The following is a 90,563-nucleotide window of genomic DNA, read 5'->3' as shown; positions in this document are numbered from 1 at the left end:
CCGGGGGGGGGGGGGGGGGGGGGGGTTTAGGGGGGGGGTGAGGGTTAGGCGGGTGGGGGAGGTCGAGGTGGTGAGGTAGAGGCGGAAGGTCAGGAGGGAGAGGGCGGCCTGGAGGAAGACCGTGGACCAGAGGAGGGGGGAGGGGAAGGAGAGGACGACCAGGGTGGGGAGGGCCAGCAGGAGGAGGTCGGGGCCGGCTAGGGAATTGACGAGGGGGCCGGTGGAGACGGTGCCCATGGGGGTGTCGAGGGGAAGGAGGTCGTTGCGGACGAAGCCGACTCGGGCGCGGCGGATGGCGGCGGTGGCGGCGAGGGGGCCGAGGGTGAGGCCGAGGAGGGGCCAGGGGCCGGCGGGGAGGTTGCCGGTGGCCTGGAGGAGGGTCAGGGCGGTTACCGACCAGGCGGTGGCTGTGGCGGTGGGGATCCACAGGCGCTGGGCCAGGACCTGGCGGGAGGTGAGGCCCAGTAGGCGGAGCATGAACGGGTTGCCGGCGTCGGTTTTGACGGTGGCGGTGGTGGTTCCGCCGGCGATCATCGCGCCGAGGAGGATGGCTAGGCCGAGGAGCCAGCGGGGGCCGGAGGTCAGGAGCAGCGGCAGGGTGGTGGAGGCGGCGAGCCAGAGCAGGTGGGGGAGCCGGCGGGTGGCGAGCTGGTAGTCCTGGCCGACGAGGACGGGCAGGCGGGCCGGTGGGCGGGCGGATCGGAGCCGGCGGTGGGACCAGTAACGGCGTTCGATCATGTCGGTGATCCAGGAGGGTTCCATGCCGAACGCCGCGTCGAACAGGGTGCCGGCGGTCTTGGCGGATTCCAGGATGCGGTCGTTGGGGGTGTGCGCGAGTCCCCGTACCGTCAGAAGGAAAGCGGCGGTGACGATCACCGCTAGGGCACCTGTCAGCGGAATCACCCACCCCGCGGTGGGCCGGCCGGTGAGGGTGGGTGGCGTCCATCCGGCTGATTCGATGACCAGCTCGGCCAGTGCGACGGTGAGTGCCACGGCGGCGAGCCGGTCGATCAGCGTGGCCCGGAGGGTGTTGTTCTGCGCGCGAGCGGCGAGGACGAAGAGCGCGACGCCGATCACGGCGGCTGCGGTGGTCAGGGCGGGCACCGGCGTGGCGTCGCGGAACGCGGTGTGGCCGATGACGGCGAAACCGGCTGCCGCGCCGGCCAGGGCGGCGGCGATCGCGGCGAGGCGTACCGAGGGCAGGAGGAGGCGGCGGCGGCTCACCGGGGCGGTGAGCAGGAAGTACGCCGCGGGCCGGCTGAGCGAGACCGGGCCGATGCGACGCAGGGCCATCAGCAGCAAAGATCCGCACAGTACGCCCAATGCGCTCGCGGACAGCCCGGACAGTTGCGGATCCACCGGCCAGAAGATCGCCTCGAGTTGCCGGTGCAGGATCGCTCCGGCGACGGCGAGGAAGAGCAGCGCGAAGTAGATGCTGCCCAGGGTCTCCCCGCGGTCACGATGGGCGGACTGGGTGCGATGGATCCAGCGGCGGACCGGGCGCAGCGGGACGGCGGCGGTCATGGCGGATCCGTGACGGCCGGTCCCGGGAAGCCGTGATCCGGAGGGACGCCGTGATCCGAAGGGAAGCCGTGATCCGGAGGGAAGCCGTGATCCGGAGGTTTGCCGAGGGACTCCATCGTGGTGATCCCGGCGCCGGAGGCGGCGGCGAACTTGTCGTCGTGGCTGGCCATCAGCAGGGATCCGCCGGTGCCGACGTACTCGGCGAGCATCTCGGCGACGGCGGCACGCCCGTCCGGGTCGAGACGCTGTTCCGGCTCGTCGAGGATGAGCAGGGAGCTGGGTCGCACCAGGGCGAGCACCAGCGTGAGGCGCTGCTTCTGGCCGGACGACATCGACGGCGGAATGGCGTCGGCGTGGGCGCTGAGGCCGAACCGGTCCATGGCCTCGTCGATCCCGGCGCCGGCCGGGTCCTGGCCGTGCGCCCGGCAGACCAGTTCGGCGTGCTCGCGGGCGGTGAGGCCGGGGTACCAGGTGGGCGGCTCCACGGTGGTCACCACGGCACGCCAGAACTCGGGGGTGTCGCCGGGCTCGCCGCCGAAGACCCGGATCGTGCCGGCGTCCGCCTGCTGCAGGCTGCTGACACAGCGCAGCAGGGTGGACTTGCCGATCCCGTTCTCCCCGGTCACGCAGACACCGGTGCCGGCCGGGACGACCAGGTTGACGTCCACCAGCACCGGCATCGAGCCGTAGCTGACCGATAGACCGCTGACCTCGACCGCCGGGTGATCCACCCGATCAGACTAGGGCCTTCGGCGTGGGTCCCGGGGGGCGAGCGCTCCTCAGGGCTTGCGGCCGTAGAGCAGGCGCAGGGCCCTGACGATCTGGTTGACCTGTGCCGGAGTGCGCTCGAAGGTCATCGCCGGGAGCAGGGACTTCGCCCGCCGTACGGTGATCGCCTTGGACCGGGCGAACTCGCGCAGGCCGTCCTCGCCGTGGATGCGGCCGAAGCCGGACTCGCCGACCCCGCCGAACGGCAGGTTGCCCATGCCGACGAAGGTGAGTGTCCCGTTCACCGCGACCATGCCGGACCGCAGGCGGCGGGCGATCCGGATGGCGTTCTTCTTGCCGAAGACGGCGCCGCCCAGCCCGTACGGCGTGTCGTTGGCCTTCCGCACGGCCTCGTCCGCGTCACGCACCTTGGTGATCGTCAGGGTCGGGCCGAACGTCTCTTCGCGGATCTCCGAGGAGGTCTCCGGCACGTCGACGAGGACCGTGGGCGACACGTACGGCGCCTGCACCGCCTCGGCGCCGCCCAGCACCGCCCTGCCGCCCTTGGCCAGCGCGTCCTCGATGTGGTCGCGGATGATGTCGAGCTGCTTCGGCATGGTGATCGGCCCGATCTCCTCGCCGGTACGCAGCTTCCCCGCCTTCTCCACCACCGCTTCGACGAACCGGTCGTAGACGGGGGCGACCGCGTACACCCGCTCGATGCCGATGCAGGTCTGACCGGCATTGGTCATCGCACCCCAGACCGCTGCCTCGGCGGCCGCCGTGACGTCGGCGTCCTCGTCGACGATCAGCGCGTCCTTGCCGCCCGCCTCGATCACCACCGGGACCAGGTTCTCCGCGCAGGCGGCCATCACCTTCTTGCCGGTGGCGGTGGAGCCGGTGAACGCGATCTTGCCGACGCCGGAGCGGCAGAGCGCGGCGCCCACGTCGCCGAGACCGTGCACGGCCTGCAGCACCGGCTGCTCGGGCACGACCTCGGCGAACGAGTCGACGAGCCACTGGCCGACGACGGGCGTGTACTCGCTGGGCTTGAGCACCACGGCGTTGCCGGCGGCCAGCGCGCCGCTGATCGGGCCGACCGGTGTGACGATGGGGTAGTTCCACGGGCCGATCACGCCGACCACGCCGAACGGCTGGTACTCCAGGTGGCCGGAGTGCTCGGCGACGAGCAGGCGGGTGCGCACGCGCCGGGGGCCGAGCACCCGCTTGGCGTTGCGGGCCGCCCAGTCCAGGTGCTCCACCGCGGCCGTGACCTCGAGGATCCCGTCGGTGATCGGCTTGCCGGACTCGAGGTGGGTCAGCTGAGCCAGTTCCTCGATCCGCTGGACCAGCAGGGTGCGCCAGCGCAGCAGCCGGAGTTTGCGGCCCTCGTACCCGAGGCTCTGCCACCAGATGGCGGCCTCGTGCGCGCGCTCGACAGCGGCGGCGACGGTCTTCTCGTCGGCGGCCGGAACACGCCCGGCCACCTCGCCGGTTGCCGGATTCGTGGAGATCAGCTGGCCGTCTTCGATCACGGGCAGGCCGGGAACGTGAGTCGCCGTCATGTACGCGAGTCTAGGTCCAAAGTTACTGATCAGTCACTACGTACTCTTGAGTGGTGAGCCCCCGCCGCAACCACCCCCGCCGCCGTGACGCCGACGAGCCCCGCCCGGAGCGGCCCGGCCTCACCGAGGATCGCGTCCAGCAGTGGCAGGACGGCGAGTGGATGGTGCGCAACATCTTCGGGGGTGCGGCGACCAAGACGTACAAATGCCCCGGTTGTATGCAGGAGATCAGGCCGGGTGTGGCGCACGTGGTGGCCTGGCCGGCGGACGGCTTCGGCGACGAGAGCGACCGGCGGCACTGGCACACCGGATGCTGGCGGGCCAGAGACCGGCGCGCTCCAGGTGTGGAGCGCTCACGCAACGCCCCCCGTTATGGTTAAGGATCAAGCTTATGAACAACCAGATCCGTGCGAACTCGATCCTGCCCGCCAGCCGTGAAGAGATCGAGCTGCACACAGCGGACGGCATCACCCTCGTCGGTGAGCTGGCCCGGCCGCAGGACCGCGAACCGGTGGCCACCATCGTCTGCCTGCACCCGCTCCCCACCCACGGCGGGATGATGGACAGCCACGTCTACCGCAAGGCCGCCTGGCGGCTGCCGGCCCTGGCGGGTGTCGCGGTGCTGCGGTTCAACACCAGAGGAACGAGCAGCGTACGGGGGACGAGCGGCGGCGAGTTCTCGGCTGCCGTCGACGAGAAGTTCGACGTGGCCGCCGCCATCGAGTACGCGGAGTTCGCCGACCTGCCGAACATCTGGCTCGTCGGCTGGTCGTTCGGCACCGACCTGACCCTGATGTACGGGCTCGACCCGGCCGTCACGGGCGCGATTCTGCTCTCCCCGCCGCTGCGCTTCTCCCGCCCCGAGCACCTGGACGCCTGGGCCACCGGCGGCAAACCGGTCACCGCGCTGATCCCCGAGTTCGACGACTACCTGCGCCCGGCCGAGGCGAAGGAGCGGTTCGCCGCCATCCCGCACGCCGAGGTGGTGCCGGTGGCCGGTGGCAAGCACCTCTGGGTGGGTGACGCCGAGACCGTGCTGGACGAGATCGTCCGCCGAGTCGCGCCGGAGGTGCCGGTTCCGCTGCCGCGAACCTGGGACGGTCCGATGGAGACCGGCGATGCGGGCGCCTACGCCGACCGTACAGTCGCCGCCTTTTCCGACGTTGAAGTTCCGCGCCCGAAAGACTGAACCTAGCGCTGCGCCTGAGCCGGCTGCAGCACCTCTCGCATGATCAGCTGGATGGCGGCCACCATCGGGATCGCGACGAGCGCGCCCACCACGCCGAAGAGACCGACGCCGACCAGGGCCGCCACCAGCGCCGCCACATCGCTCACCTTGACCGATCGGCGCATCACGTTCGGATAGATCAGGTAGTTCTCCACCTGCTGATACACGACGAAGAACACGATGCACACGATCCCGTCGGTGACCGAGGACGCCAGCCCCACCAGGCTGACGATCACCGCACCCAGGGTGGCACCGATCTGCGGGATCAGATCGAAGACCGCAACCACAACGGCAAGGGCGAAGGGGTACGCCAGACCGAGCGCGAGCGCCAGCGCGAAGGTACTGAGCCCGGCCAGTATCGCGATCGCCAGCGCACCCACCATGTAGGCGCCCACCTTGGTGAGGATCTCATCGGTCAGCAGCCGCACCCGGTCGCGCCGCGACGACGGCACCAGCGAGTAACCGGCTTCCTTGATCCGCTCGAAGGCGGCCATGAAGTAGATCGTCAGGACCAGCACGGTCAGGACGTTGAAGATCGTGCCGAACAGCAGCTTCGCACCACCGACGACACCGCCCACCGCGTTGCCGACCGTGCCCGCGTTGATCGCGCTCTGCACCTTGTTCACGATGTCGTAGCGCTGGACCAGCTCGTTCACGGTCTCGCTGCGCCGCAGGCTGTCGATAGTGTCCGGCGCGTTGTTGATCAGCTCGGTGGTCTGGGTGATCAGCGGCGGGATCAGCGCGACCAGACCGCCGGCGAGCAGCCCCACCACGCTGAGCGCGACGATCGCCACGGCGGCGCCGCGGGGCAGGCCCCACTTGCGCAGCCGGCGCACCGCCGGGTTCAGACCGATCGCGAGGAACAGCGCGATGAAGATCAGGACCAGGATGGAGGCGGCGTTGCGAACACCCAGGAAGATCGCGTACGCCAGGATCGCGCCGAGTCCGAACAGGAACCCGAAAAGGAACGGGCTGCGCCGGTTCAGCGGCACTCCCGGCTCACCGAACGGGGTGGGATCGTCGTCGGCCGGCCCTTTTGCTTCGGACTCTCTTGCTTCGGGTTTGTCCGCGGCGGCCGGGTCGTCAGTCGGCTGATCGGCGGGCGGCTTCTCGGACATCGGACCTCCACCGCCTGACTCGGACACCACCTGCATCGAAGCATCCGGAGGGTAACGCCACTGTGGTCACAATGCCACTGTGCTTGTCATGCCACTGTGCTTGTCATGCCACTGTGCTCGTGAAACCACTATGCCTGCCCCACCGGGTGGCGGAGCAGGCATATGAATGATCGGCGTTACTCCGCGTCGGCGGAGACCCGGCTGGGCTGCGGGACGGTCACCTTCGCCGAAGCGCTCACCTTGGCGGGCTGTGCGGTGGCCGGCTTGTCGGCGGCGTGCGCACCGACCTGCTTGTCGGCGGCGTGTGCCCCGACCGGCTTCTCAGCGGCGTGGGCACCGACCTGCTTATCAGCGGCGTGCATGCCGGCGGGCTTGTCGGCGGCGTGGTTCACGATCGGCTTGGCGCTGGCGGACACCGTGGCCGGGGCCGGAGTGGACGGCACCGGAACGGCCGCGGCGGGCGTGGCCTCCAGCTGGTCGAGCGGCTCGTCGTGCTCCTCGGGGGAGGCTGCGGCCGCGAGCACCGCTGCCGCGGCCAGCTCGGCCACCCGCTTCGCCTCTTTTTGCACCTGGCGGCGGACGTCGGCGGCGTGCCGCTCGGCTGCCTGACCGGCCCGCTCGGCCTCACTGACCCGCTTGAGCTCCGCCTCGAGCTGCTTACGCACCTCGGCGAGACGCTGCTGGGCCAGCTCGGCCTCCTTCTCGGCGGTGCCGGCCTGCTCCTCGGCCGCGGTCCGGCGCTGCTCGGCCTTTCCGATCTTGACCTGGGCGGCCTCGAGGTCCCGGCCGGCCTGAGCGATCTTCTCCTGCTGGGCGGCGATCTCCTTGCGGACGGCGGTGGCCTGCTCGTCGGAGCGGCGGAGCACCTCCTCCGCATACTTGTCGGCCTCGCTGCGCAGGTCGGCGCACTGCTTCTCGACGCCGGTCCGCATCTGGCCGAGCTCCTCCAGCACCGAGTGGCGGCGCAGCGCGAGCTCGTGCTCCACGGACGCCTTCAGGTCGGCGTGCTCGCGGTCCGCCTCGGTCCGCTTGGCGGTGATCTCCTGGTGGGTCTTCTCCCGCAGCGCCTTAAGCTCCTGCTCGGCCTGCACGCGGGTGGACTGCACGTAACCGTCCACTTCGGCCCGGATGCGCTGAGCCTCCGCGGTGGCCTTCTCGAGCATGTGCTTGCCCTCGTTGCGGGAGCGGGCGAGCACGGCCTCGGCCTCGGACCGCAGCTGCTCGGCGTTCTGCCGGGCGGCGGTGACGGCCTTGTCGGTGGCGGCGCGCTTGGCGGCGTCGGCCTTCTCCTCCTCGGCGCGGCGCGCGGCGAGGGCGATCTCGAAGTCACGGATGCCGTCGTGGGCGTGCGCCTCGGCCTCGGCCCGGATGCGCTCCGCCTCGGCCAGCCGGCTGGCGATGTCGTCCGTCGCGGAGGCCTTGATCGCCTCGGCCTGCTCCTCGGCGAGCGTGAGGATCTGCTCGACCCGGGGGCCGAGGTGCCGGAAGGAGACCTCGCCGGAGATGCCGGAGTTGCGGCGGGTCTCGGTGAGCTCCTGCTGCAGACCCTTGACCTGGGCGGCCATCGCTTGGATCTGCGCGTAGGCCTGCTCCCGCTCGGCACTCAGCGCGGCGATCTCGTTCTCCGCCCGGGCGACGTAGCGCTCGACCTGCCGCCGCTCGTATCCCCGCAAGGCGGTCTCGAAGCTGGGCTCGGTGGCGGCGTCCCCGCCGAGACCAAGAATTTCTCCGCCGTGCGACATGCTGTCCATCCTCACATACGCATCGTCCCAGGGCGTGTTGGTACACACCGGGTTGGCAGGGACTGTGCGGGTAGTCACGTTTTTGTCTCACGCCGGCTTGCCACACCAGGCTACGTGCGAAAAGAACTAGGGCCGTACCGGAGAAACTCCGGTACGGCCCTATTCGTCACGACCTTCCGGCCGGTTCACCGTCGCGCACTCGCGGCGGCTTCGCAACCTGAAGGGCTGTCAGAACATTGCTTCGCATCCCGAGGGGCGGGCGAACGACAATCAGGAGTTGGTCTTCGCCGCCACCGGCTGGTCGCCGGCCTCGGACTGCTGCGCCTGCTGAGGCCGCTCGCCGCCCGGCTGGCCGCCCTGCTGAGGCCGCTCGCCGCCCTGGCCCTGGCCGCCCTGCTGGCCCTGGCCGCCCTGCTGGCCCTGGCCGCCCTGCTGAGCGGGCTGCTCGGGAGCGCGTTGGCTGGGAGCCTCGGCCGGCTTGGCGGCGGCCTCGGCGACCGCCTTCGCGGCCGGACCGCCGACACCGGGAACCAGGCCGGACAGGCCGGAGAGCATCTGGCCCAGCTGGTTGGTGACCGCGTCCTTCTGGCGGGTCAGGTCCTCCACCTCGCGCCGTGCCGCCTGGGTGGTCAGCTCGGCCTCGGTGCGTGAATCGTTGAGCAGGCGGTTGGCCTCGGAGCGCGCCTCGGTGACGGTCTTGTCGGCGAGGGCCCGGGCCTTCTCGACGGCCTCGGCGGCGGTGCGCTCGGACTCGACCCGGCGGGTCTCGGCGCGCTGCTGGATCTCCTTGGCGCGGTCCTCGGCGGCGCGGGCCCGCTCCTCGGCCTCGGCCACCATCTTCTGGGTGGCGGCGACCTGGGCGGCGTGTCGCTGCGACTCCTCGCGCTCGGACTTCTCGCGGCGCTCGGCGGTCTCCAGGGCCAGTGCCTGCAGATCCTTGTCCCGCTTGTCACGGGCGTCGGTGAGCAGCTTGGTGGCCTCGGCCCGCTTCTCCTCGGCCTCGCGGGCCGCCTTGGCGCGAGCCTGGGTGATCTCGCGCTCGGCGGTGGCGCGCAGCGACGCGACCTCCCGCTCGACGGTCGACTTCAGCTCGGCGACCTCGTGCGCGGTCACGGTCCGCAGTTGCTTGGTCTCGCGGTCGGCGTCCGACCGGAGCGTGTCGGCCTCGCGGCGGGCCTGGACCCGCGCCTCGGCAGCCTCACGCTCGGCGTGCGTGCGGACCTGGCCGGCCTCACGCTCGGCGGTCGCCTTCATGGCCGCGGCCTCGGCGCGGGCCTTGTCGGTGATCTCGCGAGCCTCGAGACGTGCCGCGGAGAGGATGCCCTCGGACTCCCGCTTGGCCTCGCTGCGGTGGTCGTTCGCCTGCTCCTCGGCGAGACGCAGGATCTGCTCCACACGGGTGCCCAGCCCGGAGAGCGTCGGACGGTTGTTCTCCTCCAGCAGCTTGTTGCTGTCGGCGAGTTTCTGCTCCAGCGCGTTCAGCCGCTGCTCGGCCTGGCGCAGGCGACGCTGGGCGTCGTTCATCCGCTGCTCGGCCTCGCCGCGGGCCTGCTCGGACTGGTTCAGCGCGGCGAGCAGCCGGCCGATGTGTCCGTCCACCTGGTGACGGTCGTAACCACGCAGGACGACGGTGAAGTCGTGCTGCGAGTTCGCGGTCTCGAAGAAGGCCAGGTTCTGATCCTGCTGCTGGGGCATTGCGCCATCCTGGCGAGAAGGGAACGGACATGCAAGAGCCGAAAGGCATCCGAACCGCATCGTAGATCAGCTTTGACCTGGAGCGTCGCCGGGTCCCAGGCCGTTCGGTGGAGACGATGGGCTCACCGGTCGGCCCGCAGTCGTCCCGTCGCCACCTGCTCACTCGGGGCTTCGGACGATCCGGGCTCGGCCGGGGGCGTTGTCGGCCCCGCTCAATGGCCACGATCCTGCCAGGCGACCGGGCCCCAGTCAGGAGGATTCACCCGTCCGGCGTACCCCTCAGGCCGGCTCCACCAACTCGACCAGGACGCCACCAGCGTCCTTGGGGTGGACGAAGTTGATTCGCGATCCGGCTGTACCCCGCCGCGGCTTGTCGTAGAGCAACCGGAGCCCGCGGGCCCGCAATTTGTCCGCGGCGTCCTCCACGTCGGCCACCGTGTAGGCCAGTTGCTGCAGGCCGGGGCCGCTGCGGTCGAGGAACTTGGCGATCGCCGAGTCGGGCCGGGCCGGTGCGAGCAGCTGGAGCCGGGGGCCGGTGCCGTCGCCGACGGCGAGCATGGCTTCCCGTACGCCCTGTTCGTCATTGGTCTCTTGGTGCACACAGTGCAAACCGAAGTTTTCCGCATAGAAACGGATGGCCGCCTCCAGGTCGGGCACGGCGATCCCGACGTGGTCGATGCGCAGCAGTTCGATGTCGGAGAATGTGACATTCTCGGTGCCACTGGCCCTCGATGAGTCGTCTGTCATGCGGTTAGTCTCGACCTGACCCATCGTTAAGGCCACCCCGGGTGCCCCCTTACCCGGTCGTCGCAGATCGGACCGAGACAGTGACCAGCTCCGTGATCATCAGTGGCGCCCGGACCCCCATGGGCCGCCTGCTCGGCAACCTCAAGCACCTGCCCGCCACTGCTCTGGGCGGTCACGCCATCGCCGCGGCACTCCAGCGCGGCGGCGTCGCACCCGAGCAGGTGGAATACGTGATCATGGGTCAGGTGCTCCAGGCCGGCGGTGGCCAGATCACCGCACGGCAGGCAGCGGTCGCCGCCGGGATCCCGATGACCACCCCGGCGCTCACCGTGAACAAGGTGTGCCTTTCCGGCCTGGACGCGATCGCCCTCGCCGACCAGCTGATCCGGGCCGGCGAGTTCGACATCGTGGTGGCCGGCGGCATGGAGTCGATGACCAACGCGCCGCACCTGCTGCCCGACATGCGGCAGGGCCGCAAGTTCGGTGACGTGCTGGTGCGTGACCACACCGCGGTCGACGGGCTGATGGACCCGTGGGCCGGCATCTCGATGGGCGAGTCGACCGAGGCCAGCGGTGCCCGGTTCGGGATCACCCGCGCCGAGCAGGACGCGTTCGCCGCCCTCAGCCACCAGCGGGCCGCCGCCGCTCAGCGGGAGGGCCGGTTCGCCGAGGAGATCGTGGCGGTCCCGGGCGGTGGCCGCGGTGCCGTGCAGCCCGTCGAGACCGACGAGGGTGTCCGCCCGGACACCACACCGGAGTCGCTGGCCGGCCTGCGTCCCGCCTTCACCCCGGACGGCACCATCACCGCCGCCAGCGCGTCGCCGATCTCCGACGGAGCCGCCGCGGTCGTGGTGATGAGCCGGGCCAAGGCGGAGGAGCTCGGCCTGACCTGGCTCGCCGAGATCACCGCGCACGGTAACGTGGCCGGGCCGGACAGCTCGCTGCAGTCGCAGCCGGCCAACGCCATCAAGCACGCTCTCGGCAAGGCCGGGCTGACCGTCGACGACCTCGACCTCGTCGAGATCAACGAGGCGTTCGCTCAGGTGGTCGTCCAGTCGATGCGCGAGCTGAAGGTGGAGGAGGGGATCGTCAACGTGAACGGCGGCGCGATCGCTCTCGGACACCCGATCGGCATGTCCGGCGCGCGGCTGGTGCTCACCCTCGCCCTGGAACTGCGGCGGCGCGGCGGGGGCGTCGGCGCGGCCGGCCTCTGCGGCGGCGGCGGTCAGGGCGACGCGCTGATCATCAAGGTCCCGTCGGCGTGATCCATCGGAAGGTTCCATCAGCGTGATCCACGGGGAGGTTCGGCCGTGACCCGGTCGCGGGATGTGCCGACGCTCGTCGCGAAGGCGCGGGAGGGCGATCCGCGATCGGTGGCCCGGCTGATCAGCCTGGTGGAGAACGGCGATCCGGCACTGCCCGAGGTGGCCGCCGCGATGGCGCCGTGGGCCGGCCGTGCTCAGGTGATAGGCCTGACCGGAGCGCCCGGGGTTGGCAAGTCGACCACGACGAACGAGCTGGTCCGGGCTCTGCGCGAGCAGGGTGCCCGGGTCGGCGTGCTGGCCGTGGACCCGTCCAGCCCGTTCAGCGGCGGGGCGATCCTCGGTGACCGGGTGCGGATGACCGACCACACCTCCGACCGCGGCGTCTACATCAGGTCCATGTCCAGCCGCGGCCAGCTGGGCGGGCTGTCGGCGGCGACACCCCAGGCGGTCCGTGTCCTGGAGGGTGCCGGCTGCGACGTCGTGCTGGTCGAGACGGTCGGGGTGGGCCAGGCCGAGGTGGAGATCGTCTCGCTCGCCGACACGACGTTGGTGCTGCTCGCGCCGGGGATGGGCGACGCGATCCAGGCGGTGAAGGCCGGTGTCCTGGAGATCGCCGACGTCTTCGTGATCAACAAGGCGGACCGGCCCGGCGCCGACGCGACCTACCGCGACATCCAAGGCATGCTCGCCCTCGGCGAACGGGCGGCCGGTGACTGGCGCCCGCAGGTGGTCCGCGCCGTCGCTCTGAAGGGCGAAGGGCTCGACGACGTGGTGGCCGCCATCGGCAAGCATCGCGACTGGCTGGAGAGCAGCGGAAACCTGCGTACCAGCCGGGAGCGGCGGGCGGCTGCCGAGGTGTCGGCGCTGGCCCTGGGCGTGTTGCGGGCGCGGATGGGTGGCCTGGGCGAGGGTACGGCGTTGAATGATCTCGCGGCCCGCGTCGCCGCCGGAGAGCTCGACCCCTACGCCGCCGCCGACGAGTTGCTGGCCGGCCTCACTAACTGATCCTTATCGGTCAGCTCTGCGCCGGTCAGGCGAAGCGGCTCAGCGTTTCCTCGATCAGGGCTCGGTCCCAGGTGAGGGTTCCGTCGGCCAGGTCGGCGATCAGCGCGCGCAGCCACTCGCTCTCGGCGCGCAGCATGGCCGACCGGTACTCGTCCTCGATCAGGAAGAGCCGCGGCAACCCGGGCGGGGCCTGCGCGTCGATGGCGGTGATCCGCTCGGTCAGCACGGCGACGCGTCGCTCCAGCAGCTCCCGTGTCTCGGCGGGACCGAGGATCGGCAGGAACGCCAGGGCGACGGGGAACTCCGGGAACTCGCGCGCCGGCTCCGGCAGCATCTCAAGCAGCCAGCGGCGGAAGGTCGCCTCGCCCTCGGCGGTCACCTCGTACAGCGTGCGCTCGGGCCGGCCGGCCTCCCGGCTGGTGCCCGCGGGCCGCGCCAGGTTCTCCCGGACCAGCCGCTCCAGAGCCTGGTAGACGCTGTTGCGCTGCGCGACGTTGACCAGCTGATCCTGGCCGCGCTCCTTGATCACCTGCTGCATCCGGTACGGGTGCATGGGCGCCTCCACGAGCAATGCCAGCAGAACCATCGCCAGGGGGGACCGCTTCATGGCGGTCAGCTTAGGCCCATCCAAACCCTTGACGAGCCATAGTCATTCCATAAATAGTCATTGTATGACTAGAGGAGCAGTGGCAAGAAGAGCAATCGTGGTGGGCGGCGGGATCGCCGGCACCGCCACCGCCGTCGCACTGCGGCACGCCGGCTTCGTTCCGGTGATCTACGAGGCGCATCCGCGCGGCGCCGACGAACGAGGTGTCTTCCTGACCCTCGCCGTCAACGGGGTGAACGCCCTGCGCGCCCTCGGCATGGACCCGGCCCGGGTGCTGGAGCGCGGATTCGCGACGCCGGCGATCGCGTTGCACGGGGCAAACGGTCAGCTGCTGGCGGAACTGCCGCTCGGCGGGCCCTTCCCGGACGGGACAGCCACCACGACGATCCGGCGCGCCGACCTCTACTCCGCGCTGCGCGCCGAGGCGGAGGCTGCCGAGGTTCCGATCGTCTACGGCGCCCGGCTCACGTCGGTCGTCACCGGGGCGAGCGAGGTGACCGCGAGGTTCGAGGACGGCCGTACCGTCAGCGCGGATCTGCTTGTCGGGGCTGATGGGCTGCACTCCCGTACCAGAGAGGCTCTTGACCCTGACGCGCCCGCGCCGCACTATCTCGGCCTGCTCAACACCGGCGGCTTCACGGCGGGCCCGGTCTCATCGCGGCTCGCGCCACCGCCCGGAGCGATGCGGATGGCGTTCGGGCGACGGGCGTTCTTCGGCTGGGTGGGCGCGCCGGACGGATCGGTCTGGTGGTTCGCCAACCCGCCGCGTAAGCGTCCGGCGGAGGCCGGGGAGTTCACGGCCGAGTCCTGGCGTGCGCATCTGCTGGACCTGTTCGCCGGCGAGGAGGCGGCGGAGTTCATCGGAGCCTCGGACGAGGTGGTGGGGCCGTGGAACACCCGGGATCTGCGGCGGGTGCGGACCTGGCGGAACTCGCGAGTCGTGCTGGTGGGGGATGCGGCGCACGCTGTGGCGCCGTCTTCGGGGCAGGGTGCGTCGATGGCGCTGGAGGATGCTGTGGTGCTCGGGCACAGCCTGCGTCAGCGTGGGGAGTTGGGGGCGGCGCTCGCTGAATATGAGGCTGTGCGGCGGCCTCGGGTGGAGAAGGTGGTGGCCTATGGGCGGCGTAGTAGTAGTGGGAAGGTGCTGGGGCCGGTGGGTGCTGCGATGCGGGACGCGGTACTGCCGATGGTGATGCGGCGGTTGCATCGCAAGGGGGATCCGCAGGCGTGGATCTTCGAGCATCGGCTCCCAGCTCTGGCCGGCTCCTGACCCCGCTCCAGCCGGGTGCGGGCGCGGAGATGCTGCGGGGAAGGCGGCGGGGTGGGGATGCCCCGGCAGCGTGGCGGGCGCTACCGGGGCGAGGGGGGCTGATCCTTCTTGGTCAACTCTCCCGAGAGGACGGTCCCCGCAACAGAGGCAGTCGAAGAATATTTCCGGCATTAACCCCAACCCCATCATCCTGATCAGGTCATAGCCTTAATGATCGTTCAGCTCTGCTCTACCATGGCGGGCATGGATGCTGCCGAGATCTCCGCCGGCCGGGAGCGCTGGCAACGGCGCTATGACGCGGCCCGCAAGCGGGACGCCGACTTCACCACGCTTTCCGGTTCGACGGTGGACCCCGTCTACGGGCCGCCCGACGGCACCGCGCACCCGGGTTTCGAAAGGATCGGCTGGCCGGGCGAATTCCCGTACACCCGGGGTCTTTATCCGACCGGATATCGCGGACGGACCTGGACCATCCGCCAGTTCGCGGGGTTCGGCAACGCGCGGCAGACCAACGAGCGCTACAAGATGATCCTCGCCGCCGGCGGTGGCGGGCTGAGCGTCGCCTTCGACATGCCCACCCTGATGGGCCGCGACTCGGACGAGCCGCAGTCGCTCGGCGAGGTCGGCCACTGCGGTGTCGCGATCGACTCGGCCGCCGACATGGACGTGCTCTTCGACGGCATCCCGTTGCAGGACGTCACCACCAGCATGACCATTTCCGGTCCCGCGGTGCCCGTCTTCTGCATGTATCTGGTCGCCGCCGAACGGCAGGGCGCCGACCTCAGCAAGCTCGACGGCACCCTGCAGACCGACATCTTCAAGGAGTACATCGCTCAGAAGGAGTGGCTCTTCGAACCGGAGCCGCACCTGCGCCTGATCGGCGACCTGATGGAGTACTGCGCACGGGAAATCCCCAAGTACAAACCACTATCGGTCAGCGGCTACCACATCCGGGAGGCGGGCTCGACCGCCGCGCAGGAGCTCGCCTACACGCTCGCCGACGGCTTCGGCTACGTCGAGCTGGGCCTGTCCCGCGGCCTGGACGTCAACCAGTTCGCGCCGGGCCTGAGCTTCTTCTTCGACGCGCACGTCGACTTCTTCGAGGAGATCGCCAAGTTCCGCGCCGCCCGCCGCATCTGGGCACGGCACCTGCGCGACGATTACGGCGCCACCAGCGAGAAAGCACTGTGGCTCAAGTTTCACACGCAGACCGCCGGTGTCTCACTGACCGCGCAGCAGCCCGTCAACAACGTGGTCCGTACCGCGGTGGAGGCCCTCGCGGCGGTGCTCGGCGGGACGAACTCGCTGCACACCAACGCCCTCGACGAGACCCTGGCGCTGCCGACCGACGAGTCCGCCGAGATCGCCCTGCGCACCCAGCAGGTGCTGATGGAGGAGACCGGCATCGTCAACGTCGCCGACCCGCTCGGCGGCTCCTGGTATGTGGAGGCACTCACCGACCGCATCGAGGCCGAGGCGGAGGAGATCTTCACCCGGATCCGGGAGCTGGGGCACGACGGCAGCATCACCGCCGGAATCCTCCGCGGTATCGAGGACGGCTGGTTCACCGCGAACATCGCCGAGGCCGCTTTCGCCTATCAGCAGGCCCTGGAGAAGCGCGAGAAGCGGGTGGTCGGCGTCAACACGCACACCGGCACCGTCGCCAAGGAACTGGAGATCATGCGCGTCTCCCACGAGGTCGAGCTGGTGCAGCGGCGCGAGCTGGTCGCTCGCAAGGACAACCGCGATGGGGTACGGGTCAAAGCAGCCCTCGACCACCTCTTGGCCGTGTCACGTTCCGGCGAGAACATGATCCCCGCCATGCTCGACGCCGCCCGAGCCGAAGCCAGCCTCGGCGAGATCTGCGGCATCCTCAAGGACGAGTGGGGCATCTACCGCGAACCCGCCCGGTTCTGACACCCCGGCGCCTGTCCCGTGGTACCCGGCCGGGGTGCTCCGGGGCAGGCGCTGTGACGTCCGATATCGGCGGCCTGGTGGCGGCGCGAACAGCCATGACTGCGTGCGAGACTAGGTAACCATGAGCGACCCACGGACCACTCCGTCGATCTTCACCCGCGGCGCGGTCGATCTCAGCGCGTTGCGGCCCACGGCGCCGGCCAAACCTGCCGCGCCGAGCACCTCCGCCCCGAGTACTTCCGCACCGAGCACCTCCGCCGCGAGCCCGAGCGGCCCCGGCGGCGCCCCCGGAGGCGGCGGCCCGGCAGCCGGTATCCCGGGTGTCACCCCGGACACCGTCATCGAGGTCAACGAGGCCAATTTCCAGTCCGTCCTGGAGCGGTCGTTGACGACGCCGATCCTGCTGGACTTCTGGGCCGACTGGTGTGAGCCGTGCAAGCAGCTCTCCCCGGTGTTGGAGAAACTGGCGGGTGAATACGCCGGGTCCTGGCTGCTCGGCAAGGTCGATGTGGACGCGAACCCCCGGCTCGCTCAGGTCTTCCGGGTGCAGGGCATCCCGATGGTGACCGCGGTGATCGGGGGGCAGCCGGTCGAGGGCTTCACTGGTGTCCTGCCCGAGTCCCAGATCCGGCAGTACATCGACGCGGTGCTGAAGGCAGCCGGCGTCAGCGTCGCCGCACCGGAGGACCCGCGCCTGGACGAGGCCGACGACGCCCTGATGACCGGCGACCTGGACGCGGCCGAGGCGGCGTACAAGAAGATCCTCGCCGAGTCGCCCGCCGACGCTGCCGCCGAGTCGGGGCTGGCGCAGGTCGAGCTCTACCGGCGGATCAGCGGGGCCGACGCGGAGACCGCCCTGGCCAAGGCCGAGGCGGACCCCGACGATGTCGAGGCGCAGCGGCTCGCCGCCGACGTCGAGGTGATCGGCGGGCAGGCCGAGCAGGCGTACGCGCGACTGGTCTCCCTGATCAAGCGGACCAGCGGTGACGACCGCGACGCCGTACGCAAGCACCTGCTGTCGCTCTTCAGCGTGGCCGGCCCGGACGATCCCGCGGTGGCCGGCGCGCGTCGCGCCCTGGCCAGCGCACTCTTCTAGGCAGGGGAGGGCGTCGTGCGCCGCATCGCCGTTCTGGACGCGCCGTCCAATCTCGGCCTGCGCCCGCCGACCGCGACGTCGGTCCCGGGCTGCGCCAAGGCGCCCGGCGCCCTCCGCGACCAGGGCCTGCTGACCCGGCTCGCCGCCCGCGACGCCGGTTGCCTCACCCCGCCCCGCTACGACCCGGGCGACTGGCGTCCCGGTGACGGCGTGGCACACGCCGCCGAGATCGCCGCCTATTCGCGGGCCCTCGCCGACCGGATCGGCGCGATCATCGATGGCGGCGAGTTTCCCGTGGTGCTCGGCGGGGACTGTTCCATCCTGATCGGCTCCGGCGTCGCCATGCACCGCCTGGGCGATGCGGTCGGCGGCCGGATCGGCCTGGTCTTCGTGGACGGTCACTCCGACTTCCGCCATCCCGGCAACGCCTCCTACGTCGGTGCCGCCGCCGGCGAGGACCTTGCCCTGGTCACCGGCCGCGGTCAGGCCGACCTGGCCGCGATCGAGAGCCGCCGGCCCTACTTCCGCGACGTCGACGTGGTGGTCCTTGGCATCCGCGCGCAGGACGAATACCGTCTCGACCTGCAGGCCGCCGGGATAGTGACCCGTCCCGTGCCGGCCCTGCGCGCCGAGGGTGCCGCCCGCAGCGCCCAGTGGGCCCGCGACCAACTGGTCGACTGCGCGGGATATTGGGTGCACGTCGACGTGGACGTCCTGGACCCGGCGGTGATGCCCGCTGTCGACGCACCGGACCCGGGCGGCATCGCCTTCCCCGAGCTGGAGCTGCTCCTCGCCGGCCTGGTGGAGTCACCACACTGCCTGGGCGTCGAGATCACCGTCTTCGACCCGGACTACGACCCCGACGGCCGGTACGCCGAGGAGATAACGTCCGCGGTGGTCGCCGGCCTGGCCCCGGTCCGCGCCACGGCACCCCGCCCCGACCTCGTCGCAGCCCGCCGTGACCTGGCCGCCTCCGCCGGCGGCACCGCAGCCACCTCCACCCTGCTCGACCCCGTGCTCCCCGAGCCAACCGAGTCCGTTGAGCCGGCCGTGCTCGCCGAGTCAACCGAGTCCGTTGAGCCGGCCGTGCTCGCCGAGTCAACCGAGTCCGTTGAGCCGGCCGCGCTCGCCGAGCCGACCGAGTCGCTTGAGTCGACCACGTTCTCCGAGGTCACCGAGCCGAGTGAGTTGGCCGAGACGACCGCGTCAGCTGAGTTCGCCGAGCCGACGGAGCCGACCGAGCTGGCCGAGGCCACTGAGGCGAGGGAGTTCGCCGAGCCGGCCGAGCTCGCTGAGTCGCCGGAGCCGGCCGCGTTCTCCGAGTTCACGGTGTCGACCGAGGCCGCCGAGCTTTCGCAGCCCGCCCAGCCCGAGTCGGATGACATGGGGGAGCCCGCCGCCGAAGAGGCGCTGGCTGCCGCGGCGGACGAGGTCGATGACCAGATCGATGACGAGGTCGCCGAGGAGGAAGTGCCGGCTGTCGAGTCAGCGGCGGACGAGATCGAGCCGATCGACGACGAGGTGTCTGTCTTCGAGCCGGTGGTGTCGGAGGACGTGACCGAATCGGATCACGACCAGCCGGGCTCGGAGTTGCTGAACGGCCTGCATCCCGTCGGGGAACCGGCGGGCGATGACGAGCGTCACGACTTCCGGTTGCCGCCGCGACCTCTGGGTTCTGCGCCGCTGCTCGACTCCGAGCCGTTGCCCGCCACCCGGCCCGGCATGCTGCGTCCTCGTCCACCGCTCGACCCGCCCGTGGCGGGGGCGCTCTATCGTCCCGGCTTTCCCGACGGCGCCGCCTGACTTCAGTCGCCCGCTCCGTGCTGTCCGCCGAGCGCCGGCGGACGAGGGGCGGGGACGGCGGACGAGCGGGGGCAACGGCGACGAGAGGTGGAGGCGGAGGGCGGCGGCCCCCGAGATGGTTGACGCCGAGGTGCACGACGGCCGAGGTGGACGACGGCCGAGGTGGGTGGCAGCCGGGGCGGGCGGCGGGTTACTTGTTCAAGGTGGTGAGGAAGCGCTTGGCGATCGGCACGGCGGCGTCGGAGCCCGCGCCGCCCTTCTGGACCATGGCGGCGAAGGCCACGTCGTCCTGGTAGCCGATGAACCACGAGTGGGTCTCCTCCGACCCCGTTTCGAATTCCGCGGTGCCGGTCTTGCCGTACACCGGGCCGCCCGGCACCGCGCGCAGGGCCGTGCCGGTGCCCGCTGTCACCACTTCGCGCATCATGTCGCGCAGTGCGGTGACGGCGGCCTGGTCGAGTTGCGGGCCGGGGGTGGCCGCGGTGGCCGGTGCCGGGTCGAGGAGCAGCTTGGGTGTCTGGAACTGGCCCTTGGCGATGGCCGCGGTGGCCGCTGCCATCGCGATCGGGCTGACGATCGTGCTGCCCTGGCCGAAAGTGGCCGCCGCGAGTTCGGTGGCGGTGCCGCCGTCGGAGATCTGGCCGGTGAACGCGTCGGCGCCGAGGTCCCAAGTGGTGCCGAGGCCGAGGGCCTTGGACGCGTCCTGCAGCCCGGCGGAGCCCAGTTTCGCCGACAGGGCGGCGAACGCCGTGTTGCAGGACTTGGCGAAGTCCACGTGGAACGGGACCTTGCCGAGGGCCTGGTCGTGGGAGTTCTTGAATTCGCGGCCGTCGACCGAGTACGTCTTGGGGCAGTCGACCACCGTGTCCGGCTTCACGGCGCCGCCGGCGAGTAGCCCGTACGCGGAAATGGCCTTGAAGGTTGAACCGGGTGGCACCTGGCCGGTCATGGCGGTGTTGACGCCGCCCGCGTCGGGGCCGTTGGCGACCGCGAGGACGGCGCCGTCGCTGACCCGGATCGCGACCATGGAGCTGGGCTGTTTCTCGGCGGCGAGGGCCTGGTCGGCGGCGTTCTGTGTGGCGGTGTCCAGGGTGACCTTGACCGGTTTGCCGTTCACCGGTTCGGAGGTGAAGATCGGCGAGTCCTCGACCTCACCGTCGGCGGCCTCGCGGGAGATCACCACGGAGAGTCCGGCGGTGCCTCGCAGCGTCGCGTCGTACTTCTGCTGCAGCCCGCCGTGCCCGACCTGATCGCCGACGCCGAGTGTCTCGGGGTTGTTGTCGATGTCCTCTTTGGTGGCCGGGTCGACAGTGCCGAGCAGTGCCCGCGCGAAGACCCGGGTGGGTGCGAGCTGCCGCGTCTCGGTACGGAAGACGGTGCCCTTCAGCGGCCGGATCTCGTCCCTGATCTTGCTGTAGTCCGCCCATCGCAGGGTGACCAGGTCGATGAACGCACCCTCGTCGGACTGGTCGACGCGGTCCTTGAGCCCGGCGAAGTCCACCTCGACATTGATCTTGCGGAACGACGTGTCGAGGTCCTTCTGCAGCTGGGGCAGGTTCTGGATCTTCACCGGGCTGACGCCGACGACGGCCACCTTCTGCGGTCCGATCAGCGGCTTGCCGGCGGCGTCCTGGATGGCGGCGCGCTGGGAGGCGACGCGGCGCAGCCGGAGCTTGTCGCCGGGTGCCAGCTCGGGCTGCAGCAGGGTGGGTTCCCAGATCACCTGCCAGCCGTCGCTGTTCGCCTTGGTGGCCCGCACCGTGCTCTGGTACGCCCAGTTGACGCCGCCGGGCAGCGTCCACTTCACGTTGATCGGCTGGCTGGACGCGTCGCCCTCGGTCTTCGGCTCGCCGGCCGTGGTGACTTCGAGGGGTGCCTGGTCGAGGTCGCCGTAGAGCTCGCGGAGGCGGCTCAGGACGTCGTCGGCGGCGAGCCGTGCGCCGTCCGCCCCGACGAAACCGACGTCCTTCAGCTCGCCCTTCTGCCAGCCGGTCAGGAACGTCTTGACGGCGTCCTCCGGCGGGTCCTCGGAGCATCCGGCGAGGCCGCCCGCGGCCAACAGGAGCAACGCGGCCAAACCGGTGGTGGTGCGGCGCATGACGGTCCTTTCCCTGGGTAGCAGATCGAACCGTAGTAGGGATACGCCCGTCGTGGGTGCCCGCAGTGGGTGATAATTCCGCAAACCCGCACATCAGCGCGCTGGCACACCCGGGGTGTGAGGAGTGCCGAGTCATTCGTTCTAGGCTGTGCTCGACACGTTCGACCCACAGTGCCGTGGGTGAGGGGAGCGCCACGCCATGGCTGTCGCCGATGAGGCAGCGACCGAATCTGATCAGACCGTGCCCGATGATCTCGGAGCGCGGCCCGGACTCGCCCTCACCGGGCGACTCGGGGCTTCCATCGACTCAGGAGAGCTCGACGAGCCCCTGCCCGACGCCGAGAGGCTTGTCGCGCAGGCGGTGCAGCGAGCGGGTGACGACCACACGACCGCGTTGCTCGTCGACCGGTTCTGGCGGTTCGCGCCGGACGAGGAGCTGGTCGGGTACACGCCGGAGGAGATGTACACGGCCGCGGTCGAGCACCGCGAGCTGGCCCGTAACCGGCTGCCCGGCGAGCTGAAACTCGCCATAACGCCGCCGAACGGCTCGCAGGGCCACACGATCCTGCAGATCGTCACCGACGACATGCCCTTCCTCGTCGACTCGGTGATCGCCCTGCTGACCGCGCACAACCTGCAGGTCTCGCTGCTGGTGCACCCGCTGATCGTGGTGCGCCGCGAGCCGCTGGGCGCGCTCGCCCAGCTCGAGGCCGAGGTGGAGCCGGACGACGCCATCGAGGGCGACCTCGTGGAGAGCTGGATAAGGATCGAGATCGACCCGGTCCGCCGGGCCGAGGCGCGGGAACAGCTGCTCAACGAGGTGCGGCGGGTGCTCACCGACGTCCGGGACGCGGTCGAGGACTGGCCCCGGATGAAGCAGCGCGCCCTGGTCATCTCCGACGAGCTGGCCGCCGCGCGCGGTTCGGACCACCACCTGCCGGTGCCGGACAAGGACGTCACCGACTCGATCGAGCTGCTCAAGTGGCTGGCCCACGATCACTTCACCTTCCTGGGGTACCGGGAGTACCGGCTGGACGACGGCGTCCTGATCGCGGTTCCGGGCACCGGGCTGGGCATCCTGCGCGGTGCGAGCAAGCCGCGCCGGCTGGCGTCGGAGATGGCCCAGGAGGCATACGAGCGGGCGCTGGAGAAGCGGCTCCTCGTGATCACCAAGGCGAACTCGCGGGCCACCGTGCACCGCTCCGCCTACCTCGACTACATCGGCGTGAAGGTCTTCGACAGCGAGGGCAACGTCACCGGGGAGCGCCGGTTCCTCGGCCTCTTCTCGAGCTCCGCGTATCGGACCAGCGTCCGGCAGCTGCCCGTGGTCAAGCGCAAGGTCCAGGAGGTGATGGACCGCTCGGGCCTGTCGCCGCGCGGGCACTCCGGCAAGGACCTGCTGCAGATCCTGGAGACCTATCCCCGGGACGAGCTTTTCCAGATCAAGACCGATGATCTGTACGAGGCCGTGATCGGCGTGCTCCGGATGGCCGGCCGCCGGCAGCTGCGCCTGTTCCTGCGCCGTGACGGCTACGGGCGGTTCATAAGCTGCCTGATCTACCTGCCCCGTGACCGGTTCACCACCGGCAACCGGCTGCGCATGCAGGAGATCCTGCTGCGTGAGCTGAACGGCATCGGGGTGGACTACACCACCCGGGTGACCGAGCGGATGCTGGCGCGGGTGCACTTCATCGTGCGTACCGACCCGGCGGCGCCGCCCGGGCCGGTCGACCCGAACGAGCTGGCCGAGCTGCTCGCCGACGCGACCCGGATGTGGGACGACGACTTCTCCCTGGTCCTGGAGCGCAAGCTGGGCGACGAGCCGGCGAAGACGCTCTTCGGGCGCTATTCGACGGCCTATCCGGAGAGCTACAAGAACAGCCACACCCCGTACGAGGGAATGCAGGACCTGGCCAAGCTGGAGCTGCTCGAGGAGCCGGGCCAGCTGGCGATGCACCTGTTCCGGCGGCGCCGGCTGGGCGCTGACGGCACGCCCGAGCCGGACGAGCGGGACATAAGGTTCAAGGTCTATCGGTACGGCGAACCGATGATGCTCTCCGCTGTCCTCCCGGTCCTGCACTCGCTCGGCGTCCGGGTCACCGACGAGCGGCCGTACGAGATCCGCCGCCCCGACGGTGTCATCTACCTCTACGACTTCGGCCTGCTCCCGCCCTCCGGGCACCGTGAGCTCGCCGAGGTGCGACCACAGGTGGAGAACGCGTTCGCGGCTGCCTGGCGTGGCGAGGCGGAGGTCGACGGCTTCAACGAGCTGGTCCTGCGGGCCGGTTTCACCTGGCGGCAGGTGGTGGTGCTCCGGGCGTACGCGAAATATCTCCGCCAGGCCGGAAACGTCTTCTCCCAGCGTTACCTGGAGTCGACCTTCACCGCGTACCCGGAGATCGCCGGGCTGCTGCTCCAGCTCTTCGAGACCAGGTTCTCGCCGGCCCTGCAGGTGGACGCGACCGAGCGCTCCCGCCGGGCCACCGAGATCCGCGACGAGATCACCGACCTGCTCGACCAGGTGGAGAGCCTGGACCAGGACCGGATCCTGCGCGCCTATCTCACGCTCATCGAGGCGACCCTGCGGACCAGCTTCTTCCAGCGGGGCCCGGACGGGCGGCCCAAGTCCTACGTGGCGTTCAAGCTGGACCCGCAGGCCATCCCCGACCTGCCCCAGCCGCGCCCGAAGTACGAGATCTTCGTCTACTCGCCCCGCTTCGAGGGTGTCCACCTGCGGTTCGGCGCCGTCGCCCGTGGTGGGTTGCGCTGGTCGGACCGGCGCGAGGACTTCCGTACCGAAGTCCTGGGTCTGGTCAAGGCCCAGATGGTGAAGAACTCGGTGATCGTGCCGGTCGGCGCCAAGGGTGGCTTCGTGCTCAAGCAGAAGCCGGGCGACCGCGACGAGGCGGTCGACTGCTACAAGCAGTTCATCACCGCCCTGATGGACGTCACCGACAACATCCTCAGCGGCAAGATCGTGCCGCCGCGTGACGTGGTCCGTCACGACTCCGACGACCCCTACCTGGTGGTCGCCGCGGACAAGGGCACCGCGACGTTCAGCGACATCGCCAACGAGATCTCGGTCGGCCGGGACTTCTGGATGGGTGACGCCTTCGCCAGCGGCGGATCCGCCGGCTACGACCACAAGAAGATGGGCATCACCGCCCGCGGCGCCTGGGAATCGGTCAAGAAGCACTTCCGCGACCTCGGCACCGACACGCAGACCCAGGACTTCACCGTGGTCGGCGTCGGCGACATGTCCGGCGACGTCTTCGGCAACGGCATGCTGCTGTCGCGGCACATCAGGCTGATCGCCGCCTTCGACCACCGCCACATCTTCCTGGACCCCGATCCGGACCCACAGATCTCGTACGACGAACGACAGCGCCTCTTCGACCTGCCACGCTCGTCGTGGGCCGACTACGACAAGTCCCTGATCAGCGAGGGCGGCGGGATTTTCCCCCGCGGTGCCAAGTCGATCCCGGTCAGCGCACAGATCCGGGAAGCCCTCGACCTGGGCGAGGCCACCGCGATCAGCCCGCCCGACCTGATGCGGGCCATCCTCCGAGCGCCCGTCGACCTGCTCTTCAACGGCGGCATCGGCACCTATGTCAAAGCCGCCTCCGAGTCGCACGCCGACGTCGGCGACAAGGGCAACGACGCCATCCGGGTCAACGGCGCCGACCTGCGCGTCAAGGTGGTCGGCGAAGGCGGCAACCTCGGCCTCACCCAGCGCGGGCGCATCGAGTTCGCCCGCGCCGGCGGCCGGGTCTTCACCGACTTCATCGACAACTCCGCGGGTGTCGACTGCTCCGACCACGAGGTCAACATCAAGATCCTGCTCGGCGGCGCGGTCGTCGACGGCGAGCTGACCATGCCGGAACGTGACGAACTGCTCGCCACGATGACCGACGAGGTCGCCGCGCTGGTGCTGCGCGACAACTACGAGCAGGCGACGGCCCTCGGCAACGCCCGGGCGCAGGCACACTCGCTGCTCCCGGTGCACCGGCGCATGCTCACGGCCATGGAGAACCGCGGCGTGCTCAACCGGGAGCTGGAGGCCCTCCCCACCGACAAGGAACTCCAGGCCCGCTCGGAGGCCGGCGAGGGACTGACACCGCCCGAGTTCGCGGTGCTCCTTGCGTACGTCAAAATCAGTTTGGAGCGCGAGATCCTCGCCGACGAACTGGTCGACGAAACCTGGACCACCGACGTGCTCACCAGGTATTTCCCCACCCCGTTGCGGGAGCGGTTCGCCGGCCGGATGGCCGGACACCGGCTGCGCCGGGAGATCATCTCGACCTCGCTGGTCAACGAGGTGGTCAACCGCGGGGGTACGTCGTTCGTGCACCGGGCGATGGAGGAGAGTGGCGCCTCCGCGGCCGATGTCGTGCGGGCTTATGTGGTGGTGCGTGACGTCTACGGGCTGCCGGGCATCTGGGCGGCCGCGGAAGCCCTGGACAACCAGGTGCCGACGCCCGCGCAGACCATGGTGCTGCTGGAGACCCGGCGGCTGCTCGACCGGGCCGTGCGGTGGCTGGTCAGCACCCGGCGCTCGCCGATCGACGTGGTCGGTGAGATCTCCAAACTGCGTCCCGGAGTCTCCACCCTCCTGCCCGAGTTGCCCCGCCTGGTGGTCGGCGGCGAGAGCCGTGCCCTCGAAGCGCGGGCGGAGACACTCGTCGGCAAGGGCGTCCCGGAGGAACTGTCGGCCACGGTGAGCCGGGTCTTCTACGGGTTCGGCCTGCTGGACATCCTGGAGACGGCTGCGGCCATCGGCCGGGAGCCCAGAGAGGTGGCGGAGGTGTACTTCGTGCTCTCGGAGCGGTTCGGGGTGGATGCGCTGCTGTCGCACATCTCCCGGCTGCCGCGGGGGGATCGGTGGCAGACGCTGGCGCGGATGGCTCTGCGGTACGACCTCTATGCGGCTCTTGCGGCGCTCACTGCTGAGGTTCTGCAGTCGACGCCGGCTTCTGCCGGGCCGGAGGATCGGGTTTCGGAGTGGGAGCAGGTCAATGCGGCTTCCATCGCCCGTGCCTCGAACGCCATGGGTGATGTGGATGATTCGCCGGCGGATCTGGCGGCTCTCTCGGTTTTGCTGAGGCAGATTCGTACGTTGGTCAAGACGTCTTCTGCTGCTTGAGTTGGTGGCTGCCCGGCGCGTTTGCGCCGGGCAGCCGTTTGCGCCTTGGGCATTTGCGCCTTGCGCTTTTGCGCCTTGCGCTTTTGCGCCTTGCGCTTTTGCGCCTTGCGCTTTTGCGCCTTGCGCTTTGCGCCTTGCGCCTTGCGCCTTGCGCCTTGCGCGGTTTTGGGGCTTTTGTCGTTTCGGTGGTCGGCCAGTTGTGTTGCCGATCTTGGAATGCGGAAACGTGTGGCGGTCAGGGCAGCGCGAGGTTTCCGCATTACCGGATATCCACAATTTCCGGCTGTCCACAGGGGTGGTCGCCGAGGGCCGGCGGGAACGGCATCGTGTCCGGCATGACGCAGTTGGACGAGATCAGCCGCAGGCAACGCGGAGTGGTGACCCGATCCCAGGCTCTGCGCACCGGACTGAGCGTTGCCGCCGTGCGACATCGACTCGAGTCCGGGCGGTGGCAGCGGCTGTCCGGTGGCACCTACGCGACGTTCACCGGTGAGGTGCCGCGCTCAGCCCTGCGCTGGGCGGCGGTGTTACGGGCCGGTGCCGGCGCGGTCCTCTCGCACGGGTCCGCGGCGGAGGAGGTCGGGCTCGTCGAGGAGCCGAAATGCCGGATCCACATCACCATCCCCGAGGCGCGCCGGATCCGGGCGCCGTCGGGGCTGGTGGTGCACCGGTCCCGTCAGATCAGGAAGCGACGACATCCGACCCGCCGACCACCACAGACCCGTGTCGAGGAAACCGTGTTGGATCTCGCCCTGACCGCCACCTCCGACGAGACAGCGATGGCCTGGATCGCTGCCGCCTGCGGCCGGCGCCTGACGACACCTGAGCGGGTGGCCAAGGCCCTCGCCGGCCGGCTTCGCGTGCCGCGCCGCCGCGACGTGACGGCCCTGCTCGACGATGCCGAGACCGGCTGCCGCTCCGTCCTGGAGTGGCGCTACCTGCGCGACGTCGAACGAGCCCACGACCTGCCCGTCGGCGAACGTCAGCGGCGTCGCTCCCGGGAGGGCGTCCTCTGGTATGACGACGTGCACTATGTCGCTTTCGGCGTGCTGGTCGAACTCGACGGCCGGGCGGCTCACCCCACTGACCAGCGCTGGCGTGACTTCCGCCGGGACAACGCCGCGGTGCAGGGCGGCGAGGTCGTCCTGCGGTACGGGGCCGCCGACATCAGCGAACGCGGCTGCGCGGTGGCCGGCCAGGTCGCCAAGGTGCTTCGATCACGCGGCTGGCGTGGTCTGGCCGCACCGTGCTCGCCGGGCTGCGACACAGCCGACGCCATCCGATGATCCGTGCCTTCGCTCGATGATCCGCGCCGTCGCCTGATGATCTGCGCCGTCGCAGCGGTGGCGAGTGGGGCGTTGACGGTGGCGCGTGGGGCGTTGACGGTGGTGAGCCGGGCCTCGGCGGGCTGCTCCCGAAGCCTTGCCGTGCCCGGCTCACCGTCTGCGTCGCGGTTCGACTGGTCCCGAGTCGAGTTCCGCGACGTCCCCAGACCCACCTGCGGACATGACGCTACGTGATGACGAGCGGGAGGTGGAAGCGCTGAGTGAGCGGATTGGCCGTTCGGTTGGTCCGGTTCGGGCGGAAGATTCGCCCTTTACCGACACGGGAGGCAAAAGTCGCGAATCCCATTACGGTGGGTGATGTTGTTAGTCGTCACGCCGTACGGTGTCCAGCAGCTCCAGGACCTGGCGGAGGGCCGGCCGGAGCACCCGCAGGCGGGAGAGGCTGACCAGGCGGTCGATCAGCGGCACGACGCCGTCGATCAGGCGGCGGGTGCGCCGCTGCTCCGGGGAGTTGTCGTAGACCCAGAACAGGGTGACGCCCATCCACGACAGCCAGAGCAGTTCCGGCAGGTGCTCCCGTAACTCTGGGTCGATCTTCGCCGTGGAGCCGTCGAGGACCTCACGGAAGATGCCGATCGAGGCGTCCCGGGCCGGTGACGACTGGCTGGAGAAGGGGCTCAGCGGGGAGGAGGGCTCAGCCGCGGTCTTGAAGAAGGTGGCCGCGAACGAGTGGTACGGCGCGTTCACATCGATGCCGGCGTGCAGCACACCGCGCAGCCGGGCGGCGAAGTCCCGGTGTTCGGCGAGGACCGGGGTGGCGGCGGCCCGGTGTGCGCCCTGGAGGTGGTCGTAGAACCCCTGGATCAGGTGTTCCTTGGAGTCGAAGTAGTAGTACGCGTTCCCGACGGCTACCCCGGCCTCCTTGGCGATGGCGCGCATCGTCGTGTCCGCGTACCCCCGCTCGCGGAACAGCCGCAACGCCGTCTCGAGGATCACCTGCCGGGTCTGCTCACCCCGAGCCCGCCGCGGCTTCTCCCCACCGCCAGCCGGCGGGGCGGGCGGCTTCTCCCCACCGCCAGCCGGCGGGGCGGGCGGCTTCTCCCCACCGCCAGCCGGCGGGGCGGGCGGCTTGGTTTCTGCGGTGGAGTCGCCTGCCTGTTCGGGTGGGCCGGCGTCTTCAGCGGCAGGTTTCGTCACAGACGTCACCGTATCCGGGGGTGCGGGTCGACAGGCGGACGGCCGACGCCGTTGCGATCACGCGGCGGGCGACGGGGAGCAGCGCCGGTGTGCTGAGGCGTTCGGCGAGGGCCCGGTAGTCGGCGAGAGCCCAGAGGCAGGCGAGCCAGGCGCCGTCGCCCGCGTACACCTCGCCGGTGTCGGCGATCAGGGTGAGGTCGCGCAGGGTGGCGGCGTGGTCGAGGCCGGGGAATCGGAGCCGGGCCTCGGGGGAGGCGGCCGGGACGAACGTCAGCGGTACGAGCTGGAGGCGTCCTGCCAGCCATCGGTGTGCTGCGCGGCAGAGGGGGCATGCGGCGTCGTACAGGACGGTGAAGGAGCCGATCCGGCCGGCCCCGTGCCCGGCCGGATCGGTGTGCTCGGTCATCTCCGGTGCCTCTAGGCGTGAGCCTGCGGCGGCGGCATGTGCGGCGGCATGGTGGGTGGGGGCATGTGGTGCGGGGGCACCTGGAGTCGCGAGGCGGGCGGCAGCGGCGGGGTGCCCTGGGCCTGGCGGAGGCGTCCGCGGCGGTAGCGGTTGAGGAAGTAGACGTTGCAGAAGTGGAGGACGCCGAGGACCAGCAGGACCAGGCCGATCTTCAGAGAGAGGGTCTCCAGGGCCTCGCTGGTGCTGGTGACGATCTCCTCGGAACGCATCGCCACCGTCGTGTAGCCCAGGTTCAGCAGGTAGAAGCCCATGGTGAGGAGCTGGTTGACGGCGCGGGCGAGCTTGGAGTCGGCGAAGACCTCCTCCAGGAAGATCTGCCCGTTGCGGGAGAGCGTGGTCGCCACCCACACGGTCAGCCCGATGCTGACCAGCAGGTAGACCAGGTACATCACGGCCTTGTGATCCATGACGAGCCTTTCTTGAACGTGTTCAACTACCTTCGTGCTCAAGTTACGCCAGTTCTTGAACGCGTTCAAGAAAACCGGGGCGGAAGATCTGAGCGATCTGGATCACGTCCGAGGGGGCCGGACTGAGACGGGGAGGAGCCGAGGCCCCTCCCCGCAGCGTCAGTGAGCGGCCAGCCCCAGCACCTCAGCCGCCGCGCGGCCGTTGGCCAGGCTGGCGCCGTGGGTGACCACGAAGGCGCGTACCCCTTCCGGCCGCCACGACGACGGCCAGCCCATCTCCACCACTCCGACAGCCCGTTCCGCGGCGAGCTTCTCCACGATCGAGCGCGCCGCCGGTGAGTTGTGCAGGCGGCGGCCGACGATCACCACGGGGCGGGAGCCGGCTCGGGACGCGAGGCTCTCCGGGGAGGCTTCTCCGGCTTCCACCTCGAGGATCTCGGTTCCGTTGAGGTGCGGGCGCAGGCCCCACGGCACCCGGCCCTCCGCGATCGAGTGCCCGGCGACGAACTGGACCACCAGCGGCGATGCGAGCTCGGCGGGGGAACCTTCGACCAGGACGGCGCGGCGGGCCGCGGCGACGCCGAGGTCCGCGTCGCGGCTGCCGGCTGTGCGGGGGGTCGAGCTCCAGGCGGCCAGGGCAGCGGTACGGGCGGCCGCGTTCTCAAGGCGGTCCAGCGGGAGGCGCCCGTCGGTGGCCGCCGCCGCGATCTCCGCCGCCACGGCCTCGACGAGGGGACGGTCGACGTCGGCGCCGATGCAGAGCAGGTCGGCGCCGGCGGTCAGGGCTGCCACGGCGGCCAGCGGGATGCTGCCCGCGGCGCCGGCCGCTCCGTGCATCTCGAGGGCGTCGGTGACGATCACGCCGCGGAAGCCGTACTCGCCGCGGAGCAGGCCGGTCAGCGCGGCCCGGCTGAACGTGGCGGGGCTGTCGCCGGTGAGCGAGGGCACGCGGATGTGCGCGCTCATCACGGCCTGCGCGCCGGCGGCGACGGCGGCCGCGAAGGGTGGGAGGTCGCGGTCGCGGAGGACGGGCAGCGGGACGTCGACGGTGGGCAGTTCGAGGTGCGAGTCGCTGACGGTGGCGCCGTGGCCGGGGAAGTGCTTGGCGCACGCGGCCACGCCCGTCGACTCCAGGCCGGTGATCGCGGCGCCGGCGTGGCGGGCGACTAGGGCCGGGTCGGAGCCGAACGAGCGGGTCCCGATGATCGGGTTGTCGTCGGCGGTGTTGACGTCGACGGTGGGTGCCAGGTTCAGGTTGATGCCGGCGGCGGCCAGGTCGGTGCCGATGGCGGCGTAGACCAGGCGGGTGAGCTCGGGGTCGTCGACCGCGCCGAGCGCGGCATTGCCGGGGTACGGGCTACCCGTCCGATGCCCGAGCCGGGTGACGTCCCCGCCCTCCTCGTCGATGGCGAGCAGCGCGTCCGGCCGTGCCGTACGCAGGTCCGCGGTCAGCGCGGCCAGCTGCACCGGGTCGGCGACGTTGGTGCCGAACAGGGTGTGCCCGGCGAGTCCGTCGGCCAGCAGTTCCAGGGCCCAGCCAGGGGCGGTATGTCCTGGAAACGCGGCAAGCAGGGTGTGCAGGGCGAGTCGGCGAAGGCCGGGGTCGGTCGACATCTTGTCCTTCCGATGACGCAAATCTGGTCGAGGTGGCCCCCGAGCTGCCATGATCGCTCGGGGTCGATGAGCCACCCTGCGGTTCGGCGGCGTTGCCGACCGTTACGCTGCGGTCGCATGTCGTGCGCCGACACTGTAACAGGAAAGAAACTTTAGTATTAGGGGACGAACGCTTATGGCCGCCACCCGCCTACCGGGCACGCCCCGGCTGCTGCGCGCACTCAACGATCGTGCAGCGCTGGACCTGCTGCTCACGCGCGGTCCACTCACCCGGGCGCAGCTCGGGGAGATGACCGGGCTGAGCAAGGTCACCGCTTCCCAGCTCGTCGAGCGGCTGGAGGAGCGCGGCCTGGTGCGGCGGGTGGGTGAGCAGGCCGGCGGGCGCGGCCCCAACGCCCAGCTCTACGCGGTCACCCCGGGCAGCGCCCACGTGATCGGCGTCGATGTCGGACCGGACTGCGTGGTCGCCGCGTGCGCCGACATCACCGGCAACATCACCAGCCGGGTGGAGCAGAGCACCAAGGACACCGACGACCCGGTCGGCGTGGTGCACAACGCCGTGGTCCAGGCGGCGGGCGAGGCCGGCACCGACATGTCCTCGGTACGCCGGGTCGTCCTCGGCACGCCCGGCCTGGTGGACCCGGAGTCCGGCGAGATCTCGTTCGCCCACGACCTGCCGCGCTGGCACCGGGGCCTGCTGGCCGAGCTGCGCCGCGACCTGAGCACGCCTGTCGTCTTCGGCAACGACGTGAACATGGCGGCCGTCGCCGAGTCCAGCACCGGCGCGGCGACCGGCGTGAACGACTTCGCCCTGATCTGGATCGGCCGTGGTGTCGGTCTGGCCACCGTGATCGCCGGCCGCCTGCACCAGGGCGCCACCGGTGCCGCCGGTGAGATCGGCTACCTGCCGGTGGCGGGCGCCGAGGTGCCGCACAACGCTTCGCGCCGCGGCGTGAAGGGCGCGTTCCAGGCGATCGCCGGCGCGGACGCGGTCAAGGCGATCGGCAAGCAGTTCGGCTTCCGCGGTGCCGAGGCGGCCGACGTGGTCCGTGCCGCGGTGGCCGCCGGGCCGCCCGGTGAGCCGGTGCTCGACGAGTTGGCCCGCCGCCTGGCGCTCGGTGTCGCCGCCACCTGCGTGGTGCTCGACCCGCCGCTCGTGGTGCTCGCCGGTGAGGTCGGCCGGGCCGGCGGCCCCGCGCTCGCCGAGCGGGTGGAGCGCGAGGTCTCGGCGATCACGCTGGTCTCGCCCAAGGTCGTGGTCACCGGAGTGGCCTCCGAGCCGGTGCTGCACGGCGCCCTCCGCACCGCCCTGGACGCCGTCCGCGACGAGGTCTTCGGCTCGACGACGGACTGATGGCACACGCCGCCGGCGACAACCGGCGGACTGATGGCACACGCCGCCGGCGACAACCGGCGGACTGACGTCACACGCCGCCGGCGACAACCGGCGGACTGACGTCACACGCCGCCGGCGACAACCGGCGGACCGGCGTCGGGCGCCGGCGGTGACGACCGGCGGGCGGACTTGGTCACCCTGGGGTGTGGCACTGGCACGCCGTCTCGGAGCGGAGACGGCACATGATTGGATGGACGCGTGCCTGAGGTTGCCGTACCCATTCCGCCCGACGGGGACACCGTCATCGCCTTCGACCGTGTGAGCGTGGTCCGCGGCGGAAATCACCTGGTCCGTGACCTGTCCTGGCAGGTCGAGCTGGACGAGCGGTGGGTGGTGCTTGGCCCGAACGGTGCCGGCAAGACGACCCTGCTGAACCTCGCGTCCGCCCGCCTGCACCCCACCCGTGGTGTGGCGTACGTGCTGGGCGAGCGGCTCGGGCGTACCGACGTCAACGAGCTGCGGACCCGGGTGGGCATCACCACCGGCCGTTTCGCCGATCAGGTCCCGCCCACCGAACGGGTGATCGACGTCGTGGTCACCGCCGCGTGGTCGGTGGTGGGCCGCTGGCGGGAGAGCTACGACCCGCAGGACGAGGTGCGCGCCCGCCAGCTGCTGGACCAGCTGGGCATGACCGGTTTCGCGGAGCGCGAGTTCGGCACCCTCTCCGAGGGCGAGCGCAAGCGCACCCAGATCGCGCGGGCCCTGATGACCGATCCCGAGCTGATGCTGCTCGACGAGCCGACCGCGGGCCTCGACCTGGGCGGCCGGGAGACGCTGATCGGGCACCTGACCGAGCTGGCCCTCGACCCGGACGCGCCGGCGATGGTGCTGGTGACGCACCACGTCGAGGAGATCCCGCCGGGCTTCACCCACGGCCTGCTGCTGCGCGAGGGTGTCACGGTCGCGGCCGGGCTGCTCGGCGAGGTGATGACCGCGGAGAACCTGACGAAGACGTTCGGCCTGCCGCTGGTCGTGGACCGGTTCGGCGACCGCTACACCGCACGGGCCGGCTAGATGCCGACCCGGGTCGTCGTCGCGGGCAGCGCGAACATGGACCTGGTCGGGCTGGCCGAGCGCCTGCCGCGGCCCGGCGAGACGGTGCTCGGCGACGACTTCGTGATGGCGCCCGGCGGCAAGGGGTCGAACCAGGCCATCGCGGCCGCCCGGGCCGGCGGTACGACCACGTTCCTCGGTGCGATCGGCTCCGACGCCTTCGGGGTCACCCTGGGCTCGCGGCTGACGGCCGCGGGTGTGGACACGAGCCGCGTGCGTACGAGCTACGGCACCTCCGGCGTGGCTGTGATCATGGTCGACCGGGACGGCGAGAACTCGATCCTGGTCAGCCCCGGCGCGAACCGTACGTTCACCGAGCTCACCGACGCCGAGCGGGCCGCGATCGCCGACGCCGACGTCCTGCTCTGCCAGCAGGAGATCCCGATGAGCACGGTGCACACCGCCCTGCGTACCGGCCGTGCCGCGGGCACCCGCACGATCCTGAACGCCGCACCCGCCCGGGACCTGCCGGCCGCGATGCTCGACGAGGTCGACCTGCTCGTGGTCAACGAGATCGAGGCCCGGGCCATCACCGGTGCCGCCGAGCCGGACATCGCCGCCCTGCTGGCCCTGGTGCCCCGGGTGGTGCTCACGCTCAGCGGCGCCGGCTCGCGCTACGCCGACCGGGACGGCCGTGACGAGCACGTCCCCGCCTACCGGGTGGAGGTGGCCGACACCACGGCCGCCGGTGACGCGTTCACCGGTGCGCTCGCTGTCGCCTGGGGCGAGGGCCGGGACCTGGTCGAGGCGGTGCGCTGGGCCAATGCCGCCGGCGCCGTGTGCGTGCAGAAGGTGGGCGCCAGCGGGGCGCTGCCCGACCGGTCCGAGATCGAAGCTCTCTACAACCGGTCCTGAGACGACAGGGCCCTCGCCTCCAGCGCGGCGATCCGGGAATCAGCGCGCCACGCGCCACGCCCAGACGATGAGCGGGACCTGCATCGGCAGGCGTCCGTAGGCGATGGCCCGGCGTGCCGGGGAGGCACGGCGCCAGTCGGCGGCCATCTTGACGTTGGCCGGGAACACCGCGGCGAAGAGTGCCGCGGCGGCGAGACCGCCGGTCCGCCGGGTGCGGGGATGTGCGACGGCGGCGGCCACCGCCAATTCGGCCACACCGCTGAGGTACGTCCATGTGCGCGGACTTCCGGGTAGTGACCGCGGCACGATGCTGTCGAACGGCTTCGGCGCGGCGAAGTGCAGCACCCCCGTCGTGGCCAGCAGGGCGGCCAGGCCGAGCGCCTCCCGATCGCCGCTCGTCCGTTCCCCGATCGTCCGTTTCCCGATCCGTTTGCGGCTTGTCCGTTTCCCGCTCGTCCGGTCGCGGCTTGTCAACGGCGGACGGCGGGTTCGAGGGCGCGCTGCAGGGCCCGGTAGATGCGGCCGAAGCGCTGGGCGTTGTCGGTCCGCAGGAGCAGCACCTCACCGCCATGCACCCGGCCCCAGATCTCCAGGCTGCGGCTTCCCCTGTCATACGACAGGTCCATCCGCTCGAGCAGCAGGTCGGCGACCGGCACGACGGCGAGCCCGACCAGGATGCCGCCGATCAGCACGGCCACCACCGTCATCACCGCGGCCTGCATCAGCAGGGCGACCGTGATGGCGAGGCCACCGACGAGCACCGGCAGGAGGATGGTCAGGCCGAGCGCGCCGCGCCAGGCGATCACGCCCCACGAGCGGGAACCGCGCGTGTACCAGACCTGGAGAAGCTCGGGCAGCCGGAAATCGCGCCCGTTCATCCGCACGCCGGACGACGTGATGAGCACTTCCGGATCCCGGTAATAGGTGGTCATCTTCCCTCCCCAGGCGTCCCAATGTATCCCTTACCCGTCGTAGGCTGACGGCGAAACGGCTCGATGCGAGGAGGTACAGGGTGAGCGAGTTCGTGCGGCTCGAGGTCGCGGACGGTATCGGCACGATCCGGCTCGAGCGACCGCCGATGAACGCGCTGAACACCCAGGTCCAAGAGGAGCTGCGAGCGGCGGCGCAGGCGGCGTCCGGCGACGAGCAGGTGCGCGCGGTCGTGGTGTACGGCGGCGAGAAGGTGTTCGCCGCGGGTGCCGACATCACCGAGTTCACCACGGTGTCGTACCAGGAGATGGTCTCCCGGTCCGCGGCGCTCTCCAGCGCCTTCGACGCGGTGGCCAAGATTCCGAAGCCGGTCGTGGCGGCGATCACCGGCTATGCGCTGGGCGGCGGCTGCGAGCTGGCGCTGGCCTGCGACTGGCGGGTGGTGGCCGAGGACGCCAAACTCGGCCAGCCGGAGATCAAGCTGGGCATCATCCCGGGCGCCGGCGGTACCCAGCGGCTGGCCCGCCTGGTCGGCCCGGCGCGCGCCAAGGACCTGATCTTCTCGGGTCGGATGGTGGACAGCGAGGAGGCTCTGCGGATCGGTCTCGCCGACCGGGTCGCCCCGGCCGCGGAGGTGTATGCGACGGCCGTCGAGCTGGTCCGGGCGTACACGACCGGGCCGGCGCTGGCCCTGCGAGCAGCCAAGCAGGCCATCGACGGCGGTCTGAGCGTCGACCTCGCCAACGGCCTCGCGCTCGAATCGCACCTCTTCGCGGCCCTTTTCGCCACGGACGACCGGGTGGAAGGAACCACCGCTTTCGTCGAGAAGCGCAAGCCCAAGTTCACCGGTAGGTAGTGGATCAACCGGTCGCGGCCGGTCATTGCCTAGACTGCGGTCATGTCCATCGACCAGGGTGGTCCGAAGCGGTACGCCCTCGGCATCGACTTCGGCACCTCGAACACCGTCGCCGTGGCGCGATGGCCGGACGGCCGCGCCCGGCCGATCCTGGTCGACGGTTCTCCGTTGCTGCCGTCCGCCGTCTACGCCGACGCCGAGGGGAACGTGCTCGTCGGGCGGGACGCGGTGCACAGCGCCCGGCTCGACCCGGCCCGCTTCGAGCCGAACCCCAAGCGCCGCGTCGACGACGAGCTCGTGCTGCTCGGCGAGCGGGAGTTCGAGATCGTCGAGCTGATCGCGGCGGTGCTGGCCCGGGTGACCGAGGAGTGGCATCGCGCGGTCGGGCCGTACCGGCCGCAGACCACGCTGACCTGTCCGGCGTCGTGGGGCGCGACCCGCCGTACCCTTCTCGCCGAGGCCGCCGCACGCGCCGGCCTGGAGGGTGCCCGCCTGGTCGCCGAGCCGGTCGCCGCGGCGACCTACTTCGCCGAGGTGCTCGGCCGCGACGTACCGATCGGCTCGGTCGTGATGGTGCACGACTTCGGCGCCGGCACCTTCGACGCCAGCGTGGTGGCCCGGACCAGCACCGGATTCGAGGTGCTGGCCGTCGACGGCCGTGACGACCTCGGCGGCCTCGACGTGGACGCGGCGATCGTGGAGCACCTGCGCACCGACGAGTGGTCCCGGCTGATGGAGCCGGCCACCGTCGAGGAGCGCCGGGCCCGCCGCCAGCTCTGGGACGACGTGCGGATCGCCAAGGAACGCCTCTCCCGGGCCCAGTCGGCGGACTTCATGGTGCCGCTGCTCGACGTCGAGGCGCACCTGACCCGCGAGGAACTGGAGACGGTGGCCCGCCCGGTGCTGGACCAGACCGTGCAGGTCACCAAGAACCTGCTGCGCTGGGCCGACCTGCCGGAGGGGCGGCTGGCCGGTGTCTTCCTGGTCGGTGGCGCGAGCCGGATCCCGCTGGTGGCCACGCTGCTGCACCGGGAGCTGGGCGATCCGCCGGTGGTGATCGAGCAGCCCGAGCTGGTGGTCGCCGAGGGCAGCATTCTGGCCGGAGCGGCCCTGCTGTCCACCGAGCCCGCCGCGCCCGGCCCGACCGAGGAGATGCGGCTGCCCTCGAAATACCTGCCGAGTGCGACCGGCCTGATCTCCGTCAACGGTGCGGCGCCGGCCACGATGGTGCGCCCGGCGGCCGATACCCGGGCCGTTCCGAACGTGGACCAGGGCCCCACGGTGGAGACCGAGAAGATCGCCCGGCCCGATCTGGAGACGGTGGTTGCCGACCGCCTGCTCCCGGCCGACCAGGCCGGGGCGGAGCGGGCCGGGGCGGAGTGGGCCGGGGACGAGCGGTCCGACGGCGGTGCGGCAGAGGTCTCGGGCGGGCCGCTGGCGACCGAGCGGCTGGGCGATGGTGAGAAGCCGCCTGCCGACGACACCGCCCGGGAAGCCGCGGGAGTCAACGTCCGCTCGGCGGAGAGTGCCGCTGCGCCGCTGCCGAAACGACCAGTGGCCACCGAGGTTCCGCCCGGCCCGCCGGAACCGCCGGACGACGACCGGCCTCCACACCTGCGCCCGCCGGTCGATCCGTGGCCGCACGCCGACCCGTCGACCTGGCGCACCGACCCGGACGCGACCGCCGCGGCCCCACCGCCCCCGAGCGAGGGCTGGTCACCCGTACGGCAGAGAAAAGCCGGACCACCGCAGCGCGCGAACCGGCCGACGACGCCGGTGGTGGCACATGCCCGGCCGATCGCCCCGGTGTCGGCGCAGCCGCATCCGGTCTCGCCCGCGGTGGGCTCGGCCCGGCCCATTCCGCCGGGACGCGCGGCCGCACCCCGGTCGGCGCCGCAGCAGGCCCACCAGCCGCAGAAGCCCGCGAAGAGGCCGAAACGCCGTCGCGGCCGCTTCCTCCGGGCGCTGCAGATCCTGCTCAGCCTCATCACGATGGTGCTGGTCCCGCTCGTCGCGCTGGTGCTCGCCTACGGGTACGCGAACGGCGCCCCGATCGAGCAGGACGCGATAGACGTCTTCCAGGACCTCGCGGAGTTGCTGGGCCTGAGCGCCGGATAGGGGTCCGATGGGCGGAACGATCGAGGGGCACGGCGGAGAGCTCGCACTGGCAGCGTTGCGGGCGTTCGGGGTGACCGAGATGTTCACGCTCTCCGGCGGGCACGTCTTCCCGCTCTACACCGCCGCCCACGAGTCCGGTTTCCCGGTCTACGACGTTCGCCACGAGCAGTCGGCGGTCTTCGCCGCCGAGGCAGTGGCCAAACTGCGGCGCCGGCCGGGCCTGGCCGTGCTCACCGCCGGACCCGGTGTGACGAACGGCATCTCCGGCCTGACCAGCGCACACTTCAACGCCTCGCCGGTGCTGGTGCTCGGCGGCCGGGCGCCCGCGTTCCGCTGGGGCTCGGGCAGCCTTCAAGAACTCGACCACGTGCCGCTCGTCGCCCCGATCACCAGGTACGCGGGAACGGTCACCGCCACCGCATCCATCCCGGGCGAGATCAGCGCCGCGCTGACCGCCGCGCTCACCCCGCACCGGGGCCCGGCCTTCCTCGACCTGCCGCTGGAAGTGCTCTACTCCACCGGCGAAGCGGCCCGGCCCGGGGAACCCGCTGTTCCGGTCCTCGAAGCCGACCCCGGCGAGGTGCGCCGCGCCGCCGAGCTGCTGGCCCGAGCCGAGCGCCCGGTGATCGTGGCGGGCTCGGACGTGTGGAGTGGGGACGCGGTCGCCGAGTTGCGGGCCGCGGCGGAGGCCCTGCGCGTGCCGGTCTTCGCCAACGGGATGGGCCGGGGCGCGCTGCCGCCGGGACACCCGCTGGGCTTCGCGCGGGCCCGGCGGGTCGCGCTCGGCGAGGCGGACGTGGTCGCGGTCGTCGGCACTCCGCTCGACTTCCGGCTCGGGTTCGGGGAGTTCGGTGCGGCGAGGGTGGTGCACATCGTGGACGCGCCCGGGCAGCGGGCCGGGCATGTGACCCCGGCTGTGTCGCCGGCGGGAGATCTGCGGCGGATCCTGGCGGCGCTGGCCGAGTACTCCGGTGACCGGGCGGATCACGAGGAATGGGTGGCTGGTCTGCGTACCGCCGAGGCCGCCGGGAAGGTCCGGGACGAGGAGGCGATGGCGGCCGACACCGACCCGATCAAGCCGGCCCGGATCTACGGCGAGCTGCGCAAGGTGCTCGCCGCGGATGCGGTGACGATCGGGGACGGTGGCGATTTCGTCTCGTACGCGGGGCGCTTCCTCGAGCCCGCCCAGCCGGGGACGTGGCTCGACCCGGGCCCGTACGGCTGTCTCGGCACCGGGCTCGGATATGCGATGGGTGCCCGGGTCACCTATCCCGGGCGGCAGATCTGTGTGCTGATGGGTGACGGTGCGGCCGGCTTCTCGCTGATGGACGCCGAGTCGCTGGTCCGGCAGAACCTGCCCGCGGTGATCGTCATCGGCAACAACGGCATCTGGGGCCTGGAGAAGCACCCGATGCGCGCCATGTACGGATACGACGTCGCGGCCGATCTCCAGCCTGGGCTCCGTTACGACGAGGTGGTGCGTGCGCTCGGCGGGGCCGGTGAGACGGTGGAGAAAGCGGGCGCGATCGGGTCCGCCCTGCGCCGGGCCTTCGACGCGGGCGTGCCCTACGTGGTGAACGTGCTCACCGACCCGTCCGACGCATATCCCCGCAGCTCGAACCTCGCCTGACGACTCAGGACTGCTGCTCGTCGTCCTTGTGCAGCTCGCGCTCCCACTTGTCGAGCTGCTCGCGGTCACGGCGGGACTGCTCGCTGTCCATCGACCGCAGGAAGTCCGGATCGTCGTCCGGTGAGCTGGGGCGTCGCGGGGGACGGCGAACCGTCCGGTTGACCGGACGGCCCCACGCGAAGTAGGCGACCGGACCGGCGATCGGAATGAAAAGGATCACGAGGATCCAGACCGTCCGCGGCATGTTACGGACTCGTTCCGCCGCCAGGCCGCTGATGAGCGCCAGGATGAGCAGGACGAGTGCCGCCGCGGCCAAGAAGATGAGCAACCGGACCATGCCCGCAATGATGCCCCGCTTATGCCAGGACGGCGACGATCAGAGCATGACAACCCATCCGCCGAGGACCGCGAGGGCCGCCGTGATCAGGGCATAGGCTCGGATCGAGGACGGAACGGGCACCGGAAAACGGTTACGCAGGCCACGGGCCCGATGGAGGGCGAGGGCCACCATGGCCGCCCAGCCCGCCATCGCGGCGGCGGCGCTCAGCCACTCCGCCGGTCCGGCGCCGGGTGCGAAGGCGGGGCGCATGGTGAGCAGGGCGACCACTGCGGCGGACAGGCCGGTACGCCGCCAGGCGAGCCGGGTGCGCTCGGCGGAGGCTCCCGGATCTCGCTGCTGTTCCGGCGGCAGTCGCTTACGTTCCGGTGGCTGTTCCGGCGGCATTCGCTTACGTTCCGGTGGCTGTTCCGGTGGCATCAGAAGACCTGGACGAGCACCGCGATCACCAGGGCGGCGGCGCCGATCGCGACCACGATGGCGAGCACGGCCGGGAAGCGGGACCGGGGCAGGGCGGTGCCGAGGCGCATGGCGCGCTCGGTGCGGGCCCAGTGGTCGACCGCGCGCAGCGCCACCACGCCGCCGAGCACCAGCAGCAGGATCGAGATGATCTCGCGGAGGTGGGCGACCGGCAGCGGCGGCAGGAACTGCGCGCAGGCCAGGCCGCCGGCGATCAGCGCCAGGCCGGTGCGGATCCAGGCGAGGAACGTCCGCTCGTTGGCCAGCGAGAAGCGGTAGTCGGGAGTGGTTCCCCGCTCTGTTCCCCGATCCGGGTCGAACCATTGAGCCAGGCCACCGAGCACCCGTCGATTATTGACCTATCGGGTCAAGAAGGGGGGCACCAGAGGATGCGGACTTCGTCACTGACGCAGGCTTCCCGCGGGCGCCCGCAGAGACACCACGGCGAGTCCGGGCCGGCGCGACCATGGGACTGCGGCTCGACGACTCCCGGGTGTGGGGGAATATGGGACGCGGGCGAACGGACTCCGTCCACCAGCGAAGAATTTTGGCCGGACATGTCTGACACCTCCTCATCGCCACTGTAGCGATCACGATCGTCCCGTGGGTGAGGTGTGTCACTCTGGGTGGCCGGCAACGATAAAGCTACTGGCGGGTAACCTGGCTGACATGTCTGCCGCCCCAAGCACGCCCCGGGCCGGCACACAGGGCCGGCCGCAACGGTGCGTTCAAAACAGGAGGGTCGTAGGAGCGCGATGAACATCGTCGTACTGGTGAAGCAGGTGCCCGACTCCGGTGCCGAGCGCACCCTGTCCGCTGATTTCTCGGTGGATCGGGCGTCGTCGAGCAACGTCATCAACGAGATGGACGAATACGCCATCGAGGAAGCGCTGAAGATCAAGGAAGCGCACGGTGGCGAGGTGACCGTGCTGACGGTGGGCCCCGGTGGCGCGACCGACTCGATCCGCAAGGCGCTCTCGATGGGCCCCGACAAGGCGGTGCACGTCCAGGACGACGCGCTGCACGGCTCGTGCGCCGTCGCCACCTCCAAGGTGCTGGCCGCCGCGCTCGGCACCCTGAACGCGGACCTGATCATCTGCGGCGCCGAGTCCACCGACGGCCGCGTTCAGGTTGTGCCGCACATGCTGGCCGAGCGTCTCGGCGTGGCCGCCCTCACCGGCGCCCGCAAGCTGACCGTCGACGGTTCCCAGCTGACCATCGAGCGGCAGACCGACGAGGGCTACGAGGTCGTCACGGCCGCCACCCCGGCGATCGTCAGCGTCTGGGACACCATCAACGAGCCGCGTTACCCCTCCTTCAAGGGCATCATGGCCGCCAAGAAGAAGCCGGTGCAGAGCCTCACCCTCGGTGACCTCGGCGTCGCCGCGGACGAGGTCGGCTTCGCCGGTGCCACCAGCATCGTGCTCGAGTTCTCGAAGCGGCCGGCCCGGTCCGGCGGCACCAAGGTCACCGACGAGGGCAACGGCGGCGAGCAGCTCGTCGCGTACCTCGCCACCGAGAAGTTCGTCTGAGAGGGATCATCGTCATGGCTGAAGTACTGGTCGTCGTCGAGGCCTCACAGGCTGCCGGCGTCAAGAAGGTCACGCTCGAGATGCTGACCATCGCCCGCGGGCTGGGCTCGCCCTCCGCGGTCGTGTTCGGCGACGTGGCGCAGGTGAGCGACAAGCTCGCCGAGTACGGCGCCGAGAAGATCTACGCCGCGTCCGGTGAGGACGTCGAGGGTTACCTGGTGGCCCCGAAGGCCACGGTGGTCGCCGAGCTGGTGAAGCGGGTGCAGCCGGCCGCCGTGCTGCTCGGCTCCACCCAGGAGGGCAAGGAGATCGCCGGTCGCCTGGCGGTCAAGCTGGACAACGGCCTGCTCACCGACGCGGTCGCGGTCGAAGCCGACGGCACCGCCACCCAGGTGGTCTTCGCCGGCTCCACGATCGTCAAGTCCAAGGTGACCCGCGGCCTGCCGATCGTCACCATCCGCCCGAACTCGGTGACGCCGGTCGCGGCCGCGGCCAGCCCCGCGGTCGAGGAACTGACCGTCGCGGTGTCCGACACCGACAAGCTGACCAAGGTGGTCGAGCGGGTCGCCGAGCAGAAGGGCTCGCGCCCGGAGCTCACCGAGGCGTCGATCGTCGTCTCCGGTGGCCGCGGTGTCGCCAGCGCCGACAACTTCAAGCTGGTCGAGGAGCTTGCTGACCTGCTCGGTGGTGCTGTCGGTGCCTCCCGTGCGGCTGTCGACTCCGGTTACTACCCGCACCAGTTCCAGGTCGGTCAGACCGGCAAGACGGTGTCGCCGCAGCTCTACGTGGCGCTCGGCATCTCCGGCGCGATCCAGCACCGGGCCGGCATGCAGACCTCGAAGACGATCGTCGCGGTCAACAAGGACGCCGAGGCGCCGATCTTCGAGCTCGCCGATTTCGGCGTGGTGGGCGACCTCAACAAGGTCGTACCGCAGGCTGCCGACGAAATCCGCAAGCGCAAGTAACCACCGCACCCCTCACGCAACGGCCCGGCGTCCCCTCGCCGGGCCGTTCCGCGTCCCCACCCCTTTCCCCACCCTCCCGCCCCCCACTCACGCCCAGCCGGCCGCCCCAGCTGGGCGTGAGCGGGCCTTTTCGGCCCTGGAGACCCCGCTAAGCGCCAGCCGGCCCGTCCAGCTGGGCGTGAGCGGGCCTTTTCGGGCCTAGAGGCCCCGCTCAGCGCCAGCCGGCCCGTCCAGCTGGGCGTGAGCGGGCCTTTTCGGCCCTGGAGGCCCCCCTGGGCGCCAGCCGGCCCGTTGAGCTGGGCGTGGGCGGGGTCTTTCGGGCCTGGAGGCCCCGCTGGGCGCCAGCTGGTCGGTTCGGCTGGGCTGTGGAGGGGTGGATGGGGTTGTGATCTTGGTGGGAGGGCGGGGAGCGTTTCTGGGGGGACGACATAAGCTTGGGGACGATGGCCTATCTCGATCATGCGGCGACTACGCCGATGCTTCCCGCTGCGCTTGATGCCTATGTGGCTGCGGCGAGGGAGGTCGGCAATCCGTCGTCGCTGCATGCGGCTGGCCGGGGTGCTCGGCGCCTGGTTGAGGAGTCGCGGGAGCGGATCGCGGCGGCGGTCGGTGCGCGGCCGTCTGAGGTGATCTTCACCAGTGGTGGGACCGAGAGCGACAATCTGGCAGTCAAGGGGATCTTCTGGGCGCGGCGTTCGGCGGAGTCGGCGCGTGTTCGGGTGGTGGCTTCGGCGGTGGAGCATCACGCTGTGCTGGACGCGGTGGACTGGCTGGGGCGGCAGGAGGGTGCCGCGGTGACCTCGCTGGAGGTCGACGGCAATGGCCTGGTCGCGCCGGAGACGCTCGCTGAGTTGATCGAGGCGCGCGGTGGCGAGATCGCGGTGGTCAGCGTTCAGTGGGCGAACAACGAGGTCGGCACGGTGCAGCCGATCGCTGAGCTGGCCGGGATCGCCGCGGCCGCCGGCATTCCGTTCCACACCGACGCGGTGCAGGCGGTCGGTCAGGTTCCGGTGGATTTCGCGGCGAGTGGTGCCGCGGCGCTGACGCTGACCGGGCACAAGGTGGGCGGGCCGGTCGGGGTGGGTGCGTTGCTGCTGGGCCGTGATGTGGCCTGCACACCCCTGCTGCACGGTGGGGGCCAGGAGCGCGACGTGCGGTCCGGGACCCTGGACACCCCGGGGGTGGTCGCTTTCGCGACGGCGGTCGAGGCCGCGATCAAGAACCGTGAGGAGTACGCGGCGCGCGTCGCCACTCTTCGTGATGACCTGGTTGATCGGGTACGGGCAATCGTGCCGGACGCGATCTACAACGGTGCCGTGTCGGATCGCCTCCCCGGTAACGCGCACTTCTCCTTCCCGGGTTGCGAGGGCGACGCGCTGCTGATGCTGCTGGACGCGCAGGGTGTGTACTGCTCGACCGGTTCGGCCTGCTCGGCGGGGGTGGCCCAGCCGAGCCACGTGCTGCTCGCGATGGACGCCGACGAGGACCGTGCCCGGTCGTCGCTGCGGTTCACCCTCGGGCACGACAGCACCCGCGAGGACGTCGACGCGTTGCTGTCGGCGCTGCCGGGCGCGGTGGAACGTGCCTGCCGGGCGGGGGCCTGGAAGACGCCCAGATAGGCTTGCGGTATGCGAGTTCTTGCGGCCATGTCGGGCGGTGTCGATTCCGCGGTCGCCGCCGCGCGCGCCCGTGACGCCGGTCACGACGTCACCGGTGTGCATCTGGCGCTGGCGCGTAATCCTCAGACGTTCCGGACCGGAGCGCGTGGCTGCTGCACCCTGGAGGACTCCCGGGACGCGCGCCGTGCCGCCGACGTGATCGGCATCCCGTTCTACGTGTGGGACATGGCGGAGGAGTTCCACGACAGTGTCGTGGACGATTTCGTGAGCGAGTATGCGGCGGGCCGGACACCCAACCCGTGCCTGCGCTGCAACGAGAAGATCAAGTTCACGGCGGTGCTGGATCGGGCGGTGGCGCTGGGATTCGATGCCGTGGTGACCGGTCACCACGCCCGGCTGGGGCCGGACGGGCTGCTGCGCCGCAGCGTCGACCTGCCCAAGGACCAGTCCTACGTGCTGGCCGTGCTGACCCGTGCCCAGCTGGACCGGTCCGTCTTCCCGCTGGGCGACTCGACCAAGGAGCAGGTCCGGGCCGAGGCGGCCGCGCGCGGGCTGGCCGTGGCGGACAAGCCCGACTCGCACGACATCTGCTTCATCTCCGACGGGGACACCAGGGGATTCCTGGAGAAGCGGCTCGGTGCGGCACCCGGTGACATCGTCGACGGGCGGACCGGTGAGCGGATCGGCAGTCACAACGGGGCGTACGGGTTCACGGTGGGGCAGCGCAAGGGGCTCGACCTGCGGGTTCCGGCTGCTGACGGCCGGCCGCGGTATGTCCTCTCGATCACTCCGGTTTCCAACACGGTGACGGTGGGGCCCCGGGAGGATCTGGAGGTGGACGTGGTCACCGCGTCCCGTCCGATCTGGCACGACGAGTCGTCGGCGGTCTCCTGCGAGGTGCAGCTGCGCGCACACGGTGAGGTCGTGCCGGCCTCGGTGTCGGTGAACTCGGACGAGCTGGTCGCCTCTCTGGGGTCGCCGGCTCGGGGGGTGGCCGCGGGGCAGGCGATCGTGGCGTACCGGCCGGATCCCGGGGGCGACATCGTGCTCGGCTCGGCGACGATCACTGCCGGTTCGCGGGCGTCCGCTCATGCCTGACTTCCCGTGGCCGGTGGGTGCGGCGACGGGGATCGGCTCACTGCCCGGTTCGGACGTCGCTGAGGCGCAGCGGATCATCTTCGGCGAGCTGCCGGATCTGCCGCATCTCGCCGAGCTGCCGGCACGCGGTCCCGGAGCGGACATCATCGGCCGCAGTGCGGGGTTCCTGGTGGAGTTGCCGGTGCAGCTCTACGCCGGTCGGTGGCAGGTCGCCTCGCGGCCCGGCAAGGACCTTCGCCGGACCGCTGACCTGCTGGAACGGGACCTGGACCAGCTCACCGAGCAGGGTGAGGGGTTCACCGGCACGGTGAAGGTGCAGGCCACCGGGCCGTGGACGCTCGCGGCCGGACTCGACCTGCCGATCGGCGGGCGGATGCTGCGGGACCCGGGCGCGGTGCGCGACCTGACGGACTCGCTCGCCGAGGGGCTCCGGCGGCACGTCGCCGACGTGCGCAGGCGGCTGCCGGGTGCCACGGTGCTGCTGCAGCTCGATGAGCCGTCGCTGCCGGCGGTACTGGCCGGGCACGTGCCCACCGAGAGTGGGCTCTCGGCCTATCGGAGTGTGGACGGGCCGGACGCGGCTACGCGGTTGCGGACGATCGTGGAGGTCGTCGAGGCGCCGGTCGTGGTGCACTGCTGTGCTCCCGGGGTTCCGTTGCAGGTGGTTCGGGATTCCGGGGCTGTGGCGTTGGCGCTTGATCTGTCGCTGGTCAAGGACCTTGATCCGCTGGGGGAGGCGATCGAGGCGGGGTTGGGGATCTTCGCGGGTGCGGCTCCTTCGCTGCCTTCGGAGCCTTCGGGATCCGGGTCCTCGAACTCCGGGCCTTCGAACTCCGGGCCTTCGGGGTCTGGGCCTTCGAGGTCTGGGCCTTCGGGATCCGGGCCTGACGCTAAGCGGATCGCGGAGCGGGTGCGGACGCTGTGGCAGCGGCTGGGTTTTCCGGCCGCGCGGCTGCCTCAGCAAGTGGTGATCACTCCGGCGTGCGGGTTGGCCGGCGCACCGCCGGCGTACGCCCGCGCGTTGCTCAAAGCGTGCACGGAAGCCGGCCGCCGGATCTCCGAGGTGTGACCCCGAAATTGTCAGGGGGTGGGACTACCGTGCTTGCTAGGTATCCCTGACACGGAGGTTCCGGTGCCCGAGAATTCCACTCCTGAGCTGGAGGTTCCCGCCCCCACCGCGGCGCAGGAGGCGGCCGCGGGAGCGGATCCGACGCCACAGGCCAGCGCGCGCCACGCCGAGCTGTCCGACGAGATCCGCGGTCACCAGTATCGCTATTACGTGCTCGACTCGCCGACCATCTCCGACCACGACTTCGACGTGCTGCTGCGCGAGCTCGAGGCGCTGGAGACCGAGTTTCCGGCACTGCGCACCCCCGACTCCCCGACGCAGAACGTGGGCGGCACCTTCTCGACGCTGTTCACCGCGGTCGAGCACGCCGAGCGGATGATGTCGCTGGACAACGTCTTCAGCAACGACGAGCTGGCGGCCTGGGCCGAGCGGACGGTGCGTGACGCGGGCGGGCCGGTGCAGTTCCTCTGCGAGCTCAAGGTCGACGGGCTGGCCATCAACCTCACCTACGAGAAGGGCCGCCTGGTCCGCGGTGCCACCCGCGGCGACGGGCACACCGGTGAGGACGTGACGCCCAACGTGCGGACCATCCGGGCGATTCCGGAGCGGCTGACCGGCGACGACGTCCCCGACCTGCTCGAGGTCCGCGGCGAGATCTACTTCCCGGCCGAGGCCTTCGCCGACCTCAACGCGAGCCTCGTCGAGCAGGGCAAGGACCCGTTCGCCAACCCGCGCAACGCGGCCGCCGGCAGCCTGCGGCAGAAGGACCCGCGGATCACCGCCTCCCGCGGCCTGCGGATGGTGGTGCACGGCATCGGCGCGCGCGACGGGTTCACGCCGTCCTCGCAGTCGCACGCCTATGCGGCGCTCAAAGCCTGGGGCCTGCCCACCAGCGAGCGGTGGAAGCTCGTCGACGACATGGCCGGCGTCCACGACTACATCGCCTATTACGCCGAGCATCGCCACGACGTCGAGCACGAGATCGATGGCGTCGTCATCAAGGTGGACTCGGTCGCCATCCAGGGCCGGCTCGGCTCGACCAGCCGGGCACCGCGGTGGGCGATCGCCTTCAAATATCCGCCCGAGGAGGTCAACACCAAGCTCCTCGACATCGCGGTGAACGTGGGCCGCACCGGCCGGGTCACGCCCTACGCGGTTCTCGAGCCGGTCAAGGTGGCCGGGTCGACGGTCGCCCAGGCCACCCTGCACAACGCTCAGGAGGTCGTCCGCAAGGGCGTGCTGATCGGCGACACAGTGGTCCTGCGCAAGGCCGGCGACGTGATCCCCGAGGTCCTCGGCCCGGTGGTCGACCTGCGGCCCGACGACGCCCGGGCGTTCGTGATGCCGACCGAGTGCCCGGCCTGCGGCACCCCGCTGGCGCCGGCCAAGGAGAGCGACGTCGACATCCGGTGCCCCAACTCCCGCTCCTGCCCGTCGCAGCTGCGCGAGCGGGTGTTCCACCTGGCCTCCCGCAACTCCCTCGACATCGAGGTGCTGGGCTGGAAAGCGGCACAGGCACTGCTCGACTCGGGCGTCATCACCGACGAGGGCGACCTGTTCGCGCTGACCGAGGACGATCTGCGCCGTTCCCCGTTCTTCGTCAACCAGGACGGCAGCCTCGGCACCAACGCCGTCAAGCTCCTGGAAAACCTCGACGGTGTGAAAGACCGCCCGCTGTGGCGGGTCCTCGTCGCCCTTTCGATCCGCCACGTCGGCCCGACCGCGGCGCAGGCGCTGGCCCGCGAGTTCCTCACCATCGAGGCGATCGAGGAGATCGTCACGGTCGTGCCGGCAGCACCCGAGCCGGTCGAGGGGGAGAAACGCAAGCCCAAGGCGGTCGACCCGCTGGCCGCTGTGGAGGGTGTCGGCCCGACGATCGCCGACAGCCTGCGCGAGTGGTTCGCGGTCGACTGGCACCGCGAGATCGTGCGCAAGTGGCGCGAGGCCGGCGTGCGGATGGCCGACGAGCGGGTCGACACCGGTCCGCGCCCGCTGGAGGGGCTGACCGTGGTGGTCACCGGGACGCTCGGGAGCCACACCCGCGACCAGGCAGCCGAGGCGATCACGTCCCGCGGCGGCAAGGTGAGCGGCTCGGTGTCGAAGAAGACCGGGTTCGTGGTGGTGGGTGAGAACCCCGGCAGTAAATACGAGAAGGCGCTCGCGTTGAAGGTGCCGGTGCTGGATGAGGCGGGGTTCGGGGTGTTGCTGGGTGAGGGTCCGGAGGCGGCTCGCGAGGTGGCTGAGGTCACGCCCTAGGTGTTGCGTGGGCGATACCCCTGAGTGGCCGGTGAACGCGGGAATGTGTGGCGTGGGCGTTGGGTGTGGGGGAGCGACTCAACTGGCTGACCGCTGGCTGCCACGGGTTCACTCGGGAGAGGGAATTAGGACGGTTTTCACGTCTAAGGACGTATGTCGGTTTAGTAACGCATAGGTGCTTAAGCACAAAAAAGAGGATATGGATCTATGGTGTAGGCGATTGGTGATCGAGGCCATCGTGGAGGTCGCATGGATGCCGCTCGCCCGCGTATGGCCGGCTTTCGTGCCCGCCTCAAGGCGACCCGAGCCGACTCAGGCCGGGACCCGCGCCCGGCTGACTACGGCTCACACCCGGCCACGCCGGGCCACGGCCCGCACCCGGCCGGCTCTAGCCACGGCCCGCACCCGGCCGGCTCTAGCCACGGCCCGCACCCGGCCGGCTCTAGCCACGGCCCGCACCCGGCGCGTCGTGGCTCAGACCCGGCGGCTCATGGCTCGTATCCGGGGGATCGTGGCTCAGACCCGGCGGGTCATGGCTTGCATCCGGCGGGCCGTGGCTCAGATCCGGCGGGTGACGGGAGTGGCCCGCGCCGCATGGATGCGGGCCGGGACCCGCGTCCGGCCGGCGCCGGCAGAGGCTCGCGCCTGACGAATGCCGGGAACGGCTCGGGCTCGAAGGACGCCGCGGGCTCGACGGGTGCCGGGAACGGGCCGGGGCAGCGGAACCACCGCCGGACCATTCTGGTCACCTCGCTCGGTTCGCTGGCGGGAGGCCTGACGCTCTGGGCCACCGACCCAGGCTCCTTCGCCGGTCTACCCACCGGGTTCTGGGCGATGGCGGTCCTGGCGCTCGTCGTCGACGCCCGCCCCTATCTGATCCCCGGGCGCCGGGCCAGTGCCGTCATCCTCCCCTCGATCTGCTTCACCTTCGCGATCCTGCTGGCCTGGGGCAGTCCACCCGCACTGGCGGTGCAGTTGCTGGCAGTGACAGTCGCGGGCGTACGCATGCACCATTCTTTGCGCCGCACCCTGCACCTGGCCCTGCAGCACACCGTCGCCCTGGGCGCCGCCGCCGCGGTGGCCGCGATCGCCGATCTCCGGATCGGCCCGAACCCGGGCTGGCAGGACGCCGCCCTCACCTGCGCAGCGGCGGCCGCCTGGATCGCCGCCCGGTACGCGATCGCCGCCCTCGTCCACCGCTGGACGGCCGACGCCCCCAAGCGGCCGAGGCGCAGGCGGGGCCACGCCGACCTGCTGGCGACCGCTTCCCTGCTCCTGCTCAGCCCGGTCATGCTGGTGGCCGCCCAGGTCAGCCCCGCACTCCTGCCGCTCGCCCTGCTGGCGTTGCACGCCGTGCACCGGATGGTCCGCTGGGCCGGCGAGTCCGAGCGGGCGGCCCGGTTCGACCCGCTGACCGGGCTGGCGAACCGGCGGTCGTTGCAGGCGGCGATGGCGGAGCGGGCCGGCGACCGGCGGCGGGCGTTGCTGCTGCTCGATCTGGACCGGTTCCGCACGGTGAACGACGCCCTCGGCCACGGGGCCGGCGACCGACTGCTGATCCGGGTGGCGGACCGGCTCACCGCTGCCGTTCCCGGGCACGACCTGGTCGTACGCCTCGGCGGCGACGAGTTCGCCGTGCTCGCCACCCGGGTGGACGGCCCGGCCTGCGCCCGCCGGATCGCGCAGCACCTGGCCGAGGCGCTGAGCCGCCCGTTCCCCCTCGACGGCACCCCGGTCGAGCTGAGCGCCTCGATCGGGATCGCGCTGCAGGCCGGCCGGCGCGACGGGAGCACCCTGTTGCGTGAGGCCGAAGCCGCCATGTACGAGGCCAAACAGCGCGGTGACCAGATCGCCGTGCACGGGCCGGACGCCGCGCACCACTCGCCGGAGCGGCTGGCCCTGCTCGCCGACCTGCGGACCGCCCTGCGCCAGGACTCGCCCGACGACGGGATCGTCCTGTACTACCAGCCGCAGATCGCCATCGCGACCGGCGAGGTGGTCGGCGTGGAGGCGCTGCTGCGGTGGCGCCACCCGGAGCGGGGCACGGTCGGCCCGGAGGAGCTGTTGCGGGCCGCCGAGCCGACGCCGGTGATGAGGTTGCTGACCGCCCGGGTTCTCGAGGAGGTCATCGCCCAGCTGGCGAAGTGGCGGGAGCAGGGCCGGCCGTTGCGAGCGGCGGTCAACGTCAGCGCCCGGGATCTGCACGCCGGTGACATCGCCGACCGGGTCGCCGCTCTGCTGCACCGCTACAACGTTCCGTCGGACCTGCTCCAGCTGGAGATCACCGAGAGCGCGCTGATGGCGGATCCGCATCGGGTGCTGGACACCACCACGCGGCTGAACCGGATGGGCGTGGCGATCTCGCTCGACGACTTCGGCACCGGGTACTCGTCGTTGCAGCACCTGCGGCGGCTCCCGCTCTCCGAGGTGAAGATCGACCGCTCGTTCGTCCTCGGGATGGCATCGGATCGGGGCGACGCGGCGATCGTACGGTCGGTGGTCGGTCTTGCCGAAGCACTCGGCCTGCGCGCGGTCGCCGAGGGTGTTGAGGACGAAGCCACGTGGCGGCTGCTCGCAGCCGCCGGATGCCACACCGCGCAGGGCTGGTTCCACGCGCGGCCGATGCCCGCCGCTGAACTGGCCGAGTGGCTGGGCCGGTACCGTCCTTTCCGTCCCCGGAAAATAGACTCTGGGCAAGCAGACAAACCGTCGAACAACGAGGGGGCAGGATGGCCGCCATCTCCCGCGAAGAGGTAGCGCATCTGGCGCGCCTGTCGCGGCTCGCCGTGACCGAGGAAGAGCTTGATCGATTCGCGGGTCAGCTCGACGTGATCCTCCAGTCGGTCGCGCGGGTCGGTGAGGTGGCCGCGGAGGACATCCCGCCGACCTCGCACTCGGTGCCGCTGACAAACGTGTACCGCGACGACGTCCCCACGCCGAGCCTGACGCAGTCCGAGGCGCTCTCCGGCGCTCCGGACGCGTACGAGGGCCGGTTCCGGGTGCCGCGCATCCTGGACGAGGAGGACTGATCGTGAGCGACCTGACCAGGCTCTCCGCCGCCGAACTCAGTAAGTTGATCAAGGAGAGGTCCGTCTCCGCCGTCGAGGTCGCCACCGCGCACCTCGATCGGATCGCGGCCGTGGACGAGCGGGTGCACGCCTTCCTGCACGTGGACCGTGAGGGCGCGCTGGCCGCGGCCAAAAAGGTCGACGACGGTGAGATCACCGGGCCGCTGGCCGGTGTGCCGATCGCGGTCAAGGACGTGGTGACCACCAAGGGCGTCCCGACCACCGCCGCCTCGAAGATCCTCGAGGGCTGGAAGCCGCCCTACGACGCGACGATCGTCGAACGGCTGAAGCAGGCCGGCATGCCGATCCTCGGCAAGACCAACATGGACGAGTTCGCGATGGGCTCCTCCACCGAGTACTCCGCCTACGGCCCGACGAACAACCCGTGGGACCTGGGCCGGATCCCGGGTGGTTCGGGTGGTGGCTCGGCTGCCGCGATCGCGGCGTACGAGGCCCCGCTCGCGATCGGCACCGACACCGGTGGCTCGATCCGTCAGCCGGGCGCGGTCACCGGCACCGTCGGCGCGAAGCCGACCTACGGCGGTACCTCGCGTTACGGCCTGATCGCCTTCTCCTCCTCGCTCGACACTCCCGGCCCGTGCGGCCGCACCGTCGAGGACACGGCGCTGCTGCACGCGGTGATCGCCGGTCACGACCCGCGCGACTCGACGTCGATCCAGCAGGCAGTGCCCGACGTGGTCGCCGCCGCCCAGCTGGGCAAGAACGGTGATCTGACCGGCGTCAAGCTCGGCCTCGTCAAGGAGTTCGCCACTGACGGCTCCGAGCCCGGCGTGACCGCGGCGTTCCAGGAAGCACTCCAAAAGCTGGTCAAGCTGGGCGCCGAGGTCATCGAGATCTCCTGCCCGAACTTCCAGTACGCCCTCCCGGCCTACTACCTGATCGCCCCGAGTGAGTGCTCCTCCAACCTCGCCCGCTTCGACGGCGTCCGCTACGGGCTCCGCGAGGGCGACGACGGCAACCGCTCGCTCGAAGAGGTCATGTCGCTGACCCGGGAGGCCGGTTTCGGTCCCGAGGTCAAGCGCCGCATCATCCTCGGCACCTACGCGCTGTCCAGCGGGTACTACGACGCCTACTACGGCCAGGCGCAGAAGGTCCGCACGCTCATCACCCGGGACTTCCAGTCCGCCTTCGAGCAGGTCGACGTGCTGGTCTCGCCGACCACCCCGTTCGTGGCGTTCCCGTTCGGCTCCCGGACGAGCGACCCGTACCAGATGTACCTCGCCGACCTCTTCACCATCCCGACGAACCTGTACGGCGGACCGGCCATCTCGGTGCCGTGCGGTCTCTCCGAGGGCCTGCCGGTCGGCTTCCAGATCATGGCCCCGACGATGGCTGACGACCGGATGTACCGGGTCGCGGCAGCGCTGGAGTCCGCCGTCGGCACGTTCCCTCCTCCGGAGCTGTGAGATGACATACGACGAGATCCTCACCAAGTACGAGCCGGTGATCGGCCTGGAGACCCACGTCGAGCTGGGCACCCGGACCAAGATGTTCTGCGGCTGCAAGACCGACTTCGGTGCCGAGCCGAACACCCAGGTCTGCCCGGTCTGCCTGGCCCTGCCGGGTGCGCTGCCGGTCGCGAACCGGGCGGGCATCGAGGCGACGATCCGGATCGGTCTCGCGCTGAACTGTGACATCGCCGAGTGGTGCCGGATGGCCCGGAAGAACTACTTCTACCCGGACATGCCGAAGAACTTCCAGACCTCGCAGTACGACGAGCCGCTCTGCACCGAGGGCTACGTCGACGTGACGGTGGACGGCAAGGAGTACCGGATCGGCATCGAGCGGGTGCACCTCGAGGAGGACACCGGCAAGACGCTGCACGTCGGTGGTGCGACCGGCCGGATCCACGGCGCCACCGAGTCGCTCGTCGACTACAACCGGGCCGGCATCCCGCTCGTCGAGATCGTCACCAAGCCGGTCCCCGGGCTCGGCACGCTCGCACCCGAGATCGCCAAGGCGTACGTCGCCGAGCTGCGCGACATCGTCCGCTCGCTGGGCGTCTCCGACGTGCGCATGGAGCAGGGCTCGATGCGCTGCGACGTGAACACCTCGCTGAACCTGCCGGGGGAGGAGTGGGGCACGCGTACCGAGACGAAGAACGTCAACTCGCTGCGCTCCGTCGAACGGGCCGTTCGCTCCGAGATCATCCGCCAGGCCGGCATCCTCGACGAGGGCGGCAAGATCTTCCAGGAGACGCGGCACTTCCAGGAGACCACCGGCGACACCCGCCCGGGCCGCTCCAAGGAGACCGCGACCGACTACCGCTACTTCCCCGAGCCGGACCTGGTGCCGATCGCCCCGGACCCGGCCTGGGTGGCCACGTTGCGCGACTCCCTGCCGGAGAAGCCCAGCTCGAAGCGGGCCCGCCTCCGCCTCGACTGGGGCATCTCCGAGATCGACATGCAGTCGGTGGCGAACGCCGGCGCGGTCGAGCTGATCGAGGAGACCATCGCCGCCGGCGCGTCCCCCGCAGGCGCCCGCAAGTGGTGGATGGGCGAGCTGGCCCGCCGCGCCAACGAGCAGGACGTCGACCTGGCCGCGGTGGGTGCGACGCCGGCGCAGGTCGCCGCCCTCCAGAAACTCGTCGACGCCGGCAAGCTCAACGACAAACTCGCCCGCAACGTCCTCGAGGGCGTCGTCGCGGGCGAGGGCGACCCGGCCGACGTAATGATCAAACGCGGTCTCGAGGTGGTCAACGACACCGGTGCGCTCACGGCCGCTGTCGACGAGGCCATCGCCGCCAACCCCGACATCGCGGCCAAGATCCGTGACGGCAAGGTGGCGGCGGCGGGCGCCCTGGTCGGTGCGGTCATGAAGACCACGCGCGGCCAGGCGGACGCCAAGACCGTCCGCGACCTGATCCTTTCGCGGCTCGGCGTCTCTTAAAGGCTATTTCGTACGGTCCTCGCCCGGCTCCCTTCCCTACGGGAGCCGGGCGGTGCCGTTCCCGGCCCTTTGCCGCCCCTTCCGGGCTGAGCTGCCAGGCCGCTCACCCCCACCCCGCTGCCCCTCTCACCCCGCTGCCCCCTCTCACCCCGCTGCCCCCTCTCACCGCGCCGCCCGCCGCCCGCGCCCGCCGCCTGGCCGCCCGCGCCGCCCGCCGCCCGCGCCCGCCGCCTGGCCGCCCGCGCCGCCCGTGCCCGCGGCCGCCGCCTCGCCGCCCGCGCCGCCCCGCTGTCTCCCCGCACCCCAGCTGGCTCTCAGCGCTGCCTCAAGCCGCTCGACACATCTCCCAGGGCCAGCCGGGCTCCCGCTCTCAGTCCCGGCTGGCTGTCAGGGGTGCTTCTTGGGGCGAGAGGCCCCGCTCACGCCCAGCCGGTCGAGCCAGCTGGCTGTCAGGGGTGCTTTTGGGGGTGGGAGGCCCCGCTCACGGCCAGCTGATTAGGCCGGCTGGCTGTCAGGGGTGCCAGTGGACGGCTTCGGGGTAGCGGTTCGAGGGGCCGTTCAGCAGGCGTTCCGGTGTGTGCCGCAGATGACGGTCGGCGAAGGCCCCGACGTACGCCCGGGTGATCTCCACAGCCCGCTCACCCGGCAGCGGCTGCACCGGCAGACCGACCTGATCGCCGAGGACCGCGTAGTCGGTGAAGGAGCTGTGCGTCGTGTCCGTGACCGTGATCCACCGGCGCCATCCGGTCAGGTGCTGCCAGGTCTCGTCCCAGCTCGCGTCGGTTCCCGGCCGGCCGTGCTCGTCACCGGCGCCCAGCAGCAGAACTGGGCGGTCCACAGCGCTGGTGATCGCCGGGTGGAAGCTGCCGTCCATGTTGATGCCCGCGTCGAAGCGCCTGTCGCTCAGCACCGTCCACCCCGCGGCGTCCCCACCCAGGGAGTGCCCCGCGACGATCACCCGTCCGGTGTCGATCGGGATGCCCTTCACCCGGTTCTCCTTCGCCCGGCTTTCCCCCACCGGGTCGTCCTTCGCCCGGGGCCCGGTCAACTCGTCCAGGACGAAGGACAGGTCCTTCACCCGCCCAGCGGTGACCTGTGCCGGCTCCACCTGATCGGCGTCCACCAGATCACACACGACACAGGTGGTGACCCGGCCGTCGGGGAAGGTCACCGCGGCCGCCTCGTACGTGTGGTCCACGCCCGCCACCACGTACCCCCGGCTCGCCAGGTCCTCCGCCAGCGAGGTCAGCGAACTGCGCGGAAAGCTGAAGCCCGGCGACAGCACCACGAGTGGCCACCCCCGGTGCTGGGGAAGAGCGTCAAGGCCGGTACGCGCGTGGGTGCGGACACTGCTGAGCACGGCGGGCGGCAGCTCCGAAGCCCCGAGCCGTTCGAGGATCAGCCGCGACTCCTCCGCGCTGACGTACTGGTCGGGTCTCCCGTGCCGGCCCGCCGCCGGATACCAGAGCGACACCATCAGCTCCCGCCGCCGCTCCGGCGCCCAGAGATCTGCCCGACTCCGGTCCACCAGGTGAAGATCGGTGACTCCCACCCGAAACGGCCCGGTCGGCGCGGGTAACTCCAGCCGGCCACCGGGATCCGCCGCGGGCTCACTCAGGGCGGTCCCATTCAGGGCGGCCGCCGCGGGCGCGCTCAAGGCCGCAGCAGCGGTGACCCCCACCGCGGCGCAAGCCATCAGTCGTACTCCCCATCGAGCTCTCCCCGTTCTGCCGTCCACGTCGGCCACTCCCATTCCGTAGATGCCACCGTCGGTCGATGTCTGAAAAGACTGCCGTGCACCCAGCCTCAGACACCTCCGGGATGCCACCCATCTCCCACGGATTCACCCCTTTCATTCCGGCGACGACTGGAAGCAGCCTGAAAGTAGACTGGGAGCGTTCTCATACGGATGGGTGTATTTCGTTAACACAGTCCTCCGAGGCCCCGAAGTTGCAGCAAATCGCTGCAACAAAATGCAAACGCCGACATCCTTGACGGCCTCATTTGTGAACGTCAACATCGATGGACATCTGTTCGGTGATGAGTCGGTCACGGGTCCGAAGCGAGCGCTTGGCTGTTCCCCATCCGCAGGCGGAGAGGAAACCATGCGAGAGACCAGGAGACGACGGTTCGCGACCGTGGCGATCACGGTGCTGGACATCACTTACTCCTGAGGGAGGCGCAAGCCTCGAGGAGGCGCAAGCCTCGAGGTGGCGCAAACCCTGAGGGAGGGGCAGGCCTTGAGGGAACGGGGCCTGGAGAGGGAACGGAACCGGTGCGGCCAGGAAGGGATCTCCCGGCCGCACCGGTTCTCCTTTTCACGCGTGAGCGGTGATCACCGGCTGGCGGACGGCGTCGGCACCGGAATCTCCTCGTCACCGACACCGACCACGTTGCGCTGCATCTCCACGTTGGACTGTCCGGTGCCGCCGAGCTGGATGTCGTCGTACGCCTTGAGCTCGTTGTTCTCGTCGAAGTAGAGAACCGACAGGCTCAGAGGCGTCGGATCCTCACCCTCCAGCCCGCGCAGCCCCGCACCACCCGTCGACCCCTCGATCATGAGCCGGGTCGTCATCAGCGGCTGCCCGTCAGCGGGACGCAAGGAGGCGGAGCGGGAGGATGAGGCGGGGGAGGGCAGGGCCGAAGTCGAAAGGGCCTGCGGGGCGGGCAGCAGGCTCACCTCGCGCTGATGCCGGTGCCCCGAAAGCACCAGCGGCACCACACCGGAGAGCGGCTGGGCCATGCCCGGGTCGTGCACCAGGGCGATGTCGACCTTCTTGCCCGACTCGCGGATCGTGCCGGCCAGCCGAACGCCTGCCGCGGCGAGCAGCTCGGGACCGGACTCGTCCCCGGCCGCGTTGGTCTCGCTCTTGTCCGGGGTGAACTGCGGGTCCCCGATCCCGGCGATGGTCAGCCCGTCGACGGTGGTCAGGCCGTCGTCCAGGACGACCGCGTTGCGCTGGGCGTCGACGGCGGCCTGGATGGCGACCGAGTCGTGGTTGCCGCGCACGTAGATGTACGGCACCTGGACCGACGGGATCGACGCTACGTAGCCGACCTCGGCGCTGCTGCCCCAGTCCACGATGTCGCCCGTGTCGATCACCGCGTCGATCTCGAAGGTCTCCACCACGGTCCGGATCAGGCCGAACGAGGCGGGATTGAGGTGCAGGTCGGAGACATGCAGAAGGCGGGTCGTGTTGCCGGCCGGCTCGTACACCGGCAGTGCGGAGATCGTCGAGTAGACCCGGCTGACGTTGCCGAGGATCGCCTGGAGCTGCTCCGCGTACCGGCCGTAGTTGTCGGCGATCCGGCGGGCGTCGCCGACCACGGCGGGCGCGTTGACCAGGAGACCCTCATACCTCGGCTCGCTGATCGCGTCGGGCCGCAGCGTGGCGGCCGCCACGCCGAAGCTGCCGGCGGTGACCACCAGCGCGGTGACTCCGGCCGCGGCCGTCCGGCGGACGCTCCGGAAGATCAGGGCGGCGAAGATCAAAGCGCTCAGGACAGCAACCCCTAGCGTACGCAGACCGAGTCGCGACACCCCGACGACCACCTCGTCGACGGCCCGGTCACCCGCCGAGCTGATGGCCGACGGGTTGTCGATGAGCGCCTCGGTGCGGCTCTGATCCAGCGAGCCGAGCGCGACCTTGAGGTGCAGCGGCCCGCGATGGGTGTCCAGGTGCAGCGAGCCGAGCGGCGGGATGTTCACCTCGGTGCCGCCGTCCACCGACGGCGTCACGGACATCTCGGCCCCGAACGGCCCCACGTTGATGTCCGCCTGCGCGAACAGCATCACGCCGATCATCGCGCCGACGACGCTGACCAGGCCCACCTTGGCGGCGACCCCGGCACGGCGGGTCCAGCGGTGCCGCCCCACCCGGCCCGCCACCCGCAGAGCCCGGCGCCCGAACTGGAGAACCCGGCTCGCGAACTGGAGCGCCCATCTCGCGAACTGGAGAACCGGGGCTGCCAGGTGGGGTAGATCGCGCGGCTTCATCGGCGGCTCACCTGCCCGGCCGAGCCTTGATCGAAACGGTGCCCCTCGCCGATCCGCCTGTGGGCCGTCCGCCGGCGCGAGGCGCGGCCGGCCACGATGGGAAGGGTTCAGTCATGCCCAGTCAGCTCCGGCCGGCGCCGCCGTCGGAGAAGACCAGGCGGATGATGCGGTCGTCCTCGGGTTGGGGCTCGCCGGCGTCCTCGTGGTTGGAGGTGCTGACCCAGAACGAGCCGTCCGGTGCGGCGACGATCGCCCGGAGACGCCCGAACTCGTCGGTGAGCAGCTCCTGCGGGTTGCCGAGCACCGTACCGTTGCCCGTGACGTTCAGCAGGTAGATCCGCTTGCCGAGAAGGCAGGCGGTGGCGACCAGGCTCTCCAGCGTGGCGACGCCGCCGCACGACGAGCTCTCGGCCGGCCAGGCGGCGAGCGGGTTCGCGAGCTTCGCGTTCGTACTCGCGCCGTCGGCCTTGGGCCAGCCGAAATTGCCACCCTTGGTGACCACGTTCAGCTCGCCGAAACGGGGCTGGCCGCTCTCCGTCGCGTACATCCGCTTGGTCTTGTCCCAAGCCAGACCCTGCACGTTGCGGTGGCCGGACGACCAGACCGGTGAGTTCTTGACCGGGTTGCCGGAGGCGGGCTTGCCCGCGGTGGTGATCCGCAGGATCTTGCCGCCCAGGTTTTTCGGGTTGCCCGCCTGGGTGCCGCCCGGCGTGCCGTCACCGGTGCCCGCGTAGAGGAAGCCGTCGGGGCCGAAGGCGAGCGCGCCGCCGTTCTGGTTCACCGAGCGGGGGATGCCGGTGAGGATCGGCTGCAGCTTGCCGCCGACCACCAGCTTGCCGATCCGGTTGTCGCGCTCGGTGGAGTAGAAGAGGTAGAGCGTCTTGTCCGTCGCGTATTTCGGGGAGACGGCGATGCCGAGCAGGCCGCCGTCGCCGGAGGGGCGCACCTCGTCGAGGCGCTGCAACTCGGTGACCTTCAGGCCGTCGGCGTCGGAATCGGGCCCGACCTTCAGGATGCGTGCGGTGTCCCGCTCGGTGACGACAGCCGAGCCGTCCGGCAGGAAACTCATGCCCCAGGGCACCTCGAGGCTCTTGGCCAGCACGGTGACCGCCAGCTCGCGCTCCTCGGAGTCCTCACCGGAGGTCGGTGCGACGGATGGGCGGGGCAGGTTGGGCGGGGATCCGGCCTCGTCCGGGCCGGGTGGCCCGAAACTGCACCCCGCGGTCAGCACCAGCACGGCACCGACCGTCGCGACCGCGGCGCGGCCCCGGCGGAAACGCACGACCAAACCACCCCCTCAGGCTCTGCGGACCAGGGTAGCGGCGCTGCCTGAGAGTTTCGGGGCGCTCATTGATCGGTGCCGGCCGGTGCGCTCAGCGGGTGGCCGCTCGCCGCCAGGACCAGCGGAAGGTTGTCACGGTCGACCGCGGTCAGCCGGATGACGTTGCCGTTGTCGAGCAGGGCGGAGACCCGGCCGCGCTCGTCGGGGGCCAGTTCGGTGATCCGGCTCCACGGGACCCGGCTGCCGCCGAAGAGGGCGCGCACCCGGAGCTCGTCGGCGTAGACGTCGGTGCCGGCACGCCAGGCCCAGACCAGGACGGCGAGCGGGATCAGCAGGAGCGGGGCCAGTGCCCACGTGGCGCCGGCCAGCGGGACCGCGCCGAACAGCGCGATCAGCGCCGCGACCAGGACGGCGCCGGACTTGCGTACGCGAAGGACGGGACGTTTGCTCACCTCTGCATCCTCCCACTCACGGAGCGCGGTGACAGCGCCGGACCCGGCGGGCGAGGCCAGGAGTTGACCGTTGTCGCTGAATGGCCCACGATCCGTCTTGGGGAGAGTGCCCGAACGGTCCCGTAACCCGATCCGGGGAAACTCGTTGACCGGGTGCAGATCCCATCCGCTCATGACCTACCCTGCTCGCCCGATCCTGCTCCGCCCCGATCCGCCCGGGGACCCGTCGCCCGGGAACAACGCAGAGGACACATCGTGGCTGTGCCGCCCGCCGTGCCGGCTCCGCCCCGCGACTCCGGCCGGGCGGCGCTGATCGCTGTCCCGGTGCTGTCGGCGCTGGTCCTGCTCGCGGGTGCCACGGGTCTGCTGCCCGGCGCCGCAGCTCTCGCCGTGGCGCTCGGCGTCTGCGGCCTGTGGTCGGGCGCCGTCCTGATCCGTGCCGCGCTGGCGATCCACCACACCGAGGGTGTTTTCGCTGCCTGCCGCGGCGCCGGCTTCGTCGGCCTCGGTGCGCTGGCCACCGCCGTGACCGGCCTGCTGCCCTGGTGGAGCCCGGCCGGCATGATCGGCTGGCTGACCATCGGGCTCGCGGTGACCGCCGGTTGTTTCGTGGTGGGCACATCGTTGCTGCCCGGTGCGGCGCGCAACTGGCCGATCCGGCTCCGGCGGGCCTTCGACGGGCTCGGGCTGGGCGTGAGCCTCGGCTTCGCCGCCTACCTGGTGCCGGGTGCGGCCACCGGGCCGACAGCGGTTCCGGCGATGCTCATCGCCGCGGGTGGCGTCGCCATCGTCACGGTCATCGTGCTGAGAGCCAGGCCGCGACCGGTTCCGGCCCTGTGGTGCGGCGCCGGGTCCGTCCTGGTCATGCTCTCCTTGGGTACGGTCACCGAACTGCTCGCCTTCGGCGTGACAGGTCCCGCCGTACCCCTGACTGGTCTGTTGATCGTGGCCGGTCTGGCCGCCTCCGCCGTCGGTGGCGCCCGCCGCGACCTGCCGGCGCCCCCGCTGGAACCACGCCACCCGGACCAGTACCTGGCGAGTTACCCGCTGCTGGCGGTGCCCGCGGCGGTCGGCGTGATCGCCGCGCTCTGGCACCTGATCACCGTCCGGGAGTTCAGCACCAACGCGATCATTTTCGGACTCGTGATGGTGAGCGTCCTCGTCGTGCGGGAACTGCTCGTGGTCCGCGACATCCGCCGGTACGCGGGCCGTCTCCGGGTCGCCGAGGCGCACTTCCGCTCCCTGGTCGCCGGCGCCACCGACCTGACCCTGGTGCTCGACGAGCAGCTCACCATCCAGTGGCAGTCACCCGCCGCCGCCCGCCTCTTCGGGCTGCGCGACGACGCGGTGATCGGCAGGGAGTTTCGCGACCTGATCCACCCCGACGACGCGCCCTCGGCCCAGGCGGTGATCGAGTCGGTGCTCGCCGGCGAGCACGAGGGCGGTCCTCCGGTGCTGGTCAGCGCCCGCCTGCGGGACGGCGCCCGGCTCTGGCGCGACACCGAGTCGACGATCTCCGACCAGCGCTCGGTGCCCGAGGTGGCAGCCCTCGTGGTCCACGTGCGCGATGTCGGTGAGCGGGTGCACCTGGAACGTACGCTGCATCGCCTCTCCCACCTCGACCAGCTCACCGGCCTGGCCAACCGGCCGGCGCTGATGCGTGACCTGCTCGCCGCCCGCCGGCGGGCCGGGCAGCGCGGCACCCTGCTCGTGATCGACCTGCACGGGCTGGCGGAGATCAACGACAGCAGGGGCCGGGAGATCGGCGACGCGGTGCTGGTCGAGGTGGGCCGGCGGATCCGGGGCCTGCTCGGCGCCGAGGACATCCCGGCACGGCTCGGCGGCGACGAGTTCGCGGTGCTGACCACCGAGTCGGCGGTACCCGCCTACGCGCTCGCCACCCGGATCGTGACCACCCTGGGCGAGCTGTACCCGCTGCCCGGCGCCACCGTCGAACTGCACACCAGCGTGGGCCTGGCCGAACTGTCCGGCGGCGCCGACTCCGACGAGGTGCTGCGCCACGCCGACCTGGCCCGGCAGCGGGCCCGCCAGCTGGGCCGGGACCGGGTCGAGTGGTACGACCCGGATGTCGAGATCCAGCTGCACCGCCGGATGGAGCTGGAGAAGGAGTTGCTCGGCGCCGCCGGCCGCGGTGAGCTGGACCTGGTCTTCCAGCCGGTGTCCGCCCTGCGCGACGGCCGGCCCGCGGGCGTCGAGGCGCTGCTGCGCTGGCGCCACCCCGAACTGGGCACCCTCCTGCCTGAGGAGTTCCTGCCGATCGCCGCGTCGCTCGGCATCACGGCGGAACTCGACGAGTGGGTGCTCGACGAGGCGTGCCGGCATTTGAGCACCTGGGGCGGGGCGGACGACTTCTGGCTCTCGGTCAACGTCGGGCCGCGTGAGCTGCTCACCGCCCGCTTCCCGGAGCGGGTGACGGAAACTTTGAAACGTCACCGGCTGGCACCGGAGCGCCTGATCGTCGAGGTCGCCGAGACCTGGATCGCCGAGGACGTGCCGGTGATCGTGGCGGCCCTGACCGGGCTGCGGAAGCTCGGGGTACGCGCCGCGCTCGACGACTTCGGATCGGGGCAGACCTCGCTGTCCCACCTGCGGCGGCTCCCTGTCGACATGCTCAAGCTGAGCGCGTCCCTGATCACCGACCCGTCCGAGCCGGTGGTCGGCGGTGGTCCGGCGGTGCTCGACGTGGTGGTCAGCCTGGGTCGCCGGCTCGGCATGGAGATCGTCGCCAAAGGGCTGGAGACACAGGAGCGCATCGATCGGGCCACTGCCGCCGGGTGCCGGTACGGGCAGGGGCACGCGCTCGGCTACCCGGCACCGGCGGAACGCATGGAGGCCTTCCTGGAGTCCCACCGCGCCTAGCCCTCCGCCGGGTTCGGTCGGCTGGCCGTGAGCGGGCCTTTTCGGGCCCGAAGGCCCCCCTGAGCGCCAGCTGGTTTGTCCAGCTGGGCGTGAGCGGGGCTTTTCGGGCTTGGAGGCCCCGCTGAGCGCCAGCTGGTCTGTTCGGCTGGGCGTGAGTGGGCAGGGGGCAGGGGGTCAGCGGGGTGGGGCTGTGCTGCCGCGGGGGGTGAGGTGGACGCGGCCGGCCTCGACGTTGCCGACACGTTTGCCGTCGATGGCGTTGAGGAGTTCCTGGGCGGCCTGGGCGCCGTACGCCGAGATGTCCCGGCTCAGCGCGGTCAGCGGCGGGTGCACCAGGCTGCACAGTGGAGAGTCGTCCCAGGCCACGATGGACAGGTCGCCGGGCACCGCGAGGCCCATCTCCTGCGCCACGGCCAGACCGGCGACCGCCATCACGTCGTTGTCGTAGATGATCGCGGTGGGGCGGTCGCCGCCGATCAGGAGCCGGCGGGTGGCGCGGCTGCCCTCCTCGCCGGTGTAGTCGGCGGGGACGGTGATCACGTTGTCGAGCCCGAGTGACGCGCAGACCTCGTTGAACGCCTTGGTGCGGACCTGGGTGTGCAGCAGGTCGGAGACGCCGCTGACCCGGGCGATCCGGTGGTGGCCGAGGGCGACCAGGTAGCGGACCGCCTCGGTGATCGCGCCGGCGTCGTCGGACCAGATCTGGGCGATCGAGCCGGTGTCGCCGGGGCCGCCGATCACCACGGCCGGCAGCTGGAGTTGCTGGAGCACCGGGATGCGGACGTCGTCCTCGCGGATGTCGGTGACGATCACGCCGTCGATGCGGCGCTCGCCCCACCAGCGGCGGTAGACCTCGATCTCCTGCTCGGGCGTGGCCACCACCTGGAGGGTCAGCGCATAGGACCGGGCGCCGAGCTCGGCTTCGAAACCGCTGATCAGGCCCATGAACCAGGGCTCGATGCCGAGGATGCGGGCGGGACGGCACAGGGTCAGCCCGACGGCACGGGCCCGGGCGCCGGAGAGCGCGCGAGCGGCGCTGTTGGCGTTGAAGCCGATCTCCTGTGCGATCGCGAGGATGCGTTTGCGGGTCGCTTCGGAGACGCCGGGCTGGCCGTTCAGCGCGTAGGACACGGCGCCCTTGGACACACCCGCACGCCTGGCTATATCGGCGATCGTGGGCCGCTTCACTCAGTCTCCTCTGGTCCCCACTGATGCCGAGCTTAACCGGCGCTGAACAGCCGTTGGCGGCGTCCCTTGACGCTCCGGAAGCGCTTGAGCGGTTAAGTGTTACGGCACACATCGATGGATGTAAAGCATGGGAGCGCGCCCATGTCCGTTGAATCCCGCTTATCCCTACTTATCGGCCAGCGAAGATCACGACTGTAACCAGCTATTGACAGATGCCGAGGCCGCACATAGCGTCGGCGCAACTTACCCGGTTCAGTGACTTACCTCTCCGCATAGGTGGAAAACTATGAAGACTTTCGGACGTCGTGCCCTGCACGCGGCCGTCGCGGGTGCCGCGGCAACCGTGTTGATCGCCGGTTGTAGCGGCCAGAGCCTCGAAGGCGGCGGCGGCGACAGCAGCAGCGGCGAGGGCCAGATCACCCTGAAGGTCAACTTCTTCGGTGACATGGGCCAGGAGATGCTCAAGGAGCGCTTCGAGAAGGCCAACCCGAACATCAAGATCGCGTTGAACTCCGCCGAGTTCAACGCGCACCACGAGGACCTGCAGAAGAAGCTGGTGGCCGGCTCCGGCGCCCCGGACGTCGCGGCCGTCGACGAGGGCTTCATGGTCCAGTTCAAGAACCAGGCCGACAAGTTCGTCAACCTGCTCGACCAGGGTCTCGGCAGCGCCGAGTCGCGGTACCTGCCCTGGAAGTGGAAGGGCTCGATGTCCGCCGACGGCAAGCAGATCGGTCTCGGCACCGACGTCGGCGGCCTGGCCATGTGCTACCGCACCGACCTGTTCAAGGCGGCCGGCCTGCCCACCGAGCGCGACCAGGTCTCGGCCCTGTGGCCGACGTGGGACGCGTTCATCGAGACCGGCAAGAAGTACACCGACGCCTCGAAGAAGAAGTTCATCGACTCCGGCACCAACCTGTTCAACCCGGTGCTGGCCCAGCAGCCGGTGGGCTTCTACAGCGAGCAGGAGCAGCTGCAGATGGAGGGCGGGCCGAAGGTCGCGTTCGACGTCAGCATGAAGGCGATCGACGCCGGCATCTCGGCCAACCTGGTCAGCTTCCAGCCCGGCTGGAACCAGGGCTTCACCGGTGACAAGTTCGCCGTCCTCGCCTGCCCGGCGTGGATGCTCGGCCACATCCAGCAGACCGCGCCCGGCACCAAGGGCAAGTGGGACATCGCCGCGATCCCGGGTGGCGGCGGCAACTGGGGCGGCTCCTGGTGGACCGTCCCGGCGCAGACCAAGAACGCCGAGGCCGCGGCCAAGTTCGTCGACTTCGCGACGCAGCCCGAGCAGCAGATCGAGGTCTTCAAGACCGTCGGCAACCTGCCCTCGCAGCCCGCGCTCTACAAGGACCCGGCAGTGCTGGACTTTAAGCACGAGTTCATGAGCAACGCGCCGACCGGCCAGATCTTCGCCAAGACCGCGGAGAGCCTGCAGCCGCAGTACCTCGGCAAGAAGAACGGCAAGACCCGGGAGAGCGTGGAGCGGGTCATCACCCAGGTGCAGGAGGGCAAGCTCAAGACCTCCGAGGCCTGGCCGAAGGCGGTCGAGGAAGCCGAGAAGGTCGCCTCTTCCTGACCCCCCCCGTGCCGCAGGCGGGGCGACGCGAGTCGCCCCGCCTGAAGCCTTAGGAGTGCCTAGTGTCCCTGACCCAGCTCCGCCCGGCGCCACCCTCGCCGCAGCGTCCTACGGCATCCGCCGGCAAGGCGACGCTGTGGTGGCACCGCTTCGACACCCGCACCGTCCCGTACTTCTTGATCTCGCCGTTCTTCCTGCTTTTCGCGATCTTCGGACTGTTCCCGCTGATCTTCAACGCCGTGGTGTCCCTGCGTCACTGGCGGCTGGACGACGCGGACAAGACCGGCTGGGCCGGTCTGGAGAACTACAGCCGGCTGCTCAGCGACGAGGACTTCTGGAACGCGCTGTTCAACACGTTCGGCATCTTCATCCTGTCGACCGTGCCGCAGCTGATCCTCGCTCTGCTGATCGCCAACCTGCTCAACCACCGGCTGCGCGGCACCACGTTCTGGCGGGTCGCCGTCCTGCTGCCGTACGTCACGCCGGTCGCCGCCTCCACGCTGCTGTTCGCGATGTTCTTCCAGACCGACAGCGGCATGGCCAACTGGTTCCTGTCGCTGGTCGGCTTCGGCGAGGAGACCCCGCTGAACTGGCGGGCCGAGAAGTGGAGCTCGTGGATCGCGATCGCCACGATGGTCAACTGGAAGTGGATCGGCTACAACGCGCTGCTCTACCTGTCGGCGATGCAGGCCATCCCGCGTGACGTCTACGAGGCGGCAGCGGTGGACGGCGCCGGCCCGCAGCGGCAGCTCTGGCAGATCACCGTACCGATGATTCAGCCCGTGGTGATCTTCACGGTGGTCCTGTCGACCATCGGTGGCCTTCAGCTGTTCAACGAGCCGATGCTCTTCGACGAGAACCCGGCATTGGCCAACGGTGGCTCGGACCATCAGTGGCAGACCATCGCCCAGCTCATCTATCAGGTCGGCTGGCGTGACCTGAACCTCGGATACGCGGCCGCGATGTCCTGGGCCCTGTTCCTCATCATCATGGTGGTGGCAGCGATCAACGCCCTGCTCACCCGGCGTCTCGGAGGTGGCCGGTGAGCGTCGTGACCTCTCGGGCTCCGCAGGACACCCGCGGCAGCTGGAAGACCTACCTCAGCCTCTCCGTGGCGCTGCTGCTCTCGGCCTTCCCGCTGTACTGGATGTTCGTCATCGCCACCAGCACCGACGAGGCGCTGGGCAAGTATCCGCCGGTGCTGATCCCGTCGGACCAGTTCATGGTCAACCTGGAGGAGGTCTTCACCCTCCAGAACGTGTACTTCGCCGCCTCGCTGATCAACAGTGTCATCGTCGCGACGGTGGTCACCGCCTCGACGCTGTTCTTCTGCTCGCTGGCCGGGTTCGCGTTCGCGAAGCTGCGGTTCAAGGGCCGCAACCCGCTGATGTTCGTGGTGATCCTGACCCTGACCGTGCCGAACCAGCTCGGTGTGGTGGCGCTCTACATCCTGATGGGCAAGCTGGAGTGGAACGGCACCCTGCTCGCGGTCATCGCCCCGGGCCTGGTCAGCGCGTTCGGCGTCTTCTACATGCGGCAGTTCATCGACCACGCCGTTCCCGGTGAGCTGGTCGAGGCGTCGCGGATCGACGGCGCCTCCACGATGCGGGTCTACTGGAGCATCGTGCTGCCGGCCATCCGGCCCGCGCTCGCGGTGCTCGGCCTGCTCACCTTCGTGGCGACGTGGAACGAGTTCCAGTGGCCGCTGATCACGCTCGGCGGCACCGAGTACCCGACGTCGATGGTGGCGCTCTCCGACCTGGCGAGCGGCAACTTCGTGATCTTCCGCCGGGTGCTGGCGGGCGCCTTCGTGGCCACCGTGCCGCTGCTCCTGCTGCTGCTCATCGGCGGCCGCCAGATCGTCCGCGGCATCATGGAGGGCGCCGTCAAGTAGGGAACTTTCAGGAAAGACTCAGCTAGCACTGAGGCCGGCCTCAGCCGGACGACCGGTCACCCCACCAGGGTGACCGGTCGAGTCGTCTTCCGGGCACCGGTGGCGACTTCCCGGAGCGACTGAGGAGTCCGATGAAGAACACGTTGAGCCGCTGGGGGATCACCGCGGGGGTGATCGTCGCGGTGGTCGCGCCGCTCGCGAGCACGGCCGCCGCGGTCGTGATCCAGCCCCCGACGGGCCGGACCGGCACGCTGACCCAGGTCGGCCCGATCGCCGAGCACGGTTTCCCGGCCTGGTACCGGGACAGCAACGGGATCCGGCTGGAGGCGTGCACCACGCTCGACGACCCGCTGTGCGCCACGCTGCCGGACGAGGTTCCGGACCCGGACGCGCCGGTCTCGTACCCGGACAACTTCCCCGGTGAGTTCTTCTACCAGCTCGCCGGTGCCGAGCTGACCCTCACCAACGGCGCCGACGCCTCGGTCGGCATGGACCTGGAGGGTGCCTGGGCGGCCGAGGAGGTCCGTCCCGGCGATCAGATGGTGTTCGGCCGGATCCGGGTCCGATTCGACGCGCCGACCGGTCAGCGTTTCCGGATCACCCACCCGTACGGCATCGACGACCTGGTCTCCGACGACCGGGGACGGATCCGGATGACCGAGGACATCGGCACCACGCCGGGCGCCTTCGGGCAGGCCATGAGCAGCCGGGTCGGCCCGTTCCTGAAGTGGGATCCGGCCGTCGCGCCGGCCGCACCGGCGGGCTACACCGGTGACCCCGGCGTCGACCACCGGATCGTGGGTAGCCCGTACCAGACGAACTTCGTCCGGATCGAGCAGCTCGACCCGGTCAGCGGCGCGGTGCTCGGCCAGGTCGGCTTCACCGACCTGTTCAGCATCCAGGGCCGGTACGCGACGAACTCCGGCGTCGACATCGAGCAGGCGACCTACACGACCGGCCCGGGCGGGGGTGCGATCGAGGTGTACGCGACGAGCGAGCTCGGCCAGTCCCTCGAGGTGACCGGCAACGCGGCGCTCGGCTTCCGCACCACCCGCCTGCGCGGCAGCGGTGGCCGCTACTACGCCCGGCTGCCGCTCACCGGGCCGCTGCCGGCGGACGCCTCGATCGAGGTGGTCAACGCGGGGGACCGGCCGGTCACCCGGAAGAACCGCAAGCTCGCCGACGTCGTACGGATCACCTCGGCGTCCTATGACTCCCAGGCCCGTACGCTCGCCGTCTCGGCAGTTTCCAGCGACGGCGACTCCACCCCGCCGGCCCTGACCGTCACCGGGTTCGGCCCGCTCAACGGCTCGGCTTTCACCGGCGTCGACGCACCGCCGGCCACCGTCACGGTCACCTCGTCGTCAGGCGGTTCGGTGACCGCGCCGATCCTCGGCAGCGGACCGGCGTTCACGCCGGACCTCCCGGTCGCCGCCGCGGTGGCGGATTCCAGCGCTGTGGTCGGGCAGACCGTCCGGCTCAGCGCCACCGGCTCGACCGGCGTGATCGACTCGTACGCCTGGACCCAGACCGCGGGCCCCGCGGTGGCGCTCACCGGTGCGGCCACGGCGGTCGCGACGTTCGTCCCCGCGCAGACCGGCAACTACACGTTCCGGCTGGCCGTTGCCGGTCCGGGCGGTGCCGGTGAGCCGGTGACGGTGACCGTCGCGGTGACCGGTGCGGCACCAGGCCGGGCGAACGCCGGCCCGGACCAGACCGTCGTCCGGGGGCGGACCGTCACCATGGACGGCTCCGGGTCGCAGGGCGCCGAGACGTACGCCTGGCGTCAGGTCTCCGGCCCGGCGGTGACGATGACCGGCGCGACCACCGCCCGGCCCACGTTCACCTACCCGGCGCTGACGCTGCCCGCCGTGCCCGGTCCCAACGCCGCGTACGCCTACAACAACGACCCGGTGGTGCTCGAACTGACCGTCCGCAACCCGTCCGGTGCCCAGTCCGCGCGGGTCACCGCCCGTCCGCAGGCCGAGAGCCTGACCGGGCTCGCGGTCCGCTACCGCACCGGCAACAACGAGTGGCGGATCTCCGGCACCAGCAGCCTGCTCGCCGGCCAGCGGGTCGTCGCGGTGCTCGGCAGCACGCTGACCGGCCGGGTCATCGGCACCGCGGTCACCGTGGACGCCGCCGGCGCGTTCAGCATCCGGGTCACCGGGCCGAACCCCGGTACGGTCCGCACCATCAGCCTGGTCACCACGACCGGCGGGCAGTCGCTCGCCGTACCGGTCACCGTGACCAACTGATCCTTCGGTGAAATCTGGTGGCGGTCTCCCTCAGGAGGCCGCCGCCAGCTGTTTGCGCAGGTAGTGAGCGGAGGCGGAGGAGACCTGCCCGGCCACCGCGGCGCGGATCAGGGAGCTGCGGTGACCCACCCGGCCGTCGCCGGTCTCGGTCAGCAGGTGCGCGTGCACCAGGCGGTCGACACAACCCAGAAGCTCCGGTACGGCGTATCCGGTGAGTTTGCCCAGCTCGACCGGGCCCAGTTCGCCCAGGATCGCGCAGAGCCGGAGGATCTCCCAGGCGGGTTCCGGCATCCACCGGGTGCGCTGCCGGGCGATCTGCATGGCGACCGCGTGTGTCACCTGGTCCGGCCGGTGCGAGACGGCGACCAGCGCCGGAATGCCGCCGGTCCGATCGAGTACGGTGTCGTCCCCCAGCGGCGCCAGCTCGTCGGCGCGCAGCGGTTCCAGGCGCAGCACCACCGGGGAGCCCAGTCCGGAGAGCGGCCGGTCGGCGATCTCCGACGGGTAGCAGTAGGTGAGCACGATCCGCAGCAGCGGGCAGTGCCGGCTCAGCCAGGAGAGTTCGGCCACGCTCGCCGCGTCCAGGTCGGCCGCGTCGTCGACGGCCAGGCAGGACGGTTCCGGCCCGGCGAACGCGGTGCTGATCAGCTCCAGCTCGGAGCGGCGCAGCGGCCCGTCCAGCCCCGCCGAGTCGATCACGGCCAGGATCTCGGGCGACGCACCGAGCCCGGTGAGGGCGGTGCCCAGCCAGGCATGCCGCAGCACGCCGACCGACGAGGCGCCGTGCCCGATGCCGACCTGTCCCGGCCCGTGCCGCCCCAGCTCGGCGAGGAAGGCGGACTTGCCGGAGCCGGCCGGGCCGACGATGTGCACGATCGGTGGGGCCGGCTCCACCATGACCCTCAGCTCGGTGAGGCGGCCGAGGAACCGCTCGCGAGGCGGCTCGGCCGCAACGGCTCGTGCCGGCGGAACAACGGGAGCGGGTGGCGCGACGTCCCCACGGCCGGCCAGCACACTGCGCTGAAGCCGCACCAGCTCGGCGGACGGCGCCACGCCGAGCTCCTCGTCGAGCAGGTGACGGCAGCGTTCGAAGATGCGCAGCGCGTCGTCCTGCCGGTCCAGCGCGATCGCCGCGGTCATCGCGACCCGGTGACCGGACTCCAGGAACGGGTTGAGCTCGATCACCTCCTGTGCCAGGCGCAGCGAGCGGGCGGCGTCCACTTCCAGCACCGCCACGGAGTGTTTGAGCAGCGCGTTCACCGCCGCCTCCTGGACCTCCACGCGGACCGGTTCGGCCCATTCGGCGTACGGGTCCTCGGGGAAGGGACGCTGCCGGGCCAGGGCGAGGATGCTCTCGTGGGCGGCCAGGTGCTCCGGGCAGTCCGGGCTGAACGAGTCCAGGCCGCGGATCAGCTTGCGCAGCTGGGCCAGGTCCAGCTCGGCCCGGCTGGTGTCGAAGAGGTAGCCGCCGCTGCGGGTGACGATGAACCAGGTGGCCGGCGAGCCCTGCGGCTCAAGCCGGCGCCGGACCACCGAGACGTAGTGCTCGAGCGCGGCGACGTGGTTGCCGGGCAGGTCGTTGCCCCACACCGCGTCGGCGAGCGAGTCCTTCGACTGGATCCGGTCGTGTTTCGCGGCGAGGACGGCGAGCACCTGACGCGCCCGCCGGGGCAGCTCACCGGCGGGCAGGACGTTGCCATCCGCGTCGGTGACGGTCAGCTGCCCGAGCACGCTGACTCGCATCTGGCCTCCTCGTGGGTCTTCTCGTTTCGGATCGGTAGCGGAGGTGGGTGACTTGAGGCGTTTTTTCAGCTTTCCCAACGGCCGTCCTCAGGGCCGGTCCCTAACTTCGGCGCCGGCCTGACGTACGGAAACTAGGGAGTTCGATGTCACGCGGGAGTCTGAACCGGCGCGATCTGCTCAAGGGTGCGCTTGCGCTCGGCGGTGGTGGCCTGATCGTGGCGGCCGCCGGTGGCGCTGTCGTCGCGAAGTCGAGCAAGCTGAGCTCGAAGAACACACCGGCGCCGTACACGAACATGTTCCGACGACCACCGGTGCTCACGCCGGTCGAGGAGGGCGTCGACGAGAAGGGCCCGTTCCAGAAGTACCGGCTCACCCAGAAGGCCGGCAAGGCCAGCATCCTGCCCGGCCTGACCACGATGATCGCCGGTTACAACGGGATCTTCCCGGGACCGACCATCCGGGTGCCGCGGGGTACCCGCTCCGAGGTCCGGATCGCCAACGCGCTCACCGTGAACCGGCTCAACGGGCAGCCGTTCCACACCGTCACGCACCTGCACGGTTCGGCGTCGCTGCCGCAGTACGACGGTTACGCGAACGACCACACCGGTCCCGCGCAGTGCAAGGTCTACCGCTACCCGAACTGGCAGCAGGCCCGCACGCTCTGGTACCACGACCACAACCACCGGACCACGGCGGAGAACGCGTACGTCGGCCTGGCGGGCATGTACCACCTGACCGACGAGTACGAGCAGGCCCAGCTGCCGCAGGGCGAGTACGACGTCCCGATCGTCGTCAACGACGTGGCCTTCAAGTCCGACGGGTCGGTCGACTTCGACGACGACTCGCACGAGGGCTTCATGGGCGACGTGATCCTGGTGAACGGCGTGCCGTGGCCGAAGATGCGGGTCAAGCCGCGGGTCTACCGGTTCCGGATACTGGTCTCGTCGGTCTCCCGCTCGTACCGGTGGCAGCTGAGCACCGGCGACCCGTTCCACGTGGTCGCCACCGACGGGGGCATGACGCCGAAGGTCGCCGCGGTGACCACCTTCCGGCACAGCCCCGCCGAGCGGTACGAGGTGCTGATCGACTTCCGGAAGTACAGAGCCGGCCAGAAGGTCGAGCTGCGGAACCTGAGCAACAAGAACAACGAGGACTTCAAGAACACCGACAAGGTGATGCAGTTCGAGGTGGTCGCGGACTCGGGAGCACCGGACACCTACCAGATCCCGTCGACGCTCGACGCCGGGCCGGTGCCGTGGGCCAACCGGGGGGCGATCGACGTGATGAAGCTCAAGCCCGAGATGGCGAAGGCCCGGCGCACCGTACGCGTGGAGCGCAAACACGGCCTCTGGACGGTCAACGGCGAGACCTGGGACGACGTCGAGCGCACCGGTTTCCGCCGGGTCCTGGGCAACCCGAAGCCGTACGACGTGGAGATCTGGGACCTGGTCAACGAGTCGGGCGGCTGGTTCCACCCGGTGCACATCCACCTGATCGACGGCATGGTGCTCTCCCGGAACAACACCTCCGGCAACAAGCCGTACGCCTGGGAGAACGGCCCGAAGGACGTGTTCTACCTCGGCGAGAACGAGACCGCCTCGGTGATCATGCAGTTCAACACCGGCGACGGCAACGACGGCGGCCGGTACATGGTGCACTGCCACAACCTGGTGCACGAGGACAACGACATGATGATCCAGTTCGCGGTCGGCGACTCGGCCGTCAACGACCCGATCACCTCGGACCCCGCCTACGCCGACGACCAGCCGGAAGAGCCGGTGGCCTACGGCCCGAGCCGCCCGCTGGGCACCTGATGCGGGTTCAGCGCCCGGCCCTGCTGGCGCTCGCCCTGCTGCTGATCGTCACCGGGTCGGTGGCCCGGCTCGGCGGCTGGTTCGACACCCCGGTGCTCGCCGCCGAGGCGGTGACCGGTGACGCCGGTGACGAACTGGCCACCACCTCGTTCGACGGCCCACTGGTGCGCAAGCGCACCGCGATCGCGGTCCACCCGGTCACCGGCGCCGACCGCGTGCGGATCGCCCGTGACCTGCGCGCCGCCGCGGTGCGGGAGAACGTCGGCGAGCTGACCGACGCGACGTTCGCGGTGTTCAGCGGGGCGCTGCTGGAGTATCTGGTGCCGGAGCTGACGCTGGTGCTGCCGGAGGGCGTCTCGGCCCGCCACGGTGAGGCTTTCATGCGCGACCACCGCCCGGACAGCGTCGGGTTCTACGTGGTGGAGCCGGTGCTGGTGCACGACCTCACCTTCGCGGTGCTGCCCGCCGCCGGGATCAGCCCGGCGACCGTTCAGGAACGGGTGGACGCCGAGGGTGTGCTGGCGGACTCGCTGAACCGGTACCGGACCACGGTGCAGCCGGCCGGCCTGACGATCCAATACTTCGGTGCGGTGCTCAGCGACGGGCAGATCGGCGCGGTGCGGGCGTCGATCGGGCGAGCCGCCGGGGTGGCAGCGGACCGTGTGCTGGTGGAGGCGACCCAGCCAGGTCCGGGCGTCGATCTCTCGAACGGCGTACCCGATCTGGTGGAGAGGCCGCACGGCCACTGACCGCAACTCTTTCTCAAGGCCCGGCCGGGATATCCGGCCGGGCCTCCGCGTTTCTCCAGGTCGGCGCGGGCCGGCCTTCAGGAAGCTTTCAGCCGGACCAAACCCATGGATCCCAACATGTACGGAATACCCGCCCTATTCGGGCAACCCGACTCCGTTGGTGAGGTCCCCTTGCGCAGACCCTGGCTGTTCGCCGCGCTGCTCGCGACCGCGGCTTTCGCCGTGCCGGCACCCGCCCAAGCCGCTCCCATCGGCCAGGGTTTCACCATCACCCAGGCCGACCTGTCCTACATCCTCAAGCAGATCAAGATCGCCGAGGCGCACACGGCCGCGACGACGAGCGAGACCGGCCCCTGCGGTGCGCTGCTCGGCACCGGACCGGACCAGCTCGCCAGCCCGCTGCTCTCGATGGGCCTGCGCACGGTCGACGGGACCTGCAACCACCTGACTCCGGGCGAGGAGAGGTACGGCGCGGCCGACCAGCTCTTCCCGCGCCTCGTCCCGGCCCAGCTCCCCGCCGCCTACGCCGGCGACAGCCCGATGGTCCGCGACGACGAGCCCCGGCTGATCAGCAACCTGATCACCGACCAGACCGCTGCCAACCCGGCGGCGGTCGCGGCGTCCACCGGCCGCACCGACGGCGGCACGCTGTTCATCCCGAACGTGACCACCGACTTCGGCCTCTCGGCGCCCTACAACTCGTGGTTCACGCTCTTCGGGCAGTTCTTCGACCACGGCATCGACCAGACGGTCAAGGGCAACACCATGGTCGTCGTGCCGCTGCGCGCCGACGACCCGCTGGTGGCCGGCCCGGACCGGACCCCGGGCAACGCCGACGACCCCCGCCCCGGCGACACCGAGTACGTGCCGCCGTCGATGCGGTTCATGGCTCTGACCCGGGCGGCGACGACCGCGAACGGCGGGCGGGAGGCCACCAACACCGACACGCCGTACGCCGACAACTCACAGACCTACACCTCGCACGCCGCACACCAGGTCTTCCTCCGGGAGTACGACGAGCAGGCACACACCACCGGCCGGCTCCTCGACGCGCCCGCCGGTGGCCTGCCCACCTGGGCCGACGTGCAGCGGCAGGCGAGCGGTGTGCTCGGGCTGAAGCTCACCGACCTCGACGCGCTGAACGTGCCGATGGTGCTGGCCGACGCGTACGGTGCCTTCGTACCCGGACCCGCCCGCGGGCTGCCCCAGTACGTGACGGCGACCGGCCTCGTCGAGGGCGACCGCGCCAACCCGGTGCCGGTGCCCGCGAACGTGGTCCACTTCGACACCCCGTTCCTCACCGACATCGCGCACCACGCCAACCCGCTCGACTCCCGGGGCGCCCCGCTGCTCCCCGACGCCGACGCTGCCGCCAGTGCCGACTTCGCGGCGCAGCCGGCCGGCACCTACGACGACGAGATGCTCGCCGCCCACTACATCGCCGGTGACGGCCGGGCCAACGAGAACATCGGCCTGACCGCCGTGCACCACGTGTTCCACTCCGAGCACAACCGGCTGATCTCCGACATCTCGCTCAAGGTGGGCATCGATCCGGAGTGGACGGGCGAGCGGCTCTTCCAGGCCGCCAAGTTCATCAACGAGATGGAGTACCAGCACCTGGTCTTCGAGGAGTTCGCCCGCAAGATCTCGCCGGCGATCAACCCGTTCCAGCCGTTCGCGTTCACCCAGACCGAGCTGAACCCGGCCGTCTACGCCGAGTTCGCGCACGCCGTCTACCGGTTCGGGCACTCGATGCTGACCGAATCCATCACCCGGACCGCCGCCGACGGCACCACCGAGACGGTGCCGCTGCTCGACGGCTTCCTGAACCCGCCGGCCTTCACCAAGGGCGGCACCCTCTCGCCGGAGGAGGCCGCCGGATCGGTCGTCCGGGGCATGTCCGAGCAGGTCGGCAACGAGATCGACGAGTTCATGACGGACACCCTGCGCAACAATTTGCTCGGTTTGCCGATGGACCTCGCGGCGGTCAACATCGCGCGGGGGAGGTCGGAGGGCGTACCGACGCTCAACAACTTCCGCCGGGCGCTGTACGAGCGGACGAACGACGGGCGGCTTCAGCCGTACGTCAGCTGGATCGACTTCGGGGAGCACCTGAAGCATCCGGAATCGCTGGTGAACTTCGTGGCGGCGTACGGCAAGCACCCGTCCCTCGTGGCCGCCCCGACTGTTGCCGCGAAGCGCACCGCCGCCGCTGAGCTGCTGGAATCGCCCGCGGCCGCGGACTTCCTCAACGCCACCGGCACCTGGACCACGGCGACGTCCGGCCTGGACGGGATCGACCTCTGGATCGGTGGCCTCGCCGAGACCACCGACCCGTTCGGCGGCCTGCTCGGCACCACCTTCGACTACGTCTTCGAGAGCCAGCTGACCAGCCTCCAGAACGGGGACCGGTTCTACTACCTGGCGCGTACCACCGGCATGAACCTGCGCAGCCAGCTCGAGGGCAACTCGTTCGCCGAGCTGATCGGGCGCAACACCAGCGCCGACGGCCTGCGCGCCGACACGTTCGCCACCTCCGACTGCAAGTTCAACCTGGCGGCGCTGAACGGCACCGAGGCCGGCTACGACAGGTACGGCAACCGCGTCGACGACGACCCGGCCACCGAGTGCGACGAGACGCTGCTCCTGCTGCGCCGGCCGGACGGCACTATCGCCTACCGGGCCCGCAACAGCGTCGACCAGCCCGGCATGAACGCCCAGTCCGTCTACGCCGGAACCGAGGACCGCGACCTGCTCGTCGCCGGCAACGACAACGACACGGTCTGGGGCGCCGAGGGCGACGACGTGCTCGAGGGCGGCGCCGGCGACGACGTCACCATCGGCGGCGAGGGCGACGACATCCTCACCGACTCCGGCGGCGCCGACTTCCTCAAGGGTGGCCCCGGCCACGACGCGCTCGACGGCGGCCCCGGCCTGGACGTCGTCCTCGGCGGCGACGGCGACGACTTCACCGGCGGCGGCGCCAACGCCGGCGACACGTTCGGCGGCGAGGGCGACGACAAGATCTTCGCCGGTGACGGTGAGGACGCCGCGTGGGGCGACTCCGGCGACGACTGGATGGAGGGCGGCGACTCGCCCGACCTGCTCCAGGGCGACAGCGGCAACCTCTTCTTCCTCGACGACTCCAACAAGCCCGGCCACGACGTGCTGATCGGGCAGGGCGGCGACGACGACTACGACATGGAGGGCGGCGACGACATCGGCGTCCAGGGCCCCGGCATCGAGAAGAACGCCGGCGGCTCCGGATACGACTGGTCGATCGCGGGCGACTCCGGTGCGATCGACGCCGACCTGGACCTGCCGCTTCTCCCGCTCGACCAGCTCCAGATCGGCGTCCGCGACCGGTACAACGAGGTGGAGGCCCTGTCCGGCGGCGACTCCGACGACAAGCTCCACGGCGACGACCTGACCCCGTCCACCGGCGGTGCCCTCGGGTGTGACGCGCTGGACGCCGCGGGCATCGCCCGGATCCAGGGCCTCGATCAGGTGGTCACCGAGCTGCCCACGCCGGTCGGCGCGGTCGCCAACCAGACCGGGCGCGCGTGTGACCTCGCCGGCAACGTCTGGGGCGAGGGCAACATCCTGCTGGGTGGCGGCGGCAGCGACCTGCTCCAGGGCCGCGGCGGCAACGACATCCTCGACGGCGACCGTTACCTCACCGTGCGCCTGGCGGTTCGTGACGGGCGCTTCGCCGGGACCATGGCTGAGCTGCGCGCGGACGTTTTCGCCGGCAAGATCAAGCCCGGAGACATCTTTCTTGTACGGGAGATCCGAACGTCGACGTCGGCTGCTACGGACAGCGCTGTCTTCAGTGGACTGCGCAGTGCGTACGCCGTCACGCCGATCACCGGCGGAGTGCTGGTCTCCGGACCGGACGGCAACGACGTCGTCCGCAACGTGGAGCTGCTCCAGTTCGACGACGAGACGGTGGACGTCAGCGGGTTGCAGGCGTTCCTCGGGGTGACCGCGTTCGCCGGTGACGGCCAGGCGACGGTGCTGCTCACCGTGCCCGAGGCGACCGGGGGAGACCCGATCACCGGGTTCACGCTGGAGCGGACCGGCGGTGCGGCGGCGGTGACGACGGAACTGCCGGCGGACAGCCGCAGTGTGGTGGTGTCCGGGCTGGTCAACGGCACGGGCTACACGTTCCGGGTGCGGGCGAACACGGCCGCGGGCGCGGGGATGTTCACGGCGCCGTTCGGGCCGGTCACGCCGGTCGCGCCGGTGCCGGGCGACGACGACCCGGCCGAGCCGGACGACGATCCCGTTCCCGGCCCGGTTCCCACTACGCCGGTTCCCACTCCTACCACGCCTGTTCCGACTACGCCTGCTCCGACTACGCCCGTTCCCACCCCTCCGGTGCCCACTGTGGAGCCGACTCGGCCTGTGACGCCAGTTGCGCCGGATGCGCCGGTGATCGGGCTGGCGACGGCTGGTGATGAGAGTGCCGTGGTGCGGTGGGCGGCGCCCGGATACAACGGGGGCAGCGCGGTTTACGGCTATGAGGTGCAGGTACTCGACGATGAGACGGGCATCGTGGTCGGCGTTGACGTGGCAGCACCTGAGGCCACCGAGATGACGATGACGGGTCTGACGAACGGGTTGCCCTACGCGTTCTGGGTCCGTGCGGTCAACGCGGCCGGTGCGAGCGAGTATTCGGCGATCTCGAACACGATCACTCCCGCCCCGGCCAGGAACCCGGGCCCGACCGCATCGCCTACCCTGTCCGCTTCCCCCACGGTTTCCGCCTCGCCCACTGTTTCAAGTGGACCGGGTGGACCGGGTGGACCGGGTGGTCCTGGCGGTGGCCCCACGTCCAGCCCCACGTCCGGACCGACGGGTGGACCGACTGGTGGGCCGACCGCGGGGCCGACGCCGACGCAGCCGGGTAACGGTGGCACGGCTGGGCCGACGCCGCCGGGCGATACCCGTACCGTGCCTGGCTCTGCCCGGATCGGAATGCCGGCGGCGGGCAACGGCCTGGCTGTGGTTCGCTGGACCGCCCCGGCCGGCAACGGGCGATCGCCGATCCTCCGCTACGAGATCCTGGTGATCGACGCCAAGAACCGGCAGGTCGGCGTGGTCCGGACGGCGGGAGCGGCAGCTTCGGTACGCACTGTCACCGGCCTGGCGAACGGAACTCCCTACCGGTTCCGGGTCCGCGCGGTCAACGCCGTCGGCGCCGGAGCCTGGTCCGGGGTGAGCAGCGTGGTGACGCCGCGCACCGTACCCGGTAAGGCCCGCTCCCTGACCGCCAAGCCCGGCCCCACCGGTGGTGCGGTCACCGCCACCGCCCGCTGGACACCCCCGTCGGCAACCGGCGGTACGAAGATCACCGGATACCGCGTCACCTACCAGCGCCTGACCCCCAAGGGCGACGGCCGTGGCGCCCCCATCGTGATCATCGTGTCCGCCTCGGCCCGCGCGGCGACGCTCACAGCACCGCGCGGGGTGACCGCCGGTACCCGCTATCGGATCACCGTCCAACCGGTCAACGCGGCCGGCTCCGGAACCGGGAGCGGGGTGACCACCAGCGTTCGCTGACCGCTTCTGATCGCAGGCGCCGCCATCCTCCACACCGGAGGGTGGCGGCGCTGTTCCCGGTTGCGGTTCCTGCCTACGCTGAAGGCCGGTGGACATCAGGCTCGGAAGGGCTGGCCGACGATGGCGCATCCGAAGAAGCGTTCCCGTCCACACCTCGCTACGACCAGCACACACAGTGAGCCCTCGCGCTCGCCGCAGGTCCCGCCCTCTTCCACCCCTCCCGCTCCGCCCGGCCCCAGTGCCGAGCCCGGCGCTGCCCCTGCTTCGGCTGCTGCGAGCGCACCGGCTGCTGCTGCGAGTGCGCCCGCCCCTGCGAGCGCGCCCGCCGCTGTCACCCGGATCAGCACACGCGAGCTGCTCGCCGTCGGATCCGTGCTGCTCCTGCTGCTGTTCCTCATCAAGATCTACGGCGTGGGCAGGTACTCGCTGACCACCACGACCGCTCTGCTCGCCGCGACCCCGTTCCAGGTGGCCCTCGGCACCGTGACCATCTACGCCTACTACGTGCTGCCGGCAGTGGCGCTCGGCACGGTCTGGTTCGCCATCCGATATCGCGAGCGCGTCCAGCCCGCCCTGTGGCCGCTGATCATCATCGTGGTGGTGGTGACCGCCCTGGCCTCCCCGTACAAATATCTGCTCCGCGGCCTGGCCGTCATCCTGCTGGCCCTCTGCGCCGAACTGGTGATCCGCTGGTTCCGCCGCCGCTGGGAACACTCCCCGTCGGAACTCCACGTCCGCCGCCGCCGAACCCTCGCCGGCTGGCAGGGACTCTCCGTCGTCTACTTCGGCGCCGCCGCCCTGTCGTTCCAGTTCATGCACAGCCTCGACGCACCGTGGGTCTCCGCACAGGCGTTCCTCCTGAACAGCGCCGCGGTCCCCGCCACCCAGCAGATGACCGTCGACGCCAACCGCCTGCGCGTGGTCCCGGAGACCCGCTTCGTCGGCTACCCGATAGCCGAGACCGAGGAGTGGCTGACCGTCCTGCACGCCGACACGCGCTACGTCATGCGGATACCGCAGTCCGCCGTCGACACCCGTTTGACCTGCCACAACGAGGACGACCAGCTGGCCGGCGACCACCCTCTGCTGGAGGCGCTCCAGGGCAACCCGTACAACTCGCCGAACCTGGACTGCCGCAAGGTCCTCACCTACCTCGAACGCAAATCCCCCGGCCAGCCCCTACCCACCCTCAACTGACCACCCACCCGAACCGCTCGGTGCGCACTTACCCACGCTGCGGGGTGAGGGTGACCAGACGCTTCAGCCCGGAAGTGGCGCTGCGGCCTGGAGCGGGCAGCTAGGTCGCTACGCGATGGCAGGACTTTCCGTCGGTCGTACAAGAAAAGGATGAAGGTCCGGCAGGCAAGCCAGCCGGACCTTCAGACGTAGCGATGAAACACCTCGCCGTATGTGAATTGGTGTTACTCCGGGACTCGGCGGTAGGCGCCGTCGCTGGCGCTGGTGGCCATGGAGGCGTAGGCGCGCAGGGCCGCCGAGACCGGGCGCTGGCGGGAGACCGGGGTGTAGGGCTTTGCGCGGCGTTCCTGGTCGTGGCGGCGCTGGGCGAGGACGTCGTCGTGGACGTTGAGGGTGATGGTGCGGCCGGGGATGTCGATGGTGATCTCGTCGCCGGTTTCGACGAGGGCGATCAGGCCGCCGGATCCGGCTTCGGGGGAGACGTGGCCGATGGAGAGGCCGCTGGTGCCGCCGGAGAAGCGGCCGTCGGTGATCAGGGCGCAGGCTTTGCCGAGGCCGCGGCCCTTCAGGAACGAGGTCGGGTAGAGCATTTCCTGCATGCCGGGGCCGCCGCGCGGGCCCTCGTAGCGGATCACCACGACGTCGCCCTCGACGACCTCCTTGCCGAGGATGCCGGTGACGGCGTCGTCCTGCGACTCGTAGACGCGGGCCGGGCCGGTGAACTTCCAGATCGACTCGTCGACGCCGGCGGTCTTGACGACGCAGCCGTCGGGGGCGAGGTTGCCGAAGAGGATGGCCAGGCCGCCGTCGACCGTGTAGGCGTGCTCGACGGAGCGGATGCAGCCGCCCTCGGCGTCGGTGTCGAGCGTGGCCCAGCGGTTCTGCGTGGAGAACGGCTGGGTGGTGCGGACGCCGCCGGGAGCGGCGTGGAACAGCTCCAGCGCCTCCGGTGAGGGCGATCCGCCGCGGATGTCCCACTTGTCGAGCCAGGTGGAAAGTGACGGTGAGTGCACGGAGCGGACGTTCTCCCGGAGGGCGCCGCCGCGGTGCAGCTCGCCCATCAGGGCCGGGATGCCGCCGGCCCGGTGCACGTCCTCCATGTGGTATTTCGGGCTGTTCGGCGCGACCTTCGACAGGCAGGGCACCCGGCGGGAGACGGCGTCGATGTCGGAGACGCTGAAGTCGAGCTCGGCCTCGCGGGCCGCGGCGAGCAGGTGCAGCACCGTGTTGGTGGAGCCGCCCATCGCCACGTCCAGGGCGACGGCGTTCTCGAAGGCGTCGCGGCTGGCGATCGAGCGGGGCAGGACCGACTCGTCGTCCTTCTCGTAGTACTCCTTGGCGATCTCCACGATCAGCCGGCCGGCCTCGGTGAAGAGGGCCTTGCGGGAGGCGTGCGTGGCCAGCGTCGAGCCGTTGCCGGGCAACGACAGGCCGATCGCCTCGGTCAGGCAGTTCATCGAGTTGGCGGTGAACATGCCGGAGCACGAGCCGCAGGTCGGGCACGCCGACCGCTCGATGGTGTCGAGCTGGGCGTCGGTGACGTTGTCGTTGGCCGCGGCGCTCATCGCGTCGACCAGGTCGAGTTTCTCGTGCACGATGCCCTCGATGGCGATCGTCTTGCCGGCCTCCATCGGGCCGCCGGAGACGAAGACCGTCGGGATGTTGAGCCGCAGGGCGGCGATCAGCATGCCAGGAGTGATCTTGTCGCAGTTCGAGATGCAGACTAGGGCGTCGGCGCAGTGGGCGTTGACCATGTACTCCACGGCGTCGGCGATCAGCTCGCGACTGGGCAGGGAGTAGAGCATGCCGCCGTGGCCCATGGCGATGCCGTCGTCGACCGCGATGGTGTTGAACTCGCGCCCGACGCCGCCGGCCTCGGCTATCGACTCGGCGACGAGGCCGCCCATGTCCTTGAGGTGCACGTGCCCCGGTACGAACTGGGTGTAGCTGTTGGCGATCGCGACGATCGGCTTGCCGAAGTCGTCGTCGGTCATGCCGGTGGCGCGCCACAGGGCGCGAGCGCCGGCCATGGTGCGGCCGTGTGTGGAGGTCCGGGAGCGCAGCTCAGGCATGCCACCCATACTGCCACTGCCATCGCCCCGCACCACGGCAGACGTCCACAGCGCGGGACGGCGGGGGGTGCGGAAACGCCGAAGATCCGGCAAAGTGTGTCCGTGCATTCACCGTCCGGATTGGAGCAGGCCGGTCTGGCATGTCTGCTGGCCGCCGTTCCGGCAGTGGCATATCTCGGTCAGTCGGGGCGCCGGCACACCGGACTGGCCCGCCGGGCGCACCTGCTGCTCGCCGCCGGCGGGGCATTGACGACCGCGGCCGCGCTCGCGGCGCTGGCCAGCGCGCTGCTGACCGGTCACCACGCCGCGCCCGGAAGCACCCGGACGCTCGCCACGATGGTGGCGATCGGCATGGGTATCGGCACGCTCACCCTGCTGGCCGGGACCGTGGCGCTGCCCGGCGCCACCCGGGGCCCCGCCGCGGCGGTCCGGCACGTGCTGGACGGCCTGGTGATCGCGGCGGCGATCTGGTTCGTCGGCTGGGTGCTGATCGCCGAGCCGACGAGCATCCTCGGCGACGCCACGCCGTACCCGTGTGCGGCGATCCTGATCCCGGCGGTGCTCGGCGTGCTGGCGCTCGGGCTGACCGCGGTGCTGGCCCTGCACGCGCACCGGCCCCGGCGTAACACCGTCCGGGTGAGCTCCGGGGTGAGCCTCGTCTCGATCTCCGCGGCCCTGCTCTCCACCGGCATCTGCCAGCAGGACAGCAAGTTCGCCCTGCTCAGCGTGTTGCTCCTGACCGCGGGTCTGTTCCTCGTGGCGTATGCGGTACGTGCCGCCGACCGTCCCGTCCGCATCAGCGGCGACGTGCTGGAGCGCGGCGGTGGCTACGTGGTGGTGCCGATGCTCGCCATCCTGGCGGCGCTCGGTTATCACCTGGCCATCGGCGGTCAGATGGACGCGTACGGCTATTTCGGCATCAGCGTCGAGGGACTCGCCCTGGTGGCCCGGCAGTACCTGGCTCTCGACGACGTGCAGCGCTACACGGTGCAGCTTCGCCAGCGCGAGTCGCACTTCCGCGAGCTGGCGCACACCGACCCGCTGACCGGCCTGGCGAACCGGCGCGGCCTGATGCGGGCCCTGCGGGAGTCCACCGAGAACACGGCCGGCGGCGAGTCGGCCGCCCTGCTCGGCATCGACACCGGCAACGCGGCCGGCGGCGGGACCGCAGCGCTCCTCGGCATCGACATGGACGGCTTCAAGGTCGTCAACGACATGCGCGGGCACGACGTCGGTGACGCCGTGCTGGCGGAGGTCGGCTCCCGGCTGCGGCGCAACCTGCTGGCGGGCGACGTGGCGGCCCGGCTCGGCGGTGACGAGTTCGCGGTGCTGATGCGCGGCGACGCGGACGAGGCGGTGCTCGCGGCGCACCGGCTGCTGGCGGTGCTGGGCGAGCCGTACGAGGTGGACGGCGGCCCGATCTTCCTGTCCGCGAGCGTGGGCGTGGCCGACACCGGTGAGCTGCTGCACGACGCCGACCTGGCCCTGCGCTACGCGAAGCAGCGCGGCAAGAACCGGGTGGAGCGCTACCAGGCGGGATACGACGAGTTGCTCCGCCGCCGCGGCACCCTGCAGGGCGAGCTCCGGCACGCGATCGCCCGCGAGCAGCTGCGCCTGGTGTTCCAGCCGGTGGTGGCGCTGCCGTCGATGCGGCCGGTCGGCGCCGAGGCGCTGCTGCGGTGGACCCATCCGGAGCTGGGAGCGGTCCGGCCGGACGAGTTCATCCCGGTCGCCGAGGAGTCCGGCCTGATCAACCGGATCGGCGCGTGGGTTCTGGAGCAGGCGTGCAAGCAGCTCGCGGAATGGCTGGCGAAGGGGCACGACGTCTGGGTCTCGGTGAACCTGTCGCCCAAGGAGCTGCACAACTCCGACTACGCGGGGCAGGTCGCCGACGTGCTCGCGGAGTACGGCGTACCGCCCCAGCGCCTGGTGCTGGAGGTGACCGAGCACGCGGTCGCCACCGACATGGAGGAGCTGGTGCGCCGCCTCGCCGAGCTGCGGGGGACCGGGGTGCGGATCGCGCTCGACGACTTCGGCGCGGGGTACTCCTCCCTGACCCAGCTGCGCACACTTCCGGTGGACATCCTCAAGATCGATCACGCGCTGGTGGCGGAGCCGGAGTCGCGTACCGGTACGGCCGCACCGCTTGTCGACGTGGTGGTCCGGCTGGGTCACCGGCTCGGGCTGGAGGTGCTCGCCGAGGGCATCGGCACACCCGCGCAGCGCGAGATCGTCGAGGAGGCCGGCTGCCGGCTGGGGCAGGGCTCGCTGTTCGGCTGGGGAGTGCCCGCCGAGCACTTCGAGTCGCGCCTGCGGACCCTGCGCCCGGGCGGCCCGCGACCGCTCCCGGCGCCCCGGTCCACCCCGCCGAGTGACGCACCGGCCCGGAGCCAGGTCATCCGCCTCGGACCGGGAATGCGGCAGGTCAGAGCCCTTCTGCCGAGCGATCCTGACTTCGCCGGAGCGCGCGGTGATCAAAATGTGGGATCAGTTGACTCAGGCCGTGAGATGGGGCAAGGTTAGCCGCATGTGCTTCCAGTCCCGAGTACTTATCTGAGCGCACTCTCCTGAGACAAGGAGGGTGCGCTAGGTCCCGTGCTATGCACGAGGGCCTTTTTTGTTGCTCAGAAGTTGCTCATCGACTGGACCGACCAACCCGAAAAGGTCTGAACTGCCATGACTAGACCCACTCCCGAATCTCTCGCCCAACGGGCCACTCCCGCCACCGTCGCCGCGGCCGTGAACACCGGTCCCGTCACGGTGGCCCCGGTAGCCACCACCGGCGCCGGCGCGCTCGTCCGGTCGCTCGAGTCGCTCGGGGTTGAGGTCGCCTTCGGCATTCCGGGCGGGGCGATCCTCCCGGCGTACGACCCGCTCTTCGACTCGAAGGTGCGGCACATCCTGGTCCGCCACGAGCAGGGTGCCGGTCACGCCGCCACCGGGTACGCGCAGGCCACCGGCAATGTCGGTGTCTGCATCGCGACGAGCGGGCCGGGTGCGACGAACCTCGTCACGCCGATCGCCGACGCATACATGGACTCGGTGCCGATCGTCGCGATCACCGGGCAGGTCGGCCGGCCGTACATCGGCACGGACGCCTTCCAGGAGGCGGACATCCAGGGCATCACCCTGCCGATCACGAAGCACAACTTCCTGGTCCAGAGCCCGGAGGAGCTGCCCCGGATCCTGGCCGAGGCGTTCCACCTGGCGGCCACCGGCCGGCCCGGCCCGGTCCTCGTCGACATCCCGAAGGACGTGCTGCAGGCGCAGACCATGTTCTCCTGGCCGCCGACGCTGGACCTGCCCGGTTACCGCCCGACGCTGCACCCGCACGGCAAGCAGATCCGCGAGGCGGCCCGGCTGATCGCCGGCGCCAAGCGCCCGGTGCTCTACGTGGGCGGCGGTGTCCTGAAGGCCGGCGCCACCGACGGGCTGCGCAAGCTCGCCGAGCTGACCGGCATCCCGGTGGTCACCACGCTGATGGGCCTCGGCGCGTTCCCCGACTCGCACCCGCAGCACCTGGGCATGCCCGGCATGCACGGCACCGTTCCCGCGGTGTACGCGATGCAGAAGTCGGACCTGCTGGTCACCCTCGGCGCCCGTTTCGACGACCGGGTCACCGGAAAGCTGGACTCGTTCGCGCCGGACGCCAAGGTGGTGCACGCCGACATCGACCCGGCCGAGATCGGCAAGAACCGGCACGCCGACGTCCCGATCGTCGGTGACGCCCGGCACGTGATCGACGAGCTGATCGCCGCGGTCTCCGCCACATCGGGCGGCACCGAGCAGTACGCGTCCTGGTGGGCGACGCTGAACGACATCCGCGAGCGTTACCCGCTGGGTTACGAGGAGCCGACCGACGGCACCCTGGCACCGCAGTACGTGATCGAGCGGATCGGCGAGCTGGTCGGCCCGGACGCCATCTACGTCGCGGGTGTCGGCCAGCACCAGATGTGGGCGTCCCAGTTCATCAGGTACGAGAAGCCGGGCACCTGGCTGAACTCGGGCGGCGCCGGAACCATGGGCTACGCCGTTCCGGCCGCGATGGGCGCCAAGGTCGCGCAGCCGGACACGCAGGTCTGGGCGATCGACGGTGACGGCTGCTTCCAGATGACCAACCAGGAGCTGGCCACCTGCGCGCTGGAGGGCATCCCGATCAAGGTCGCCGTCATCAACAACGGCAACCTGGGCATGGTCCGGCAGTGGCAGACCCTGTTCTACGAAGGTCGCTACTCCAACACCGAGTTGGGCACGCACAAGCACCGCATCCCGGACTTCGTGAAGCTGGCCGAGGCGCTCGGCTGCATCGGCCTGCGCTGCGAGTCGAAGGACGACGTCGACAAGATCATCAAGCAGGCCATGGAGATCAACGACGCTCCGGTGGTCATCGACTTCACCGTCGGCAAGGACGCGATGGTCTGGCCGATGGTCGCGGCCGGCACCAGCAACGACGAGATCATGTTCGCGCGGGACGTGCGTCCCACCTTCGAAGAGGACGACCTGTAGCCATGACGAACAAGCACACGCTCAGCGTGCTGGTGGAGAACAAGCCCGGTGTCCTGGCCCGGGTGAGCGGCCTGTTCTCCCGCCGCAGCTTCAACATCGACTCCCTGGCGGTGGGCGAGACGGAGAACCCGGACGTCTCCCGCATCACGATCGTGGTCAACGCCGACTCCTCCCCTCTGGAGCAGGTCACCAAGCAGCTCAACAAGCTGGTGAACGTCCTGAAGATCGTGGAGCTGGACCCGACCCAGTCGGTTCAGCGTGAGCTCCTGCTGGTCAAGGTGCGTGCCGATCGGGCGCAGCGCGGCCAGGTGCTCGAGACCGTCGAGCTGTTCCGGGCCCGGGTGATCGACGTCGCCCCGGACACCCTGACGATCGAGGCCACCGGTAATCCCGACAAACTGGATGCGCTACTGCGCGATCTTGAGCCGTACGGCATCAAGGAGATGGTCCAGTCGGGACTCGTGGCCATCGGCCGCGGCTCTCGCTCCATCACCACCGGCCCCGCGCTCCGCGCCGCTTAGTTTTCACCAGACCGAAGAGAAGAAGGAAGTCATGACCGCGGAAGTGTTCTACGACGACGACGCCGACCTGTCCATCATCCAGGGACGCAAGGTCGCCGTCATCGGCTACGGCAGCCAGGGCCACGCGCACTCGCTGTCGCTGCGCGACTCGGGCGTCGACGTGGTGGTCGGCCTGCAGGAGGGCTCGAAGAGCCGCCCCAAGGCCGAGGAGCAGGGCCTCACCGTGAAGACGCCGGCCGAGGCCGCCGCCTGGGCTGACGTGATCATGGTGCTAGCGCCGGACACCGCGCAGCGCAAGATCTACACCGAGTCGATCGCACCGAACCTGACCGCGGGCAAGGCGCTCTTCTTCGGCCACGGCCTGAACATCCGCTTCGAGCTGATCAAGCCGCCGGCGGACGTCGACGTGGCGATGGTCGCCCCGAAGGGCCCGGGCCACCTGGTCCGCCGCCAGTACGTGGACGGCAAGGGCGTGCCCGCCCTGATCGCTGTCGAGCAGGACCCCTCCGGTGGCGCCCAGGCGCTCGCCCTGTCCTACGCGAAGGCGATCGGCGGCACCCGGGCCGGCGTCATCAAGACGACGTTCAAGGAGGAGACCGAAACTGATCTCTTCGGCGAGCAGGCAGTGCTCTGCGGCGGCACCGCGGCGCTGGTGCAGACCGGCTTCGAGGTGCTCACCGAGGCCGGTTACGCCCCGGAGATCGCCTACTTCGAGTGTCTTCACGAGCTCAAGCTGATCGTCGACCTGATGTACGAGGGCGGCATCTCCCGGATGCGCTACAGCGTCTCGGACACCGCCGAGTTCGGCGACTACGTCTCCGGCCCGCGCGTGATCAACGCGTCGGTCAAGGAGGAGATGCAGCGGATCCTCGGCGACATCCAGTCCGGCGAGTTCACCCGCCGCCTGATCGCGGACGACGAGAACGGTGGCGCGGACCTCAAGAAGTACCGCGAGCAGGGCGCCGAGCACCCGATCGAGATCACCGGCAAGAAGCTGCGCGGCATGATGAGCTGGGTCGACCGCCCCATCACCGAAACAGCGTGATTTTTCGTTCTTGGTAAGAAGTGCCCGGCTTTCTGGTCGGGCACTTCTTTTTTCACGAACAAGATCAAGTTCATGTCGTAGCCGGGTGGTGGGTGCGGACCGCTGCTCATTGGTGGAGCCTTGTTGTTGCCCGGCCCGTAGGGTCGGGTGGCATCTGGGCCGTCGGGTCACC

Annotated in this window: 63 protein-coding genes and 1 pseudogene; 39 read left to right on the top strand and 25 right to left on the bottom strand. The window is 70.6% G+C overall.

All coding sequences use genetic code 11. The annotated features are described in order from the left end of the window. The 3 genes from ACFQV6_RS37800 to ACFQV6_RS37790 all read right to left on the bottom strand — a co-directional run. Positions 1-1,524: DUF6297 family protein (locus tag ACFQV6_RS37800; RefSeq protein ID WP_378032505.1), on the bottom strand; the 1,524-nt coding region annotated here is incomplete at its 3' end. After that, on the bottom strand, positions 1,521-2,204 hold the full coding sequence (locus tag ACFQV6_RS37795; RefSeq protein WP_378032506.1) for an ATP-binding cassette domain-containing protein: 684 nt from the start codon (positions 2,202-2,204) through the stop codon (positions 1,521-1,523). The genes ACFQV6_RS37795 and ACFQV6_RS37800, both read right to left, overlap by 4 nt. A gap of 99 nt (positions 2,205-2,303) precedes the next feature. Further along, positions 2,304-3,797 carry an aldehyde dehydrogenase family protein gene (locus ACFQV6_RS37790; RefSeq protein WP_378032504.1) on the bottom strand — a complete coding sequence of 498 codons (1,494 nt, stop codon included), beginning with the start codon at positions 3,795-3,797 and terminating at the stop codon, positions 2,304-2,306. Positions 3,798-3,850: 53 nt separating this feature from the next. Between ACFQV6_RS37790 and ACFQV6_RS37785 the strand changes: the two genes are divergently transcribed. Together ACFQV6_RS37785 and ACFQV6_RS37780 are read left to right on the top strand one after the other, a co-directional pair. Beyond that, entirely contained in the window at positions 3,851-4,177 is a 327-nt protein-coding gene (locus ACFQV6_RS37785) for a hypothetical protein (RefSeq protein WP_378032503.1), read from the top strand. Between the two features lie 11 nt (positions 4,178-4,188). Further along, positions 4,189-4,986 (top strand): alpha/beta hydrolase, encoded by a 798-nt coding sequence (locus tag ACFQV6_RS37780; protein ID WP_378032502.1) that lies wholly within the window; start codon positions 4,189-4,191, stop codon positions 4,984-4,986. Positions 4,987-4,988: 2 nt separating this feature from the next. Here ACFQV6_RS37780 and ACFQV6_RS37775 read toward each other — a convergent pair whose 3' ends face one another. The 4 genes from ACFQV6_RS37775 to mce all read right to left on the bottom strand — a co-directional run bounded on the left by ACFQV6_RS37775 (position 4,989) and on the right by mce (position 10,327). Further along, positions 4,989-6,143, bottom strand: a complete 1,155-nt coding sequence (locus ACFQV6_RS37775) for an AI-2E family transporter (protein WP_378032501.1) — start codon at positions 6,141-6,143, stop codon at positions 4,989-4,991. Between the two features lie 176 nt (positions 6,144-6,319). Beyond that, positions 6,320-7,885, bottom strand: a complete 1,566-nt coding sequence (locus tag ACFQV6_RS37770) for a Laminin subunit beta-1 (protein ID WP_378032500.1) — start codon at positions 7,883-7,885, stop codon at positions 6,320-6,322. Positions 7,886-8,155: 270 nt separating this feature from the next. Continuing rightward, positions 8,156-9,580, bottom strand: a complete 1,425-nt coding sequence (locus ACFQV6_RS37765; protein ID WP_378032499.1) for a cell division protein DivIVA — start codon at positions 9,578-9,580, stop codon at positions 8,156-8,158. 279 nt (positions 9,581-9,859) lie between these two features. Further along, a complete protein-coding gene (gene mce, locus ACFQV6_RS37760) occupies positions 9,860-10,327 on the bottom strand; it encodes a methylmalonyl-CoA epimerase (protein ID WP_378032498.1) in 468 nt (155 codons plus the stop codon). A gap of 80 nt (positions 10,328-10,407) precedes the next feature. Here mce and ACFQV6_RS37755 point away from each other — a divergent pair, with 80 nt between their 5' ends. Together ACFQV6_RS37755 and meaB are read left to right on the top strand one after the other, a co-directional pair. Further along, positions 10,408-11,592 (top strand): acetyl-CoA C-acetyltransferase, encoded by a 1,185-nt coding sequence (locus ACFQV6_RS37755; protein ID WP_378032497.1) that lies wholly within the window; start codon positions 10,408-10,410, stop codon positions 11,590-11,592. A 45-nt stretch (positions 11,593-11,637) separates the two neighbouring features. Further along, entirely contained in the window at positions 11,638-12,597 is a 960-nt protein-coding gene (gene meaB, locus ACFQV6_RS37750; RefSeq protein ID WP_378032496.1) for a methylmalonyl Co-A mutase-associated GTPase MeaB, read from the top strand. A gap of 25 nt (positions 12,598-12,622) precedes the next feature. Here the strand turns inward: meaB and ACFQV6_RS37745 are convergent, their stop codons facing one another. Then, complete coding sequence (locus tag ACFQV6_RS37745; RefSeq protein ID WP_378032495.1) at positions 12,623-13,204, bottom strand: PadR family transcriptional regulator; 582 nt, start codon at positions 13,202-13,204, stop codon at positions 12,623-12,625. Between the two features lie 64 nt (positions 13,205-13,268). Between ACFQV6_RS37745 and ACFQV6_RS37740 the strand changes: the two genes are divergently transcribed. The 4 genes and pseudogenes from ACFQV6_RS37740 to ACFQV6_RS37725 all read left to right on the top strand — a co-directional run. Further along, positions 13,269-14,474 (top strand): FAD-dependent oxidoreductase, encoded by a 1,206-nt coding sequence (locus tag ACFQV6_RS37740; RefSeq protein WP_378032494.1) that lies wholly within the window; start codon positions 13,269-13,271, stop codon positions 14,472-14,474. 243 nt (positions 14,475-14,717) lie between these two features. After that, entirely contained in the window at positions 14,718-16,391 is a 1,674-nt protein-coding gene (locus tag ACFQV6_RS37735; RefSeq protein WP_378032493.1) for a methylmalonyl-CoA mutase, read from the top strand. A gap of 121 nt (positions 16,392-16,512) precedes the next feature. Beyond that, a complete protein-coding gene (locus ACFQV6_RS37730) occupies positions 16,513-17,487 on the top strand; it encodes a tetratricopeptide repeat protein (protein WP_378032492.1) in 975 nt (324 codons plus the stop codon). Between the two features lie 15 nt (positions 17,488-17,502). Then, a pseudogene (locus tag ACFQV6_RS37725) lies at positions 17,503-18,406 on the top strand (arginase family protein); the annotation flags it as partial. Between the two features lie 1,074 nt (positions 18,407-19,480). Here the strand turns inward: ACFQV6_RS37725 and ACFQV6_RS37720 are convergent. Continuing rightward, positions 19,481-21,388: a penicillin-binding transpeptidase domain-containing protein gene (locus ACFQV6_RS37720; RefSeq protein ID WP_378032491.1), complete on the bottom strand. Its 1,908-nt coding sequence runs from the start codon at positions 21,386-21,388 to the stop codon at positions 19,481-19,483. Between the two features lie 199 nt (positions 21,389-21,587). Here ACFQV6_RS37720 and ACFQV6_RS37715 point away from each other — a divergent pair, with 199 nt between their 5' ends. Continuing rightward, positions 21,588-26,531 carry an NAD-glutamate dehydrogenase gene (locus ACFQV6_RS37715; RefSeq protein ID WP_378032490.1) on the top strand — a complete coding sequence of 1,648 codons (4,944 nt, stop codon included), beginning with the start codon at positions 21,588-21,590 and terminating at the stop codon, positions 26,529-26,531. Positions 26,532-26,866: 335 nt separating this feature from the next. Continuing rightward, positions 26,867-27,817: a type IV toxin-antitoxin system AbiEi family antitoxin domain-containing protein gene (locus ACFQV6_RS37710; RefSeq protein WP_378032489.1), complete on the top strand. Its 951-nt coding sequence runs from the start codon at positions 26,867-26,869 to the stop codon at positions 27,815-27,817. A gap of 363 nt (positions 27,818-28,180) precedes the next feature. Here the strand turns inward: ACFQV6_RS37710 and ACFQV6_RS37705 are convergent, their stop codons facing one another. The 4 genes from ACFQV6_RS37705 to ACFQV6_RS37690 form a co-directional block, all read right to left on the bottom strand. Beyond that, a complete protein-coding gene (locus ACFQV6_RS37705; protein ID WP_378032488.1) occupies positions 28,181-28,813 on the bottom strand; it encodes a TetR/AcrR family transcriptional regulator in 633 nt (210 codons plus the stop codon). Positions 28,814-28,994: 181 nt separating this feature from the next. Beyond that, on the bottom strand, positions 28,995-29,420 hold the full coding sequence (locus ACFQV6_RS37700) for a thiol-disulfide oxidoreductase DCC family protein (RefSeq protein ID WP_378032487.1): 426 nt from the start codon (positions 29,418-29,420) through the stop codon (positions 28,995-28,997). Positions 29,421-29,431: 11 nt separating this feature from the next. After that, positions 29,432-29,887 carry a hypothetical protein gene (locus ACFQV6_RS37695; RefSeq protein WP_378032486.1) on the bottom strand — a complete coding sequence of 152 codons (456 nt, stop codon included), beginning with the start codon at positions 29,885-29,887 and terminating at the stop codon, positions 29,432-29,434. A gap of 159 nt (positions 29,888-30,046) precedes the next feature. After that, a complete protein-coding gene (locus tag ACFQV6_RS37690) occupies positions 30,047-31,501 on the bottom strand; it encodes a glycoside hydrolase family 3 N-terminal domain-containing protein (RefSeq protein ID WP_378032485.1) in 1,455 nt (484 codons plus the stop codon). 175 nt (positions 31,502-31,676) lie between these two features. On the opposite strand from ACFQV6_RS37690, the gene ACFQV6_RS37685 reads away from it, so the two are divergent. The 3 genes from ACFQV6_RS37685 to ACFQV6_RS37675 all read left to right on the top strand — a co-directional run bounded on the left by ACFQV6_RS37685 (position 31,677) and on the right by ACFQV6_RS37675 (position 34,805). Beyond that, complete coding sequence (locus ACFQV6_RS37685) at positions 31,677-32,855, top strand: ROK family protein (protein WP_378032484.1); 1,179 nt, start codon at positions 31,677-31,679, stop codon at positions 32,853-32,855. 228 nt (positions 32,856-33,083) lie between these two features. After that, positions 33,084-33,911, top strand: a complete 828-nt coding sequence (locus ACFQV6_RS37680; protein ID WP_378032483.1) for an ABC transporter ATP-binding protein — start codon at positions 33,084-33,086, stop codon at positions 33,909-33,911. Continuing rightward, the gene (locus ACFQV6_RS37675) at positions 33,912-34,805 is read left to right on the top strand and encodes a ribokinase (RefSeq protein ID WP_378032482.1); all 894 of its coding nucleotides are present in this window, start codon (positions 33,912-33,914) and stop codon (positions 34,803-34,805) included. 39 nt (positions 34,806-34,844) lie between these two features. Here the strand turns inward: ACFQV6_RS37675 and ACFQV6_RS37670 are convergent, their stop codons facing one another. After that, positions 34,845-35,279, bottom strand: coding sequence for a hypothetical protein (locus ACFQV6_RS37670; protein ID WP_378032481.1), 435 nt, complete (start codon positions 35,277-35,279; stop codon positions 34,845-34,847). Beyond that, on the bottom strand, positions 35,276-35,737 hold the full coding sequence (locus tag ACFQV6_RS37665; RefSeq protein ID WP_378032480.1) for a DUF6232 family protein: 462 nt from the start codon (positions 35,735-35,737) through the stop codon (positions 35,276-35,278). The genes ACFQV6_RS37670 and ACFQV6_RS37665 overlap by 4 nt, the downstream gene beginning before the upstream one ends. 80 nt (positions 35,738-35,817) lie before the next feature. On the opposite strand from ACFQV6_RS37665, the gene ACFQV6_RS37660 reads away from it, so the two are divergent. The 3 genes from ACFQV6_RS37660 to ACFQV6_RS37650 are packed head-to-tail and all read left to right on the top strand — an operon-like array spanning position 35,818 to position 40,339. After that, on the top strand, positions 35,818-36,591 hold the full coding sequence (locus tag ACFQV6_RS37660; RefSeq protein WP_378032479.1) for an enoyl-CoA hydratase/isomerase family protein: 774 nt from the start codon (positions 35,818-35,820) through the stop codon (positions 36,589-36,591). Between the two features lie 42 nt (positions 36,592-36,633). Beyond that, complete coding sequence (locus tag ACFQV6_RS37655) at positions 36,634-38,709, top strand: Hsp70 family protein (RefSeq protein WP_378032478.1); 2,076 nt, start codon at positions 36,634-36,636, stop codon at positions 38,707-38,709. Positions 38,710-38,716: 7 nt separating this feature from the next. Beyond that, a complete protein-coding gene (locus tag ACFQV6_RS37650; protein WP_378032477.1) occupies positions 38,717-40,339 on the top strand; it encodes an acetolactate synthase in 1,623 nt (540 codons plus the stop codon). A 4-nt stretch (positions 40,340-40,343) separates the two neighbouring features. Here ACFQV6_RS37650 and ACFQV6_RS37645 read toward each other — a convergent pair whose 3' ends face one another. The 3 genes from ACFQV6_RS37645 to ACFQV6_RS37635 are packed head-to-tail and all read right to left on the bottom strand — an operon-like array spanning position 40,344 to position 41,479. Then, positions 40,344-40,676 carry a PLD nuclease N-terminal domain-containing protein gene (locus ACFQV6_RS37645; protein ID WP_378032476.1) on the bottom strand — a complete coding sequence of 111 codons (333 nt, stop codon included), beginning with the start codon at positions 40,674-40,676 and terminating at the stop codon, positions 40,344-40,346. A 39-nt stretch (positions 40,677-40,715) separates the two neighbouring features. Further along, the gene (locus ACFQV6_RS37640; protein WP_378032475.1) at positions 40,716-41,063 is read right to left on the bottom strand and encodes a DUF202 domain-containing protein; all 348 of its coding nucleotides are present in this window, start codon (positions 41,061-41,063) and stop codon (positions 40,716-40,718) included. 32 nt (positions 41,064-41,095) lie between these two features. Next, positions 41,096-41,479 (bottom strand): YidH family protein, encoded by a 384-nt coding sequence (locus ACFQV6_RS37635; RefSeq protein ID WP_378032474.1) that lies wholly within the window; start codon positions 41,477-41,479, stop codon positions 41,096-41,098. Between the two features lie 411 nt (positions 41,480-41,890). Between ACFQV6_RS37635 and ACFQV6_RS37630 the strand changes: the two genes are divergently transcribed. The 10 genes from ACFQV6_RS37630 (at position 41,891) to gatB (ending at position 55,652) form a co-directional block, all read left to right on the top strand. Next, positions 41,891-42,667 (top strand): electron transfer flavoprotein subunit beta/FixA family protein, encoded by a 777-nt coding sequence (locus ACFQV6_RS37630; protein ID WP_378032473.1) that lies wholly within the window; start codon positions 41,891-41,893, stop codon positions 42,665-42,667. Positions 42,668-42,681: 14 nt separating this feature from the next. Continuing rightward, entirely contained in the window at positions 42,682-43,632 is a 951-nt protein-coding gene (locus ACFQV6_RS37625; RefSeq protein ID WP_378032472.1) for an electron transfer flavoprotein subunit alpha/FixB family protein, read from the top strand. A gap of 443 nt (positions 43,633-44,075) precedes the next feature. Continuing rightward, positions 44,076-45,251: a cysteine desulfurase family protein gene (locus ACFQV6_RS37620; RefSeq protein ID WP_378032471.1), complete on the top strand. Its 1,176-nt coding sequence runs from the start codon at positions 44,076-44,078 to the stop codon at positions 45,249-45,251. Positions 45,252-45,260: 9 nt separating this feature from the next. Next, positions 45,261-46,349 carry a tRNA 2-thiouridine(34) synthase MnmA gene (gene mnmA / locus ACFQV6_RS37615; protein ID WP_378032470.1) on the top strand — a complete coding sequence of 363 codons (1,089 nt, stop codon included), beginning with the start codon at positions 45,261-45,263 and terminating at the stop codon, positions 46,347-46,349. Beyond that, the gene (locus tag ACFQV6_RS37610) at positions 46,342-47,418 is read left to right on the top strand and encodes a methionine synthase (protein ID WP_378032469.1); all 1,077 of its coding nucleotides are present in this window, start codon (positions 46,342-46,344) and stop codon (positions 47,416-47,418) included. The genes mnmA and ACFQV6_RS37610 overlap by 8 nt, the downstream gene beginning before the upstream one ends. 63 nt (positions 47,419-47,481) lie before the next feature. Next, a complete protein-coding gene (gene ligA, locus ACFQV6_RS37605; protein WP_378032468.1) occupies positions 47,482-49,674 on the top strand; it encodes an NAD-dependent DNA ligase LigA in 2,193 nt (730 codons plus the stop codon). Positions 49,675-50,268: 594 nt separating this feature from the next. Next, positions 50,269-52,431 carry a putative bifunctional diguanylate cyclase/phosphodiesterase gene (locus ACFQV6_RS37600; RefSeq protein WP_378032467.1) on the top strand — a complete coding sequence of 721 codons (2,163 nt, stop codon included), beginning with the start codon at positions 50,269-50,271 and terminating at the stop codon, positions 52,429-52,431. After that, positions 52,404-52,703: an Asp-tRNA(Asn)/Glu-tRNA(Gln) amidotransferase subunit GatC gene (gatC, locus tag ACFQV6_RS37595; protein WP_364220951.1), complete on the top strand. Its 300-nt coding sequence runs from the start codon at positions 52,404-52,406 to the stop codon at positions 52,701-52,703. The genes ACFQV6_RS37600 and gatC overlap by 28 nt, the downstream gene beginning before the upstream one ends. A 2-nt stretch (positions 52,704-52,705) precedes the next feature. Beyond that, positions 52,706-54,169 (top strand): Asp-tRNA(Asn)/Glu-tRNA(Gln) amidotransferase subunit GatA, encoded by a 1,464-nt coding sequence (gene gatA, locus ACFQV6_RS37590; RefSeq protein ID WP_378032466.1) that lies wholly within the window; start codon positions 52,706-52,708, stop codon positions 54,167-54,169. Between the two features lies 1 nt (position 54,170). After that, positions 54,171-55,652, top strand: a complete 1,482-nt coding sequence (gene gatB / locus ACFQV6_RS37585) for an Asp-tRNA(Asn)/Glu-tRNA(Gln) amidotransferase subunit GatB (RefSeq protein ID WP_378032465.1) — start codon at positions 54,171-54,173, stop codon at positions 55,650-55,652. Between the two features lie 511 nt (positions 55,653-56,163). Here the strand turns inward: gatB and ACFQV6_RS37580 are convergent. The 4 genes from ACFQV6_RS37580 to ACFQV6_RS37565 form a co-directional block, all read right to left on the bottom strand. Next, entirely contained in the window at positions 56,164-57,348 is a 1,185-nt protein-coding gene (locus ACFQV6_RS37580) for an alpha/beta hydrolase family protein (RefSeq protein ID WP_378032464.1), read from the bottom strand. A 639-nt stretch (positions 57,349-57,987) separates the two neighbouring features. Further along, positions 57,988-59,649 carry a metallophosphoesterase gene (locus ACFQV6_RS37575; protein ID WP_378032463.1) on the bottom strand — a complete coding sequence of 554 codons (1,662 nt, stop codon included), beginning with the start codon at positions 59,647-59,649 and terminating at the stop codon, positions 57,988-57,990. A gap of 121 nt (positions 59,650-59,770) precedes the next feature. Continuing rightward, a complete protein-coding gene (locus tag ACFQV6_RS37570; protein ID WP_378032462.1) occupies positions 59,771-60,931 on the bottom strand; it encodes a PQQ-dependent sugar dehydrogenase in 1,161 nt (386 codons plus the stop codon). 65 nt (positions 60,932-60,996) lie between these two features. Beyond that, positions 60,997-61,383 carry a PH domain-containing protein gene (locus ACFQV6_RS37565; protein ID WP_378032461.1) on the bottom strand — a complete coding sequence of 129 codons (387 nt, stop codon included), beginning with the start codon at positions 61,381-61,383 and terminating at the stop codon, positions 60,997-60,999. Positions 61,384-61,638: 255 nt separating this feature from the next. Between ACFQV6_RS37565 and ACFQV6_RS37560 the strand changes: the two genes are divergently transcribed. Further along, a complete protein-coding gene (locus tag ACFQV6_RS37560; RefSeq protein WP_378032460.1) occupies positions 61,639-64,263 on the top strand; it encodes a putative bifunctional diguanylate cyclase/phosphodiesterase in 2,625 nt (874 codons plus the stop codon). A gap of 174 nt (positions 64,264-64,437) precedes the next feature. On the opposite strand, the gene ACFQV6_RS37555 is transcribed toward ACFQV6_RS37560, so the two are convergent. Then, positions 64,438-65,451 carry a LacI family DNA-binding transcriptional regulator gene (locus tag ACFQV6_RS37555; protein WP_378032459.1) on the bottom strand — a complete coding sequence of 338 codons (1,014 nt, stop codon included), beginning with the start codon at positions 65,449-65,451 and terminating at the stop codon, positions 64,438-64,440. A gap of 286 nt (positions 65,452-65,737) precedes the next feature. Between ACFQV6_RS37555 and ACFQV6_RS37550 the strand changes: the two genes are divergently transcribed. The 4 genes from ACFQV6_RS37550 (at position 65,738) to ACFQV6_RS37535 (ending at position 71,179) form a co-directional block, all read left to right on the top strand. Further along, on the top strand, positions 65,738-67,027 hold the full coding sequence (locus ACFQV6_RS37550) for an extracellular solute-binding protein (protein WP_378032458.1): 1,290 nt from the start codon (positions 65,738-65,740) through the stop codon (positions 67,025-67,027). 62 nt (positions 67,028-67,089) lie between these two features. Then, a complete protein-coding gene (locus ACFQV6_RS37545; protein ID WP_378032457.1) occupies positions 67,090-68,073 on the top strand; it encodes a carbohydrate ABC transporter permease in 984 nt (327 codons plus the stop codon). 5 nt (positions 68,074-68,078) lie between these two features. Next, a complete protein-coding gene (locus tag ACFQV6_RS37540) occupies positions 68,079-68,921 on the top strand; it encodes a carbohydrate ABC transporter permease (protein WP_378032456.1) in 843 nt (280 codons plus the stop codon). A gap of 131 nt (positions 68,922-69,052) precedes the next feature. Further along, positions 69,053-71,179, top strand: coding sequence for a hypothetical protein (locus ACFQV6_RS37535; protein ID WP_378032455.1), 2,127 nt, complete (start codon positions 69,053-69,055; stop codon positions 71,177-71,179). Positions 71,180-71,209: 30 nt separating this feature from the next. On the opposite strand, the gene ACFQV6_RS37530 is transcribed toward ACFQV6_RS37535, so the two are convergent. Continuing rightward, on the bottom strand, positions 71,210-72,922 hold the full coding sequence (locus ACFQV6_RS37530) for a BTAD domain-containing putative transcriptional regulator (protein WP_378032454.1): 1,713 nt from the start codon (positions 72,920-72,922) through the stop codon (positions 71,210-71,212). Positions 72,923-73,065: 143 nt separating this feature from the next. On the opposite strand from ACFQV6_RS37530, the gene ACFQV6_RS37525 reads away from it, so the two are divergent. The 4 genes from ACFQV6_RS37525 to ACFQV6_RS37510 all read left to right on the top strand — a co-directional run bounded on the left by ACFQV6_RS37525 (position 73,066) and on the right by ACFQV6_RS37510 (position 82,247). After that, a complete protein-coding gene (locus ACFQV6_RS37525) occupies positions 73,066-74,736 on the top strand; it encodes a multicopper oxidase family protein (RefSeq protein ID WP_378032453.1) in 1,671 nt (556 codons plus the stop codon). Next, positions 74,736-75,485 carry a hypothetical protein gene (locus ACFQV6_RS37520; protein WP_378032452.1) on the top strand — a complete coding sequence of 250 codons (750 nt, stop codon included), beginning with the start codon at positions 74,736-74,738 and terminating at the stop codon, positions 75,483-75,485. The genes ACFQV6_RS37525 and ACFQV6_RS37520 overlap by 1 nt, the downstream gene beginning before the upstream one ends. Before the next feature lie 171 nt (positions 75,486-75,656). After that, positions 75,657-81,050: a peroxidase family protein gene (locus ACFQV6_RS37515; protein ID WP_378032451.1), complete on the top strand. Its 5,394-nt coding sequence runs from the start codon at positions 75,657-75,659 to the stop codon at positions 81,048-81,050. Between the two features lie 372 nt (positions 81,051-81,422). Further along, positions 81,423-82,247, top strand: coding sequence for a hypothetical protein (locus tag ACFQV6_RS37510; protein WP_378032450.1), 825 nt, complete (start codon positions 81,423-81,425; stop codon positions 82,245-82,247). A 224-nt stretch (positions 82,248-82,471) separates the two neighbouring features. Here ACFQV6_RS37510 and ilvD read toward each other — a convergent pair whose 3' ends face one another. Then, positions 82,472-84,319 carry a dihydroxy-acid dehydratase gene (ilvD, locus tag ACFQV6_RS37505; RefSeq protein WP_378032449.1) on the bottom strand — a complete coding sequence of 616 codons (1,848 nt, stop codon included), beginning with the start codon at positions 84,317-84,319 and terminating at the stop codon, positions 82,472-82,474. A 102-nt stretch (positions 84,320-84,421) separates the two neighbouring features. Between ilvD and ACFQV6_RS37500 the strand changes: the two genes are divergently transcribed. The 4 genes from ACFQV6_RS37500 to ilvC all read left to right on the top strand — a co-directional run bounded on the left by ACFQV6_RS37500 (position 84,422) and on the right by ilvC (position 90,391). Beyond that, entirely contained in the window at positions 84,422-86,842 is a 2,421-nt protein-coding gene (locus ACFQV6_RS37500; RefSeq protein ID WP_378032448.1) for a putative bifunctional diguanylate cyclase/phosphodiesterase, read from the top strand. Positions 86,843-86,995: 153 nt separating this feature from the next. Next, complete coding sequence (locus ACFQV6_RS37495; RefSeq protein WP_378032447.1) at positions 86,996-88,825, top strand: acetolactate synthase large subunit; 1,830 nt, start codon at positions 86,996-86,998, stop codon at positions 88,823-88,825. A gap of 2 nt (positions 88,826-88,827) precedes the next feature. Continuing rightward, positions 88,828-89,346, top strand: a complete 519-nt coding sequence (gene ilvN / locus ACFQV6_RS37490; RefSeq protein WP_378032446.1) for an acetolactate synthase small subunit — start codon at positions 88,828-88,830, stop codon at positions 89,344-89,346. Positions 89,347-89,377: 31 nt separating this feature from the next. Beyond that, complete coding sequence (gene ilvC, locus ACFQV6_RS37485) at positions 89,378-90,391, top strand: ketol-acid reductoisomerase (RefSeq protein ID WP_378032445.1); 1,014 nt, start codon at positions 89,378-89,380, stop codon at positions 90,389-90,391. Positions 90,392-90,563 lie beyond the last annotated feature (172 nt).

Source organism: Actinoplanes sp. GCM10030250 (assembly GCF_042666575.1).
Taxonomy (GTDB): domain Bacteria; phylum Actinomycetota; class Actinomycetes; order Mycobacteriales; family Micromonosporaceae; genus Actinoplanes.
This window is presented reverse-complemented; position numbering and strand designations above follow the sequence as displayed.

Coding starts and splice junctions, on each gene's coding strand:
- ACFQV6_RS37525 (WP_378032453.1), top strand. CDS start 73,066: ATGTCACGCGGGAGTCTGAACCGGCGCGATCTGCTCAAGGGTGCGCTT.
- ACFQV6_RS37775 (WP_378032501.1), bottom strand. CDS start 6,143: ATGTCCGAGAAGCCGCCCGCCGATCAGCCGACTGACGACCCGGCCGCC.
- ACFQV6_RS37700 (WP_378032487.1), bottom strand. CDS start 29,420: ATGACCGAGCACACCGATCCGGCCGGGCACGGGGCCGGCCGGATCGGC.
- ACFQV6_RS37675 (WP_378032482.1), top strand. CDS start 33,912: ATGCCGACCCGGGTCGTCGTCGCGGGCAGCGCGAACATGGACCTGGTC.
- ACFQV6_RS37740 (WP_378032494.1), top strand. CDS start 13,269: ATGACTAGAGGAGCAGTGGCAAGAAGAGCAATCGTGGTGGGCGGCGGG.
- gatC (WP_364220951.1), top strand. CDS start 52,404: ATGGCCGCCATCTCCCGCGAAGAGGTAGCGCATCTGGCGCGCCTGTCG.
- ACFQV6_RS37790 (WP_378032504.1), bottom strand. CDS start 3,797: ATGACGGCGACTCACGTTCCCGGCCTGCCCGTGATCGAAGACGGCCAG.
- ACFQV6_RS37720 (WP_378032491.1), bottom strand. CDS start 21,388: ATGCGCCGCACCACCACCGGTTTGGCCGCGTTGCTCCTGTTGGCCGCG.
- ACFQV6_RS37645 (WP_378032476.1), bottom strand. CDS start 40,676: ATGGTCCGGTTGCTCATCTTCTTGGCCGCGGCGGCACTCGTCCTGCTC.
- ACFQV6_RS37530 (WP_378032454.1), bottom strand. CDS start 72,922: ATGCGAGTCAGCGTGCTCGGGCAGCTGACCGTCACCGACGCGGATGGC.
- ACFQV6_RS37665 (WP_378032480.1), bottom strand. CDS start 35,737: ATGACCACCTATTACCGGGATCCGGAAGTGCTCATCACGTCGTCCGGC.
- ACFQV6_RS37745 (WP_378032495.1), bottom strand. CDS start 13,204: ATGAAGCGGTCCCCCCTGGCGATGGTTCTGCTGGCATTGCTCGTGGAG.
- ACFQV6_RS37625 (WP_378032472.1), top strand. CDS start 42,682: ATGGCTGAAGTACTGGTCGTCGTCGAGGCCTCACAGGCTGCCGGCGTC.
- ACFQV6_RS37640 (WP_378032475.1), bottom strand. CDS start 41,063: ATGCCGCCGGAACAGCCACCGGAACGTAAGCGACTGCCGCCGGAACAG.
- ACFQV6_RS37620 (WP_378032471.1), top strand. CDS start 44,076: ATGGCCTATCTCGATCATGCGGCGACTACGCCGATGCTTCCCGCTGCG.
- ACFQV6_RS37715 (WP_378032490.1), top strand. CDS start 21,588: ATGGCTGTCGCCGATGAGGCAGCGACCGAATCTGATCAGACCGTGCCC.
- ACFQV6_RS37580 (WP_378032464.1), bottom strand. CDS start 57,348: ATGGCTTGCGCCGCGGTGGGGGTCACCGCTGCTGCGGCCTTGAGCGCG.
- ACFQV6_RS37495 (WP_378032447.1), top strand. CDS start 86,996: ATGACTAGACCCACTCCCGAATCTCTCGCCCAACGGGCCACTCCCGCC.
- mnmA (WP_378032470.1), top strand. CDS start 45,261: ATGCGAGTTCTTGCGGCCATGTCGGGCGGTGTCGATTCCGCGGTCGCC.
- ACFQV6_RS37575 (WP_378032463.1), bottom strand. CDS start 59,649: ATGAAGCCGCGCGATCTACCCCACCTGGCAGCCCCGGTTCTCCAGTTC.
- ACFQV6_RS37695 (WP_378032486.1), bottom strand. CDS start 29,887: ATGGATCACAAGGCCGTGATGTACCTGGTCTACCTGCTGGTCAGCATC.
- ACFQV6_RS37685 (WP_378032484.1), top strand. CDS start 31,677: ATGGCCGCCACCCGCCTACCGGGCACGCCCCGGCTGCTGCGCGCACTC.
- ACFQV6_RS37655 (WP_378032478.1), top strand. CDS start 36,634: ATGTCCATCGACCAGGGTGGTCCGAAGCGGTACGCCCTCGGCATCGAC.
- ACFQV6_RS37730 (WP_378032492.1), top strand. CDS start 16,513: ATGAGCGACCCACGGACCACTCCGTCGATCTTCACCCGCGGCGCGGTC.
- ACFQV6_RS37735 (WP_378032493.1), top strand. CDS start 14,718: ATGGATGCTGCCGAGATCTCCGCCGGCCGGGAGCGCTGGCAACGGCGC.
- ACFQV6_RS37710 (WP_378032489.1), top strand. CDS start 26,867: ATGACGCAGTTGGACGAGATCAGCCGCAGGCAACGCGGAGTGGTGACC.
- ilvN (WP_378032446.1), top strand. CDS start 88,828: ATGACGAACAAGCACACGCTCAGCGTGCTGGTGGAGAACAAGCCCGGT.
- ACFQV6_RS37795 (WP_378032506.1), bottom strand. CDS start 2,204: ATGCCGGTGCTGGTGGACGTCAACCTGGTCGTCCCGGCCGGCACCGGT.
- ACFQV6_RS37650 (WP_378032477.1), top strand. CDS start 38,717: ATGGGCGGAACGATCGAGGGGCACGGCGGAGAGCTCGCACTGGCAGCG.
- ACFQV6_RS37690 (WP_378032485.1), bottom strand. CDS start 31,501: ATGTCGACCGACCCCGGCCTTCGCCGACTCGCCCTGCACACCCTGCTT.
- ACFQV6_RS37630 (WP_378032473.1), top strand. CDS start 41,891: ATGAACATCGTCGTACTGGTGAAGCAGGTGCCCGACTCCGGTGCCGAG.
- ACFQV6_RS37520 (WP_378032452.1), top strand. CDS start 74,736: ATGCGGGTTCAGCGCCCGGCCCTGCTGGCGCTCGCCCTGCTGCTGATC.
- ACFQV6_RS37535 (WP_378032455.1), top strand. CDS start 69,053: ATGAAGAACACGTTGAGCCGCTGGGGGATCACCGCGGGGGTGATCGTC.
- ACFQV6_RS37550 (WP_378032458.1), top strand. CDS start 65,738: ATGAAGACTTTCGGACGTCGTGCCCTGCACGCGGCCGTCGCGGGTGCC.
- ACFQV6_RS37610 (WP_378032469.1), top strand. CDS start 46,342: ATGCCTGACTTCCCGTGGCCGGTGGGTGCGGCGACGGGGATCGGCTCA.
- ilvC (WP_378032445.1), top strand. CDS start 89,378: ATGACCGCGGAAGTGTTCTACGACGACGACGCCGACCTGTCCATCATC.
- ACFQV6_RS37765 (WP_378032499.1), bottom strand. CDS start 9,580: ATGCCCCAGCAGCAGGATCAGAACCTGGCCTTCTTCGAGACCGCGAAC.
- gatB (WP_378032465.1), top strand. CDS start 54,171: ATGACATACGACGAGATCCTCACCAAGTACGAGCCGGTGATCGGCCTG.
- ACFQV6_RS37770 (WP_378032500.1), bottom strand. CDS start 7,885: ATGTCGCACGGCGGAGAAATTCTTGGTCTCGGCGGGGACGCCGCCACC.
- ACFQV6_RS37780 (WP_378032502.1), top strand. CDS start 4,189: ATGAACAACCAGATCCGTGCGAACTCGATCCTGCCCGCCAGCCGTGAA.
- ilvD (WP_378032449.1), bottom strand. CDS start 84,319: ATGCCTGAGCTGCGCTCCCGGACCTCCACACACGGCCGCACCATGGCC.
- ACFQV6_RS37600 (WP_378032467.1), top strand. CDS start 50,269: ATGGATGCGGGCCGGGACCCGCGTCCGGCCGGCGCCGGCAGAGGCTCG.
- mce (WP_378032498.1), bottom strand. CDS start 10,327: ATGACAGACGACTCATCGAGGGCCAGTGGCACCGAGAATGTCACATTC.